Raw genomic sequence first — 115,343 nt, forward strand, 5'->3', positions numbered from 1 at the left:
CTGGTGGGCGTGATGCCGAAGGTCACCAGCTTGCCGTCCCTGGCCAGCGGCAGTGCCACTTCCAGGCTGGCATGAAACGCCGGGATGTCTTCGATCAAGTGGTCCGCCGCCAACACGAGCAGGATCGGGTCATCGGCCTCGGCAACGGCCTTGCACGCCGCCAGCGCGATGGCTGGCGCCGTGTTACGCCCCACGGGCTCGAGCAGGATGCTCGCCTGTTCCATGCCCAACTGGCGCAATTGCTCGGCCACCAGGAAGCGGTGTTGTTCGTTGCAGATCAGCTGGGGCAACGCCACGTTGGCACCTGCAAGCCGCGTGATGGTCTGCTGCAGCATCGAGAGGTGCGCGTCGGTCAGGCGCAGGAACTGCTTGGGGTTCAGTTGCCGCGAGAGCGGCCACAGGCGCGACCCCGAACCGCCAGCCATGATCACGGGTATTAGCATGAGAGCATCCTTGGGACAGAGATTCAGAAGTAGGCACGGGTGTGTTTATGCACCCGCGAACTGAAGCGCAGCTCATCCTGCGGCCACCAACGGTACTGCTGGTGTTGCTCGACAGGTGGCTGCAGCGTTGGGTCGTCGTCCAGCTCCAGGCAATAGCTGAGCACCACGTAGTGGGTGTCCGGCCCGTCCCCGGCGTTGGCGAAGACACTGTCATCGTAAAAGTGCTCGAACACCCCCAGCAGCCGTGCACTGGCGCGCTCGAAAGTGCGCCCCAACTCCTCCAGGGTGATGCGCCGGAAAGCGCTGTCCAGGCTTTCGTTTTTCTGGATGCGCCCACCGGGCACGAACCAGAAACCATAGGCCGGCCGATTGACGCGCAGGCCGAGAAAAACATCGCCACGGCGGTTTCTCACCACCAGGTCGATCGCCACCAAAGGCGTCGATGCCACGACCGTTTGGAAGGTCGACAAATCAAGCCACATACCATCAAACCTGTGCCATAAAGCGTTGCAGAATGCGTTCCTTGTCGAGGAACTCCTTGGCGTAGTTCAACGCCACCTCATTGCGCGCGGGCAATGCCAGCACCCGCTCGATCCCTGCGTTCAGCGCCGCGACGGATTCCGGCTCGATCAACACCGCAATGCCGGTGTGTTCCTCGCACAGGCGGCCGAGTGTGGTGTCGGGGTCGGCGGTGATAATTGCATTGCCGCCCACCGCCAGGATGTTGGTGAGCTTGGACGGCAACACCGCGTCCGCCACTCCGCGCTTCTGGATCACTAGGTGCGCATCGGCCGAGGCCAGCAGCGCCGGTAAATCCTCGTAGGCCTGCAACGGCGCGAACAGCACATTGCGCAGGCCATCGCGCTGCACCCGTTCGAGCAAGCGCGCCTTGCCGGTGCCCTGGCCGACGACCAGGAATACCAGCTCCGGGCGATCGGCATGGGCCTGGGCGGCGTCAAGGATCAGCTCCAAGCCCTGCTTCTCACCGATGTTGCCGGAGTACAACAACACCCGTGCTCCCGGCGGCACACCCAGGCGCTCAAGCAAAGCGTGGCTGTGCGTTACTTGGCGAAAACGCGAGGTTTCCGACCAGTTGGGAAAGAACAGCAGGCGCTTGCTGAGCACGCCTTTGCCACGGGCCTTGTCAAGCATGCCGCTGGAAATCGTCGAGACCCGATCAAAACGTCGCAGCAACCAGCGCTCGATCCCAAACGCCAGGCGCCGCAACAAGGAACCGCCGCCGATGCCCAGGCCGAACATCGCATCCACTTCATAATCCTGGATATGCAACACCGAACGCGCACCGCTGAGCTTGGCCAGCAGTAACGCTTGGGGCGCGCACAACAGCGTGGGCACTACCAGCATCACCAGGTCGGGTTTCCAGCGCAGTTGCCCCAGCACCGCCAGGAACGAGCTGGCGGAAAAACTCAGCAGGTGCAGCAAGCGGGTCAACGCGGTGGGCTGGCGCGGCACATACAGTGGGCAGCGAATCACCGTCACGCCCGCGTCCTGCTCGGTGCGAAAGCGCCACGGCGAATACCCTTCGCCCACCTGCCACTGTGGGTAATACGGTGGCGCCGTCACCACCCGCACTTCATGCCCCTGCTCGGCCAGCCAGCGTGCATGTTCACCGGAGTACTTGCCGATACCGGTGAGCTCCGGGCTGTAATTGATGCCATACAGAAGGATTTTCATCACTGGCCCCGAGGCTGTTCGAGGGCCGCGAGATAAGCGTTGTAGGCGTCGCGCAAGCCCTCCTCCAGGGGCACGTAGGCCTCCCAGCCAAGGGCATTGATACGGCTCACATCCAGCAACTTGCGTGGCGCGCCATCGGGCTTGCTGGCGTCGAAGCGCAAACGACCCTGGAAGCCGGTCACGCGTACCAGGGCCTGGGCCAGCTCGGCGATGGTGCAATCCATTCCGGTGCCGACGTTCAGGTGCGAGCACATTGGCTGGGTCTGCTCGCGGTAGCGCGCAGCGTCGAGTTCCATGACATGCACGCTGGCCGCCGCCATGTCATCCACATGCAAAAACTCACGGCGTGGCCGGCCACTGCCCCAGATCACCACCTCCTCATCACCACGCTGGGTCGCCTCATGGAAGCGCCGCAACAAGGCTGCGATGACATGGCTGTTTTCCGGGTGATAGTTATCGCCCGGCCCGTACAGGTTGGTCGGCATCACACTGCGGTAATCGCGGCCGTGCTGGCGGTTGTAGCTTTCGCACAGCTTGATCCCGGCAATCTTGGCCACCGCATAAGGCTCGTTGGTGGGTTCCAGCGCGCCATCCAGCAACACCGCCTCGATCATCGGTTGCGGCGCATGCACCGGGTAGATGCACGACGAACCGAGGAACAACAGGTGCTGCACGCCATGGCTGTGGGCGGCATGGATCACGTTGGCCTGGATCATCAGGTTCTGGTAGATGAAGTCCGCCGGGTAAGTCGCGTTGGCATGAATCCCGCCCACCTTGGCCGCCGCCAGGTACACCTGGTCCACGCGCTGCCTGGCGAAATACGCCTGCACCGCCGCCGGGTCAAGCAGGTCCAGCTCATCGCGGCCGGCGGTGAGGATCTGCGTATACCCCAGCGCCCACAGCCGGCGCACGATGGCCGAGCCGACCATGCCACGATGGCCGGCGACAAAGATCCGCGCATCAAGATCACGTGCCATGCTCAGTTCTCCACGGCAATCGGTGCGTCATGCCCGTGCAGGCGCAACAGGGCGTGGCGCCGGGCGATCTTCAGGTCTTCGCGGACCATCTCCGCGCACATTTCCTGCGCTGTGATCTCTGGCACCCAACCGAGCGAGCGTTTGGCCTTGGACGGGTCACCGAGCAGCGTCTCGACTTCTGCCGGGCGGAAGTAACGCGGGTCGACGCGCACAATCACATCGCCCACCAGGATGCCCGGCGCCAGGTCGCCGTCGATGCGCTCGACCACCGCCACCTCCTCCACACCCTTACCGACAAAGCGCAAGCCCAGTCCTAGTTCCGCCGCCGACCAGCGGATGAAATCACGCACCGAATACTGCACGCCGGTGGCGATCACAAAGTCCTCGGGGCTGTCCTGTTGCAGCATCATCCACTGCATGCGCACGTAATCCTTGGCATGCCCCCAATCGCGCAGGGCATCCATGTTGCCCATGTACAGGCACGGCTCCAGGCCCAGGGCGATGTTGGCCAGGGCGCGGGTGATCTTGCGTGTCACGAAGGTTTCACCGCGACGCGGCGACTCATGGTTGAACAGGATCCCGTTGCACGCATACAGCCCATAGGCCTCGCGGAAATTCACGGTGATCCAGTAGGCGTACAGCTTGGCCACGGCATACGGCGAACGCGGGTAGAACGGCGTGGTTTCCTTCTGCGGGGTCTCCTGCACCAGACCGTATAATTCGGAGGTCGAGGCCTGGTAGAAACGGGTCTTCTTTTCCAGGCCCAGCAGGCGTATTGCTTCGAGAATGCGCAAGGTGCCCAGGGCATCCACATCGGCGGTGTATTCCGGCGAATCAAAGCTCACCGCTACGTGGGATTGCGCGCCGAGGTTATAGATCTCATCGGGCTGGATCTGCTGGATGATGCGCGTCAGGTTCGACGAATCCGCCAGGTCGCCATAGTGCAGGATGAGGTTTTTATGCAGGGCCTGAGGGTCCTGGTAAATGTGATCGATACGCTGAGTATTGAACGACGAAGAACGTCGCTTGAGGCCGTGCACGGTATAGCCTTTTTCCAGCAGCAGTTCCGCCAGATACGAGCCATCCTGACCGGTAATTCCGGTAATAAGCGCGACTTTATTCATGTCTGTCTCCCAATTGATAGGCGAGCGAAGGCCGACACCCAAACTTGGGTGTTTGTTAAAAACGGTCAGTTACTTCGGTGTGGGCAGGTTCAAGTTATGTCCGGTCAACTTTGAAAGTTCCCGGACAATGGCGTCCTTATCGTTTAAATGAGCAATCGCGGTTTCCAGTTCGAGCACCTTGGCGCCCACCAGGAAGCGGTACCAATAGCCCTGCAGCAAGTGATAGACCAAGCCGCTGCGACCATCGAGAAACCCCAGTTGGATGATGTAGCGCCACAAGAAATACGCCGTCGAACTCAGGGTGAACGGCACGCGGTTATACACACGGTTCTTGACCAGGCGCTTGGCCTTGGCCTGGAACGAACTCTGCCCCGTATGCAGCTCATCGCGGATCGCGAACAACCCGAGCCGTGCGTTAAGCACTTCAATCGCTTCACGGGTGGCATAGCCGTTGTGCTTGTGGGTGAAGAACGTCAAGTCATGCAGGTTATGGTCGGCAAACCCACCCTCCAGGGTGATCGTGCGGCCCTCGGCCACCGACATGTGCTCGTCCATCCAGCGGTCTTCCATGCGCCCGAGGCCGGTGCGCCACAACCGCAGCATCTTCAACGGGTAACGCCCGCCATGGCGCACCCAGCGGCCCATGAAAATATGCTTGCGCTTGAAGTTGATGCCGGTGATATCACTGGCCAACGTCGGCAGCCGCGTATTGATCTCGGCGGCAAGGTCAGCCTCAATGATTTCATCGGCGTCCAGGCGCAGGGTCCAATTACCGGTTATGGGCAAATGGTCCAGCGCCCACTGGAACTGCTTGGCCTGGTTGACGAAAGGGTGCTGCACCACCCGCGCGCCGTGGCGACGCGCAATGTCACAGGTGTCGTCGGTGGAGAACGAATCCACCACCAGCACTTCATCACTGAAGGCCCGCACCGAATCGATGGCCCGGGCAATGTGCAGGCTTTCGTTATAGGTGAGGATGATCACGCTGACGGTTTCGCGCTTCATGGCGTCAACTCCTGCACGTGTTGGGTGCGCTGGCCGATTTGCCGGGCCGGATGCCCGGCATGTACGGTCCATGGCTGCGCGATACTCTTGGTCACCAGGGCGCGGGCACCCACGACCACGCCGTCGGCAATACTGACGCCCAGCGTGACAAACGCCTCGGCACACACCCACACGTACTCCCCGAGCACGATGGGTTTGGCAAACAGCTGAAAGTTGCAACTGTTGTAGTCGTGAGAGCCACCGCATAACTGCGCGCCTTGGGAAATCACGCTGTAGCGCCCGATACGAATCAACGCCATGTTGTAGAGGGTGGTGCCGTCCGCAATGCCGACATGATCGCCCAGCTCCAGATTCCACGGCGCCCAGATTTTCGCCCGTGGATACACGTGCACACCCTTGCCCAGCCGCGCACCAAACAGCCTGAGCAGAAAGGCCCTCCAGGCATGGAACGGGCGTGGGCTGGTGCGAAACAGCACCACGTACACCATGTTCCAGAGCTGGCGGCGCAACCGGTGGCCCAGGGAGAAGGACGGCGAGCGATGCGGGTCATTGCCTTGAAGAATCACGGGAAACACTCCCGCACGATCTCCAGCAGGCGCTGCGCACCCCGACGAATATGAAAGCGCTCGGCAAAACACACCTTGGCTCGCGCGGACATTTGCGCGTAAGCGGGCGCATCGAGGTGCAACCAGCGCTGTAAATTCTGCAAAGCACCGGCCACCGTGTCTTCGCTGACAAAACCGACGCAATCCTTTTCGATTTCACGCCAGATATTCACCTTGTTACTGATCAGCACCGGTTTGCCGCAGGCCAGCGCTTCAGCCACGACCACGCCGAAATTCTCCTGATGCGAAGGCAGGCAAAACACTTCGGCAGCGTAGAACGCGCCCCACTTCGCCGCCCCCTGCAACATACCGGGCCACGTAATGCGATCGGCGATACCCAATTGCACAGCCTGTGCCTGCAGCGCCTGTACCCAGCCACCTTGATCGGGACCAGCCATGACCAGATGCAAACGCTCGTCCTGCCCGGCGACCTCGGCGAAGGCTTGCAACAAGTGGTCGCACCCCTTTTTTTTATGGATACGGCTGAGGAACAGCACCACCCGCTTGCCCTTGAGTTGCGGATGGTCATTGACGAAATCCCGCGCCAGGCGTGCGTCGTCGGCCGGCGGGCTGGAGGTGCCATACGCCGTTATCGTTTCATTGGCGCGATAGAGCCAAAACGATTCACGCGCACGGATCTGCTCTTCTTCACTGGTAAACACCACGCGTCGTGCATCCCTCAACACCCGGTATTCACCCCACGGCCAGTACAACCATTTTTTCAAATGCTTGAGCGGATATTCGTGCTTGAACCAGGGGTCCAGCATGCCGTGGGTATAAACGATGTAAGGCAGGCCGAGCTTGTTCAGCACCTGGCGGGCCACAAAACCGTGGTACTGCCACAGGCCGTTGATGATGAAAAAATCATAGTCCCGGGCGTGTTGCTCGAGCCACTGGCGGATGTTGCCGTTCAAGCCGTAGCCGAACCGGCTTGGCCCCATGAAATGCACGATGCCGGGATAATCGACCGCAAACGCCTCATCCAGCGTCAGGACATCAATGCGATGCCCGTCCTGGGCGAGCACGGTGTCAATTTCCCGAGCCGCGTTGATCGGGCCGCCTTTTTCCGCTTGAACCGAAGATATGATTCTTAATAACTTCACGTGCTGTCGTCCGCTGATGCGTTAAGTTGATTCAGGTTTTCTTGCAGGCCGCGACAATCAGGCAGGCGTAGAGCACGCCAAATGCCAGGAAAGTGCCCTGCATGGTCATGACCCCGTTGAACAAGATCGGCGCCAGGAAACCGCACAGCAGCAACGGCACACCTGTGCCTTGCCTGACCAGCGCCTTATAGGACTTGAGCAGCAACCAAAGCAGGAGGAATACCCTGAACAGGATGAACATCAGCCCTGCGGGAAGCCCCATTTCCAGCACGATCCGTGACCATTCATCTTCGGCCAATAAAAAGCCTGCGCCCTGCTCTCGCCCTGCGCGCAGAATCGTCGAGGCGGCATTCGTGCCTGATCCGATTCCGTGCCCCCACAGCGGGGCGTCGTCGACCACGCGGGTGAATGCGTACAGGCTGGAGAACGCACGGGTGACCGGCGAACCCTCACTGGCCACCGCACTCCGGTTTCGCTCAACCAGCACCTGGTAGCTGTCGGTGGACATGAAGATCAACAGGCTGACAAACAACGCACCGACCAGGCAAAACAACGACAACAGGTTGCGTTGCGACTTCTTGATCAAGGCGACTGCCAAAGCGGCCAACAGCACTATCGCCGCGTACGCGTAGATGGCCCTGGACCCCGTCAGGAAACACATCACCGCCACTGCTGCCGCTGAGGCCGCGAAGAGCACATAGCGCCGCGCGAACACTGCGCGGAACAAGGCTTTGTCGAATATCACCGCGACCAGAAACGCAAAGCAGGCCGACACATACACCACATGCCCGGCGGTGAAGGTAAAGGTGCCGTATGGCCGAACGACGCCGTCGGCAATCATGAAGATGAAGTCATCATCGCCAATGCCTTTGTTCACATAAGCCTGGGGCCCGGACGAATACTGCAGCACAACCAGGACACTGATCGGGATCGCCGCGAACAGCGTAATACGCGCAAACCGGTAGACATCCGTCAGCTTGAGGGTTTTGCCGGCGACAAATATCAACGGGAAATACAGCAGGTAGTTGCGCACGCCGTAGCCGTAAATGACGAAGCCTTCGGGGCTGCTCAATAAAAACGCCGACACCAGCACAAAGAACACGATGACCAGCACAACGAAGTAAGCCGACACCAGGTTTTTCGAAAAAAAGCCGAACCTGTAGGCGCACCAATAGATGTAAATGACGATCGGGTCCTTGATGAAGTAGATAACCGAGCTGAGGCCCGGCGCCACCCACTTGCGCAAGATCCCTTCGAACAGAATGAACAGGTAGATGAGCACGAACGCACTGACCACACGCACCCGGTAGCGCTCATGCAGGCTGACCCGTTCAGGGTTGGCATAGGATTGCATCCATCACCTCCCTCGCGTAGCTCTCCCACGTCGTGCCACCGGCAGACAACACCGCGTTGTGCTTCATCGCATTTAGCTTGTCCGGGGACTCGGCCAGTGCGACCAGATGGTTGGCAATGGCGTCGGCAGACCGGATCGGCACTACGTAGCCGTTGAAACCCTCGACGACCAGGTCTGCCGCGCCGCAATTCTGCGACACAATGACTGCCGTCCCCGTGGACAGCGCTTCACCCACCACCAGGCCAAACGCCTCGGCAAGTGACGGCAAGACCAAAACGTCTGCCTCCAGCAAGTGGCGAATAACGTCATCGTGGGATGCAGAGCTGAACCACTGATACTTCTTCAACTCGGTATTGAGCGCCTGGTTGCGACCGTTGGCGTAGTCCCCGCCGATCACGGTCACGTCCAGGGCTACGCTGCTCGCCGCGAGATTCAGCGCGTCGAAAAAATACGAGATGCCCTTTTGCTGGGTCAGCGCACCGACATAAATCACTTTCAACCGCGCACCTGGCCGTGTATTGACCTGATGCCGCAGCATCGGCGCAGGTGCCCCATAGGGCGTGATCGCGACGTTGTCCGGGGCAATGCCGTACTCACCCAGGGTTCGCTTGGCAAACGTACTCGCCACAATGATCCGGTCCGCCCATTCAAGTTCGGCGGTCTGCTTGCGCAGGGTGCTGTCGCTGATGTTCGGAATGCTAGCCCGCCAGGCCGGGTTGGCCTCGCGCTCATGGTCGAGCATCCTGCACGCGTAGGCGATGGAGCCGAAGGCCGCCTCGTAATTGAGGGTGATGCCTCCGATATCCCGGGCGGCGTTGAACAAGCCCAGGCACTTGCCATCATAGCCATACACCTGGCTGGGTTTGCGCGGTGCCCTGTACAGGAAGTTGGCACTGGCCTGGTCAATGTGGTTGTAGACATTTTCCGGGCAGAATATTCCAGTGTTGCGCTGTGTAAGGCGATACCACTTCAATTTGTCGCAGAGCACGCGCGGCACATCGTAGCGCGGGTAGCTGTGCAGCAAGGCGCCGTCAACCTGATCAAACGTACGCCGCAGGCACTCCTTGCCCACCACCGGCAGGCGGCAGAGAAACGAGTCCTTGTGCAGTGCCAACGACGTATGAAAGGAATGCAGCAACTGGCGTTGATTCAACGCGCGCAGCAATGCGCGGACATTCTGATTACCGACGGGATGGGCGACCAGGATCATCTTATTTACCCATCCATGCTTCGACGACGGCACTTGACCGGACCGGGCTGTAAGTGAACCTCGGCGTAGCACGCGACCGGATGAGCCGCGCCGGATTGCCGGCCACGACGGTGTAGGGCGGCACATCGCGGCCGACCACACTGCCCGCGCCGATCACGGCACCTTCACCAATCGTCACCCCCGGCAGGATCATCGCGTCAGTGGCGATCCACGCGTAATCGCCGATCACCACCGGTGCGACCTTCAACCGCCAGGCGGGATCATCCAGGTCATGGGTGCCCGTCAGGATCCGCACACCTTCGTTGATCGCCACATGTGCCCCAATGCGCACAGGGGCATGCAATTGGATAAAGGTGCGCTTGCCGATAAAGCTGCCGCTGCCGACGCTGAAACGTGCAACGGCGCCTTCAAACTCCACCGCGTTGATCATCACTAACGAACCCAGCGTGGCACCCTGGCGGCGCAACGCACGCTGCCGGCTATTGGCCTTGAGTAAGCGGCCCAGCAGCAGAACGCGCTTGGCCAGGTACTTGAGCCCATCCGGCTGCAGCAGGCTGACTTTCAAACGATGGCGGATCAGGTGATTAATCAGCACGGGCCATCCTCAGCTCAAGACGATGGAAACCGCGCTTGGCGAAGCAGAACAGCACCACTTCAGTGGCCACCAGCACATAGCAGACGCCGAGCAGCCCGTAGTCTTGTGCGAGGCAAAACACCGCCAGAATGCTAGCGATCGACACCAGCATGAACACCACGGCAAAGGACGAATAGGACGCCGTAGCCATCAGGGCCACCCAGTACACCTGCCAGGCTACGTGCGTCAGCGCACCGATAATCAGCACAAGCATGATGCTGGAGGAGTAATCGTCTTTGCGGCCCGACCACACATCAAATATCGTCCCGCCGAATGCCACCACCAGCGCGCCCATCACACAGGCAATGGGCAGTGAGAATTTCAAGGCGTAACGGATCATTTTCCTGACCAATTGGTTGTCACCGATGGAAAATGCATAGGAAATCTCTGGCCATAGGGACTGGTTGACCACGGTTGAGAATTGCACCAGCACCCTGGAAATCGTCCGGTACAAGCCGAATATCGCCGCGTGGGCAGGCGACAGCAGCACCGACAACAGGATGATCAGCCCCTGCACGTTCAGCGCCAGGCCAATCGGAAAGGCCAGCGAGGCCAGCGACGGTTTGATCAAGGTCACGAACGCGCGCCGGCGGATCGCTGACGGGTTGAATCGCAAGGTGATTCCCAACCGGTTGGCAATCAGGTTTTTACTGACGATGCCAATCGCACGCACGGCCAACAGCACCAGGCTGGTGGCGACCAGGCTATGGGTGAGGTAGGCGCACAATAAGGCGGCCGACCATTCGAGCATCCGGATCAGGTTCATGATGAATGCCGACAACGGCAACGCCTTATAGGCCCGGTAACGTATCGAGATCATGTTGGTAAACAGGCAAAGCAGCGAATAGACCGTAAGGGCCGAGAGAATCTGCACCCCCTCGCCGCTTCTGATCGACTTGAGATTGAGCAAGCTGAACAGGTCAAAAAACGCCAGAGATCCCACGGCCAGCAACAGCATGCTGAGCCCCGCCAATGACAAAAACGCAAAGCTGGTGCTGTAGATCGCACTCGCGACCTTCAACCGGCCGCGCTCGTGCCAGATCACCACCTTGCTCGAAGCCGCCGTGGTCACGCCCAGGTCAGACAACGCCAGGTAGGTCGGGATCGCCGACAGCACAACCCATTCGCTGTAGGCGCCAAACCCCCAACTGGCAATCAGCACCGGGACACTCGCCAACTGGATCAGCAGGTTCACCACCTGGCCAAACGAGTTGGCACCAATGCCGCTGACGATTCTTTTAAGCACACTCATGGGAGGCCTATACCGGGTTGAGAGGTCGCCCAATGGATACGTAGTGAATACCTTTCTTCAGCACACTGGCGGGGTCGAACAGGTTACGCCCGTCAAAGATCAGCGGCTGCTTGAGCTGCTGCTTGATCACCGTGAAGTCCGGCGCCTTGAAGACTTGCCACTCGGTCACGATCATCAAGGCGTCGGCGCCTTTCAGGCAGGCCTCCTTGGTGCCGCACAGGCGCAGGTCATCGCGATCGCCATAAATGCGCTGGGTTTCTTCCATGGCTTCCGGATCAAAGGCCTGCACTTTTGCCCCGGCACGCCACAGTGCTTCCATCAACACGCGGCTTGGCGCCTCGCGCATGTCATCGGTATTGGGTTTGAAGCTGAGCCCCCAGAGCGCGAAGGTTTTACCTGCCAGCTCGCCATTGAAGTGCGTGGATAGCTTGTTGAACACGCTATTCTTCTGTTCGATGTTGCGCCGCTCCACCGCTTTGAGCAGCGTGGCATCGAAGTCGATGGTCTCGGCGGTCTGGATCAACGCCTGCACATCCTTTGGAAAGCACGACCCGCCGTAACCCACGCCCGCGTAGAGAAAGTGATAGCCGATGCGCGGATCGGAACCGATCCCCTGGCGGACCATCTCGATATCCGCACCCAGTTTCTCGGCCAGGTTGGCCATCTCGTTCATGAAGCTGATCTTGGTAGCGAGCAGGCAATTGGCGGCGTACTTGGTCAATTCAGCGCTGCGCACGTCCATCACGATGATCTTTTCGCGGTTGCGATTGAATGGCGCATAGAGCTCGCGCATCACCTCTTCCGCATGCCGGCTGGCAGTGCCGATGACAATACGGTCCGGCCTGATGCAGTCAGCCACCGCGCAGCCTTCTTTGAGAAACTCCGGGTTGGACACCACATCGAAGGTCAAGTCGGTGCGTTCACGCAAGGCGAGCATGGCGGCGACGCACGCACTGACCTTGTCGGCCGTGCCCACCGGAACAGTGGACTTATCGATGATGGTCAGTGGCGCCTGCATATGCTGCCCAATGGTCTCGGCGACCGTCAGCACATACTTCAAGTCAGCTGAACCATCTTCATCTGGCGGCGTGCCGACCGCGATAAACTGCACTTCGCCATGCTTTACGGCGGCCACGGCATCAGTGGTGAAGTTCAAGCGACCGGCCGTGTGGTTTTCCCTGACAAGGGTCTCCAGGCCAGGCTCGTAAATCGGGATTTGCCCCTGTTTGAGGCGTTCGACCCGATGGGCATCGATATCGACACACAGCACGTCGTGACCGACTTCGGCGAGTACCGCCCCTTGGACCAGTCCCACATAACCAATGCCAAAAACTGTAACTTTCATAGCGTTTCTCTTTGAACCTGCGGCCAGTGGTGGGCGTGCTCTGCGTTGGACTTGAATTGCCTGCCGTCCAGGATCAAACGCTGTCCGACTTGTACTCGTAGTGGTAGTAGCTGTAGGCGCCGTACCCGTACTTGGCGGATGAGCGCTTCTCGATGCCGTTGAAAATCGCGCCCTTGAGTTCGATCCCGTTTTGCTGATAGCGACGCATCGTCAATTCCACTTCCCGCGCGGAGTTCAGCTCGAAGCGGGCCACGATCAGATTGGTGCCTGACTGGCGTCCGACGATGGTTGCATCGGTGACGGCGAGAAACGGCGGCGTATCCATGATCACCAGGTCATAGAGCGCACTGACGTGTTCCAGGAACTCGCTGAAGTTGGCGTGCATCAACAGTTCCGATGGGTTCGGTGGTATGTGCCCACGACTAATGACGTGAAGGTTCTCCACCGCGGTGTGGTGGATGGCCGAAGTGAGCTCGCAGCTTTTAGCCAGGAGGTCGGACAGACCGTTTCCAGCAGGCACCCCAAAGACCTTGTGCAAGTAGCCCTTGCGCATGTCCACATCCACCAGCAACACGCGCTGGCCCGATTGGGCGACCACGACTGCCAGGTTCGACGAGATAAATGTCTTGCCGACCTGCGGGCTGGGCCCGGAAATCATCAGGCGGTTGTTGCCGGCTTCCAGCATCGCGAAATGCAGACTCGTGCGCAGGCTGCGCAGCCCTTCAATAGCAAGATCGGTGGGGTTGCTGAGGGCCAGCAGTTGCGTCGAATCTGGCTTACCACCCCGAAAGAGCTTCTGATCCATGTCTTTCTGGAGGGTGCTGAAGGGTATTGCCGCATAGACCGGCAAACCGAGTTTTTCCAGTTCATTAGGGTTGGAGACCCCGCGATTGAGCGCCTTGCGAAACAGCACCAGTGCAATCGCGACGAAGGCTCCGAGTAGCGTGGCGATCACCACGATCAACGCCTTTTGCGGTCTGATCGGGTTTCTCACGTCGACATCCGCGGTGTCAATCAGGCGCACGTTACCGACCGTGCCAGCGCGCATCACATCCAATTCCTGATACTTGTTCAGTAATTGCGTATAGATCTCTGTGCTGACTTTCAGGTCCCGGGTCAGGCTCAGCAGCTCTTGCTGAGTGGTAGGCAGGCTCTCGACCTTCTTGGCCAGTTCATTCTGACGTGCCGTGAGTTCTGCCAATTGCGTGAGCAGCGCGCGATACACCGGATGCTGCGGGGTGAACTTTCGTTCGATCTCGGCCTGCTGCATCTTGAGTTCCGAGATGCTGGCGTCCAGTGCAACGATCTGGTCAAGAATCGCCTTGGCTTCGAGGCTGATATCGATGGTTTTATTGCGGATCTGAAACTGATTCAGCGCCGTCTCAGCCTGTTCAACGTCCTTGCGTACCTGTGGCAACTGATCCTTGAGGAATGCCAGGCTTTGGGCCGCCTCTGCGGACGTGCGGTCGATATTCTGGCGCACATAGATACGCGCCACTTCGTTCAGCACTTGGACGGCTGCAGCAGGTTGGGTGCTTTCCAGCGCCAGGCCGACAATCCCCGATTCCTTGCCACGCTCCGCGACGTCGAGCAGTTTCTGATAGCGCAGAATGCTGGTGAGACGCGGTGACCGGACCACGCTGAATTGCGCACCAGGATTGGCTTGAAGCACCTCGACCTGCAGCTTGATCCCGTTGCTGTCGTAGACACGACCCACCTGCCCCGTCAGCAAAACAGTGTCGTCCTGGTCCGACAGGGTAAAACTGGCGCCACTGCCGGCAGTCAACGTCAGCTCCTGGCCTAACAGGTCTGCGGGGAGGCGCAATTGGGAAAACTTCAGCGCCTCGCCGCCCCAACCGTAACGGTCCAGGCCGAGCCATGGGCTCGCCACGGCGTTCGCCTGCGCAGGCTTGAAGCGACGCGCGATGAAGTCGCCCACCAACGGAAAGCGCTTGGGCTTCACGTCAAGATCCAGGTTGAGGTTGTCGACGGCGGTACCGATGGTAATCCTGGAGCGGATCAGCTCGACTTCCGTGACCGTGGGCGACTCCTTGCCGAGCAGGCTGCCGACATCCGAAAAGCCCAGCATGTCGCCTTTCTTCGGTTCGACCTGAACCAGCGCAGTGGCTTGATACACGGGAGGCGTCAATACGGCATAGGCCACACCCAGCGCCATAAACGCGATACTGATTCCACCGATCAGCCATTTATGGTCCAGTAGTGTGCCCAACAACATCATGAAATCCAGATCAGTTTCTTCGCCGCTGTGCGACGCTATTGCGGGTGCTGATTGCATAAGTCAGTTCTTTTTTCTAACCAATAGTCAAGGAATGGCACAGGGTGCAAGACGCCCGGCTCCCTGCACGTTTAACGGCTTCACTCAATACACAAACGCTCACTGACGCCTGACGAAACAACCATTCAAACTACCAATATAAAACTAACCCGCACTATTCACTCTGCCTGATTTGCACTAAGCAAGTTCAACTAACCAGCCGTTGCGCCCACGCCTGGGCGGCTTGTTCTATCAATGCATACGTGTGAACAAAAGCCGGCTTGCCTTGACGATAAGGGTCCATGATCTCGCGGTTGTACTGCCACTTACCCAGCAGGAACACCTTGCCCCGAGCCTCTGGGGCGAGACTCAGAACCCCGTCGATATGCCGCTGCTCCATCACCAGGATAAGGTCCGCATCACTCACCGCGTCACTTGTCAGCTGACGAGCCCTGTGTGAGCCCGGCGTATGGCCGTGCTCCTCCAGTACCTGTGAAGCCGTGGGCTCCAGCGGGCTGTCGCGCAATGCCGCCAGCCCCGCCGAACTGACCTCTATGGCGGAGGGCGCAAGCGCGTCGCGCAATAATTTTTCTGCCGTGGGGCTGCGACAGATATTGCCCACACACACGATCAAAATCCTATTGAACAAGGCTTGCCTCCCACGTGCCGTACTGTATTAACCCGGTAGTAAAAGGGGTGACCTTACTTCAAGTAGCGAGCCGATTATGGTCACAACCCAGCGACTTCGACCACCCGTCTAGGCAGACGAAAAATAACAAAACCCTATTAACCGACGAAAAATAACATTCCAGTACTTTTCCCCCTCTACATAATAAAGTGCCGCCTGACTGCAACAGCGAAGGGACGGCCATGAACACTTCAAAGTTATTGGTAGAGCGCATTGGCCTATTTCCTTCTTCGGGAAATATTCATGTTGACGTGAATAACTCAACGCGCGTCGTCGAGCGCATGCAGCTGTTATATGGCGACAACTCGCTGGACAGCGATGAGTCCTGTACCGGGTTGTCCATGGTCTTTGCCGATTGGCGCTTCAAGTTGCAGGTCAGTGACGCATTGTCGGTATGCCTGTGCGTGGAAAGCCGCGGCGACAGCCAGTTCATGCAGGTCAAGACCGCCGAGTTGCTGGCGAACATCTCCGGCACCGAGGAACGGCCATGAGCCTGCTGGATGATGTGATCCGCCGCTATGCGCTGAGGAAACTCACGGTTATGTTCGAAGGCTTTGCCGAGCCGGCGGTGGGCGCGCAGTATCGGCGCAATACCCAGGCCATCGGGCGCTGGCTTGAACAACTGCACGGCAGTTCCCCGCAGGAAGTCACCCATACGCTGTTCAAGCAGATGAAAAAGGCGCGGCGGCGCGACGATGTGCGGCGCTTCAACGCGCAGACGGTGTTGCTGGAACTGCTGGTGGAAAGCAACCGGGCCTTGGACCTGGTGACTTACTCGGCCTTCCTGTGCGCAGCATCCGAGCGCCATGAAGGTTCTTGATGGGCTTGCTCGGCCCCCGACAGCGTGATTGCGACACGATTGAGCAGCAACTCGGCGTTGTACTTGGGCAACAGGGCACAGGCCAACAAGACCACCAACCCGCCACCGATAAACGAGGGGGAGACCTTGACAGGGGTGGCTTCAATCCGCCAAAGAAACACGAGCGCCGCGCCCACACCCAGCACCGCGCCAGCCAAGGCTTCATTCAACGGATGGATATAAGGCGCGACGCAATAGGCACTGAACCACAGACTTGCCAATAACCCCACCAGCGCCGCCGGCCAGCGCAAAGCCGGGTTGAACTGACGCGCCACCAGACTCGCGCCCACCGTGACCATCAGGCACGTGTTCATTGCATGGCCGCTTAATACGGCGATGTCCAAGTGTTGAAACGATAAGCCCCACCCCTTGAACAACACCTTGCTGAGTGCAACCAGTGAGTAAGTGGCACCGACTGTCAGTCCCCAGGTCCGAAGTGCCCGAGGATTGGAATACCGGAGCCACACAGCAATGATTATCGCGGCCGGAACCATGACGGTGATGCCGCCATATTGCGCAAGTTCTGCCCGCATAAATCTCCTACCGTTGACGTGCCCTATTCGGCGCCCATCAGACCTCAGCCCAAGGGGAAATACAACGTTATCAACGGTCAGCCTTACACTGCGCACCCTGCATAAAATGCAATTTACTAATCAAAATACAAAATATGATTCTTTATTTTAATAATTAGGATAGAACCAAACGGCATTTTACACCGGCTGCCACTGCCACTACCTTGGACGAGCATGACCGACCCCTACCCGGCGGAGGTGTTGATCCCTACTCGACAAGGACAGACCATGAGCATTGAGCCGGCTCATTTGTGCGGCCTGCATGACCGACTCCAACGCGATACCGGGGTCTGTGAGTGCAATATTTTCGCGAATGCTGCGGTTGAACAGCATGTTGTCCTGGAGCACCAGACCAATCTGCCTGAGCAACGACGACACATCGGCCAACGCCAGATCCATGCCGTCGACCAGTACTCGCCCACGTTCCGGAACATACAAGCGCGGGAGTAAACGCGTCAGCGTGCTCTTTCCAGAGCCCGAACGCCCCACCACGCCAATGACTTGCCCAGCCTCGATCTGCACGCTGATCCCGCGCAAGACTTCAGAGCCATCCACCCGATACCGGAAATGCACTTGGTCAAATTCAATATGACCTTTCAACGGTGGTAGCGCACTGCGCGCCGCCTGAGCCATTTCCGTGCGCGAGTTCAGAATATCCCCCAGGCGCTGCACAGAAACGCCGGTCTGCTGAAAGCTGGTCCAGAGCTGCGCCAGACGCATAATCGGTTGGGAGACCCTGCCGGACATCATGTTGACGCTATCAGTGCGCCTACCGTCAATTGAACGTCAATCACCAGTCGTGCACCCATCCAAAGCGTCGCCACCGTGACCAGTTTCCCAATAAAGAACACGCTCTCGTTGGCAATCGCCGAAAGGTTTTGGGTCTTGAAACCTGCGGCGACGTAGCCTGCAATCTGGTCTTCCCATTTGCGGACGACCTGAGGTTCAACCGCCATGGATTTCACCGTATCGATGCCATTCACGGTCTCGACCAGAAATGCCTGGTTTTCCGCACCGCGTGCAAAGCTATCCTGCAAACGCGCACGCAGGACGGGTGTAACTATCAGCGATACCAAGAAATACAAGGGCAGCGACAACAGGACAATCAAGGTCAGCCACGCACTGTAGTAGAACATCACAGCAATAAACACCACCGAGAACAGCACACCGAGCACCACCGTGATGGCGTTGCCGGTGAGGAAGCTCCCACATTGATTGAGGTGTCTCTGAGCAATCATTTGATGCGGTAGTGGAAGGTGTTGCGCACTGCCGGCACGGGCACGGGTTTTCCATCGACAATCCTTGGCTGGTAGCGGAAGGTATTTGCCGCCGCCAATGACGGTCGCATGAACAGAGGGTGGCAGCCCTGCAACACCTTGGGGTTTTCCACACGGCCCTGAATGTTGACGGTGTATTCCACCGAGCAGTCGCCTTCGATGTTCTTGTCCAGGGCACGCTCGGGGTAGTCCGGCGCTTCCTTGCTCAAGGGCTGGTATTGGCGGCTGTCAAACGCAGGCGCGGGCGCCGGGGGTGCGGGGCGTGCGCGTTCAGCGGCGAGGCGCTCCTGGGTCAGGCGTTGTTGTTCCTGCTCGCGGTTGCGCTGCTCGGTGGCTAAACGTTCCTGTTGCTGCGCGACCTTCTTTTCCTCGACCCGTTTGCGCGCCAAAGCGGCTTTCTCAAGTGTCTGCGCCTGGATCTGAGGGTCAACCGCAGGCTTCACCGGCACAGGCACGACGACGGGCTCCGGCGTTGGTGGAGCTGCAACGACCACCGGTTCAGGCACGGGAGCCGGTGCCGGCGGCATCATCACCAATTGCGTATGCATCACCCTCGGCGCCTCCGCCACCGGCTTCTCGGCCGACCAACCCAGCATCAGCGCCGCCACCACGCCAACATGCAGGGCCACCGCCAGGCCTGCCGCGAAGCTGTTTCTCCAGAACCCGGAAGCCTCCCGGGGTGCCACCGTCAATGTTGGACTGTGCATGATCATCGCCGTCATTGCGGGGCCTCGGTCACCAGCCCCAGGTTGCTGACACCACCCTTCTGCAACACCGCCATGGCCGATACCACACGTCCGTAGCCGGCGTTATCGTCAGCGCGGATGTACACCTGAGTGTCGCTGCGCGCCGCCACCACCTGCGAGATCTTGGCGCCCATTTCATCCAGGCTCACGGCACTGTCGGTCTGGTGCTGGGTGTCGAGTTCGCCCCCAAGGTTCCAGTAGTAGCTGCCATCGGCCTTGACCGACAGCGTGAGGATTTGCTGGCGGGTGTCGGTGGCCAGTGCCTCGGCGGCGACCTTGGGCAGTTCAATCTTTACGCCCTGGGTGAGCATCGGCGCGGTGACCATGAAGATGACTAGCAGCACCAGCATCACGTCGATATAGGGCACCACGTTCATCTCGGCCTTGGGCCCGTGCTTGCGTTGCGGCCTGGTTAACATCGGCTTGCTCCTTGTTCAGGCGGCCACGGCCAGGTTGATCGGCGTACCGCGCAAGGTGCGGTGCAGGCGCACTTGCAGTTCATTGCCGAAGGCGTAGTAGCGGGTGAGCAAGGTCTGGCCACGCGCCGCGAAGCGGTTGTAGGCGATCACCGCCGGGATGGCCGCAAACAGACCAATGGCCGTGGCAATCAGCGCCTCGGCGATACCCGGCGCCACCGTCGACAATGTGGCCTGCTGCACCTGGGACAAGCCGATAAAGGAGTTCATGATGCCCCACACGGTGCCGAACAAGCCGATGTAGGGGCTCACCGAGCCCACGGTCGCCAGGAATTGCAGGCCTTTTTCAAGCTCGATTTCCTGCTCGGTGATCGCCACCTGCAAGGCGCGTTCGACACCTTCCAGCACGGCCGGATCATGAGCGTGCAGATGCTGGTATTCCTGTACCCCAGCGATGAAAATCGGCGCAATACCACCCTCGCCCGCCTGCACAGTTTCGCGGTACAGCGGTTGCAGGTCAGGCGCAGCACGAAAGCGCGGCACAAAGCCTTTCAACTGGCGCTCCAGGCGCCGCAGCACACTGGCGCGCTGAATAATCAAGTACCAACTGAGTAAGGACGCCAGCAGCAAAGTGACCATCACCGCCTTGACCAGCAGGCTGGCGTCGCTGATCAAACCCCATATCGTCATATGTTCCATCGTCGCGTGCATTGGTGAACTCCTATTCGATTAAAAAGTGATGACGGGTGGATGACGCCTCACGGCAATTTCAGCGCGCGAGTGACATCGGCCCACGGCACAAACTTGAAGTTCTGGGTCTGCTCGGGCATGCGCTTGCGCCCGTCCTGCACCACCAGCATGCCTTTGCTCCACGGCCCGCCGAGGTTGATGGCGGTGACTTCCAGGCCATCGGTTTCCGAGGCGCCGTCGATCCCGGCAGCCGCATTCAGGCCGACGCGGAATGCACCGTGCATGGCAAACGGCGGTTCGGCATCCACCACCAGGTAGCTGTCATTGCCCTGACTGGAAATCACCAGGTAGTCACGCTCATTACTCTGGTACAGCGCCAGCCCCTCGACATCCGCATGCAGTTGCGGGCCGACCTTGATCACGCTGGTGAGCGTGGCGGGTTGGTCGCCGCGGGCATCCACCGCCCACACACCCACGTCTTCCTCTCCCAGGAAAAGACGCTGGCGCTGGTCGTCAGCCACGCAGCCTTCGGGTTGACTGTCGACTTTGAACTGGCGCACCAGCTTGCCCTGCACCCGACCGTCCGGAGCGCTCAGGCGGTATTGCAGGAAGGTGCCGTCCTTGCCGTTGGCGATCGCGTAGATCTCACCGCTGGCGGGCTGGAACAGGCAGATGCCGTAGATTTCCTTGAGCGGCGTGGGCACTTCACCGGCTTCGCGCAGCTCTCCGGTTGTGCGGTCGATGCTGAACAGGCTCAGGCTGTTGTGATCGCGGTTGCTCGCCACGGCGAGGTCGACCGTTTGAGCGCCGAGCTTGAAGTTGGGACGGACATCGACGTTGTTCAGCCGACCGACCGCCAGTTCCTGCAACAGCTTGCCGTCGAGGTCATAGGCCAGCAGGCCCTGCTTCTTGTTGGTGCCGAGCACGCGGCTTCTCTCGGGTTGCTCGGGGTGAATCCAGATTGCCGGGTCATCCGCCGCATCGCCCTGGCGGCCGACCGGATCGGTTTGGCGCACAGCAGCGACTTCAGGCAGCACTGGCTCCACCGTCACCGGCTTGGCCTGCCAGTTGACTGTGCCTTGGTAAAGCTTGCCAGTGTCGTCATCACGCACCAGCACTTGCTGGCCATTGATGGTCAGTTGCTCCGGTTCTTTGAGGCCCGGCAGCGTCAGGCTGGCGTGTTCGATCCAACGCTCACCGTTGTGTTGGAACAGGTGCAGTTGGGCGGTCTTCGGATCAAGCGCGACCACTGCGCCCGGCACCAACGCCATAGCGCCGGCTTCGCGCTTGGGATTGTCGAACAGCGCCACGGGCGTGCGTTTTACCTCAGCCTCAGGGTGCGCCGGGTAAGCCCACCAGCCGACGTTTTCTTCATTGACGACCAATTGTTGGGTGGCATCATCCACCTGGCAGAACTGCGCCGAGGGCGGCAGCGGCACACCGCGTACGCGTTGTGGCTCGCTCATCAGCGTCGAACCGTTACCCACCAGCCATTGCTCGCCCTTGCCCTCCTCGCCTACCAGAAACACAAACAGGTTGGCCGCCGCGTCGCGGTACAGGCACAGGCCGTTCACCGCGTAGTCGCGGGTGGGCAGGTACAGCGGTTTACCAAAGCTTTTGCGGGAAGGATCAAGGCTGACCAGCAGCGCTTGCTGGCGGTCGTTGTCGAGGCTGGCGACCAGCACCTGGGCGCCGGCGGCGCGGGTGTCGAGGCCGGTGAAATTGCCTTTGAAGCGAGCCAGTTCCACGCCTTTGCTATCGAGCAATTGCAGGCCGTCGCGGGTGCTGGCAGCGAGGCGTTCGGTGGCGTTGGGCAGGAAGGCAATCGCTTCGGCGTTGAGGCTTGGTGCCCAAGGGGCCAGGGCCAGATCGGCGGCGACTACGTGGCCGCAGGAGGCCAGGGCCATCAGCAAATACAGCTTGGAAATTCTCATGAACAAACAAATCCTTCGAATACAGTGAAGATCAACGGTGGGAGCTGGCTTGCCTGCGATGCAGACACCTTGTTGTGTCAGGCAGACCCCGTCGATGAAATCGCAGGCAAGCCAGCGCCCACATTTTGAAATGCAGTACTTATTAGAAATGGGTAAAGGTCAGGCCCACTTTGTAGGTGGGGCCGTACTCCTCGTACTGGCCGTTGTAGCTGCGGTGGCCGGTGTAGACGAAGTACGACTCATCGGTGAGGTTCTGGGCCTCGAAGCTGACTTGCAGGTTCTTGGTCAGCGAGTAGCGCGCGCTGAAGTCGACAAAGGTCTGCGCATCAACGTGCAAGTCATGGGCCTTGTCGTTGATCGAGGCCAGCTCGTAGAGGTAAGCCGATTTGTAGTTGGCCGACAGGCGCAGGCTGAGCGTGTCGTCCTCCCAGCCGAGCATCAGGTTGCCCACGGTGTCGGACTGGTTGGGCAGGCTGATGTTGCGTTTGCGGTTAGAACCGCTGGCGGCATCAAAGCCTTCGATATCCGCACTGGAGCGGCTGAAGGTGCTGTTGGCGCCGATCAGCAGGCCATTCCAGGGCACGGGCAGCCAGTCGAACTTCTGTGAGTAGGCCAGTTCCAGGCCGTACAGCTTGGCGCTGTCGCCATTGGCGTAGGTGTGCGCCTCGGCGAAGTTGGTCCAGCCGCCGGTGCCCGCTACGTCGGTGTTATAGACGAAATTCTTGATGTCTTTGTAGAACACGAACGCCGAGACGGTGCCCGCGCGCCCCATGAAGTGCTCAATGCCAAGGTCCAGGTTGCTCGACTCCAGGGGCTTGAGGTCCGGGTTGCCAAAGGTGGCTTCGTCATCGTCGATCACAAAACCCGGAGCCAATTGGCCAAAGGTTGGGCGCACCACGGATTTGGTCCAGGCCGCACGTACTTGCGTGTTCTTGTCGATCCGGTAACGCGCATGCAGGCCCGGCAGCCAGTGGTGATAGCGCCGCTTGGTTTCGGTGGCAGTGAACACGCCGTCGGTGGCACCGGTGCCCTTGGCTTCGAACTCGGTACCCTCGTAGCGCAGGCCGGCGATGAAGCGCCAGTCATCAATGTCGACGGTGTTCATCAGGTAGCCGGCGTTGATGTCTTCGCTGATGGTGTAGTCGTTGACCCGCGATTCGGTCTCGTCATAGAAATCCGCAGCGTTGAGGCTGCCGATCAGTTGCTTGATGCCGCTGGCGCTGATGCCGGGGCCGTAGTTGCCGAGGCGGTAGTCGACGTTGCCCTTCTGGAACTGGGAGAGGTTGAGCGAGTCGGCCGTAAAGCCGAGGGTGTCGAAGTCTTCGTAGACCCAGGCCTCCAGGTCGTTGTCCTTATTGCGGCGGCTGACCTTGCCGCCGAATTTGACCTGGGACGCATAGCCGCTCAGGTCGTAGTCGCGGGCCAGGTCCAGGCGCAGGTTTTTCTCGGTGTCCTTGGTGTTCTGTTTTTCCCAATCGACTTTGTCGAGGGTGAAGTTACTGGCGTCGTAGAAGCCGCTGCCGATGATCGGGCGTGGCTTGTCCTTGTCGTAGAAGCCGCTGTTGGCAACGTCGCCGCCGTCGAACGTGGCGCCGGCGATGTGCGCCGGGCTGTCTTCGCTGGACTGGCTGTAGCCGGCCTGGCCGCTCAGGGTCCACAGGCCAAGCATGCGTTCGCCGCCGAACACGTAGGACTGGATTTCCTGGGTTTCTTCACGGTTTTTCAGCTTGCGCTTGGCCTCGGCATCGCCCAGCTCGCCGGGCGCTTGGGGAGCGGAAAATTCGAGGCTGGTGGAGTTGCGGGTCTCGGTGTCTTTGTAGCGGCTGTACAGAGTGCGCAGGTAGTAGCTGCTGAGGTCATCGGGTTTGTAGTCGAAGTTCAGGCCGCCGCCCGCGCGTTCGCGGCTGATGTCGTAGTCGCGTTGTTCGAATTCATTGAGCTTGGCGCCGTTGGTGAAGTCCCAGGCGCCGCCGGTTTCGACGTTGTCCGAGCCGAAGTCACGCTTCTGCCAGCTCAGCGCTGCGGCCACGCCGAAGTTGTCGATGCCGTCGCCGAGGCTGAAACGGTTGCTGGCGGCGCCAGAGAATTTCGGGCTGGTCTGGCTTGTATTCTTGTCGTAGCTGGCTTCGGTGCTGCCGGTGTAGAACAGGCCTTTGTGATCAAAGGCCGAGAGGCTTTGCACGTCAACGGTTCCGCCAAGGGAGTTGGCGTCCATGTCCGGGGTGAGGGTCTTGATCACCGACAGCGACTGCACCAACTCCGACGGCAACACATCCAGGGCCACGGCACGGCGAGCACTTTCCGGGGCGGGCACCAGGGTGCCGTTGATGGTGACGCTATTGAGGTCCGGGCCCAGGCCACGCACGCTGACGAAGCGCCCTTCGCCCTGGTCGCGCTCGACGCTGATACCGGGCAGACGCTGCGCCGCTTCGGCGACGTTTTCATCCGGCAACTGTGCCACGCCGTCAGCATGCACCACGCTCTTGATGCTGTCGGCACTGCGCTGTTCCTTGAGCGCCTGGTCAATGGCAGCAGCCTGGCCGATCACTTCGACGTGCTCGGTGGTGGTGGCCTCGGCTGCGTTCAGCCGCTCGCTGGCCATCGCCAGGGTCAAGGCAGTAAGCGTGAAGCTGACGAGCCCGGTGCGCTTGTACATGCAATCCTCCCCAAGAATCCGTTGGCGCCAGGCAAGAGGCCCGGCAACTGGGAGGGCACGCTAGGGGTGGGGGATGACGGTTCTGTGACAGGGGTTGGCGCGAAGGCCCGTAAACCGGGGTTTAGCGCGAGTTCGAGCATACAAATGAGCTGAAATGACCTCGGTCAAACTGTGCGGGCTTGCTCGCTCCCACATTTGAACGGTGTTTGCCTGTGGATTGTGTTTATGCCGTGAGCTGATTCGACCCCTCCCCACCGTCACGCAACCGTCACATCCATCTGCTGTGCTGGCGCCCACGACTGAATCATCAGAGGACTCGCGGCCATGTTTTCCGTGCTCAAACCCCACCGCTGGAAACTCTCGCTGCTGCTGATCGCCGCCAACCTCGGGCTGATCCTGCACCTGGCCTGCGGCGAGTTGAAAAGCTTCAGCGAGTGGGTGTGGCTGGACATCTTCGGCGAAGGCGGATCCGCGCTGTTGGCATTGGTCTGGCTGGGCCTGGTGCTGAAAAGCCGCCCGGCCGGGCGCGTCACCAACTACCTGGCGCTGGGCCTGTCGTGCATCTTCTTCTCGTGGTGGATCGACAGCCTCGACGAATTCATCCGCCTGCCTGACAGCATCACCTGGGACCACTGGCTCGAATCCGGGCCGATGCCGGTGGGCATGATCCTGCTGACCATCGGTATCTACCACTGGCATCGCGAACAACTGGCGATCAGCGCGCAGATGGAAAAGCGCGAGCGGCTGTTCCGCGAGCATCGGTTGTTCGACAAACTCACGCCGCTGGCCGGCGCCGACTATCTCAAGCGCCAGCTGGCCGACAGCCTGCAAGATAGCCTCGACCAGCAACAACCGCTGTCCTTGCTGGCCCTGGACCTGGACAACTTTGCCGCGATCAACCAGGCCTACGGGCATGCCGAGGGTGATGCAGTGTTGCAGGCCCTCAGCCATTTGCTGTTGCTCAACCTGCGTCGCCAGGACCTGCTGTGCCGCCTGGCCGGCGATCGTTTTGTGGTACTGCTGCCCAATACCGGCGAGCGCCAGGCCAAGGAGCTTGCGCTGGAGTTGCAGCAAGCAGTGCGCGGCCTGGCGCACAAGACCCGGCAACAAGGCGAACGCCTGCAACTGGCGGCGACCACCGCGGTGGTGATGGCACTGAACGAGCCGCCCCACGACTTGCTCAAGCGCCTTAACCTGGCGCTGGCCCATGCCAAGCAGCCCCTGGCGAAAAGTGCCTGAGATGGCCGTTAAGACCAACTGGTATGAAGCCGACAGCCGCTTCATACCCGGGCACTATCAACCCGCCACGCTGATCGACCTGGCGTTGTCCCGGGACATCGACAGCCATCGCCTGCTGCGCGGCACCGGGCTGTTCCACGAGGATATCCTGGCCGGCAACGCGCGACTGAGCCCACAACAGTTTCTCGGGTTGATCGGCAACAGCCGCAAGTTGCTGGACGCCGACGACAGCAGCTTCCTGTTCGGCCAACGCTTGCTGCCCGGCTATTACGGCGCGGCCAGCCATGCCCTGGGCCATGCGCAGAACTTGCATCAGGCCCTGGAAATCCTGATCCAGCAACAGGTGCTGCTCAGCCCGTTGGTCACGCTGCAACTGGAACTGGATGAGCACCATGCCTACCTTTACTGGCTGGACAGTTGCGGCGCCGGCGAGCACTGGCGCTTTTTGCTCGAAGCCAGCACGACCTCGCTGGTTGCCATGAGCCAATGGCTGAGCGGCGAGCGTCTGCCGTGGGCGTGCAGTTTCAGCCATGCCGAGCCGCGTTATGTTGAGCAGTACTGGGTGCATCTGGGCGAAGAAACGCGCTTCGAACGGCCGCTGGACATGATGAGCATCCCCCGCGAATACCTCACCCGCACGTGGCCCGGCGCCTCGGCCACGGCCGGCCAGGTGGCGCGCCGACAAGCCCGCGAGCAGATCGAACAGTTGGGCTTTGCCGGCAGCTTTCTCGACTGCCTCAACGACTACCTGCGCGAGCAGGTGCGCCAGCCTCCCAGCCTGGAACAGGCCGCGCACGCCTTCGCCATGAGCCCGGCGACCCTCAAGCGCAAGCTGTACAAACACGACACCGGCTTTCAGCAGCAGGTGGACCGCGTGCGCAAGCAGGTGGCGCTGCACCTGTACCAGGTCAAGGGCTACAGCAATGACGAAGTGGCGGCGTACCTGAACTTCAACGATGCGGCGAACTTCCGCCGCTCATTCAAGCGCTGGACCGGCAGTACGCCAAACTTGATCCGGCAGTTGTTCAACAGCCGCTAGCCAGGCATTCACGCAGAAACTCCACCAGCGCCTGCACCGGTCGCGAACTCTGCCGGTGTTGCGGGTAAACGGCCGAAAGCGTCAGGGCTTCGGGGGCAAAGTCATCCAATACGCTGACCAGGCGGCCGTCCTTTAACGCATCGCCGACGATAAACGTCGGCAGGTACGTCACGCCCAGCCCGGCGATGGCGGTATCGCGCAGCAGATCGCCGTTATTGACGCGCATGCGCCCGCTGACATTCAGCGCCTGCACCTTGCCCTTGAAGCGCCATTGCACCTGGCGGCCATGGCCATAAGGCAGGCAATCGTGCTGGCCCAGGTCCTCGGGCTGCAACGGCGTACCGCGCAGGGCCAGGTACTCGGGGCTGGCGCAGTACACCCGTGGGATGCTGGCAATACGGCGGGCGATCAGGGTGGAATCTTCCAGGGTGCCAATGCGCAGCACCAGATCGTAGCCCTCGCCGATCAGGTCCACGGGGCGATCGCTTAAGTCGACTTCCACCGACACCTGCGGATGGCGCTGCAAAAACTGCGGCAACAGGCAGCCCAAATGGGCCATGGCAAACGACAACGGCGCGCTGAGGCGAAGGGTGCCGCGTGGCTCGCTGTTCTGCCCGGCAATGCCCTGCTCCACTTGCTCGACGTCACTGAGCAGGCGCAAGGCGGATTCGTAATAAGTCTGGCCGAGTGGCGTGACATCCAGGCGGCGTGTGGAACGGTTGAGCAGGCGCACGCCCAGGCGATCTTCCAGCTGGATCAGGCGGCGGCTGACGAACTGCTTGGACAGGCCCAGCTGTTCGGCGGCGGCGGTAAAACTGCCGGACTCCATGACCTGGCAGAACAGGCGCATGTCTTCAAAGGGGTTCATTGTCGCTTCTCGGTGGACATTTGTGGTTTTTATAGCGGGTATGTCGCCACACCACAAATCAAGTGTGGGAGCTGGCTTGCCTGCGATAGCGGTGTGTCAGCCAACATTGCTGTCAGCTGACACACCGCCATCGCGGGCAAGCCCGGCTCCCACAGGGTTCAGCGGTGTTCTGTGGCGCAGCTTACTTGGCCGTAAACGCCGAGTAGCTGTTCATCAGGTTGCGGTAGTTAGGGATGCGCGGCGACAGCAGGTTGGCCAGGCCTTCCATGTCGTTGCGCCAGTCAACTTGCAGCTCGCAAGCCACGGAGAACCAGTTCACCAGTTGGGCACCGGCGGCGGTCATGCGCGCCCAGGCCGCTTGTTGCACGGTTTCGTTGAAGGTGCCGGAAGCGTCGGTGACCACGAACACTTCGAAGCCTTCATCCAGGGCGCACAGGGTTGGGAACGCCACGCAGACGTCAGTCACTACGCCGGCGATGATGATCTGCTTGCGGCCGGTCGCCTTGACGGCCTTGACGAAATCTTCGTTGTCCCAGGCGTTGATCTGGCCAGGGCGCGGGATGTAAGGCGCGTCCGGGAACAGGGCTTTGAGCTCTGGGACCAGTGGACCGTTAGGGCCGCTTTCAAAACTGGTGGTGAGGATGGTCGGCAGATTGAAGAACTTAGCGACGTCGGCCAGGGCCAGTACGTTGTTCTTGAATTCGTTCGGAGAGAAGTCCTGTACCAGCGAGATCAGGCCGGTCTGGTGATCGACCAACAGGACAACGGCGTCATCTTTGTTCAAGCGCTTGTAAGTCATGGGGTAACTCCTGTGGGATGTAGGGGATTCAGAAAGCAAAGCACGAGCAGCCAAACGCACCCCAGAAACCCTGGAAGTCGCTGACCGGCACGCTGGAAAGACGCGCCTTTTCATGGCTGTGGGCATGCACGCCGCACGGGCCGCTGCATTGGTGAACTTGAGCTTGCAAAGTCGAGCTTGGACGCCAGTGACCCGGCACCTTGACCACCGGCGACCAGTCCGGCAGCACCGGAACCCGTGGCGGTGCGTAATCTTCGAAATCGCCGGCGCCGTAGACCACCTTGCCGCCGACCACGGTCAGTACCGATTCGATCCACTTGATGGCTTCTTCATCGACACTGAAAAAGTCCGCCGACAGTGCCGCCACATCCGCCAATTGCCCAACCTTGATCTGGCCCTTCTTGCCCTGTTCAGACGAGAACCAGGCGCTGCCATGGGTGAACAGTTCCAGCGCGGTGAGGCGCGGCAGGCCTTCGGCGTGCAGCTCCAGGCCGCCGACGGTGCGGCCGCTGACCATCCAGTACAACGAGGTCCATGGGTTGTAGCTCGACACCCGCGTGGCGTCAGTGCCGGCCCCTACCGGTACGCCTTCGGCCAACATGCGCTTTATCGGCGGCGTGGCTTCGGCAGCTTTGGCCCCATAACGCTCGACGAAGTACTCGCCCTGGAACGCCATGCGGTCCTGGATCGCAATCCCGCCGCCGAGGGCACGCACGCGCTCGATGTTTTTCGGGGTGATGGTTTCGGCGTGATCGAAGAACCACGGCAAACCGTTGAACGGGATATCGCGGTTGACCTTCTCGAACACGTCGAGCATGCGCGAGATGGATTCGTCATAAGTTGCGTGCAGACGGAACGGCCAGCGCTGCTCCACCAGATGGCGCACCACCGGCTCCAGCTCCTGTTCCATGGTCAGCGGCAAGTCGGGGCGCGGCTCAAGGAAGTCTTCGAAGTCCGCCGCCGAGAACACCAGCATCTCGCCCGCGCCGTTGTGGCGCAGGTAGTCATCGCCCTGGTGCAGGGTGACGCTGCCAGTCCAGTTTTTGAAGTCGCTGAGTTCTTCCTTGGGCTTTTGGGTGAACAGGTTGTAGGCGATGCGCACCGTCAACTGTTCGTCCTTGGCCAGTTGCTCGATCACCGCGTAGTCATCGGGGTAGTTCTGGAAACCACCGCCGGCATCAATGGCGCTGGTGAGCCCCAGGCGATTGAGCTCGCGCATGAACTGGCGGGTCGAGTTGACCTGGTATTCCAGCGGCAGTTTCGGGCCCTTGGCCAGGGTCGAATACAGGATCATCGCGTTAGGCCGCGCTACCAGCATGCCGGCGGGATTGCCGTTGCTGTCACGCACGATCTCGCCACCCGGCGGGTTTGGCGTGTCCTTGGTGTAGCCGGCCACGCGCAGCGCGGCACGGTTGAGCAAGGCGCGGTCGTAGAGGTGCAGCACGAACACCGGAGTATCCGGCGCGGCCTGGTTGAGTTCTTCCAGGGTTGGCATGCGCTTTTCAGCGAACTGGAATTCGTTCCAGCCACCGACCACACGCACCCATTGCGGCGTAGGGGTTCGATCAGCCTGGTCTTTGAGCATGCGCAAGGCATCGGCCAGGGACGGCACACCTTCCCAGCGCAGTTCAAGGTTGTAGTTCAGGCCCCCACGGATAAGGTGCAGGTGCGAGTCGTTGAGGCCAGGGATGACGGTGCGGCCCTTGAGGTCGATGACTTTCGTGCCGCTGCCGCGTAGCGCCATGGCTTCACCGTCGGTGCCTACGGCAACAAATCGCCCCTGGCTGATGGCGACGGCGGTTGCACGTGGGTTTTCACGGTCCACGGTGTGGAACTGGCCATTGAACAGAATCAGATCGGCGTTCATAGGGTTTCCTTAACAGAGGTTTCAAGCCAGGGAGCGAACAGGCGGGTAGCCGCCGGCATCAGCAGGTACACCACCAGCACAACGATCGTCACGGTGACCAGGAAGGTGGCGACTACATAATTGGAGAGGAACGGGTGCAGGCGCAGTACCGGTCCCCAGATGATCGGCACCAGCAGGGTCAGCGGCAGGATTACAAACAGCGTGACCACGGCTTGCTTCCAGCGTGGCGGCTTGGGGATGTTTTCAGTTTCGGGGTTGAACCAGAATTCGTTGACCGCGCCGATTTCGGTTTTGTCGCCGTCGGCGAGCATCGGGGCGGCTTCGGCAATCAGGGTATTGCGCTCGGACGAGTGGAGCCAGGTTTCCAGGTCGTCGGTGGAGCGGTAGCGCAATATGCAGGTGAACATCGCCAGCTTGCCTTGCTTGCCGCGCACCACATCGACGCCCAAATGGCCAGGACGGTCGCCGGCGATGCGCACGATGCGGCGCAGCCAGGCTTCGTAATCGGCTTCACGGCCTTGTTTGATCAGGTGTTTGACCACCAGGGTGACGACTTCGTCGGAGCCTGGTTTTGGTGCTGGGTCCATGGGGTGCCCCTCTGCCTTGATGTTTCAGCGATGAGGCTAGTTTGCAGGGGGTGGGGTGGGGAAAATTGGATGTACGTGCTGTTTGGGGGGGATTGGGTTGGGTACACATATCCCTTATTTAGGTAACGGCCACCTATGGTTCCGCTCTTACAGCGGGTCACTTTCGAAAAGCGCGAAAGTAACCAAAGCGCTCTTGCCCCAACACTCGGCACCTCGCTTAGGCTCGGTGTGCCCGTAATCCGACATGGATTTGGGGGGCCGCCGCCACGCGCCATCCATGGCGCGGGGCGGCTAAACCGGCATCCCTGCCGGTTTACCCCCCAAATCCATGTCGAATTCCGGCCAGCGTGTTTGACGGGGCGCCTAAGATCAAGATCACAAGCCAGATCAAGAGCAGGTCAAGAGAAGGTTGATATCTGCCTGATGAATGGAGATCCAAATTGTGTGAGCTGGCTTGCCTGCGATGCAGGCAACTCGGCGGGACGCCGGGTTACCCACGGATTCAAGCCTTCGTTCGGGCACACCGAGCCTAAGCGAGGTGCCGAGTGTTGGGGCCAAGCGTTTTTGGTTACTTTTTGCGCTCTTCAAAAAGTGACCCGCTGTAAGAGCGGAACCGTAGGTGGCCGTGACCTAAATAACGGATATACCCCCATCACCCCGGCAACGGAATCACCCGCAACGCCCGCACCGACTTATAAGAAAAACTGGAGTAAATCTCCTTAACACAAGGCAACGTCTGCAACACCTCACGCGCAAACTCGCCAAACGACTCCAGATCCTTCGCCACCACTTCAAGCAAAAAATCATACCGCCCCGACACGTTGTGACACGCCACAATCTCCGGAATCTCCAACAACCTTTGCTCAAACGCCCGGGCAATTTCCTGGGTATGACTCTCCATCATGATGCTGACAAATGCCGTCACCCCATACCCCAGCGCCTTGGGCGAAAGAATCGCCTGATACCCGCTGATCACCCCGCTCTCTTCCAGGTTTCGCACCCGCCGCCAGCACGGCGAGGTGGTCAGGGATACGCGTTCGGCCAATTCGGCCACTGTGAGCCGGGCATTGCCTTGCAACGCGTTTAAAAGAGCCTTGTCGGTACGATCCAGACTGACGGGCATAATGTGCCTCTGTTCGTTATTTTTATAGGAATTTCATCCAAAAATGCAGGAATTAGCAGCAAATAATGCAACGTTCATCTCTGGTTATGAGCATAGCATTGTAGGAAATAGGGAGCGCCCGACATGAACAATAAACACAATGCACTCGGCTTTTCTACCCGCGCCATCCACCATGGCTATGACCCCAAGGACCACCACGGCGCGCTCGTGCCACCGATTTACCTGTCAGCCACCTTCGCTTTCCCTACCGCCGAATATGGCGCCGCCTGTTTTGCCGGTGAAGCCAGTGGCCACTTCTACACACGCATTTCCAACCCGACCCTGGCGTTGTTGGAATCGCGCATGGCGACCCTGGAAAACGGTGAGGCGGCGGTGGCATTCAGCTCCGGCATGGGCGCGATTGCGGCGACGTTCTGGACCCTGCTGCGGCCCGGCGATGAAGTGATCGTCAGCCAGACCCTCTACGGCTGCACCTTCGCCCTGCTGCACCATGGCATCGGCGAATTCGGGATCAAGGTGCGGCACGTCGACCTGACTGACCTGGCCGCCCTGCAAGCCGCACTCTGCCCCGCCACCCGCATGATCTACTGCGAAACCCCGGCCAACCCCAACCTGCAACTGGTGGATATCGCCGCCGTGGCGGCTCTCGCCCACCAGCAGCCCAACGTGACCGTAGTGGTCGACAACACCTACTGCACGCCCTACCTGCAGCGCCCCCTCGACCTGGGTGCCGATGTAGTGGTGCATTCGGCGACCAAATACCTCAGCGGCCACGGCGATATCACCGCGGGCATTGCGGTGAGCAACCAGACCCTGGCTCAGCGTATTCGCCTGCAAGGTCTCAAGGATCTGACCGGCGCAGTGATGTCGCCCCAGGACGCCTCGCTGTTGATGCGCGGCCTCAAGACCCTGGCCCTGCGCATGGAGCGCCATTGCAGCAACGCTCAGGCGGTGGCCGAAGCCCTGCAGGCGCACCCGGCCGTGGAGCGGGTGACGTATCCAGGGCTGCGCGCCTTCCCACAATACGAACTGGCGACGCGCCAGATGAAAATGCCCGGGGGCATGATTGCCTTTGAACTCAAGGGCGGCCTCGAGACGGGACGTCGTTTCATGAATGCACTCAAGCTGTTTACCCGCGCGGTCAGCCTGGGCGACGCAGAGTCACTCGCGCAGCACCCGGCGAGCATGACCCATTCCACCTACACCCCGGAGGAACGCGCCCGGCACGGGATCAGCGAAGGGCTGGTGCGTCTGTCGGTGGGGCTTGAGGACGTTGCGGACTTGCTGGCGGATGTGCAGCAGGCACTGGCCAAGTGCGCGCGCGCCGCGCCGCGTCGTACTCAATTTGTGAGTGCTTGAGCCGATCTTTTCAGATTGGATCCCCTTCCCGCCGCCACGCTGTAATAGCATAGGTCCCGGCGGGAAGGACTATCACGGCAGGTTGTTCGCATTGGCTAGCCTCTCAATCCCCGCCGCTATAAAGCCGAGTACCTGCACGCCTCATGGACGAATTGATGAACGCACACTTGTTCCCTCATATTGGCAAGGTCATCGCCAGCACCGGCAGTCGCCATTTCCCACGCATGCTGCATGACCTCATCCTCACCCAACTGGCAGTGGACGCCACCCATATCACCCAATTGCAGGTCAGCACCGACGGGCACCCCCGCCGCAAGATCAGCCCGGTCTATACCGACTCGGTGGCAACCCTGAACGGGAAACCGCACGCCGCGCAATTGCACCTCACCCGCCAGAAGGACGACGTACGCTACGTGCTGTCGGTGTATCGCTCACACCCGTCAGACAGTTTCTCGCCGCAGGAACGCAGCATGCTGCAGGACTTCTCCACGCTGCTGTTGCCCTTGGTGGAAAAGCACATCGCGGCAATCCACCCGTGCCGTCAGGACCGCGACCCGGTGATGCCGCAAAACCAGGGTATCGAAATCCTGCGCCGGCGCATTGAAGAGCGGTTGGTACAGTCGGGGTTAACGTTGTCCAACCGTGAGCTTGAGGTGTGCCTGGGGCTGCTGGCCGGGCGCACGGCGCCGGAGCTGGCAGAGCAGTTGGCATTGAAGGTCAATACCATTGAGAGTTACTTGAAACGCGCAGCGATCAAGCTGGGGATCAGTGGGCGGCATTCGTTGTTGCGGTGGCTGTATTCGACGGCGGATGACGCGGCTGCACATCCATGAAGCACCGCTGCCCCTAGGACGCTGGCTTGTCGGGGCGCAGCCGGGCACTCAAACCTCGCGCGGCTTCAGCTTCAGGTGCCGCGCATACCAGGGCCGCTTTGGCACTCGCTTGAATAGCCCCTGCAACATGCCGTCGTCTTCGCCAAAGGTGATCCGCAGCGCCAGCTTCATGGTCTCCGGGTCCATTTCCATCGACCGCCCCCTCTGCAACCCCGGCGTCGTACTGCAGCCATGCGTGTCCGGGCCCAGCCACGGGTCTCCCACCTCGACCCAGCGGCCCGGCGCGAACCAGGCCACGCCGTTGACTTGCATGCGGCGGACTTCACCCGGATTGAAGCGCTCATGGGCGCGAAACCAGTCTTCGATACGGTCGTCGATCCAGCCGTGAAAGTGCCAGAACACCGGGTTCACGTGGGAGGAAAATGGGTCGCCGAGAAAGTCGTTCTGCGCCGTGTACCAGCGTGGGGCGAAGTCGGACGGGTCACGGGCGAACGGCACCGGCGCACCGTTGGAGGGGTCACGCGGCACCGAGGCCCAGCGCATGTGCAGCCAGTCGTGCAGGCCCAGTTCCATCTCTGAACCCAACTGCCCGAGTGTCAGTTTGGACAAATAACGGGGGTCGCGGTACTGCGACTCCCACACCTGAAAGTTGCTGTGATAGGTCTCGGCGGCCTTGATGTCGCTGACCCACTGGGTGTAGGCGCTGTCATCCGGCGCCGACCACGTGGGCGGCAGCGCGAAGCCGTCGTGGTTGTCGAAGTAACGCAGGAAGCCCAGTCGATCACGCTCCAGCGCCGGCTGCGGTTCGGGGAATTGCGGCCACGAGGGCAAATCCTGCAGGGCGCGCGCGGTGCCGAGCATGTGCCGGTGCATGAAGAAGAAGTCGATGCCCGAGCCGTTGCGGTCTTTGCGCTTGCCCCGGGCGTCGCGCTCCTGGCCACGCGGGCCGGGTTGCCAGCCGATGCCGCGCAGAGCGTCGCGTTTTTCTTCGGAGAGTTTGTGCCATTGGTCGCGGGTGGCGTGCCACAGTTGGTGGAACAAGCGGTGCTCGGGAGCAATCAGCCAGGCCAACAGGGCCGGGTTGAGGCCGATGCGTTCGCGCGCTTCAGGAAACGCTTGCTTGTGGGCGATAAAATGATTGTCGCGCTCAACCAGCGCGAGCGGCCGGTCCAGCTCAAGAATCTGCCCGCTGAGGGTGCCGCTGCCGGCATTGGCGAAGTTGGCCCAGACTTCATCAAGGGTCATCTTGAATTCGTAGGCGGGTATGCCGTCGGCCGAGTCGCGGTCGATCAACCGCCAATACAGCACGGCACCCTCACCCGTCAGCAGGTCCCCGAGCACCCGGTAACGAGGCTCACCCTCGGCGCGCAGGTTGGCGGCAGTGTCCAGGTAGCCGCGCAGGCCGCGCCCACGGGGGGCAATGTCGAGCAGCAACATCAGGCCTTGCAACGGTAAGCGCTTGAGGCCCGCGTCGCGACCTTCCAGTCGTAGGTTCCAGACCCCTCGCAGGGTGTTCGCCAGGTGCTGGCCGGCGGTGTCGGCCAGGTCCACCGTGGCTTCGCCGGGGGTGATGGGGAATTCTTCTTCGCGCGTCAGCTCGCGATGGGCATAGAAGGCTGCTGGCACCGCAGCGCCTGTCAGCGCCAGGCCTGCGATGAACCCACGTCGAGAGATGGTCATTGTCTACCTTAGGAAACGGCTTTATCAGAGCTAGAACGTTTGCACGCCGGGGAAATTTACCGGCGCGCCCTCGCCGCCTAAATTTCCCCGCCCATCACTCGTTCTTCCCTGATAGCAAAGGCCTCAACTGACTGAGATGGCAATGACAAAACCACGTTCGAAAAAGGCGTTGTATATCGGCTTGCCGCTGGCACTCGCCATTGGCGCCGGGGCCGGCTTCCTGGCCTGGGATCACTGGTTCAGGGGCAATGCCGGCTACCCGCTGGAGGTGATCAAGCAGGCCAATGAAATGCAGGATCGCCTGTTGTCATTCGACAGCCATATCACCGTGCCCCTGGATTTCGGCGGCATCGACAACGAGGCAGACAAAGATGGCAGCGGCCAGTTCGACCTGGCCAAGGCGGCGCGCGGGCGCTTGTCCGGCGCGGCCCTGACGATTTTCGGCTGGCCTGAAATCTGGAACGGCCCCAACGCCCCGCACAAGCCCACCGACGGTTTTGTCGAAGAGGCCCGCCATGAGCAAGAGGTGCGCTTCAAGATCATCTCCGGCATGGTCCGCGACTTTCCCAACCAAGTGGGCATTGCCTACACCCCGGACGACTTCCGGCGCCTGCATGGCGAAGGCAAGTTCGCGATCTTTATCAGCATGCTCAATGCCTACCCCTTGGGCAACGACTTGAACCAGTTGGACGTGTGGGCAGCACGCGGCATGCGCATGTTCGGGTTCAGCTATATCGGCAATAACACCTGGTCCGATTCTTCGCGCCCACTGCCATTTTTCAATGACTCCGCCGACGCACTCGAAGGTTTGTCGCCGATTGGCCAGCAAGCCGTGCACCGCCTCAACGACCTGGGCGTGATCATCGATGTGTCGCAGATGTCGACCAAGGCCCTCGAGCAAGTGGCGCAGCTGAGCCGCACGCCGATGGTGGCCTCCCATTCAGCGCCACGCGCGTCGGTGGATATCCCGCGCAACCTCAGTGACAAGGAACTGCAACTGATCAAGAACAGCGGCGGCGTGGTTCAGGTCGTGGGGTTCCCCGCGTATCTACGCCCCTTGAGCCAGCCGACCCAGGACAAACTCAATGCCCTGCGCGCACGTTTCGACCTGCCTCCCCTGCCCAACCTGGCCATGGCATTGATGCCGGGCGACGCGATCATTGCCGCCTGGCCCGAGCAGAAGTTCGGCCAATATGCCCAAGGCCTGTACGGCATTCTTGAAGAGGAGCCCAAGGCCACGCTCAAGGATTGGGGCGACGCCGTCGACTACACGGTGCGCAAGATCGGGATTGATCATGTCGGCATCGCCTCGGACTTCAACGACGGCGGCGGCATCCAGGGCTGGGACAACGTCGGCGAGATACGCAACGTGACCGCCGAACTGATCCAGCGCGGCTACTCCGAAGCCGATATCGCCAAACTGTGGGGAGGCAACTTCCTGCGCGTGTGGGACCAGGTACAAAAAGCCGCCAAGCCATTGGCCAACCGCTAATCACTTAGAAGCACGTCCATGACCGACCGCCGTACGTTCCTCAAGCAGGCGGGTGTATTTGCCGCCAGCCTGCCACTGGGCGCCGCGCTGCTCCCGCAAGCAATCGCCGCCAACACCACAGATGCCCCATGGACGGGCCTCAAGCAACTGTTCAACCAGGATCCGGATTACCTGCACTTCTCCAACTTCCTGGTGGCTTCGCACCCCAAGCCAGTACGCGAGGCCATCGAGCGTTACCGGGCGCAGATCGACCGCAACCCAGGGCTGGCGATGGACTGGGACCTGCAGGAAACCTGGAAGCGCGAAGGCCAGGTACGTGAGTGGGCCGGCCGCTATTTGCAGGCCACCCCTGCACAGATCGCCCTCACCGGCAGCACTTCGGAAGGGTTGGCGATGATCTACGGCGGGATCAAGGTACGGCCCGATCAGGAAATCCTTACGACCGTCCACGAGCACTACGCCACTCAACATGTGCTGGACTATCGCGCACTCAAAGAAGGCACCCAGGTGCGCCGGATCACGTTATTCGAAAGCGCCCACCGCGTGTCCGCCGACGAGGTGCTGGGCAACATCCAGCGCCATATCCGCCCCAACACCCGCGTGCTCGGCATGACCTGGGTGCAGTCCGGCAGTGGCGTGAAACTGCCCATTGGCGAAATCGGCAAGCTGGTGGACGAACACAACCGCAACCGCGATGACCAGGACCGCATCCTCTATGTGGTGGATGGCGTGCATGGTTTCGGCGTGGAAAACCTCGACTTCCCGGACATGCATTGCGACTTCTTTATCGCCGGCACCCACAAGTGGATGTTCGGCCCGCGCGGTACCGGGCTGGTCTGCGCCCGCGACCCCGAAAACAAATACGTGACACCGATGGTGCCGACCTTCTCCGAAGAGAAGGACTTCGCCACCATCATGACGCCGGGCGGCTACCACGCCTTCGAGCATCGCTGGGCGGTGGATGAGGCGTTCAAGCTGCACTTGCAACTGGGCAAGGCGCAGGTGCAGGCACGCATTCGTGGGTTGAATACCGAACTCAAGGAGCAGCTGTTGGCACAGCCGCAGATCGAACTGGTCACGCCGTGCAGCCCCGAACTGTCGGCCGGCTTCACCTTCTTCCGCGTCAAGGGAAGGGACGTTGATGCCGTCGCGGCCAACATGATGAAACGCCGTGTGGTGATCGACGCGGTGAACCGTGATGTCGGCCCGGTGATTCGCACTGCCCCTGGCCTACTCAATTCCTCCGATGAAATCCAGCGTTTCATGACCTTGCTTCGCCAGCAGGTGTGACGCTCACCCTTTTTTCTTTGAACGAGATGCCCATATGAATCCATCCCGACTCAAACCCCTCACGGCATTGGCACTCACCGCCCTGTGCGGCGCCTTGCTGCCCAACCTGGCCCAGGCCGCCACGCCGCAACCCGGCAAAGTGTTCAAGGACTGCAAGGACTGCCCGGAGATGGTGGTACTCCCCGCCGGCACCTTCACCATGGGCACCCCCGAGGGCGAAGTCGGCCGCGAGCCGGACGAAGGCCCGTTGCATGAAGTGACCTTCGCCAAGCCGTTCGCCATGAGCCGCTTTCACATCACCGCCGGAGAATGGGACAGCTATGTCCGCCAGGCCGGCGTGAACATCGCCGATGGCGACACCCGCCCCGGCCGCGAATGCATCGCCAGCAAGCCGCGCTACCCCCAGGGCCCACGCCAGCCGGCGGTGTGCATGGACATGGACGACATCAAGCAGTACGTGGCCTGGCTGTCGAAGAAAACCGGCCAGCAGTACCACATGGTCAGTGAAGCCCAACGCGAATACGCCGCGCGCGCCGGCTCCACCGGGCCGTTCCCCTTCCCGTTCGATGAGGGCAAGGGCTACAGCATCGCCCAGCACGCCAACACCTATGGCCCGGCCGATGGCTACAGCTATTCCTCACCCGTGGGCAGCTACCCGCCGAATGCCTTCGGCATGTACGACATGCATGGCAACGTGTATGAGCGCGTGGCTGACTGCGAACATCCCAACTACATCGGTGCGCCTACCGATGGCAGTGCGTGGGTGGAGCCGAACTGCGAGGGCTACATGATTCGCGGCAATGACTGGGGCGAGGCGCCGGTGTTTTCGCGCTCGGGCAACCGCAACACCATCTACCCGCAGACGCGGGGGGATTGGATTGGGTTTCGGGTAGTGCGCGACCTGTAACACGGACACCCTTCAATGTGGGAGCCAGCTCCCACATTTGGACCGCATGCCTCAAGAAAATTGCGGTCAGCCCTTCTGCGCCAACAACGCCAACCCTTCATGCAGCGCCGGGAACAGGCTGTTGTTGAAGTTGTTCCAGCGCAACTCAAGGATGGTGTCATCCGGCGCGATCTCAGTCTTGAGCACGTCGTGGAACACTTCGCCCGAGTCAATGCCATTGTCCACGTAGTGGAACGAAGCGCCGGTGAGGTACAGCGGCTCCGAGGGCCGGGTTTCCTTGGTCGCCCAATCCACCACCGTTTGCCCCCGCGCACCGTACAGTGCGTTCCAGGTGGCATAGGCGCCACGGCGCTCGTACGGCGATTCGATGCGGGTAATGCCGGGGTGGATGTTCATGATGCGACGGGCAAACGGCGCGCCCGGACGCACCAGTTCATCGAGAATCACCAGCAGGCCGTCGAGCACCACGATGTCCGCTTTCAATTCCACCAGCGTGTCGTGCAGGCGGCGTTCGAAATCCTGCTTGCCGGCGATGTGTTCTGCGCTGCCGCGTGGCAGGCGCCGGTAGGTGGACGGCACGCTCAGCAGCAAGTCATTGACCAGCCGGCCCTGCACGCGCAGGTCGGCCGGGTACAGCCATTGGCGGCCCGGCTGGTAGGCAAAGCCGTAGTCGCTGACCAGTTGCTGGTCACGCGGGTTCTGCTCGTCATCGTCGTACACCACCCCCACCAAATGGTAAGCCTCACCCAGCGGCGTGTCGTTCAGCGCCCCCACCAGGGATTCCAACACCGACATCATGTAGCGCTCGTGGTCTTTGTAGGCCACCGGCTGCCCGGCCTTGTCAGCCGCGGCATTGCGCAGGGACCACACGTACACCAGATTCTTTTTCGTCATTGCTTCGCTCTCGCTGGATAGATCAGGCACGCGCCAATGCGCGTGCGCCTACACCACAAGAACGAACCAGCCGCCGCGCAATTTATCCGCCACCGCCACCACTGAGCGCACCGAGCTAAATAGTCGCGCCAATCCTTCGTTTGTCATGGGTAAGGGTCTGTGTGCCCAGCCCCCTCTTGTTCACTTTCCGGGAAGTATTTATGACCGACCCCAAGCGCGGCGCCTTCAACGGTTTGCTCGCATTGCTCAGGCCCTTTCGCACCATCGTCAGCGTCTCCGTCGCCCTGGGCATGGCCGGCGGCCTGGCCATCACGCTGTTGCTGGCGACTATCAATAATGCACTGCACTCGTCCACCGGGATGACGCAGGGGGTGATTCTGACGTTTGCGGCGTTGTGTGTGCTGGCGCTCACCAGTTCGATCGTCTCCGATATCGGTACCAACTATGTGGGCCAGCGGATCATCGCCGCCCTGCGCAAGGACCTGGGTGAAAAGGTGCTGTCGGCGCCCATCGAGCAGATCGAACAGTATCGCTCCCACCGTCTGATCCCGGTGCTGACCCACGATGTCGACACCATCAGCGACTTCTCCTTCGCGTTCACGCCCTTGGCCATTGCCGCCACGGTGACGCTGGGCTGCCTGGGCTACCTGGCGTACCTGTCGGTGCCGATGTTCCTGATGATGGTCGTTGCCATCGTGATTGGCAGCGCCGTGCAGTTCATCGCCGGCGGCAAGGGTATCCAAGGCTTCGACCTTGCACGCAGCCATGAAGACGAATTGCAGCGTTATTACAACGCCATCGCGTCCGGCGCCAAGGAACTGCGCATGCATCGGCCACGGCGCTTTCGCATGAACACCCACCGTATCCAGGAAACGGCGGATCGCATCAGCGATATCCAGGTGCGTTCGGTCAACATCTACATCCTCGCCAAGACCTTCGGCTCGATGCTGTTCTTCGTGGTCATCGGCCTGGCCCTGGCGATGCAGGCCTATAACCCGAACCCGGACCCGGCCGTGATCACCGGCTTCGTGCTGGTGCTGTTGTACATGAAAGGCCCGCTGGAACACCTGCTGGGTTACCTGCCCGTGGTGGGCAAGGCGAAGATTGCCTTCGGGCGTATCAGCGAGTTGTCGGAGCGCTTCTCCTCTCCTGAACCGCACCTGCTGATGGATGACAGCGAGGCGCCGACACCGATCGTCAACAGCCTTGAACTGCGAAACGTGAGCTACAGCCCTCCGGCCGTGGAAGGCAGCGAACCGTTTCACCTGGGGCCGATCAACCTGAGCATTGCCCAAGGCGACATCGTATTTATCGTCGGCGAAAACGGCAGTGGCAAGACCACGCTGATCAAATTGCTGCTGGGGCTCTACCCGCCGCAGTCCGGTGAAATCCTGCTCAACGGCAAGGCCGTGACCGACCCCGAGCGCGATGACTATCGCCAATTGTTCACCACGGTATTCGCCGACTACTACCTGTTCGACGACCTGGTCCAGGGCAGCGCCACCCAGTCACTGGACAGCGCCACTAAATATCTGGAACGCCTGGAGATCGCGCACAAGGTCAGCGTCAAGGACGGTGTGTTCAGCACCACCGACCTGTCCACCGGCCAGCGCAAGCGTCTGGCACTGGTCAACGCCTGGCTGGAAGAACGCCCAGTGCTGGTGTTCGACGAATGGGCCGCCGACCAGGACCCGGCCTTCCGCCGGATTTTCTATACCGAGCTGCTGCCGGACCTCAAGCGCCTGGGCAAAACCATCATTGTGATCAGCCATGACGACCGCTATTTCGACATCGCCGATCAGCTGGTACGGCTGCGCGCCGGCCAGGTAGTGCATGAAATGGAGCCTGCATGAAATTTTCTTTTCCGGTTTTCCGAAGTAGGAACGTCTCACTAGTGGTAATGAGAACTAACCTCAACAAACATTAAAATCTGCCCACTTAAAATATAGAAGAGAAACCATCCATGTCAGCACGACTCGGTCTCAGCCCACTGAGCAAAGCGCTAACCAGGGCCCTGAACATCAACCTCCTGCCGAGCGCGCTTGCCCTAGCGGTATCGCTGCCGGTTGCCGGCTATGTGCAGGCACAGGAGATCGAGTTGGATATTCCAGCACAGGCACTGGGGAGTGCACTGCAGGAATTCGGCCGCCAGGCCAACCTGCAGGTGCTGTACAGCCCGACCGACGTGGCGGGAAAAAACAGCACGGCGATCAAAGGCAAATTGGATCCGCAGCAGGCGATCAACACCATGCTGGCAGGCACTTCGACCACCCATAGCCTCAGTGGCAACGCGCTGACCGTTACCGCCGCCGGCGCGTCCGCCGGGCTGGAATTGAGTCCGACCCAAGTGACCGGCAACGTGCTGGGCAACATCACCGAGGGCTCCGGCTCCTACACGCCGGGCACCATTGCCACGGCCACGCGGCTGACCCTGACCCCGCGGGAAACCCCGCAGTCGATCACGGTGATTACCCGCCAACATATCGAGGACTTCGGTCTCAACAACGTCGATGACGTCATGCGCCACACGCCTGGCATCACCGTATCGGCCTATGACACCGACCGTACCAACTATTACTCGCGTGGGTTCCCGGTCAACAGTTTCCAGTACGACGGTATTCCGTCCACCGTGCGCAACGTCGGCTACTCGGCGGGGAACACCCTCAGCGACATGGCGATCTACGACCGCGTCGAAGTGCTCAAGGGTGCCACAGGCCTGCTCAACGGCGCCGGCTCCCTGGGCGCGACCATCAACTTGATCCGCAAGAAGCCGACGTCGGAATTCAAGGGCCATGTGCAATTGGGCGCCGGCTCCTGGGACAACTATCGCAGCGAAGTGGATGTGAGCGGTCCGTTGACCGATAGCGGCAATGTCCGGGGCCGTGCAGTGGCGGCGTACCAGGACAAAAAATCCTTCATGGACCATTACTCGCGCAAGACCGAAACCTACTACGGCATTACCGAGTTTGACCTGTCCCCCGACACCATGTTGACCGTCGGCTTCGACTATCAGGACAACATTCCGAAAGGCTCCAGCTGGTCCGGTTCGTTCCCGTTGGTCAACTCCAACGGCAGCATCAACAAGATGCCACGCTCCTACAACAACGGCGCCACCTGGAGCTCCTGGGAACAGAACACCCGCACCGCCTTTGCCATGCTTGAGCATGATATGGGTGACGGCTGGGTCACCAAATTCCAGCTCGACCACAAGATCAACAGCTACCATGCTGACCTTGGTTCGATCCAGTTTGTCCAGCCGGCAGCCGATGGCACCGCCGAGGTCAACGGTCAGAAATACACCGGCGAAACCAAAAGCACCTCCGCCGACCTCTACGCCACCGGGCCTTTCAGCCTGTTTGGCCGCGAACATGAACTGGTGGTGGGCGGCTCGATCGGCACGTCGCGCTGGCAAGGCAAGGGGTACTGGTCGCCGGAATGGCCAGGCGGCAACAAAGTCGATTTCTACAACTGGAATGGCCATATCGCCAAGCCGATCTACGGCCCTGTCCAGCAATACATTGACGATACCATCCGCCAGACCGGCTACTACATGACCACACGCTTGAACGTGATGGATGACCTGCACGTGATCCTCGGTGGTCGCGTCGCCAACTACCACGTCACCGGTATCAACCCTTCCTACAAGGAAACCGGCCGGTTCGTGCCGTATGCCGGCGTGATCTACGACCTGAACGACAATCTCTCGGTCTACACCAGCTACACCGATATCTTCCAACCCCAGGAAAGCACGTACAAAGACCGCAACCAGACGTTGCTGGAACCGGACGAAGGCCAAAACTACGAGCTGGGCCTGAAGGGCGAGTTTCTCGACGGTCGCTTGAACACCAGCATTGCCTACTTCGAAGTGCATGAAGACAACCGTGCCATCCCGGACGATGCCTATAACAACCAGACTCCTTCCCCGCAAAACTATGCGTTCAAGAGCTCCAAGGCCGTCACCAAGGGTTACGAAGCAGAAATCTCAGGTGAGCTGGCGCCCGGCTGGCAAGTACAAGGCGGTTACACCCACAAGATCGTGCGGGACGCAGACGACAAGAAGATCTCCACCTTCGAACCTGAGCACCAGGTCAACCTGAACACCACTTACAAACTCAAGGGCGATCTCGACAAGTTCACCATCGGTGGCGGCCTGCGCTGGCAGAGCAAGGGTTGGAATGAAATCTACAACTCGCAGCTCAACACCAACCAGGACATCACCCAGGAGTCCTATTGGCTGGTGGACTTGATGACCCGCTACCAGGTCACCAAGAACCTCTCGGCGACTGTCAACTTCAACAACATCTTCGACAAGTCCTACTACACCAACGTGGGCTTCTATAACTCGGCCGCTTACGGCGAGCCGCGCAACGTGATGTTCAGCACCCGCTGGGACTTCTGATGTGATGCCTTGATCGCCCTGGCGGCGATCAACCAAAAGCCCGATGGAAGCGCTGCTTTCATCGGGCTTTTTTGTATCCCGCCCTCCCCTGTGGCGAGTGAGCTAGCCCCTCGCCACAGGTTCAGTGTTCATCACTTGAGGTGTTATTCCATGGCGGCCACCAGGCTACGGATGAACTCGGCACTGTCGATGATCCCATCGTGATCAGTCTCGATCACCACTGAACGCTCGACCCGCCCCTGAACAAGGGTGCTTGCCATGTGCTGCTCGATCAGTTCCTTGAACTGCCCGGCGCGGCTCATGGACGCCCACCAGCAACTGACCGGGGCCCTGATCGGCTTGAAGTCCGCCGCCGACAGACGCTCACTGAGCGCGCGGTCGACCTCCCAGGAAATCTGCGCCTCATTGCCACGCAGCAACTCGTCCTTGATACCGGTAAAGGCCTCGCCCAGGGCCTGCTCGGCCCAGGCGATAAACCCTTGCCATTGCCCGGCTTCGTCTTGGGCATCGCGCTGACATTGCTGCCAGGCCGCCTGAATCCGCTCGGCAAACGCCGGGAACATCACGCCTAACAAGGCCGCACGCCGCTCGTTCGCCGAGACTTCACGGTCATCCTCGGTGACGACCGCCTGCCAATAAGGCGTGAGCCACTGCGGCGGCGCGGAGTCGATCCAGCCGACAAATTCGACGTCGCGTCCCGCTTGCTCCAGCACATAGGCGACTTCCATCGCCAGGTTGCCACCCAACGACCAGCCTGCCAGGCGGAAGGCGCCTTGGGGCTGGGCCAACAGGAGTTGCTCGGCATAATCTTCGACCATGGCTTGCCATTCGGGTACTGCTGCACCGTCTTCGGCCAATGCACGGCAAATCACCCCGAACACCGGACGCTGCTCCCGGAGCGCGAGGGCAATCGCGGTGTAGCAATGCACCGAACCGAAGCTTGGGTGGAACATGAACAACGGTGTGCCTTCTGTCTGGCTGTTGAGCTTGACGATCAACGAGCTGCGCGCGTCGCCCTGCAGGCAGTTGACCTGGCCGCGTACGGTCGGGTTAAGCATCAACTGGCTGACGGACAAGCCGACACCGCTGACTTTACGGATACGCTCCTTGAGCATCAGCACCAGCAAGGAGTGACCGCCCAACTCGAAGAAGTTGTCGTTCAGCCCTACGCGCTCGACACCGAGGACATCACGCCAGATCGCCGCGACTTGCTGCTCGATGGCGCTTTGCGGGGCCTGATAAGCGTCCGCGCCTTGCGCCTCCGGTTTAGGCAACGCCTTGCGATCCAGCTTGCCATTGGGGCTCAGCGGCATCTGTGTCAACACCACCCACTGCGCCGGCACCATGTAATCCGGCAACTGCGCAGCCAGGTGCATCGCCACCTGTGCTTTCCAATCCTCGCTCGGCGCCTGCAGCACCAGGTAGCCCACCAGGTGCGTGCCGTCCACGGCGAGCACCGCCGCTTCACGCACACACGCATGCTCCAGCAGGCGGGCCTCGATTTCACCCAACTCGATGCGCAAGCCACGCAGCTTGACCTGGTGATCGATGCGCCCGGCGTACTCGATCACCCCATCGTCGCGATAACGCGCCAGGTCCCCGGTGCGATACAAACGGGTGCCACTGCCGAACGGATCGGTCACAAAGCGTTCGGCGGTCAGCCCCGGCCGACGGTGATAACCACGCGCCAGGCCGACGCCGCCGAGATAGAGTTCACCCAACACGCCAACGGGTGCCGGTTCCAGGTTGCCGTCCAACACGTAGCAGCCCAGGTTGGCAATCGGCCGACCAATCGGCACGGCGTCACCCCCTTCGTCGACGCAGGTCCAGTGGGTCACGTCGATTGCCGCTTCGGTCGGCCCATACAGGTTGTACAAACCGGCACGTGGCAGCTTGGCGAACACCTGTTGCTGGGCATCCACCGGCAACGCTTCACCGCTGCACACAATGCGCTGCAGGCTTTGACACGCGCCGACGCCAGCATCCTGCAAGAAGGCCTGGAGCATGGACGGCACAAAGTGCAACGTAGTGACTTGCTCGGCGTTGATCAGACTCACCAGCCTGGCCGGGTCACGATGGTCGCCCGGCGCTGCCACCACCAGGCGCGCACCGGTCATCAGCGGCCAGAAGAACTCCCACACCGACACATCGAAACTGAACGGCGTCTTCTGCAAGACCGTATCACTGCCGTCCAGGCCATACGCCTGCTGCATCCAGCACAGCCGGTTGGTCAGCGCCGAATGGCGGTTACCCGCACCCTTGGGTTGGCCGGTGGAGCCCGAGGTGTAGATCACATAGGCGAGGTTTTCGCCATCGACGACGACCTGCGGATTCCGCTCGGCGTAGGCCTGCAACCCCTCATCGCCCTGCTCCAGCACCAGGCTGTGCAAGCCCGTTGGAATCGGCAGTTGCTCCAGCAAATGCGCCTGGGTCAACAAGAGCTTCACGTCGCTGTCTTGCAGCATGTAGGCCAATCGATCGCGGGGGTATTCCGGGTCCAGCGGCACATAAGCGCCACCTGCCTTGAGTACAGCCAGCAGGCCAACGACCATTTCAATCGAACGCTCAACCGCCAGCCCCACGAGGACATCCGGCCCCACGCCGGCCGCCATCAGGCGATGCGCCAGGCGGTTTGCCCGGCGGTTAAGCGCGGAGTAACTCAACACCTGCCCGGCAAATACCAGCGCCGGTGCGTCCGGCGTGCGCACCACCTGGGCTTCGATCAACTGATGCACCGCGAGGTGCAGCGGGTAGTCCGTGGCCGTGTCGTTCCAGGCATACAGGACCGTTTCGCGCTCGGAACTGGCCAGCGAAGGCAACGTTGCCAGACGCTGGTCACCGTCCACTGCCAATGCCAATGCCTGCAACACCTGCTGGAAGTGCTCGGCCAACCGTTGGATATGCGCCGCGCTGAATGCCTGGCGGTCGTAATTGAACTCCAGGCCAAGGGTTTCACCGATGCCCAGCAGGACGGTCAACGGGTAATGAGTTTGCTCCAGGCTGTGGACGGCGCCAAACGTGAGCCCCGAAGGTGCGCCCTGCTCCAGCGCTTCGGACACTGGGTAGTTCTCAAACACCAGAATGCTGTCGAACAGCGCCTCGCCACCTAGCCCGGCCCAACGCTGGATCTCGAACAGCGGCGTATGCTCCTGCTCACGCAAGCGCACGTTCTGCGCCTGGATCTGCTGCAGCCACTGGCTGACCGTCATCTGTGCATCCGGCGTGGCCACCACGGGCAAGGTGTTGATGAACAGACCGACTTGTTGTTCGATACCGCGCAATTGCGCCGGACGGCCTGCCATAGTGGCGCCGAACGCCACGGTGGACTGCCCGGTGTGATGCTGCAAAAGCAGCAGCCAGGCGCTTTGCACCAACGTATTGAGGGTGACTTTACTGCGCTGGGCGAAGGCCTTGAGCTGAGCGGTCTGGCTGGCGTCCAGGTTCAGACGATGCTCGCCGTTGACCGCCAGCGCCTCGCTTTGCGCAGCTTGTAGGCCACGGGCCAGGCGGGTTGGCTCTTGCAGGTTGAGCAGTTGCTCTTTCCAGAATGCCTCGCTGACCGACTTGTCCTGTGCCTGCAGCCAGGCAATGTAATCGCGGTAACGCCCGATGGGCACACGCAGCGGTTCACCGGCATAATGTTGCAACACCTCGCCAAACAACTGCGAACCACTCCAGCCGTCCATCAAGATGTGGTGGTTGGTGTAGATCAAGTGATAACGGGACGCCCCCGTACGGACCACCGTCAGGCTCAGCAACGGCGCCTGTTCCAGCACAAACCCCTGGGCCCGCGCCGACTCGGCCAGGCTATCGAGTGCCACACTGCTGTCAGGACGACCTTGCCAGTCCTGCTCGGCAAACGGCATGTGCATCTGCTTGTAGACCACCTGCAAAGGCTGCTCAAGCTCGGTCTGCCAGAGAAAACCGCTGCGCAGGATCTCATGGCGGTCGACCGCCGCCTGCCAGGCCTGGCGGAAGCGCGGTACATCCAGGCCCTCGACATCGATGCGCATCTGGTTGATGTAGTCACCCGAGCCTTCGCCGTAAAGCGATTGGAACAACATGCCTTGCTGCATCGGCGACAGCGGGTAGACGTCTTCGATATCAGCCACCGTCACCGGCAAGCTGTCCAGTTGCGCCTGGGACACGCGCGCCAACGGGAAGTCCGAGGGCGTGACACCCCGGTTGACACCACAGTGCTCGATCAACGCCTTGAGTTCCGCCGCGTAGTCATCCGCCAGGCGCTGTACGGTCGCTTCATCGAACATCTGCTGGCTGAAGCTCCAGTTCAACTTCAATTCGCCGGCGTAGACCTGGCCGTTGATTTCCAACCAGTTACCCAGCGGTGCCCCGGCACTCTGCTCGGAACCACTGCCATCACCGGAGGGGACGAACAAGCCTTCTTGTTCGCCGCCGTCAAAACTGCCGTCGAATTGCCCCAGGTAGTTGAAGGTGATGCGTGGGCGCGGCAGTTCACTCAGGGCCTGTTGAGCCTCGGCATTCCCCAGGTAACGCAGGGCACCAAAGCCCAGGCCCTTGTCGGGAATCGCGCGCAGTTGCTCCTTGATCTGCTTGAGGGAGCCGGCCAACGAATCGGTCGGCATCAGCTTCACCGGGTAGAGGCTGGTGAACCAGCCGACGGTACGGGTCAGGTCGATCTCGCCGAACAGGTCTTCACGGCCATGGCCTTCCAGGCGAATCAACATCGACGCGTCACCGGTCCAGCGCACAACGACGCGCGCCAGCGCGGTCAGCAACAGGTCATTGATCTGGGTGCGGTAAGCACTGGGGGCGTCCTGCAACAGACGCCGCGTGAAGGCCTGATCCAGATGGGTGGTCACACTCAGCGCATGCCGGTTGCTCAAGCTGGCCTTTGGATCGGCCCCCGGCAGGCCGGTGGGGCTGCCTTGCAACTGCGTCTGCCACCAGGCCAGTTCCTGCGCCAGTGCGGCGCTGCGTGCATAGGTTTGCAGACGCTCGGCCCAGGCACGGGTCGCGCTGGTCTTGGCGGGCAACACGACCGTGGCACCTTGGGCAAGCTGACGGTAAGCCGTTTGCAGGTCTTCCAGCAGGATGCGCCAGGACACACCGTCCACCACCAAGTGATGAATCACCAGCAGCAAGCGCTGGGAGCCGTCGGCCAGGTCGACGAGCACTGCACGCAGCAGCGGCCCTTCGCTCAGGTCGAGGCTGCGCTGGGCTTCCTCACCCAGGGCCTCCAACTCTTCGACCGCATTCAAGGTGGTCTGCCACAGGACCTGCTCGGCCTGATGCTGCTGCGGCCCGCGATACGCCGCGCTCCAGCCTGCCGCGCCCTGGACGAATCCGATGCGCAGGGCGTCGTGATGCACGATCAAGGCCTGCAGCGCCGTCACCAGCAGCGGCGCCTGCAACGCCTGGTGTGGCTTTAGCACCACCGACTGGTTCCAGTGGTGACGCTGGGGGACGTCATCGCCAAAAAACGCCTGCTGGACGGGTAGCAACAACAACTCGCCGGTCAATGCCGACTGATCCATCACCACCTCGCCCTCGCCTTCCTGGGCCACGGCCGCCAGGCTCTGGACCGTCTGGTGCTGGAACAGATCCTTGGGCGTGAAGCGCACACCGGCCTGGCGGGCACGGCTGACCACCTGGATAGAGATGATCGAGTCACCACCCAATTCGAAAAAGTTATCGTGCAAACCGACACGTGGCAGACGCAGCACGTCGGACCAGATCGCCGCGATCTTCTGCTCCAGCTCACTCTGTGGCGCCACGTACACCTGCTGCATCTGGCTGACATCCGGGCGCGGCAGCCCCTTGCGGTCGAGCTTGCCGTTCGGCGTCAGCGGCATGCGCTCAAGGAACATCAGGTGCGTGGGCACCATATAGTCCGGCAAACGGGTTTTCAGGGCGCGACGCAAGGCTTCGCGGCAGGTCGACTGCGCCACTGCGTCGTTGACGAGCAAGGGGGCCAGCGGCACCACATAGGCGACCAGTTGCTTGCCGCTCGGCCCTTCCTGGGCCACCACCACGGTTTCGCCGACACTGTCCTGCTCGCGCAGGCGCGCTTCGATCTCGCCCAGTTCAATACGGAAGCCACGGATTTTCACCTGATGGTCGACGCGGCCGAGGTAATCCACCACGCCATCCGGGCGGCCACGGGTCAGGTCGCCGCTGCGATACACACGGCTGCCGGGCTTGCCGAACGGGTCCGGTACGAAGCGCTCGGCGGTCAGGGCCGGACGCTCCAGGTAACCCCGGGCTACGCCCTCGCCGCCCAGGTACAACTCACCGGCTACGCCGATGGGTTGCAGGTTGAGGTGTGCGTCCAGCACGTAGCCGCTGCGATTGCCCAGCATTGTACCGATCGGTGCGTAGACGGCACCGCAGGGATCGCCCTTGCGCGCTTTCCACAGCAACGGCGTGACCACGGTTTCGGTCGGGCCGTAGCCGTTGAACAGGTAAGTCGGCTTGAGCGCGCGCCAGGCCAGGTCGTAGCTGGCCTGGGCCACGGCATCACCGCCAAAGCAGTACACGCGCACCTTCGGTGGGTTGCCGTCACGCTCGGCATGCTCGGCCAACTGTTGCAGGTACACCGGCGGGAAAACCGCCATGGTCACGTTGTGACGGTGCATTTGCTGGTAGGTGTATTCCGGCAGCCACAGGCTGTCATCGCGGATCAACACACTGGCGCCGTTGATCAGCGGGTGCATCCAGCCTTCGTGGGAGCCGTCGAAGGCGAACGACATGAAGTGCAGTTCGCAATCGGCGGGCGAGGTTTCATAGCGCTCGCCGGTGGCAATGATATGGGCTACCAGTGGACCGTGGGACACCGCCACGCCTTTGGGCATACCGGTGGAGCCGGAGGTGTAGATCACGTAGGCCAGGTTGTCGCCATCCAGCGCCACCTCGGGTGCGGTGTCGTCGTCAGTGGACCAGGCTTGCGTCTGGTCCACGGCAAGGGCTTCCAGGCCGTCTGGAGTCGGTAAGCGCTGTTGCACTGCCGAATGGGTCAACAGCAATCGGGCGCGACTGTCCTGCATCATGTACAACAGGCGATCACGCGGGTATTCGATGTCCAGTGGCACGTAGACACCACCGGCTTTCATCACCGCGAGGAACGCCACCATGATCTCGGCGCTGCGCGGCATGGCAATCGCCACGCGCACTTCCGGGCCGACACCACGAGCGATCAGCGCATGGGCCAGGCGGTTGGCCTGGCGGTCCAGCTCGCCGTAAGTCAGCTGTTGCTCGCCAAATTTCACCGCCACCGCCTCAGGGGTTTCCCCTGCACGGTCGGCCACCAACTCGTGGACCAGGCGCTTGGCCGAGAAGCCGGCGTCGCTCTGGTTCCACAGTTGAAGAATCTGTTGCCGTTCGGCGTTGTCCAGCAGGTTTAATTGGCTGATATTCTGCCGTGGATCGGCAACCATGCCTTGCAACAGGTTCTGCCAGTGTCGCGCCATGCGTTGCACGGTACTGGCCTCAAACAGGTCCTGGGCATAGCCGAGCGTCGCCCAGATACCTTCGGTGGATTCCTGGATATCCAGGTCCAAGTCGAAATGCGCCGTCTTGCTTTCCCATTCCAGCCCTTCTACCGAAAGATTCGGCAGTTGCTGCTGAACCTGAGCCTGGCCCACGTCGGTCTGGTGGTTGAACATCACTTGGAACAACGGGTTGTGGCTCAGGCTGCGCTCGGGTTGCAGCGCTTCCACCAGTTGCTCGAAGGGCAGGTCCTGGTGGGCCTGGGCGTCCAGTGCCCGTTGCCGGGCCTGTTGCAACAGTTGCTCGACGCTCATCTGGCCGTGGAGATCGGCCTTGAGCACCTGGGTGTTGACGAAGAAGCCGATCAGACGCTCGGTCTCGCTGCGATTGCGGTTGGCGATCGGCACCCCGACACGGATCTCTTCCTGGCCACTGTAGCGATGCAGCAACGTCTGGAACGAGGCCAATAGCAGCATGAACAAGGTCACGTCCTGCTGCTTGGCCAGGGCCTTGAGGCTTTGGGTCAACGCACCGGGCAGTTCGAATGCCAGGCGCGCGCCACGATGGCTTTGCACAGCCGGACGTGGGTGGTCGAACGGCAACGCCAACACGCTCTGCTCAGCGCCTAGCATGTCGCGCCAATACGCCAGTTGACGGGCCTTCTCGCCCGCCTCCATCCAGTTGCGCTGCCATACGGCGTAGTCGGCGTACTGAATCGGCAGTGCCGGCCATTGCAACACCTGTCCCTGGCTGTAGGCCGCATACAGTTGCACCAGCTCTTCAACCATCAGCTGCATCGACCAGCCATCGGACACGATGTGATGCTGCACCAATACCAATACATGTTCATCAGCGGCGATGCGCAGCAACGAAACCCGCAGCAAAGGCCCTTGTTCCAGATTGAAGGGTTGGGCTATTTCGGCCTCGAACCGCGCCTTGAGCTGTGCTTCCTGCACCTCGGCGTGCGCTATCTGCAACGACAGCTGCGGTGAAATGATTTGAACCGCGCGGTCGCGCTCCTGGCGCAAATGAGTGCGCAGGCTTTCATGTCGGGCCAGCAAGGTATCGAAACTGCGTTGCAGTGCACCCAGGTCAAGCTGCCCTTTCAAACGCAAGGCGCTGGGGATGTGGTACGCGGCGCTTTGCGGCTCCAGTTGCCATAAAAACCACTGGCGCTCCTGGGCGTAGGACAGCGGTAACGGCTGGTCCCGTCCTACCGGCAACAGCGCGGGCGCGGTCGGCGCGCCTGGGGCCTGGGTGGTCAGTGCGGCGACAAACCCCTCCAGGCGCGGCTGCTCGAACAGCAATTTGAGCGGCACTTCGCGCTGCAATGCCTGGCGAATGCGCGAGACCACCTGCATGGCCAGCAGCGAATGCCCGCCCAGTTCGAAGAAGTGGTGGGTCAGGCCCACACGCTCGACGCCAAGAATATCGGCCCAGATCGCCGCAACCTGCTGTTGCAGTGGCGTAATCGGTGCCTGCCAGGCCTGTTGCACCGCACTGCCATCGGGTTTGGGCAGCGCCTGGCGGTCAAGCTTGCCGTTGGGGTTCAACGGCATGCGGTCGAGGAAGATCAGGTGCGCAGGCACCATGTAATCGGGCAGTTGCTCACGCAAGGTGGCCTTGAGCGTTTCGCCCGCCGCCGCATGCTCGGCGGCGGACAACGGCTGGGCTGGCACAAGGTAAGCCACCAACTGGTTGTCGGCCGCCAGCAGGAAGGCTTCGCGCACGGCCTCCTGGGCCAACAGCAGCGCTTCGATCTCACCCAACTCGATTCGGAAACCGCGGATTTTGACCTGATGGTCGACGCGACCGACGTATTCGATCACCCCGTCGGCGCGATAACGCGCCAGGTCACCGGTGCGGTAAAGACGCTCGCCCAGGGTGCTGAACGGGTCGGCGACAAAACGCTCGGCGGTCAGGCTCGGGCGTTGCAGGTAATCACGGGCCAAGCCACTGGCACTGGCAATGTACAGCTCACCCACGGCGCCAACCGGCAACAGGTTAAGGTCACGGTCCAACACATACAGGCCACGCCCCGGCAACGCGCGGCCAATCGGGCTGGCAGTGGCCCCAATCACGGCGTTGTCATCGCTGCAATCGAGCACGCTGGACACCACCGTGGCCTCGGTCGGCCCGTACGTATTGAGCAGCCGTACATGCCCCAGCCCCGCGCGCCGCCACAGCACCGGGCCATCCAGCGGCATCGCTTCGCCGCCGATATGCACCTGGCGCAATGCGCCATAGGGCCGTGGCCCCGCTGCCAGGCAATCCTGCAGGAACAGTTTCCAATAGGCGGTGGGCAAGTCGGCCAGGGTGATGCCTTGGTCGATAATCTGCCGGTACAGGTCAGCGCCGTCCCACAACTGCGGCCCGCGCAACACGACCGTCGCGCCCAGGGTCAGGGCCGGGTACAGCTGCTCGACAAAACCATCGAAGTTCAGGGTCGCGAACTGCAGTACGCGGTCGTCCGCGACCAGGCGCGAATACTCGGCCGCGATACCGGCGAATTCGCTCAATGCCGCATGGCTGATGGCAACGCCTTTTGGCTTGCCGGTGGAGCCGGAGGTGTAGATGACATACGCCAGGCTGCGGGGCTCGAACACGGCAGGCGGGTTGTGCTCGGCACACTGCGCCAACTGCGCGTCGGCCAGGTCGATGTCCAGCGCCGTCAGATCGGGCAGCAATGGCAAGCGGTCGCGCAGGTGGGATTGGGTCAACACCAGTCGCACACCACTGTCATCGAGCATATGCACCAGGCGTTCACGCGGGTATTCAGGGTCAAGCGGCACGTAGGCGCCACCCGCCTTGAGCACGGCCAACAGGCTGACCACCATGGCAAAGGAGCGCTCGACCGCGATCCCCACCAGAACTTCCGGGCCTACGCCCTGGGCGATCAGGTAGTGCGCCAGGCGATTGGCCTGGCGGTTCAGTTCACCGTAGCTGAGCGTTTGCTCATCCAAGGCCAGTGCCTGGCGCGCCGGATGTTCGCGGGCCTGCGCCTCGAACAACTGGTGCACGGCATGCGGTGCGGCGACGGTGGCGGGGGCATTCCAGTCCTTGAGCATCCGCTGTTGTTCGGGTGCATCGAGCATCGACAGCGCGCAAAGACGGCTGCGTGGTGCACTCACTGCCGCCTGGAGCAGGTTCTGCCAATGCTGCGCCAAGCGTTCGATGGTTGCGCTTTCGAACAGGTCGGTGGCGTAGGTCAGCGCCGCCCAGAGGCCTTCGGCGGACTCATGGGTGTCCAGGCTCAGGTCGAAATGCGTGGTCTGGCTCTCCCAATCCAGTTCCGCCACCCGCAGGCCAGGCAATTGCTGGCCATCGCGCCCGCCCTGGGCGTCGGTCTGGTGGTTGAACATCACTTGGAACAGCGGGTTACGGCTCAGGCTGCGTTCAGGTTGCAGCGCCACCACCAATTGTTCAAACGGCAAGTCCTGGTGCGCCTGGGCTTCCAGGGCGCGGCGCTTGGCCTGTTGCAGCAGTTCGGCGAAGCTCATCTGCCCGTCAAGGTCGGCCTTGAGCACTTGGGTGTTGACGAAAAAGCCGATCAGCCGCTCGGTTTCCACGCGGTTGCGGTTGGCATTCGGCACGCCGATGCGGATGTCCGACTGGCTGCTGTAGCGAAACAGCAGGGTCTGGAACGAGGCCAGCAACAGCATGAACGGGGTCACGCCTTCTTGCTGGGCCAGGCGCTTGATACCGGACACCAGGTCCGCCGGCAGATGCACCTGCAAGCTGGCGCCGCGATGGCTTTGCTGCGCCGGGCGCGGATGGTCGAGGGGTAATTCCAGCACCGGTTGCTCACCGCCCAGCAGGTCCTGCCAGTAGGCCAATTGACGGGCCTTCTCCCCGGCTTCCATCCAGCTGCGCTGCCACAGCGCGTAGTCGGCGTAGTGGATCGGCAAGCCCGGCAATTGCACATCCTGGCCTTGGCTGTGCGCGGCGTAGAACTGCACCAGTTCCTCGACCATGACCTGCATCGACCAGCCATCGGAAATAATGTGGTGCTGCACCATCACCAGCACATGCTCGTCTTCGGCCAGTTGCAGCAAGGTCACGCGCAACAACGGCCCCGCCTGCAAATCGAAAGGCCGGGCTATCTCGGCTTCGATGCGCGCCATCAATTGGTGTTCGTCGGCAACGTCCTGCTGTATCTCGATGCGCGCCTCGGGCACTACGTTTTGCAGCAGGCGCTCGCCGTCCTGTACCAGGCGTGTGCGCAGGCTTTCATGGCGGGCCAGCAGGCTGTCGAACGCGCGGTGCAGGGCCGCCAGGTCCAGTCGGCCCTGCAGACGTAGTGCGCCGGGAATATGATAAGTGGCGCTGTCCGGGTCCAGTTGCCAGAGAAACCACTGGCGTTCCTGGGCGTAGGACAGCGGCAGGTGTTGGCCGTCCTCGCGGATCGAGGCAATCGGCAGTTGGGCGAAGCTCATGCCGCGGCTTTGCAGGCGCTGGTAAAACTGCTGGCGCTGTTCCAGAGGCAGGCGAAGAAAGCGCGAAACCAGATCGATGTTAGGGTTGGAAAGCATGGGTCAAATCGCCTCTAGTTCGCTCAAAAAGTCACGAAGATCATCAAAGTCTTCCGCGCTGCCGGCACGGAAGGTGGCAGCGGCCTGCACGTAGGCACGCAGGGTTTCGGTCTGGAACACTTCTACCAGGGGCACTTCCAGGCCCAGTTCGGCCTGGACCCGCGAGGTGATCTGAATCGCCAGCAGGGAATGGCCGCCCACCTCGAAGAAGTTGTCGTTCAGGCCCACTTGCGGTAGGCGCAGGACATCGGCCCAGATCGCGGCGATCTGTTGTTCCAGCTCGGTTTCGGGGGCCACATAGGCCTGTTGCAACAGGCTCGCATCCGGCTCGGGCAGGCCCTTGCGGTCGAGCTTGCCGTTGGGGGTCAACGGCATTTGCACCAGGAACATGAAATGCGTCGGCACCATGTAGTCCGGCAGACGGGTTTTCAGGGCGCGGCGCAGGACGTCGCGCAACTCGGTTTCGTTGGCCAGGTTGCCGTCTGCCGGCACCACATAAGCCACCAGGTGTTTGCCGGTCGGGCCGTCCTGGGCGACCACTACGGTTTCACCGACATTGTCCTGCTCACGCAGGCGCGCTTCGATTTCGCCCAGTTCAATACGGAAGCCACGGATTTTCACCTGATGGTCGACGCGGCCGAGGTAGTCCACCACGCCATCCGGACGCCCACGGGTCAGGTCACCGCTGCGGTACACACGGCTGCCCGGCTTGCCGAATGGGTCCGGCACGAAGCGCTCAGCCGTTAACGCCGGTCGCTCCAGATAACCCCGCGCTACGCCCTCGCCGCCCAGGTACAGCTCGCCGGCCACGCCGATAGGTTGCAGGTTGAGGTGTGCGTCCAGCACATAGCCGCTGCGGTTACCCAGCAATGTACCGATCGGTGCGTAGACGGCACCGCATGGGTCATCACGGCGGGCTTTCCACAGCAAGGGCGTGACCACGGTTTCCGTCGGGCCGTAGCCGTTGAACAGGTAAGTGGGTTTGAGCGCGCGCCAGGCCAGGTCGTAGCTGGCTTGGGCAACGGCATCACCCCCGAAGCAGTACACGCGCACCTTCGGTGGGTTGCCGTCACGCTCGGCATGCTCGGCCAACTGTTGCAGGTACACCGGCGGGAACACCGCCATGGTCACGTTGTGACGGTGCATTTGCTGGTAGGTGTATTCCGGCAGCCACAGGCTGTCATCGCGGATCAACACACTGGCGCCGTTGATCAGCGGGTGCATCCAGCCTTCGTGGGAGCCGTCGAAGGCGAACGACATGAAGTGCAGTTCGCAATCGGCGGGCGAGGTTTCATAGCGCTCGCCGGTGGCAATGATGTGCGCCACCAACGGGCCATGGGACACCGCCACGCCTTTGGGCATGCCGGTGGAGCCGGAGGTGTAGATCACATAGGCCAGGTTGTCGCCATCCAGCTTCACTTGAGGGTCAGTGTCGCTGAACCCCGCCCACTCCTCGGTGCGATCAATCGCCAGGCTGTCCAGCCCCTCGGGAATCGGCAGTTGCTGCAAGGCGCTGGTGTGGGTCAGCAGCAACCGGGCACGGCTGTCCTGCATCATGTACAGCAGGCGGTCACGCGGGTATTCGATATCCAGCGGCACGTACACGCCACCGGCTTTCATCACCGCGAGGAACGCCACCATGATCTCGGCACTGCGCGGCATGGCAATTGCCACGCGCACTTCCGGGCCGACACCACGGGCGATCAGCGCATGGGCCAGGCGGTTGGCCTGGCGGTCCAATTCACCGTAGCTCAGGGTTTGCGTGTCGAATTTCACCGCGACTGCATCCGGGGTTTCCCGGGCGCGGTCGGCTACCAATTCGTGCACCAGCCGCTCGGCCGAGAAGCCGGCGTCAGTCTGGTTCCACAACCGAAGGATGTGTTGTTGCTCATCCTCGCCCAGCAGGTTGAGTTGGCTGATGGGTTGCTGTTGATCGGCAACCATTGCCTGCAAGAGGTTCTGCCAGTGGCCGGCCATGCGTTCAATCGTGGCAGGGGCAAACAGGTCTGTGGCGTAGCTCAGGGAGGCACGCAGCGTCGCCTGGCTTTCCTCCACATCCAGCGCCAGGTCGAATTGCGCCACGCCTTCATCCCAGCTCAGCACCTCGACATCCAGTTCGGTGAGGCGCTGCAGGTGGTTATTGGCTGACGTCACACGATGGTTGAACAGCACCTGGAACAGCGGGCTCAGGCTCATGCTGCGCTCAGGCTGCAAGGCTTCCACCAATTGCTCGAACGGCAAGTCCTGATGGGCCTGGGCCTCCAGGGAACGCTGGCGCACTTGCTGCAACAGTTGCACAACGCTCATCTGCCCATGGATATCGGCCTTGAGCACCTGGGTGTTGACGAAAAAGCCGATCAGCCCTTCGGTTTCCAGGCGATTGCGGTTGGCTATCGGCACGCCCACGCGCACGTCTTCCTGGCCGCTGTAGCGGTGCAACAACGCCTGGTAGGATGCCAGCAATACCATCGGCAAGGTGATCTCGGCGTTCTGCGCCAACTGACGCAGGCCGCTCAGAAGCTCAGGGTGCAGCTCGATGCCCAGGCGTGCGCCACGCTGGCTCTGTACCGCCGGGCGCAAGTAGTCGAAAGGCAGCTCCAGCACCGGCTGTACGCCACCCAGTTGGGCCTGCCAGTACGCCAGTTGACGAGCCTTCTCACCGGCCTCCATCCAGTTGCGCTGCCACAGGGCGTAATCGACGTATTGGATCGGCAAGGCGGGCAAGTCGGGCATCCGCCCCTGGTTGAAGGTAGCGTACAAATGGACCAGTTCCTCGACCATCAATTGCATCGACCAGCCATCGGAGACGATATGGTGCTGCACCAGCACCAGTACGTGGTCATCAACAGCCAGACGCAGCAACTTGGCCCGCAGTAGTGGCCCGCGCAGCAGGTCGAATGGCTGCGCAACCACTTCTGCGACCCGCGCCTTGAGGCCATCTTCCTCGGTGCAGAGCAGGCTGATCTCAATCAGGCCCGAGTCTTCAATCACCTGCACCGCGCCGCCAGCGTCCTGGTGCACATGGGTGCGCAGACTTTCATGGCGTGCCAGCAAGGTGTCAAAACTGCATTGCAGAGCAGGCAGGTCGAGCAGCCCTTTCAAACGTAATGCGCTGGGGATGTGATACGCCGTGCTTTGCGGGTCCAGTTGCCAGAGAAACCATTGGCGCTCCTGGGCATAGGACAACGGCAGCGGTTGACTGCGGTCAGCCTTGAGCAACGCAGGAGCAACCACGCCCTCCTCGCCCAGCGCCCGAACGAAGTCCTCCAACCGCGGATGTTCGAACAGGGTCTTGAGCGCCACTTCCAGCGCCAGCACCTGGCGAACCCGCGAGACAACACGGGTGGCCAGCAGCGAATGCCCGCCGAGCTCGAAGAAGTGATCGTCAAGGCCGACCTGCGGCAGCTCCAGCACCTCGGCCCAGATCGCCGCGACCTGCTGTTCACGCAGTGTGACTGGCGCCACATTGCCTTTGCTCAAACGCGCAGCGTCCACTGCCGGCAAAGCCTTACGGTCGAGCTTGCCGTTGGGGGTCAGGGGCAGGCTGTCGAGGAACACCAGGTGCGCCGGCAGCATGTAGTCCGGCAGGCGCTCGCGCAGGGCCGCCTTGTAGGCCTCTACCGTGTCGGGTACCGAGCTGACCAGGTAAGCGATCAAGCGGTCGTTATCGGCCAGAACCACGGCTTCGCGCACGCCGGCATGCTCGCGCAAACAGGCTTCGATTTCGCCGAGTTCAATGCGGAACCCGCGCACCTTGACCTGATGGTCGACGCGGCCAATGTATTCCACCGCGCCATCTGCACGGTAGCGGGCCAGGTCGCCAGTACGGTAGAGGCGCTCCCCTGGCGCACCATACGGGTTGGGCACAAAGCGCTCGGCCGTCAGCGCGGGGCGCTCGTGGTAACCACGGGCCAGGCCGACACCGCCGATCAGCAGTTCACCAGCAGCGCCCACCGGGCTTGGTGTCAACCCGGCAGTGAGGATAAAGAACGTGGTGTTGGCGATAGGTCGCCCGACAAAAGGCTGTGCGTCGTGCAGACGATGGGCCGCCGACCAGATGGTGGTCTCGGTGGGACCATAAAGGTTCCACAGCGGACCTTGCAGGTCGAGCATGCGCTGAGCCAGGTTCGCCGGCAGCGCTTCACCGCCGCACAGGCTCTTGATACCGTGCAGCAACCGGGCACGTGGGCTTTCCATCAGCATGCGCCAGGTCGAAGGCGTCGCTTGCAGCACGTTGGCGGACTGGCTGTGCACCAGGTCGATGATTGCTTCCGGGTCGAGGGCCAGTTCCTGGCCGCTCAGCAGTACCGTGGCACCCACCGTCAGGGGCGCGTACAGTTCCAAGGCGAAGATATCGAACGAGAAGGTGGTCAGTGACAACATCCGTGCGTCAATGCCGAAGTCCAGAGTATCGGCCATGCCGCAGGTAAAGCTGCACAGCGCCCGGTGGCGTACCATCACACCCTTGGGCTTGCCGGTGGAACCGGAGGTGTAGATCACATAGGCCAGGTGTTCCGGCGTGACCTCGACCTGCGGGTTGTGCTCGGCAGCGTCGGCGGCGTCGACCATCAATACCTGCACACAGTGCCGGTGCGCCAGGTGACCGATCAAGTGTGGCTGGGTCAGCAGGACCTGTGAGCGGCTGTCTTCGAGCATGAAAGCCAGGCGATCCGCCGGGAATTGCGGATCAAGCGGCACATAGGCGCCACCTGCCTTGAGCGTCGCCAGCAGGCCGACCACCATGTCCAGAGAACGCTCGACATGCACCGCCACCAATACGTCCGGACCCACACCCGCCGCGATCAAGCGATGGGCCAGGCGGTTGGCGCGACGGTTGAGTTCATCGTAGCTCAGGGCTTGACCATTGAATTGCAGCGCCAGGGCGTGTGGTTGTGCCAGGGCCCGGGCTTCGAACAACTGATGCACACAACGCTCGCGGGGGTAGTCGACGGCGGTGTCGTTCCAGGTTTCGAGCATCTGCTGCCACTGCGGCGCACTGAGCATCATCAGCTCATCAACGGCCCGGGACGCATCGCGCACCACGGCGCACAATAGGTTTTGCCAATGTTCGGCCAGGCGCTCGACAGTTGCTGCGTCAAACAGGTCGGTGGCGTAGGTCAGAGATGCCCACAAGCCTTCGGCGGATTCTTCGGTCTCCAGGCTCAGGTCGAACTGGGTGCTGTGCCCCGACCAATCCACCGGTTGCAACGCCAGGCCAGGCAATTGCACCGGGGCTGCCCGCAAGCTGTCCTGATGGTTGAACATCACCTGAAACAACGGATTGTGACTGAGGCTGCGCTGCGGTTGCAGGGCTTCCACCAACTGTTCGAACGGCAGTTCCTGATGGGCATGAGCCTCCAGGGCACGCTGCCTGGCCTGGACGAGTAATTGATCAAACGCCATCTGCCCGTGCATGTCAGCCTGCAACACCTGGGTGTTAACGAAGAAGCCGAGCAGACGCTCGGTTTCCAAGCGATTGCGGTTGGCGATCGGTACGCCCACGCGGATCTGCGACTGGCCGCTGTAGCGATGCAGCAACACTTGGAAAGACGCCAGCAGCAGCACGAACAACGTCACACCCTGGCGCAGGGCCAAGGCCTTGAGGTCGGCCACCAGCGCATTGTCCAAATGCACTTGCCTGCGTGCGCCACGGTGGCTTTGCACCGCCGGCCGCGGGTGATCCAGCGGCAGTTCAAGCACCGGATGCTCCATCCCCAGGCGCATGCGCCAGTAATCGAGTTGACGCTGTTTTTCACCGGCGGCCATCCAGTCGCGTTGCCACTGCGCGTAGTCGGCATACTGGATCGGCAACCCAGGCAACCGGGGTTGCCCCGCATAGAGCGCCACCAACTCGTCGACCATTACTTGCATCGACCAACCATCGGAAATGATGTGGTGCTGGGTAATCACCAGCACATGGTGCTCCGGCTCAACTCGGAGCAATTTGACGCGCATCAGCGGGCCAGCGACCAGGTCAAAGGGACGCTGGATTTCCTGCGCCACCGCGTGCTCGATGGCCGAAGCGGCGACCCGCTGTTGTTCGATCGGCATCGGCAGGCTTGGGTGAATCACCTGCCAGGTGTGCTCACCGTCCTCCTCAAAGGTAGTGCGCAACGGTTCGTGGCGCTGCACCAGGGCCTGGAGCGCCTGCTCCAGTGCCGCGACGTCCAAGCGCCCACGCAGGTGCAGCGCGCTCGGCACGTGGTAGGCGGCGCTGGTCGGGTCCAGTTGCCAAAGGAACCATTGACGTTCCTGTGCGAACGACAGTGCCAGCGGCTGATCACGCGTCACCGCCACCAGCGGCAGCGCAGTTGTCGCCTGCAACTCTGCGCAAACGCCTGCGAAGGCCTCCAATGTCGGTTGTTCGAACAAGGCTCGCAGCGGTACTTCCAGTTGCAGGTCATGGCGCACCCGGGAAATGACCTGGGTCGCCAGCAACGAGTGGCCGCCACGCTCGAAGAAGTGGTCGTTGAGCCCTACCTGCTCCACCTGCAACACGGCCTGCCAGATGGCGGCCAATTGGATTTGCAGGGGATTTTGCGGCACCACGTAGGCCTGGCGTGCCTGATTCAAGTCCGGTGTCGGCAGCGCACGACGGTCCAGCTTACCGTTGCTGTTCAACGGCAACGCATCGAGGATGACCCAATGCCCCGGCACCATGTAGTCCGGCAACGACTGGCGCAAATTGTTCGCCAATGCGGACGCTTCCAACGCTTGCCCTTTAACGGGTACCACGTAGGCCACCAATTGCGTGCCTGTCGCGCTCGACTGCGCGATGACGGCGGCTTCACGCAACTGCGGCAAGGCTTGCAGGCTGGCTTCGATCTCGCCCATTTCAACCCGGAAACCGCGGACCTTCACTTGATGATCGATGCGTCCGACGTACTCAAGCGCACCCGCCTCGGTGTAACGGGCCAGGTCGCCGCTGCGGTAGAGACGCGCACCAGGCACGGCGGAGAACGGGTCCGGCAGGAAGCGCTCGGCAGTCAGCGCCGGGCGGTCGAAGTAGCATTGGGCCAAACCGTATTGGGCGCCGATGCACAACTCGCCCACACCCTCGGTGGCCAGCAATTCAAAACCACTGTCCAGCACATACAAGGAGCGACCTTCGATGGCCCGGCCAATCGGCACACCAAACGCATCGCTGGCGTCCGCCAACTGGCAGTCATGCACACTGGACACCACGGTCGCTTCGGTGGGCCCGTAGGTGTTGACCAGGCGCACGTCGCCCAGACCGGCCGCGTACCAGGCGCGCAGCCCTTCCACTGACATCGCCTCGCCGCCCACGTGCACTTGGCGCAGGTTGCCCAGGGGGCGCGGGTCGAGGGAGCACTCCTTGGCGAGCAAATACCAGTAGGCGGCCGGCAGGTCCGCGAGGGTTACGCCCTGCTGCACGATCTCTCGAGCCAACTGCCCAGCGTCCCACAGCTCATCACCACGCATGATCAACGCCGCGCCCACGCACAGCGGCGGGTAACATTGCTCGACAAAGCCGTCGAAGCTGAACGTGGCGAATTGCAGCACGCGGTCTGCCGCGCTCAAGCTGCTGTAGACCTCGGCGCTGTCGCAGAACTGGCCAAGGGCGGCATGGTCGATGGCCACGCCCTTGGGCAGCCCGGTGGAGCCCGAGGTGTAGATCACATACGCCAGGTCGGCGGCTGCGGCGTGGTTGGCGGGATTGGTGGACGGGTAGCGTGCCAGTTCTTCGCCGGACGCGGTGAACTCCTCGCGCACCAGCCCTTGGGGCAACGGTAGGTCGGCCAGCAGCCCGGTCTCGCTGAGCAGCAGGTCGAGCCGGCTGTCAGTCAGCATGTAGGCAAGGCGTTCGCCAGGATAGTTCGGGTCCAGCGGCACGTAGGCGGCGCCGCTCTTGAGCACCGCCAGCAGGCTGACGATCAACTGTGGACCACGTCGTGCGGCCAGGCCGACGCGCCGGCCTGGGCCAACGCCCAGTTCCAGCAGGCGATGGGCAAGACGGTTGGCGCGATCATTGAGTTGGGCGTAGCTCAGGCGTGTATCGCTCGCCTGCACTGCCAGCGCGTCGGGTGTGACGTCGGCCTGGGCAGCAATGCGTTCGTGCACGCGCAGATGACGCTGGGCCGCGCTAGGCGACTGGCTCAGGGCAAGGATGTCGCGCCGTGCAGCTGGGTCGAGTAGACGCAGGCTGCCGACGGGCGCCTGAGCATCAGCCAGCATCTGCACCAGCAGGTGACGTAGGTTGCGGCTTAATTGAGCGACCTGCCGAGCGCTGAAGCGCGCCTGGTCATAGCCGAACTCCAGGCGTAGGCAACTGCCCAGCTCAATGCCCAAAGTCAGCGGATAATGGGTCTGCTCATGGTTATGCAGACGACCGAACGTCAGACCGGCAGGCGCGCCCTGCTTCAAGACGTCCGCCACCGGGAAGTTCTCGAACACCAACAAGCTGTCGAACAGCGCCGCCCCTTGCTGGCCCGCCCAACCCTGGATGTCATAGAGCGGCACATGTTCGTGGTCGCGCAGGCTCAGGTTGAGGGCTTGCAGCTCGCTCAGCCAGTCGGCCACCGCCTGGGTCGGCGCGGCGGCGCTGACAATGGGCAGCGTATTGATGAACAGGCCCAGTTGCTGTTCGATCCCCGGCAACGGCGCCGAGCGGCCGGCGACGGTAGCACCGAACGCCACGCACGCCTGGCCGGTGTAGCGTTGCAGCAACAGGCTCCAGGCCCCTTGCAGCAGCGTGTTGAGGGTGACTTTCTGATGGCGGGCAAACTCGCCGAGGGCGCGGGTGAAGTCGCTGTCCAGCACCACATGATGGTCTGACATGCCCTTGCCGTCGGCCGGCACACGCAGGGCTTGCGCCAGCAAAGTCGGTGCCTGCAACGGCGCCAGACTGGCTTTCCAGAATACCTCGCCCGACGCTTGCTGTTGCAACCAGCCCAGGTAATCGCGGAACTGCCCTTGCGGTGCCGGCACGTTATGCCCGGCGTAATGGGCGATCACTTCGCCGAGCAACTGGGCGTTACTCCAACCGTCCATGAGGATGTGGTGGCTGGTGAAGATCAGGTGCCAGGCACGGCCGGCACCGCGCACCAGCATCAAGCGAAACAACGGCGCCGCATTCAGCGCAAAACCCTTCTCGCGCTCTGCGACAGCAAGCGCGTCAACGTCGGCGGCGACGTCTTCGATCACGTGCAACTGCACATCCACCTGGCGCTGGATCACTTGATGGGCACTGTCCAGGCCAAGCCAGTGGAAGCTGCTGCGCAGGATGTCATGACGGTCCAGCGCGGCTTGCCAGGCACGGCCGAACGCCAACAGGTCGAGGCCTTCGATATCCAGGCGCAACTGGTTGATATAAGCCTCTGCCTCGGGCTCGTACAAGGTGTGGAACAACATGCCCTGCTGCATGGGCGACAACGGGTAGACATCGGCAATGGCTGGCCCCGCGATAGGCAAGCCGTCGAGTTGCAATTGGGTCAGGCGCGCCAGCGGGAAGTCCGAGGGTGTGACCTGCCCCGTGGGCGTGGTGCAGCAGTGTTCGATCAGGGCCTGGAGTTCAGCCGCGTAATCATCCGCCAGGCGCTGAACAGTCGCCACCTCGAACATCTCACGACTAAACCCCCACCGCAGGGCCAATTCACCGCCGTACACCTGCCCTTCCACCGTCAACCAGTTGGCCAGCGGTGCCTCAGGGTCCTGGGCCTGACCGCTGCCCTGGTCAGCCGGAACGAACAGCGCCGCCTCGTTGAACTGGCGGTCGAACTGACCCAGATAGTTGAAGGTGATGCGCGGCGCCGCCTGATTCGACAAGGCGTCACGCGCCGCGGGTGCGCCGAGGTAGCGCAGCAGGCCATAGCCGATACCTTTGTGCGGCACGGCCCGCAGTTGCTCCTTCACCGACTTGATCGCCGCCGACAACTCACCCTCGGCCTGCAGGCGCACCGGGAGCAGGCTGGTGAACCAACCCACGGTGCGGCTCAGGTCGAGCGTGTCGAACAGGTCTTCACGACCATGGCCTTCCAACTGGATCAGCGCGGCAGGCTGCTCGCTCCAGCGGCTGATGACCCGCGCCAGGGCGGTCAGCAGCAGGTCGTTGACCTGGGTGCGATAGGCCGCCGGGGCGTCTTGCAGCAGTTGGCGGGTGTGTTCGGCGCTGAGGCGGATTTCGAGTGTGGTGCCCAGGCGGTTTTGCAGGCCGCCCTGAGGGTTGTCGCAGAGCAGATCGGCGCTCGCAGTTTGTGCCTGCCAGTACGGCAGTTGATCGTCCAGCGTCTGCGCATGGGCCCGCAATTGCTGCGCCCACAGCTGGTAGGCGCTGGTCTTGGCCGGCAGTGCGGCGTTGCGGTAAGCCTGTTGCAAATCGTCAAGCAGGATGCGCCACGACACGCCGTCCACCACCAAGTGATGGATCACCAGCAGCAGGCGCTGGGTACCCTCGGCCATCGCGACCAGCACCGCGCGCACCATGGGTCCGTGTTCAAGGTTGAGGCTGCGCTGGGCGCTATCGCAGAGTGCGGCCAACTCGGTGTCGTCGGCGGCCTGGATTTGCCACAACTCGGCGGTTGTCACCGGCTCGGCATGGGTTTGCTGCCAGCCTTCTGCGTGTTGCACAAAGCGCAGGCGCAGGGCGTCGTGGTGGTTGATCAACTGGGTCAAGGCCGCTGCAAGGCGCGCAGGCTCAAGGATTTCGCGTGGGGTCAGCAGCAACGACTGGTTCCAATGCTCACGCGCCGGGATCGCCTGCTCGAAAAAGCAGTGCTGCACGGGGGTGAGGATCACCTCGCCGATGACTGGCCCTTGTTCAATAACGGTTGCCTGCTCAAAGGCAGCCACCCGCGCCAGGCTGCGCACGCTCTGGTACTGGAACAGGTCTCGCGGGCTGAGGCGAATACCCGCCTGGCGCGCACGGCTGACCACCTGGATGGAGATGATCGAGTCGCCGCCCAGTTCGAAGAAGTTGTCTTCCAGGCCGATCTGCGGCGTGCCGAGCACATCACTCCAGATCGCCGCCAAGGCTTTTTGCAGGTCATTTTCCGGCGCGACATAGGCCTGCTGTGGGGTGGCGTCCGGCAATGGCAAAGCTTTGCGGTCAAGCTTGCCGTTGGCAGTCACCGGCAACTTGTCCAGGGGCACCATGTGGGTGGGCACCATGTATTCCGGCAGGCTGCTGAGCAACCAGGCCTTGAGGTCGCGCGGCGCGGCGCCTTCCAACACCAGATAGGCCACCAACTGCTTGGCGCCCTGCACCAGCACCACGGCTTCACGCACCGATGGGTGCTGCATAAGGCGCGCCTCGATTTCACCCAGCTCGATCCGCAGGCCGCGCAACTTGACCTGGTGATCGAGGCGGCCAAGGTATTCGATTACCCCGTCGGCCCGCTGGCGCACGCGGTCGCCGGTGCGGTAAAGGCGTGCGCCTTCACCGAAGGGGCTCGGCACAAAACGCTCGGCGGTGAGCGCCGGTCGTCGATGATAACTGCGCGCCAGGCCAGTGCCGCCCAAGTACAGCTCGCCGCTGACGCCAGTGGGAACAGGGTTGAGCTGGGCGTCGAGCACATAGGTGCCGAGGTTGGCGATGGGCCGGCCGATAGGCACGCTGTCGGCGCCTTCGTCGATGCAGGTCCAGTGGGTAACGTCGATGGCCGCTTCGGTCGGACCATAGAGGTTGAACAGACCGGCCTGTGGCAACTTGGCGAACACTTGCAACTGCGCATCCAGCGGCAAGGCTTCACCGCTGCACACTATGCGTCGCAGGCTGTTGCAGGCTTGCACCCCCGGCTCATGGATAAACGCCTGGAGCATCGATGGCACGAAGTGCAAGGTGGTGATGCGGTGCTGCGCGATGGTCTCGATCAGGCGCGCTGGCTCACGGTGTTCACCGGGCGCGGCGACGACCAGGCGCGCGCCGGTCATCAACGGCCAGAAGAACTCCCACACCGACACGTCGAAACTGAACGGGGTTTTCTGCAGCACCGCATCGCTGGCGTCCAGGCCATAGGCCTGTTGCATCCAGCACAGCCGGTTGACCAGCGCACGGTGGCTGTTGCCGGCGCCCTTGGGCTTGCCGGTGGAGCCGGAGGTGTAGATCACGTAGGCCAAGTTCAACGCGTGCAGGCTGACGTTTGGCGCTTCAGTGCGGTAGCCATCGAGCCAGCCGGCGGGCTGGTCCAGGGCAATCACCTGAATGCCATCGGCAGGCAGCAACGGCAACAGGCTACGCTGGCTGAGCAACAACTGGATGCAGCTGTCCTCGACCATGTAGGCCAGGCGCTCCCGGGGGTATTCAGGGTCCAGCGGGACGTAGGCGCCACCCGTCTTGAGAATCGCCAGCAGGCCGACCACCATTTCGATGGAACGCTCGATGCAAATCCCCACCAGAGCGTCGGGGCCAACGCCCTTCGCGCGCAGGGCATGCGCCAGTTGGTTTGCACGCGCATCCAGTTGAGCGTAAGTCAGCGTGGCAGCGCCAAACAGCAGCGCCGGCGCATCGGGCGTAGCCCGTACCTGGTCTTCGATCAGGTGATGAATGCCGCGATCAGTCGGATATACCTCGGCGGTCTGGTTCCAGGTTTGGATCAACACCTGCTGTTCATGCGCGGCCAGCATCGGCAATTCACCGATTCGCTGCTCACCGTCGCCCACCATGGACTGCAACAGGCTGATCCAGTGCGCGGCCATGCGCTGGATAGACGACGCGTCGAACAGGTCATTGGCGTAGGTCAGCGCGGCCTGCAGCGTGCCGGACTTTTCATAGGTATCGAGTGTCAGGTCGAACTGGGTGGTGCGGCCTTGCCATTCCACCAACGCCAGCTTCAGGCCGGAGGCAGTGCTGACGCTTGCGATGTCAGCGACCACCGGCTGGTGGTTGTACATCACTTGGAACAGCGGCGTATGGCTCAGGCTGCGCTCGACCTTGAGCGCTTCTACCAGACGCTCGAACGGCAGATCCTGATGGGCCTGCGCACCCAAGGCATGCTCTTTGATGCCTTGCAGCAGCTCATTGATACGAGTTTGCCCGGTCAACTCGGTGCGCAAGACTTGGGTGTTGACGAAAAAGCCGATCAACCCTTCGACTTCAGTCCGGTTGCGGTTGGCAATGGGCACGCCAACGCGGATATCGCCCTGCCCGGTGTAACGATGCAGCAATACGTTGAAAGCACCGAGCAACAGCATGAACAGGGTGACATTGTGTTTTTGCGCGCAAGTGCGCAGTTGTGCGGCCAGTTCGGGTTCAATCGCGAAATTGTGGCGCGTGCCCTGGTAGCTCGGCATCGCCGGGCGCGGGCGGTCGGTGGGCAGCTCCAGCACGGGATGCTCATCGCCCAGGCGCGCTTGCCAGTAATCCAGTTGGCGCGTCTGCTCACCCGCTTCCAGCCAGCGGCGCTGCCACAGGGCGTAGTCGCTGTACTGGATCGGCAAGGCCGGCAGTTGCGGGGTTTCGTTGCGCTCGTGGGCGTCGTAGCAGCGGATGAACTCGTCGATCAGCACGTTCATCGACCAGCCGTCGGAGACGATATGGTGCAGAGTCAACAGCAGCACATGCTCCTGTGCGCCGAGCTTGAGCAATTGCACGCGCAGCAGCGGACCGTTTTCCAGGTCGAACGGCAGCAGCGATTGACGGGTCGCCGCTTCGTTGACGGCCTGTTCGCGCTCGGCGGCAGCGAGGTGGCTCAGGTCCCGTTGCTCGACGGTCAGCACCGTATCAGCCGGCACCTGCACCAGGCGCTCGTCTGCCTGACGCTGGAACACCGTACGCAGGGTTTCGTGGCGCGCGACCAGGCTGGCAAACGCCTGCTCTAGCGCGCCAAGGCTCAACGCGCCCTTGAGTCGCACCGCACCCGGCAGGTTGTAGGCGCCACTGGCCGGGTCCAATTGCCAAAGAAACCACATGCGCTGCTGCGCATAGGACAACGCCTGGCGATCCTGCGCCTCCACCCCTGCTGGAATCGGAAACCGGGAAAAATCCACGCCTTCTTTCTGCAAGGCCTGCAGGAACAATCGGCGCTTTTCCAGGGGCAACCCGATAAACCGGCGAGCAAGTTTCAAGGAGTCTTCAGCATTCATTTCTTGGAGTCCGGAGCAATAGGCAGGAAGCACAAAGGCACGTCGTCCCTATAAAACGAACCGGACAGGGAAAAATTAGCGGGCGGTGGCAGGCGCGGAGCACGGTGTCATCAAGGGTTACATCAATCTCGGGAAGACCGCCCGAACACAAGCTAGCATTGACGAACACCACTTTTTGCAACTACATTTAGTTACACGCAGGGAACGCCGTGTCCAAAAATGAAAAGCTGCTCACCAAATTGCTCAACGAGCAAATGACATTTACTTGGTCCGAACTCGTCACGCTGTTGCGTCGGCTGGGCTACACACAGATTGAAGGGGCCGGAAGCCGCGTCAAGTTCGACATCGGCGACCCCAGTGCAATGATCACCTTGCACAAGCCTCACCCTGGCAACGAACTGAAACACTACATTCGACGCCAGATCATCTAACAATTGAGATCAGGAGAGCTGATTCAGTGAACAACCAACTGAAACACAACGGCTACATCGGCTCCATCGAAGCCAGCCTCGAAGACAACTGCCTGTTCGGCAAGGTTTTGTTCATCAAGGCGCTGGTGAGCTACGAAGGGAAAACCGTCGCCGAGCTGGACACGGCCTTTCGTGAGGCGGTGGATGATTACCTCGCCACCTGCCAGACCCTGGGGCAGGCACCAGAGAAACCTTGCAAAGGTTCCTTCAATGTCCGGGTCGGCCATGACCTGCATCTGGCGGCGGCGCTGGCGGCGACCCGTAAAAAGGTGACGCTCAATGACCTGACCCGTCAGGCGTTGCACGAGTTTCTGCAGCATCACAGTGCAGACGCTAGCCCAGCGGTCGGCTGATCACCCCAGGCGCCGATACCCCAACACCGCCGAGCCCAGCACCACAGCCCCCGCCACCCATGCGATCCAGAACCCGCTGGTGGCGCCAAAGTGGTCGATCATCCAACCGGAACTGGCGGCGCCTATGGCCACGCCGATGCTGAGGCCGGTGATCAGCCAGGTCATGCCTTCGGTCAGGCGACTGGCGGGCACGATCTGCTCCACCAGGGCCATGGCCACGATCAGGGTCGGGGCGAAGAACACCCCGGCGAGCGACTTGAGCAAGGCTTGCAGGGCCTGGAGCTATTGCTGCGCGGCCTGTACCTCACACCAGCCGCTTGATCTGCTTATGCCGCCAGACCAACCGGTAATACGCGGTCTGCAATGCCAGCATTGCCAGGTAAGTCACCGGAAACGCCATCCACACCCCTTCCAGGCCGAAATGGGCATTGAACAGGTAAGCGATCGGCAACTCGACGCAGAGCACGCAGAAAATCGAGATCGTGACCGGCATCAGCACCACGCCACTGGCGCGCATGATCCCGCCGATCACAGCCTGAAAGCCGAACACCAGGATGCTCCACAACATGATGTGCAGCAGGTGTTCGGCGTTGATCCGTGCCGCGTCGTCGGTGATGAACAGGCCGAGTAACCAGTGGGACAGCACATAACCCAGCACAATCAGGCCGCCAGTGAGGCAGGTGTTGATCAACAAGCCCGTGCGCAGGATCGGCCCGATGCGTTCCAGGCGCCCGGCGCCAATGGCCTGCGCACCGAGGATCGACGCGGTGATGGCAATCGACAGTGCCGGAAACTGCACATAGTTGACGATTTGTGTCACCGCGCCATACGCCGCCGTGGCCTGGGAGCCATGGCCGTTAACCAGGGCGAGAATGACCAATTCTGACAGCGACAGCACCACCATCTGTAAGCCGGTAGGCAGGCCTATGCGCAAGACCTTTCCTAAAATCACGCGGTCCAGGCGTAAGGCCGCGAGCAGTTCGCGATCCGGCGCCATCACATGGTTTTTATGGCGCAGGCGCAAGATCAAAAACAGCATTGCCAGGGCGTTGCCTACCAGTCCGGCATACACCGCGCTCTGGATACCCATCGGCGGCAAGCCAATCCAGCCGCGAATCAGCGCCGGGGTCAGCAGCAGGCCGACCAAGGTCGAGACCATCAGTGCCAGCAGCGGCGAGATCGTATCGCTGACGCCACGCAGCAATTGGGTGTAGAGAATGAACACCAGCAGCAACGGCATGATCAGCATCATTTTCTGGGCATAACCGACCGCATCGTCGAGCACATCAATCGGCGTGCCCAACGCCTGCAAGGCCGGGCGCGCAAACAGGCTGCCCAGCACCGCGGCGATCATACCCACCAGCGCCCCCAGGGTCAGGGTGGCGCCGGTAATCGCCTTGACCATCCCTGTTTCCTGGGCGCCCCAGGCCTGGCCGATCAACACCGAGGCACCCGCCCCCAGGCCAATCACCAGGGCGATAAAGAAGAACACGATGGGAAACATCCCCGACACCGCTGCCAGCGCCTGGGTGCCGAGCATTTGACCGACGTAGATGCCATTGAGGGTGCCGGAAAAGCTTTGCAGGAAGTTGGACAGCACCATCGGTGCCAGAAAGATCAGGTAGATCTGCCAGAGCGGACGTTGCAAAGGGCTTTGCATGAAAAACGGGGCCTCGGATCACTAAAGCGTGCGAAGGTTATACCGCAAGTGGATCCCATCTTCCTGTGCTTTCGGGCTCAACCACCTGGCAGGCAGTGCTACTGGCGTTTCATCTGCAGGGTCAGGCATGAAACAGCCACGGCCTGAACGCAGGTATCACGTTGCGGGCCGGCCACAATTGTTCTTGCAGGCGCGTTGAAACCCTCATCCAACTGGCGCGTGCCCGTTTTTGAGTATCTCGTCGATGTTAGCCATATCGAAACGTTTGTCCTCGTAGCCCGCCCCTCCCTGGCTGTTAACGCCAATATCCAGCTCGCGCAAAAGCCCGGGACGGTTGAGCAGCTCAGTTGCAAGTTGCCGTGCTTCGGGGCTGAACGTACGATTCGATGGCGTTAGACCGGCCGCCTCCTTCAGTTCATTGACGTTGACATATTGATCGTCTGCGCCGGCAGTAAACTGCCTGAAGTTATCCTTTATGCCCTGAATCAGGTCGTGGTTATCCATGTTCCGGTACTTGTCCGACGAGTAAGCCAGGTTATCCCTGGAGAACGCCCCATCGAGCACGCCCATGCCGCTTTGATCAAGCTCCTTGAACACTTCTCCACGCTCAAGCAGCTCATTGGCCAGCGCCATCTCGGCTCCCGTGGCGGGCCGACCATCCAAGTGATAACCGCTGGCAACCGCATTGAGTGATTTGTCGGTGATCAAACCGGGGGAGTTTGGATCTTCAAATGAACTGAAACGAGCCAGTATCTTGTTGAGAAGCTCTTGCTTGCTGTCGTTCGCATAAGGACGCTGCCCCGACAGTGACATCGAGCCGTCCCATTGGTTTTTATGAGCGTAGTGCGGCGCAGACATGGAGGGCTGTTGCCAATCGGCCTGAGGTGCATATTGGTTTTCCAAACGCTGGCGCTGCATGACGCCGCTGTAGCGCCCTGGGAATTCCCGCACCGGAGGTGCTTCCTGCTGCTCGACGTAAGCAACGGTCTGGTCCGCGTCGCTCGGGCTGATCAACCCATCTGATGAACCGCCGTGGTTGATCCCGTCAAGCATGCCGTTCAATTCAGGCCGCTGGAGAATCTCCCTTGCCAAAAACGTCATCCGATCATGAAACGGATCTCCGTTCAGTGGGCGGTTAGCCGCGTGCAGAAGGGATTGCTGTGTCACAAACCCGCTGTCAGAACTCTGGAAGTATTCAAAGTTATCAGCGAAATCCCGAGCAACCACTGAGTTGGGTACACGCCAACCAGCCTTATCAGAAGGTGCCTTGGGTTGCTCGCAACGAGCGCTGAAATCACCGCAATAAGGGGTTTCCTGACGAAGATTTACATAGGACATAGCAAGACCTCAGATACTGGAATCGATAACAGCCAACCCAAATCGACTGCGCGCTGGATCAACATTCCATCTGTGGCCATGAGCGCGAAAACGGTTCCCGTGGACGGCTGGGGAAGGATCACGCAGGAGTGATAGGCAGCGAGCGTTTGTGCGCTGTCTTGCTGGACGCCCCCTCTACGATTGCCCTCACCCGCTCACTCACGGGTTCGCCCATGAGGTACGCATCGATCTCTGCGTAAGAGCAACCGTACGCGTGCTCATCCGGCTTACCCGGCGCCAGTTCCTCCAGGTCGGCCGTGGGATGCTTGTGCACCAGGTTATCAGGCGCGCCCAGTGCGCTGGCCAGTAGGCGCACCTGGGTTTTGGTCAGGCCCGACAGCGGTGCCAGGTCGCAGGCGCCGTCGCCGAATTTGGTGAAAAAACCCATCAGTGCTTCCGCGCCATGGTCCGTACCGACCACCAGCCCATTGTGCAAATTGGCCACGGCGTATTGCGCGATCATCCGCGTGCGCGCCTTGACGTTGCCCTTGATGAAGTCAACATGGCTGGCGCTGGCGTCGGTAGCGGTCAGGCTGGCCATCAGGCCGTCAACACTGGCGGCGATGTTCAGCGTGTCGATATGGTCCGGGGTGATGAAATCCAGGGAAGCCTTGGCGTCGCTTTCATCGGCCTGGGTTTTATAGGGCAGGCGCATGGCGATAAAGCGCGCGGCGTAACCCTCGGCGCGCAGTTGTTCGACGGCCAATTGGCACAGACGGCCAGCCGTCAGCGAATCAACGCCGCCGCTGATGCCCAGCACCAGGGCCGTGCAGCCGGCGCTGCGCAAGGTGGTCTTGATGAAGCCGATGCGCCGTTGAATTTCCTTGGTTTCACCGCCCTTGACCAGTTGCCGATTGATGTTCAGTTCCTGCGCGATACGATTTTGCATGTCACACCTCCACGCTACCGACATTGAACACCTTTGCCGCGTACTGCAAAAACGAGGCGTCTTCGCAAACGTTCTTGATCGGGTCATCCGAGAACTTCACCACCGGTTCACCGTGCACCCGCACCAGTTTCATCACGATGCTCAGCGGTTCGACGCCTTCCACATCGCAGGCCAGGCTGGTGCCCATGCCGAAACCGAACTTGGCCTTGCCGCGCACGTGGCGCAATATCGGCAGGCATTTTTTGAAGTTCAGGCCATCGGAAAACATCAGGTCCTTGGTCATCGGGTCGATGCCCAGTTGCTTGTAGCGGGCCAGGACTTTGTCGGCCCAGACGATGGGGTCGCCGGAGTCCTGGCGCAGCCCGTCATACAGTTTGGCGAAGTACAGGTCAAAATCCTTGAGGAAAAAGTCGGTGCTGATGGTGTCGGTCAAGGCAATACCCAAGCGGCCGCGGTATTCACGCACCCAGTTTTCCAGGCCGGCGTTCTGGCTTTCGCGCAGCCGGCCCAGTTGTTGGTGCACCATCATCCACTGGTGGGCCATGGTGCCGATCAGCGGCAGGTCGAATTCGTAGGCCAGGTGCGCGTTGCTGGTGCCGACGAACTGGCCGGGGAAGTCGCGGCGCATGATGTCGATCACTTCGCGCTGGGCCTTGAACGACAGGCGCCGGCGGGTGGAAAAATCGGAGACGCGCAAGTCGGCCAGCTCATCGCGGCTGAGGTTTTTCTCCAGCCAGTCGAACTTCTGGTAGAGCTTGCGGGTGATGTCTTCCAGGGTCACGTCGGGGTATTTATCGCGGTTGCGCAGCTCGCTGACCAGCGCCAGTACCGGTTGCTCGAACATGATGCAATGCAGCATCGGGCCGACCACGCGGATGTTGAGTTGGCCGTCGACCTCACTGACGTGGATATAACGCAGGTTGAAGCGGAACAGGCCGAGAAAGCGCTCGTAATCAGGCGTGAGGTACTCACGAAAACGCGGGTTAAACAAGAAGCGCAATTCGCCCTCACGCATGTGCAGGCCCGCGAGCTTCTCCAGCTCGTCGCGCAGTTGCGGGATCAAGTGGCCGAGCTTTTCCTTGGCTCGCACGATGAAGTTGTATTCCACATCAACGTTGGGGTGCTGGTGCAACACCGCCTGCATCATCGTGAAGGTGTAGTAGTCAGTGTCGAGCAAACCCTGGATCACCGGGGATTCGTAGTCGTATGCACTTTCCATGGTGTGTCTCCTTAACGCGCGGCCTGTGCTGCCAGTTCTTCGCGGGTGCTGCTGATGACGGCACCGGCCTTGAGCAACTCACTGACGGCCTGTACGCCGCCCTCCTCGGTAATACCCCGGCACGCCGGCAGGTGCAGGACCACTTCCAGGCCGGCCTTGAGCAGTTGCAACGCGGTGGTCTTGACGCAGTAGTCCAGGGCCAGGCCGCCGACGATCACACGCCTGACGCCTGTGGCGTTCAGGTACTCGATCACGCCGGTGGACAGCTTGTCGTGCAGGTCGTGGTAACACGCGCCGTAGGGGTGCAGGTCGGGTTCGACGCCTTTCCAGATGAAGTAATCGTAGTCATACGGGGTGGGCAGCTCGTCGAGCAAGGTGAAGCCTTCGGTGCCGGGTACGCAGTGGCTCACCCAGGTCACATCGGCATGGGCCAGGCCGGTGGGCCGCAGCATCTCGCTGTGCTGGGTGACCACCCAGGGCGCGTGCGGGGTGTGGGCGTCCTTGCTGCCGACACGGTGGCCGGCGAGGCTTGCCATGAAGTTCAGCTCGGCACCGATCTGGTCGCCCCCGGCCACTGGTAACTCAGCGGGGCACAGCGGCGTAAAGCTCTTCTGGGCGTCGACGTCGAATGAAGCAATGGCAGTTTTCGCGAGTGTCATGGCAGCTCTCCTGTGGCCTGAAAAAAAAGTACACGTCATGTACTTTCATTGCAAGAAACATTTATTTATCTATCCTGGAGCCAGTACATGACATATCTGTTCGATTCGTTAGACTGTGCCCACCGCTGTTTAGAAGGACGTCACATGACACTTAGCGCCTACCTCCATACCGTCGACCTGTGTGTGTTGTTTTACTGCCGCACCTCCAGCCAATTGCAACTGCTGCTGAACAAGCGCGAAGCCGAACCGTTCGCTGGGCATTGGGCGTTACCCGGCGTAGTGGTGAATGGCGGCGTGCAAGATCTGAGCCTCCAGGATGCGGTGGAGCGTTTGCGTGCAAGCGACAAGGTCGGCCTGGACCTGGCCTGGAGCGAGCAAGTGGGCACGGTGGGGGATGCGTTTCGTGATCCGCGGTGCTGGTCGTCGTCCACGTACTACCTGGCGATTGCCACGGATGAAGTGACGCTGGGTGAGCATCAGGGCTGGTTTTCGCTGGCGGCGGTTGCGGACGGGAGCATCAAGCTGCCGTTCGATCACAACAGCATCGTGGCCGCCGTGCAGGAACGCTTGTTCTCCAAGTCGCTGTACAGCAGCTTGCCGTTGATGTTCCTGGGCGATGAATTCAGCGCGCCCGAAGCGACCACGATCTTTTCCCTGGTGCTCGCGCGCCCGGTGTTGAAGACCAGTATTCGCCAGCGTTTGTTGAAGCTGACTGAGGCACGGTATTTACGCGAGACGGGGCGCAAGAAGAATGGCGAAGGCGGCCGGCCCCAGGCGACGGTGGAGGTTTTGAAGCCTGGGGAGATCTACTTCTTTGATCGCAGCTTTGCCGACTAGCCTCGCTCTAAAGAATAAAGCACATCAAATGCTCCGCATATGACGCTAGTTCATCCAGTTGCCGCCATCCACGTTGTACGTTTGCGCCACAACATAGTCAGCGTCTTTGGAAGCCAGGAAAACCGCCATTCCCGTCAAATCCTCCGGCGTGCCCATCCGCCCAAACGGCACCTCATCCCCTACCCGCTTCTTTTTCTCGCCTGGCGCCAGCCCTTCATGCTTGGCGAAGAGCGCATCCACCCCGTCCCAATGCTCACCCTCCACCACACCCGGTGCAATGGCGTTGACGTTGATCCCTTGCTTGATCAGGTTCAACCCTGCCGATTGCGTCAGGCTGATCACCGCTGCCTTGGTCGCGCAGTAGATCGCCACCAGCGGCTCGCCCCGGCGCCCGGCCTGGCTGGCCATGTTGATGATCTTGCCGCCGTGGCCCTGGCTGATCATCTGCCGCGCGGCGGCCTGCAGGGTGAAGAGTGTGCCGGCGACGTTGATCGAGAACAGCCGTTCGAAGCTCTCGCGGGTGATGTCGACGATGGGCGCCAAATCGAACAGCGCGGCGTTATTGACCAGAATATCCAGCTTGCCGGCCTCGGCCACCACGGCAGCAATTGCATCGTCGATGGAGGCTTGGTCGGTGACATCCATCTCTACCGCGTAAGCCTGTGGGCCCAACTCGGCGGCCGTGACCTGGGCTTGTTGCAGGTTGATGTCGGCGATGGCGACCGTCGCACCTTCAGCGATGTAGGCCTGGGCAAACGCGCGGCCAATACCGCGCGCCGATCCGGTGATCAGCGCGCTTTTACCTTCGAGACGTTTCATGAAAATGTCCTGTAGAAATTACTTCGGATAGCCGGCGCGTTTCATCTCGCGCTCGGCAGTGGACTGCGCTTGAAGCAAGGCCTGGTCAACCGACATACCGCCAGTCAGCGCCGCCGAGAACAACTTGCCGACCGAGGTGCCGATGGCCTGGAACTCGGGAATGGTCACGTACTGGATGCCCACATAGGGCACCGGTTTCGCCGACGGATGCGCGGGGTCAGCGTGTTTCATCATCTCCAAAGTCACTTGGGCAAACGGTGCGGCTTTCAAATACGCCTCGCTGTAGGTGGACTGGCGGGTGCCTGGCGGTACGTTGGTGATGCCTTCTTTGTCAGCGACGAGTTGGATGTAGTCCTTGGAGGTGGCCCACGTGATAAAGGCCTTTGCGGCGTCCTTGTGCGTTGAGGTAGCCGGAATGGCCAGGGACCAGGCGTAGAGCCACGAGGAGCCTTTATCCGTGACTTCGGTAGGCGCGGCGGCGAAACCTACGCTGTCGGCGACCTTACTTTGAGTGTTATCCGTGGTGAAGGAACCGGCCACGCTGGCATCGACCCAGATCGCACATTTGCCACTGTTGAACAGCGCCAGGGTCTCGTTGAAACCGTTGCTGGAAACACCCGGCGGGCCGTATTGCTTGAGGGTGTTGACGTAGAAGTTGGCGGCCGCTGTCCACTCGGGGCTGGTCAGCTCGGGCTTCCATTGCTCGTCGAACCAGCGTGCGCCAAAGGCATTGGCCATGGTGCTCAGCAAGGCGATGTTCTCGCCCCAGCCGGCCTTGCCACGCAGGCACATGCCGTATTGGCCTTTGTCCTTGGCGGTGAGCTTGGCGGCGAACTCGCCGAGCTGGCTCCAGGTCGGGTGCGTGGGCATACTCAGGCCGGCTTGCTGGAACAGATCGGTGCGGTAGTAGGTCACCGTGCTTTCGCCGTAGAACGGCAAGGCGTAGAGGGTGCTGTTGACCGACAGGCCCTGGCGCACCGAGGGGAAGATATCATCGGCGCCGTAATCGGCCGGCAATTGGGTCAGCGGTTCCAGCCAGTGCTTGGCGCCCCACAATGGAGTTTCGTAGGTGCCGATGGTGAGCACGTCGAACTGCCCGCCCTGGGTGGCGATATCGGTGGTGAGGCGCTGGCGCAGGACGTTTTCCTCCAGCACTACCCACTTGAGCTTGATATCCGGATGCTGTGCTTCGAACACCTTGGACAGGCGCTGCATGCGGATCATGTCGCTGTTGTTGACCGTAGCGATGGTGACGGTGTCGGCGGCATAACTGGGCATGGCCAGCGCCAGGCCTGAAAGCAGGAACAACGCTTGCGGGAGCTTGAACATAGCGGTTTCTACCTGTTGTTTTTGTTGTTGAGGGCCGATTACAGCAGCTCCTCCAGGCCCTCCACAAACGCGTGACGAATGCTCGACTGGTACTTTTTTAACCTTTGGCTCGAAGTTAAAAAAGTATCAGTGCCAAGCGAAACCGGGGGTAGCGCTCCCACGGCCGAGGCGCGTATTTTGGATCGATTCCAAGAATCATAAGAAGCCTCCCATGCCTGTCAGCCGCGCCAAGCTGTTCGAGCACCGCCCCGCCGAGCTGGAAGTGATCCTGCCCGAACCGAACCACTGCTTCCGTTGGTTCGAACACGACTACCCCTATGATTTGGCGCGCTGGAACCACCACCCCGAATTTGAAATCCACCTGATCCGCCAAGGCAGCGGCAAACTGGTCGCCGGCGACTACATCGGTGCGTTCGGTGCCGGGCACGTCGCCTTGATCGGCCCCGACCTGCCCCACGACTGGATCGGCGAACTGGCCCCTGGTGAGTACCTGACCGGCCGCGATGTGGTGCTGCAATTCGACGGCGCCGCCCTCCTCGCCCTGCGCAAGACCCTGCCTGAACTCGGCGACTTGCAGCCGTTGTTCGAGCACGCCCGACGCGGCCTCGAATTCACTGGCGAGACGGCGCTACAGGCCGCGCGTCTAATGGAAGACATCGGGCGCGCCCATGGCCTGCAACGGTTGGTCCTATTCCTGCAACTGCTCGACAGCCTGAAGAACGCCCCGACGCCGCAGGTCAAGGCGCTGGCCAGCCCCTGCTACGCGCCTACCCTGGACGCCCGCAGCGCCGAACGCATCAACAAGGCATTCGACTATCTGATGCGCGAGCTGACCGGCGATGTGCGTCTTTCGGTGATCGCGCAGCAACTGGAAATGAGCGAACCAGGCTTTTCGCGCTTCTTCAAGCGCAACACCGGCCATGGTTTTATCGACTTGATGCGCAAGTTTCGCGTGCAGCGCGCCTGCCGCTTGTTGCTGCAAAGCGATATGTCGGTGGCGGACATCTGTTTTGAAGTGGGCTACGCCAACCTGTCCAACTTCAACCGGCACTTTCGTATCGAGATGGACCAGACGCCGAGTGACTATCGAAGGGAAACCGCGATGCATTTGTTTAACCGAATCGAAAAAATGACACCCCGTCAATTCTGACCAAAAGGTTGACTAATCCCGGTTTTTTTCAGGCTGATCAATTGATTGAGCAAAGTTGGTACAGCCTGTGCAAACGTTTGCGGAACGAACTTGCCAGCCAAGTTCTTCCTCACCCGAGGAATCGGGTTCAAACCGCGTACGAATAGGGATTTTCAATGCAACCCACCTCAAGGCGTCCTGCTCCCTTTGGTGTTTCCTTGCTACTGGCCGCCGTTACGGGAGTACTCAGCGTGCCCATTTTGGCGCAGGAAAAACCCATGGATGACTCAGCACAGGGCGAAACCCTTAGCCCAAAAACCAAGATCCCTGAAGCCAGCCCGGCAAAAAATAGCCCGTACCTGTCGGACTGGTTCAACCAGGACCTGACATTGATCGGCAGCAAAGACATCAGCTTCGGCCCCAAGCCACAGGATGATGTCTACCTGGAATACGAGTATTTCGGCCGCAAAGGGCCATTCGAGCTGTACGGATACATCGATGTGCCGAAGATCCTCACCATCGGTAACAGCAATGACAAGGGCGTGTGGGACCACGGCTCGCCGGTATTCATGGAGCACGAGCCGCGTATTTCCATCGACTACCTGGCAGGCCGCAGCCTGGCCATCGGGCCGTTCAAGGAATGGTACGTGGCGTTTGACTGGATCTACGATCACGGCAGCCGCAAGGAAAACCGCGCCAACACACTGTACAGCGGCCTGGGCACTGACATCGACACCCACTCGCGAGTGAACCTGTCGGCTAACTTCTACGGGCGTTACCAGTGGGAAAACTACGGTGCCAGCAATGAATACTCATGGGACGGTTACCGCGCGCAAATGAAGTACATCGTGCCCATCAGCAAGTTCGACAACGGTGCTTCACTGACCTATATCGGCTTCACCAACTACGATTTCGGCTCAGACCTGCACAAGGACAACCCGGCGCGCACCGCCAATTCCCTGGTGGCCACCAACGTGCTGCTGTATTCGTTCACCCACCTGCGTTTCACCTTGGTCGGCCGCTACTTTCACAACGGCGGCAACTGGGAAGACGGCAGTGAGTTGAATTTCGGCGAGGGCAACTTCCGCGCCCGCTCCGACGGCTGGGGCTATTACGCCGGCGTCGGCTACCAATTCTGATAAAGGAGCATTAGATGAATACGCTGACTCGCTTTTCAATCGCCGCGGGCCTGGCCGTACTGCCTCACGTGGCAATGGCTGACACGCCGACGCCGATCAAACCCAAAGTGATGTTGATCACCATGTTCGCCCCCGAGGCACAAACCTGGATCGATCGCCTGGAACTCAAGCAGGAAGTGCGCGTACCGGGGCTGTCCGCCGAATACCCGGTGATCCGCTGCAACACCCAGGACGTGTGCCTGCTGGTCACCGGCATGGGTCAGACCAATGCCGCCGCGTCCACGCTGGCCCTGGCCTTGTCACCCAAGTTCGACCTGCGCCAGAGCTACTTCCTGATCGCCGGGATCGCCGGCATCAGCCCCAAACATGGCACCATCGGCACCACCGCCTGGGCACACTACCTGGTGGAGTTCGGCACCCAGTGGGAGCTGGATTCGCGGGATGCGCCCAAGGATTGGCCGACCGGCTACATTGGCATCAACACCAAGGGCCCCAACGAGAAACCACCGCTGGACTATAAGACCGAAGTGTTCGAGCTGAACCCCAAGTTGCAGGCCAAGGCATATGCCTTGTCGCAAAAAGTTGAACTGACCGAAAGCAAGGCGTCCAGCGCCTGGCGCAAACACTACCCTGCCGCCCCGGCCAACCAGCCACCACAGGTCACCCGCTGCGACACCTTGGCGGGCAACACGTGGTTTTCCGGCACGCGCCTGAGCGAACGCGCGGAAGTCTGGACCCAGTTGCTGACGGACAACAAAGGCGAGTACTGCACCACCCAGCAGGAAGACAACTCCACCTATGAAGCGCTGTTACGTGCAAGCCGTGAGGGGTTGGTGGATATCCAGCGCTTGGCGGTTGTGCGTGCAGGTTCGGACTTCGACCGCCCCTATCCTGGCTACAGCGAAGTGGACAACCTGCTCAAATACGCGGATCAGGGCGGGTTCGTGCCAGCGCTGGAGAACCTGTATCGCACGGGCAACCCGCTGGTACAGGCGATCCTCAAGAACTGGTCAGCCTGGGAAAAAGGTGTTCCCGAAGCCTAGTGAAGATCAAACCGTATCAGGGCAGGAAGATGATTTTGTCCGCACTGCCTTGGTTCACGTGCTCATAGCACTGCAACCCATCAGCCAGCGCCACTTCACGCAGGCCGGTGGGCAGTGGCAGCAAGCCTTCATCAAAAAAGCGCCCGAACTGCCTCAGCATCACCGCGCACTGCTCGCAGTTGTAGAGCAACGAATTGATCCCCACCACCGAGCCGCCCTTGCGGTACAGGGCCAGGGCCGGCAGTTGTACATGGCCGTCCACCGGTGCCGCGATGATCGCGATGCGACCGAACGGCGCCAGGCCTGCCACGGCTGCCGGTAGCCAGAAACCGGTGGTGTCGAAGATCACATCGGCGCCACCCTTGAACACCGCATTGACCTGTGCACCCAATTCCTCCGGTTTACCCAGGGCAATCGCCTCAAAGCCCTGCGTCTGCAACACGTCGGCCTGCTCCGGCCGACGCACAGCGGCCAGTACCTGGGCGCCACGCACGTTCGCCAGGGCCAGGGTCGCGCTGCCCACGGCGCCATTGGCGCCGATGACCAGCAAGCGCGTGCCCTTGGTCACACCGCTGCGCTCCAGAGCGTCCCAGGCGGTGGTGTACGGCACGCCAAGACTGGCAGCCTGGGCGAAGCTCAAATGACCAGGCTTTTGCGCCACGCCCTTGGCCGACACGGTGAGGTATTGAGCGTGGGAACCGTCAGCAAAAAAACCGAGGTCGCGGCCGGTGCCCCAGACTTCCTGGCCGAGCAGTTCCTGCGGGCCTTGCACCACAACACCGGCGAAGTCGCGGCCGGGAATGCGCGGCAGCGTGGTGTAGGGGAAGCGACCAAGCACATTTTTGACGTCACTGGGGTTGAGGCCCGCGGCCTTGATCTGTACCAACACCTCACTGGCAGCCGGCACCGGGGTGGCAACGTCGACAAAGCTGAGGGCGGCGAGGTCGCCGGTGGCGGAAAATTGCAGTGCTTTCATAGCCGATATCCATCGAAGTGAAAAAACAGATCAAGACAACCAAGCGCCCATCATCTGCCGGCCCATGGGCCAGAGCTTTTCGCCGAGCAGCATGCCCATCAGGCCCACCAGGGCAATGGCCGGCGGCGCGGGCGAGCGGAAATCCAGGGCGCCATAGATCATGCCGACAAACAGGCCGATGGCGAGGGAAATCAGGTAGTTCATGGGGACGGCGCCTTATGGGTGGATGCGCTCAGTGTAGGGAGCACATTCCTGAAGCATCGACCAAGTGCTTCAGGATTTCGGCCAAACCTTCAGCCGACGTATTGCGAGGGTGCCACGCCAAGTTCGCGACGGAACATGTCGCTGAAACTGCTGGGCGAATAGCCAAGGGAGCGTGCGATAGCACTGACGGGCTGCCCCTGGATCAGCTCCGCCACCGCCGTAGCCAACTGCACCTGACGCCGCCATTCGGCGAAGCCCATGCCCAGGTGGTTCTGGAACAGGCGTGACAAGGTGCGCACGCTGGCTCCGGCCGTTTGCGCATGCTGCTCGAAAGGAGTCTCCAGGGAGGGCGCGGCCATGACCGCCTGGCAGGCGTTGATCAGCCGACGGTCCGCCGCCACCGGCATGGCGATGCGGATCTGCGAGCATCGCGCCCGTTGCAGTTCCAGCAAGGCCAGGCTGACCACGGCGTCGTAATACGCCGCATCGCCGCTATCGCCCTCCTCCACCAGCGTGACGATCAACTCACGCAGCAACCCACCGACTTCGATCACCTGCACCTGGCTGTCCAGCGTGGCTGCTAGCGCCGGTCGCAGGTAGATATTGCGCATCTGCAAATCCGAGACCACACGAATCCCATGCTCCACCCCGGGTGGCAGCCATACGGCACGCTGCGGCGGCACTACCAGGGCTTCGCGTGGCGTCTCGACCCACATCACGCCGCTCATGGCGTAGAGCAATTGGCCCCAATCGTGGCGATGGGGTTCAAAATACAACCCACGCGGATAGGTACGCGCCAGGGGCTGCACGGGGACGGCGTGATCACTGAGGTCGGGAGGCGCGGCCAGGGCCATGGGGGTGCACATCTATCAAGGGTGAGCCACCATGGTAATGACCACCGCTCGACAATCCGAATGAATTTTTTCGGCCAGCAGAGATCACTTGGTTATACATGGAGGGTTAATAAGCCAATGAATAATGCAAAATTGTTTGTGATCGACTACATCCTGCACGGTGAACCCAAGTCCTTCATCATCCGCCTGGAAAAGCTCGATATCCTGGAGGCCTGGCACTGGGCGAGTTGTGACGCAGGCATCGGCCGTATCGGCCGTTTCGCGCGCGAGCACGTCAAGAAGACCAGCCAGGAGCAGGCCGAGAAGTACGGCATCACTCATGTGCAATGGCGGCGCTCGGACGCGCGCGCCCAGGCTTGATCAGGGAGGGACAACCATGGTTTTACCTGTACAGGTTCGTGGCAAAGCGCGCATTGACTACACCCAGGACACCTTATTCGGGCCGATGGCCAAGCATGTCGAGTGCCAAGTGAGCCTGCAGCAGCAGCCCGGCTGGACGGTGCTGAAAGTATTCCAGCCGCTGCCGGCTGACTTGCACTCCGCGCAGACGGTGGTTTTTGCGTTGGAGGGGCGACGTACAAGCGGTGTGGTCAAAGGTAGGCAGCGCCTGTCCGACCATAGCCTCAGGCTTGAACTGGAAACCCACTAGCAGCAACAAAGCAGATCACTGTGGGAGCGGGCTTGCCTGCTCCCACAGTGTAACGGTGCTCAGCCATGCGTCGATTTGGCGCACTCACAGCCCGTAGCAGACGCACACGGTTCACCGTGCGCATGGTGCTCGGCACATCCCTGGCAGCAATAGCCCTTACCGTCTTTCATTACCGCGTCAACGCCCAATACGCACTTGCAGTGCGGGCAGGCACAGGTCTTATCTGGCATGGTCAGACTCCTTTTTCATGGTCGTCGCGGTGTGGCGACTGCCAGCACCTTAAGCAGTGACTGCCATTCGCCGGCGATGGTTCAAACCATCAGTCGGTGCGGGTATTGCTGCGGTACATGAACACCAGGGCCAGCGCCAGGCAGGCCATCGCCACAATCCGGCTGCCCGATAACTCGATGGCCGGGTTGCCCAGCCAGCCGAAGTTATCGATGAGCATACCCATGCCCAATTGCCCAAGGATCACCGCCACCGTCGCGACGGCCGTTCCGACGATGGGCACTGCGCCGACCATCACCATCATGTACACCACGCCGAACAACGCGCCGGTCAATTGCCATTTCGGCACGTCCAGCAAGCTCAAGGCCTGGGCCGGTTCGAAGAAGAAAATCAACAGCGCGGTCGTCAGGGCCCCCACTGCAAAGGTCAGCAAGCTACTGCGCAACACGCCCACCGCCTGGCCAAGGCGCCCGTTGATGGCAGCCTGCACACTCAACACCGCTCCAGCGGCAATCACTAGCACCAATAACAAAATCAGGTTCATCGTCTTACCCTCGCGCAATCAGAACAAGTGCCGCCACAATCAACGCCAGCGCTATCCAGCGCTCGCCATTGACGCGTTTGCGCGCTGTGCCGAACCAGCCGAAATGGTCGATTAGCACACTCTTGCCCACTTGCCCGGACAGAATCGCGATCATGGTCATGGCGATACCAATGTGCGGCGTAGCCAGGGTGAGTACGACGACGTACATAGGCCCCAAGAAGCCTCCGATCAACTGCCAGCGTGGCAAGTCGGTCAGCGCCGGCCCCTTTTGCGGGCCACTGAACAGCAGCAGCAAAAACAGAATCGCCGAACCCACACCAAAGATGCTCAACGTTGCCCACAAATGCCCCACCTGCACACCCAGTGGACCGAGCAAACCTGCCTCTACCGACAGGCCCATGCCCGCCAGGATCACCAGGGGCAACAACAGCAACCGTAGAAGGTTTTTTTTCGGCGTGGCCTGCGCCACACCCTCGATAGAACGTGCCTGCATACATCACCTGCGCTTCAGAAGGGAAACATGGCGCGCATTATCCAGTGGCCGTCCTGTGCGATAAATGGGAGCATGCCAACAACACCTTTGCGCAAAACGCACAACCTGGAGGCAGGATGCACGGTTTGAATGAACTGAGTTTCAAGGCGCTGCGCCTCTTCGTCGCGGTACTGGACCTCGGCAGCTTTTCCGAAGTGGCGCGGCGTGAGGGCCTGGCGCCTTCGTCTATTTCCCGGCAAATACAGCTGATGGAACAGGCGTTGGGGCAGCAGTTGCTGTACCGCCACACCCGGGCGGTCAGCCCTACCGAAGCCGGACGACTGCTCGGACGGCATGCACGCCTGGTGCTGGAGCAGTTGGAAGCTGCAAGCCAAGCCCTGCAAGAGCAGGAAAGCGAACCCAGCGGCCTGGTGCGCATCAATGCGCCCATGGTATTCGGCCAGCGTCACCTGTCACCGTGGCTGGGCGAGTTATGCCGGCGCTATCCGAAACTGCAACTGGATATCCAGCAAACCGATACGTTCGTCGACCCGCTGCAAGACGGCACTGACCTGCTGTTCCGCATTGGTGTGCTCAACGACTCCAGCATGCAGGCGCGCATCTTCGCGCCCCAACGCTTTCGCATCGCCGCAAGCCCGGCCTACCTGGCCAGGCACGGAACGCCCCAACATCCCGACGAACTGATCAACCACCAGTGCCTGGCCTACAAAGGCATCACCGGACAACAACGCTGGTTCTTCCGCCGGGGCCAGGGCGACTGGACGCCTTATAGCGTCAAGGGCCCGATCACCGGCAACCACGCCGATACCCTGACCCACGCTGCCGAACAAGGTCTCGGGCTGGTGGTGTTTCCTTCCTGGTTGATCGGCGAAGGCCTGCGTGCCGGCACCTTGCAGACGGTGCTCACGGAATACGAAGTGGCTACCACCTTGGAACCGCAGCAGATCGCGGCAGTATGGCCAGGGAGCCGGCGCATTTCACTGAAGGTGCGCACAGTGATTGATTACTTCGTGGAGTGTTTTGGGGTAGTGCCATATTGGGATCGGTGAGCGATACAGCGCGTGAGGAGCGTACCTACGCAGAAAGTTTTCTTACTGGAAAAAGTAGGTCCGTTCTGATTTTTCGGGCCAGCATTTCTCTGCTCGACGCGCTGCGGCAGACTTCGCTGACATCTTTTTGGAGAACTGCCATGGACGTCATATACAACAAAAAATCGCGCTCTGAGCGGGTCGCTTCAGCCAGTGGTAGGGCGGTCTTTGATAGCGAACCTAGTGTTGGCTATATTTGGCCAAAATATGGGGATAACCACATGATTATTGTTCCTTTGGGCGAAGCGAAAAATAATCTGTCAAAACTGGTTGATCAGGCCGCTGCTGGCAAAGTCATCACGATTGCTAAGCATGGACGTGCGATGGCCCAACTTGTCCCCGTGGGCAACGCCAAAGGCCGGAGAATTGGGGCCATGAAAGGCAAACTCGTCATACCCAAAGACTTCGACGCACCGTTACCTGACGATCTACTGGATGCTTTCGAAGGCAACCAAGCATGAGAGTGCTGCTCGATACCCATATCCTGCTTTGGACACTGACAGATGCTCCCAAGCTATCGAGCAAAGCCAAAAAGCTGATTGAGGATGCTGCAGATATTTACATCAGCGCTGCAACATTCTGGGAGATGGCAGTCAAGGTCGGGTTAGGGAAACTCACTGTCGATCTGGAGGAAATCCGTTGGTACTGCCAGGAAAGCGGGTTCGTCGAACTGCCCATCACTTCAGAACATGCCATTGCGGTGAAGGATCTCGAGCACGATCACAAGGACCCCTTTGATCGGCTCATCGTTGCGACGGCCGTGAGCGAACCGATGACGTTATTGACGGCCGACCCGCAGGTCGCCCAGTACACGTCCTTGGCGATCCTGGTGTAGAAACTCGCAATGGCTGCACAGCGCCAATCAAAACACCCACTGCGCAATCAACCACGCATTCGCCCCACTGATCACCGCAAACAGGAACCACGCCAGCAACCGCGTCGGCAGCCGATTCACGAACGGCCCCATCAGTTGCTTATCGCCGGTCATGCGAATCAGCGGATACAGCGCAAACGGCAGTTGCAGGCTGAGTACCACTTGGCTGAGGATCAATAGCTTGCCGATGGCATCGTCGCCCATCAGCCATACCCCGAGAAACGCCGGGATCAGCGCCAGCCCACGAGTGATCAGGCGCCGCTGCCAGCAAGGAATGCGCAGGTTGAGGTAGCCCTCCATGATCACCTGCCCGGCAATGGTGCCGGTAAACGTAGAGCTTTGACCGGAAGCCAGCAGGGCCACACCAAACAGGATGCTCGCAAACGCGCCACCGACCAGCGGGTCAAGCAGGTGGTAGGCGTCCTGGATCTCGACTACGTCGGTGTGGCCGGTCTTGTGGAACGCGGCAGCGGCGAGTACCAGGATCGCAGCGTTGACCAGCAGGGCCAGGGCCAGCGAACCGATGGTGTCGATGCGTGCCAGCTTGACCGCATCCTGTTTGCTGGCGAGGTCCTTGCCGATCATGCGGGTTTGCACGATCGAGCTATGCAGGTAAAGGTTATGCGGCATCACCGTGGCACCGAGAATACCAATTGCCAGGTACAACGGCGCGGCATCGCTGATGGCCGACAGTGAAGGCGTAAAACCACTGAACACGTCCGGCCAGTAGGGCTTGATCAGTACCAGTTCAATAAAGAAACACACGCCAATGGTCGCCACCAACGCCAGCATGATCGCTTCCAAGCGGCGGAAACCCCGGTTTTGCAGGGCCAGGATCAACAATGTGTCAAAAGCGGTGATCACAATGCCAGTGGTCAGCGACACGCCAAGCAGCAGGTGAAACGCCAAGGCGCAGCCCAGCACTTCGGCCAGGTCGGTGGCGATGATGGAGATTTCTGCCAACACCCACTGGGTGCGGGCGGATCGCTTGCTATAGCGTTCACGGCACAGTTGCGCGAGGTCCTTGCCGGTGGCGATGCCCAAGCGCGAGCACAGGCATTGCACCGCCATCCCTGCCAGGCTGGCCAGCAGCACGACGAAGAGCAGGTTGTAACCGTAACGCGAGCCGGCCTCGATGGCCGTGGCCCAGTTGCCTGGGTCCATGTAGCCGATAGAGATCAGCAGGCCTGGGCCGGCGAACATCAGCACGCGCTTGAAGAACGAAGCCTTGGGATCAACGGCGACGGAGCCGGCCACTTCCGGCGGGCAAAACGGGGCGGTAGCGATTTTTGGCAGGCTGAATTTCACGCGGTATCCCAGGCAAACATACTCGATAGAGGCGCAGCTTATCAGTCAGACGCAACCGTGCGCATCACCGTCTCCCGCGGCAGATCGAACGCTTCGACAACGTGCACCACCAGGTCCATCTCCTGGCTCATTGCTTCACGCTCCATGCGCTGGCGGATCAAACCAATCACCAGCACCGCCAGGGTGGTGATCGAATACGCAGGGCCGGAAAACGCGCGGACACCGCTCACCAGCAGCATCGCCGCTGCCACAGCCTGGCCCACCACCGGAATCGCCGTGGCTGCACCACGGCGCAGGATAAACCCGGTCAGCCCGGCCAACGCCGTACCACTCAACGCCGTGGTGGCTGATCGGCCAACATCGAAACGGCTGAACAGCCCCTGCTCCTTTTGCGCGGCCGCCTTGAGCTCCGCGTCGAACACCTGCCGGTCAGCGTTACTGAGTTTGTCTTTATATTGTTCGATGAGTTTTTCCGCAACCTGGGCTTCCAGGTCTGCCAATTCGACGGTATCGAGAGGTCCGTCAAACTTGATCCCCAACCGCTGCACCACATCTTCGGCGACCTGGCGGTAACTCACGCCATGGCCGCGGGCCAGGTTCATAAAGGTATCGCCGCCCATGCGTTGCAACTCGATGGCCAATTTGAGTGGCTCGCGCACGGTGGCGTCGATTGAAGCGCTGCGCTTTTGCGCCATCAATTCAGCAAGGAACTTCAATTCTTCCGGCCGTGCCTGCACCAACGCCGGGAACAGTTCTGCGTCCTCTTCGGCAAAACGTACCTCAGTGCTGCGTTGATCGGAACGGATCATGCCGCGTCGCTCGTGCAACAGGTCGGTGTACTGCACTACCGTCCGCAACTGCGGCCAATAGGCGGCGTGGTCGAAAGTTGCCAGGTGCACATTGGTAACCTTGGCCTTGAGCGCTGGCGTCACCGGGATCGCATGGCGGCCGATGCAACGTTCGGTATCCGGTTTCATCGCCAGGGCCCAGTCTTTGCTGGAGTGGCAGTTGATTACGCGCCCCTTGAGGGGTGCCGAGACTTCATCCCACGGGCTCGATGTGCAGATCGCGCCGCCCATCAACAACAGGTTGTCCAATGGCAGTTCGCGGGCAGTTTCAGGGCTGGCCAACAGGCTCTTGACCAGAATGCGCGCGCCCAGGGAATGGCCGATCAGGTTTATACGCCGTATTTCAAGGGATTCACCGTGCAAGTAGCTGGCGAGTTCCGGCAACAGGCTCCTGGCGACTTCGTCCACCCGGGCCTCGACGCTTTTGTAGTGATCGAGGAAATAAGCAATCGCCTTGCCCACCCCCACAGTCGCCGCGCCCAGGTTGACGCCGCTGAGCATCGCGCCCAGTACATCCTTGAAGGGAGCAAACAGGTTTTCCAGGAAATGCCCTGCCGGCCAGAACAGCATCAGGTTGGTCGAGCCTTCGATACCCGCCAACTGCGCCTGGAAGCTGCCCAATTGTTGCCGATTGAAGAACGCCGAATAACCGTGAACGTAGAGATTGAGCACATCGCCCTGAGGCTCGCCACACAGTACGAACGTGGGTTTGCGGGTGCGGTGCATTTCATCCCACTGGTGCTGCATGGGGCGGTGACTCCTAGTGAAAAGGAATGGCGATAGTAACAAAGGGTGAGGCTCAATGCCGTTGCACGCGCTGCAAAAACACAATTTTCGACATGTAAAAAGCGCTCTAATAACCGTCTATTGATTGGCTTTAAAGATCCTGGAGTTCGCAATGCCCCATGAAGGCAACCTGTTACAAGCAGCCGTGGTGTTCCTGCTCGCCGCCGTGCTGACCGTGCCCCTGGCCAAACGCCTGCAACTGGGCGCGGTGCTGGGCTATCTGTTTGCCGGCGTGATCATTGGCCCGTCGGTGCTCGGCCTGATCGGCAACCCGCAAAGCGTCGCACAATTCTCTGAACTGGGCGTGGTGTTGCTGCTGTTCATTATCGGGCTGGAACTGTCACCCAAGCGTTTATGGGTGATGCGCAAGGCGGTGTTTGGCGTTGGCCTGGCCCAGGTGATGTTCACCGGTCTGGTGATGGGCGTGGTGGCCTTGTGGCTGTTTGGCCAGTCGTGGAACAGCGCCATCGTGCTCGGCCTGGGCCTGGCGCTCTCGTCCACCGCGTTCGGCCTGCAAAGCCTTGCCGAGCGCAAGGAGCTGAACCAACCACACGGTCGCCTGGCGTTTGCCATTCTGTTGTTCCAGGACATCGCTGCGATCCCGCTGATCGCCATGGTGCCGCTGTTGGCCGGCAGCGATCACCCCACCACGGAAGCCCAGGGCCTGCAGCATGTATTACAGATCCTCGGCAGCATCGCCGTGGTAATCATCGGCGGTCGCTACCTGCTGCGGCCAGTGTTTCGCATCGTCGCCAAGACCGGCCTGCGCGAAGTGTCCACCGCGACGGCGTTGCTGGTGGTGATCGGTACAGCCTGGTTGATGGAACTGGTGGGCGTGTCCATGGCCCTGGGCGCCTTTCTCGCTGGTTTGCTGCTGGCGGATTCGGAGTACCGCCACGAACTGGAATCCCAGATCGAACCGTTCAAGGGCCTGCTGCTGGGCCTGTTCTTCATCAGCGTGGGCATGGGCGCAAACCTCAGTCTGCTACTGAGCTCGCCATGGGTGGTGATCGGGCTGACGTTGCTGCTGATCGGCTTGAAACTGCCGCTGCTGTACGCCGTCGGCCGGCTGGTGGGCGACCTCAACCGCGAAAGCGCCCTGCGCCTGGGCGTGGTGCTGGCGGCCGGGGGTGAATTTGCTTTTGTCGTGTTCAAGATCGGTCGCGACCAAGGCCTATTCGAACCTCATCTCTATGATGTGCTGGTGCTGACCATCACCCTCTCCATGGCCGTAACGCCGCTGCTGTTGCTGGTGTGCCCGAAGCTGTTCAAGCCCAAGGTCAAGCCGGTGGAAGTGCCCGAGGAATACAGCGCCATTGAAAGCGACGCACCGCGCGTGGTCATTGCCGGCATGGGCCGCATGGGCCAGATCGTCGCGCGGATCCTGCGCGCGCAGAATATCTCGTTTATCGCCCTGGACACCTCGGTAGAGACCATCGAACTGACCCGCAGCTTCGGTGGCATGCCGGTGTTCTACGGTGACCCGCAACGCCCGGAGATCCTGCATGCGGCCAAGGTCGACCAGGCGGAATTCTTTGTGATCGCCATGGATGACCCGGAGATAAACATCAAGACTGCCGAACAGGTGCGCAACCTCTACCCGCACATGAAGATCATCGCCCGTGCGCGTAACCGCCAGCACGTACACCGCCTGGTGGACCTGGACGCCTCACCGATTCGTGAGACGTTCTACTCCAGCCTGGAAATGAGCCGTCGCACCCTGGTCGGCCTGGGCTTGAGCCAGGCTCAGGCCGATGCGCGCATCACACGCTTCAAGAACCACGACCTGCAAGTGCTGGCCGCGCAACACGCGGTGTACGACGACGCTGCCAAGGTGATGCAAACGGCCCAGGAAGCGCGGGCGGAATTGGCGCGCCTGTTTGAGATGGATCGACTTGAGGAAGAGTCCGACAAGGCGTGAGGCTATCGGTGAACGATCTTGCGAAAATTCTGACAGAATATGCCGCAATTTCGTTCATCCCTGGAGCGCTTCATGGCCACTTTCACCAAGACCGTCGCCCTGCTGGTCCTCGCGCTTTCTGCCGGCAGTGTCTTCGCCGCCGCCAAGCCGACCACACAGACCATCTCCACACTGGGCGGGAAGTTCACCTTCAAGCTGCCCAGGGCCTATACCGCCGACACCTTGCCGGCTGGCAAGGCGGATGATGGAACCGCCGACACCCAAGGCACGATGTACGCCAACCAGACCACGAAAAGTGTGGTGATCGTCGCCGAAACGGTGCGTGCAGACGGGGTAACCATTAGGGATAACGACGCGCAGTTCCTCGATGGCGCCGTGGCCGGATTCGTCAAGGACCAGAGCGCAGCACTGCCTGACTTCAAGAAGCAGAGCGAGAAGAAGCTGAACGTCAAGGGCCTGGGCCTGCGCCAAGTGGACAGCACCGCGACCCAGGGTGGTGGCAAGACGCTGCAATCCACATTCCTCGGTGGCTCGGGAAATCATTTGCTGGTGATCCAGGCGATTTCGCGGGCGGATGATGCCAAGGGGCATGCGGCGCTGGTGAAGCAGATTACAGGCGGTAAGTAACCCGATTGCCCAATCAACACAAAACCAATGTGGGAGCAGGCAAGCCTCCCACATTTTTTAACCGCGTTTACCTCAGGCTTTTTTCCAGCCAAACCTTCAAGTCCTGCACTTCCGACTCACTGACAGTGTGGTTCATCCCCGGATACCCATGAAACTCCGGCTTCAACCCGAGCCCCGTCAACACCTCATTCGCCCGGGTCGCCGAGGCATACGGCAGCGCCTGGTCCAAGGTGCCGTGGCCAATAAAGATCGCCAGCTTGCCCAATGACTCATCCGGTTTCAGCTCAGCTTTGAGCACCGGCAACACACTGCCACTCAACGCCGCAATCCCTCGCACCAGCTGCGGGTCACGCAACGCCACCTCATACGACATGATCGCGCCCTGGCTGAAACCAATCAGGAACACGCGATCACTCTGGGTGTGGTACTTGGCAGTGGCTTTGCCGACGAAGTCCTTGATCAGCCCCGCACTGCGCTGAAGATCGGCCGTTACACCATCGTAATCGCCGTCACCGGGCGTCTTGGTAAACCAGCGGAATCCATTCGGATCGACCGGCATGGGCGCCCGAACCGACAAGTAAGTCCACGTGGACGGCAGCGCGTCCTTGATGCCAAACAGGTCTTCCTCGTTACTGCCAAAGCCGTGCAGGAAAATCACCAGCGGCTGGTTGCGCGCATCACCCTGGGTCTGTTCCAGGTACGACAACGGCAAGTCGGTGTGCAGCGTATCGTCGGCATGAGCGGCACCGGCTAGCAGGGTCAGCGCCAGGGCAAACAGTTTAAGCATGGGACGTTACCTCAGGGTTTGCGTAGCAAATAAGTGTCCATGATCCAGCCATTTTCAAGGCGCGCGGCCTTGCGCACCCGTTGGATTTCTTCGGCCACCTCATTCACCTTGCCGCTGATCAGGATCTCGTCCGGCGTGCCGAGGTAGGCGCCCCAATAGATGTCCAGATCCTGATCGGCAACGCTGCGGTAGGAATCTTCGGCGTCAAGCATGACCACCAGGGTGTCGGCATCACTCGCCTGCCCCGCTGCCAGACGGCGCCCGGTGGTGATCTCAACGGACTTGCCGATGCGGTTCAACGGCACCTTGTGCTGGGCGGCCAGGGCCTGCACGCTGGTGATACCGGGGATGACTTCGAACGCGAAGGTGCAGCGACCACTGGCCAAAATCGCCTGCAGAATGCGGATGGTGCTGTCGTACAGCGCAGGATCGCCCCAAGCCAGGAAAGCGCCCACTTCACCGTCGGCCATTTCCTCATTGATCATGCGCTCGAAAGTCTGCTGCTTGTCGCGGTTGAGGTCCTGCACGGCGGTGGTGTAGTCGATATCGCCGCGCACACGCTCGGGGCAATCGGCCTCGACGAAGCGGTAGCCAGGCTCGGTGATGTAGGTCTCGCAGATCTCGCGACGCAGGTCGATCAACTTGTCTTTGCTCTGGCCCTTGTCCATCAGGAAAAACACGTCGGTGCGGTTGAGCGCCTTCACGGCCTGCATCGTGATGTAGTCAGGGTTGCCGGCGCCAATGCCGATGATCAGGATGCGTTTCATGGGTAGCTCTCAGTGCGGGGCGTGGATTTTGCCATGTTCAGGCGTCTAGGCGTGAGTTTCCAGGCGCAGGCGCCAGACCGTATTGAAGCGCAGCTCCGTGGTGGACAGCGGCTCGACGTCGATACGGTAGAACATCGAGAGCCGAAACTGCATGACGTACAGCATTGCGGCGCGGATCACAAAGGGGTGGGTGATGGCGACGATATGGCCGGGTTGGGTTTCGAGGGATTTCATCCACTGCGCGACACGCGTGCAAACATCCTCCACTGACTCGCCGCCATGGGGTGCGCACGCGCTGTCAGTGAGCCAGGTGTTTAACTGATCGCCATTCAGTTGGCTGATGGCCTGGCCTTTCCACTGGCCGAAATCAGCGTCACGCAGGGCGTCTTCGACTCCTGCGTCACCGCCGAACAAGCCGGCTGTCTGCCGTGCGCGTATTTCCGGCCCGCACAACAAACGCCGGGGTTCCTTATAACGCCCGGCGAGGGAAAGTGCCGCCCCCTGCCAATCCATCGCCACCGCCTCGTCGTCCGGAAAACGCCCGCGCTTTTGCAGAGGCGTGGCGGCATGGCAGATGAGTGTCAAACGGGTGGCCTGGATCACAGATTGTTTCAACGACAAGGATAAGGCCACCAAGACTGGCGCAGTTATCGCTAGGGCGCAACGCCTTGTGCCAGATAGAGCACCTGATAGCCCGTGCCTGGATGCTCGGCATCCAGCGTCTTGGCCGACAGCGTAAACCGTACCCACCGCCACGCTTGCACGTCCAGCGCGAGGAGCACCGCGAACGTGTCGTTGCTCTCAGCCAATTGCTGATTCCGTCGTTTCTCATCGGCCAATATGCCCGCGCGGTCCGCGCCAGGCGCCAGCGGCCATTCCTCCCGATACAAACTCAGCGCGTTCCGCGCCGGGCCGCGTTGTACATCCAGCGGCAGCCAACTCTCGATATGCGGACGACCGAAGCTGTCGAGCACTTTCTGGAAACGCTCCCCCAGCAAGAAGTCAGCGGCCTGCAACGGGTCGGCCCACAGGTACACCGAGGAATACACATTGCCGCCAGTCTCCTGGGCGATAAACGCCTTGAACAGCAACCCTTCGGCGTGATCCCACAACGGCCCCAACTGCGCGGCGCGTCGGCGAATCACGTTCATGTCATAGTCGGCGGGCAAGCGGTGTGAATATTGTTTGGCGAACATAAAAAAGCTCCCTGGCAAGATGAGGTTCCAGCTTGCGCACCCGTGATGATTTCAACAAGATATGAGCCGATATAGGTGCAATAAGGATCCGATATGACTGACGTGCTCAAACCTCTGGATATCGACACTGTGCACGCCTTCGTACTGGTGGCGGATTTCGCCAGTTTCACCCGTGCCGCCGAGGCCCTCGACACCTCCCAGGCCGCGATCAGCCTTAAGCTCAAGCGCCTTGAAGAGCGCCTCGGCTATCGCCTGCTTGAGCGCACGCCACGGCACGTGCGGCTGTCGCCCCAGGGCGAGCAGTTCATCGTGGCCGCGCGTGCGCTGCTCAATGCCCATGAACGCGCGCTGGGCGACATGGGCTCCCACGCACCGCGTCGCTTGGTGATCGGCATCAGCGACCACGTCGCCGGCCCGGACTTGCCGACCTGGCTCAGCCGCCTGGCCGCCTATGACCCTTTGGTGATCCTCGAAGTCCGCATCGCCTCCTCCCGCGACCTGGTCGCCGCCTTCGATCGCAACGAACTGGACGCGGTGATCGTACGCAACGAGGGCGACCGCCAGGACGGCGAAGTGTTGGTGGTGGAACGCTTTGGCTGGTTCGCTGCGCCCACCTGGCAACATAGCCCCGGCAAGCCTCTGCGCATGGCGACCATGGCCGCGCCCTGCGGCGTTCGCCACTTGGCCACACGCGCACTGGACGCGGCGCGCATCGACTGGACCGAAGTATTCGTCGGCGGCGGTGTGATGGCCGTGGGGGCGGCAGTCAGCGCCGGCCTCGGCGTAGCCGCCCTCGCCCACCGCGTGGCACCCGCTGGCGCGGTGGAGGTGAGCGAGCAATATGGGTTGCCGGCGTTGCCCGTGAGTGAAGTGGTGCTTTATAGCCGGATCAGTGACGCACGCTCCAGGGAAACGTTGCGCGCCCTGAGCGCGACCTTTCGAGGTGTGCTGCAACGTTGAAACCAGCCGCCGCCAGTCATCTGCGTAGGGCCATCTGATTGAACACGTGCAGTCAATCAAACCACTCACGGCGGCCTTCGAAGGTGCTGACGATCAACTCTACAATCATCCGCACCGCCTGCGCATCCCCCACCCGCGCATTCACCGCCAGCCACACGTGGCGCTGCATGCTCTCGGCCAACAACCCCGGCAACGCCACGAGCCCACGGTCAACACTGCTCATGTAGTGCGGCAGCAACCCAATACAGGCGCCACAACGAATCATCTCCAGCATCAGCGAATAAGCATGCACTTGCACCACCGCCGCCAAACGCTGCTCCACCACCCGGTTCCACGGCTGCAACGCGCCAACCTGCGCATCAGGCTGCCACTGCACCAGCATGTAGTCATCCAGGTCTTCCACACTGTCCGGCCGTGTCGTGAGCCGTGAATAACGCTTGGCGATATGCGGCAAATATTGCAGCCGCGCCAGGGCTCGCGGCGGCTCGGTGACAAAGCTCGGGCCGGGCACCGGGGCATCGGCGTCCGACAACCACAGCACCACGTCCACCTCCACCGCTTGCAGCGACAACTGGCTGTCGATGGAGATGATCTCCAGGCGCACGCTGGCATTGCGTCGCAGCAAGGCAATCAGGTCGCGCCCAAGGATGTCGTGCAGGATCGGCTCAGCGACCGCCAGCCGAATCAGCGGTTGCTCCGTGACCGGCAGACGCCGCTCATGGGCCAGGGCGATTAACTGAGCCTTCAACTGCTGACCATCGCGGCTAAGTACCAAGCCATTGCCCTGATAGGTGAACAGCGAATGGCGCAGATGTTCTTCCAACTGCGCCAAGCGCTTGCGCAACAGCGTCGCCTTGATATTCAAACTGCGCGCCGCCTGCATGAAACAGCCGCAGCGCGCACTCACCAGAAAGTAGCGCGCCACCTCCGGGTCAATCTCTCCGGCCAGGGCCAGCCAGGTGCTGCGCCCCTCGCCCGGTGCGCGATAAGCGGACGGCCCCTGAAGGCCAGATGGTTCTAGAAATGCCATGGGAGACTCCCTGTCTTGTCTGTCTGTGCATCCAATGCGGGTTGAAACGCGTTACTCCAGCACCTTGTTCAGCTCTGCACCGTCGATACTCAGGGTGGCGGTGTTGAGCATGCCCTCGAGGTAAGCCTTGGCGATCTGCTCCTGACGCTGGGCGCGCAAGGCCTGGGTCAGGCGTTCGCGCAGTTCGTCCAGGGTCGCCATGCGCGCCGGTTGCTGGCCGGTGAGCTTGAGCACATGAAACCCTGCGGCGCTCTGCACCACATCCGACACGGCGCCGACCTTGAGGCGCGACACCGCATTGCGCACTTCGGGCAACAGTTGCTGCAAAGGCTGCATCCCCGAGTCTCCACCTCGCGTGGCGGAGTCGGTGTCCTGGGAAAACTGCGTGGCCAGGGCGGCGAAATCACCCGGTGACGCCTGGACGCGGCGGCTCAGTTCCTGGGCCTGGCGGCGTACTGTGTCGAGGCTTTGCGGGTCATTCGCCGCGAGAAAAATCTGGCTCACCCGATACAACGGCGGCGTCATCCATTGCGACTTGCCGCTGTCGTAGGCCTGTTGCAATTCAGCCGCGCTGGGGTAGTCGGCCGGCACCTGGCTGACCGAGAGCATGTAGTCGCGAAACACGATTTGCTCAGTGGCGGCTCGCGTTTGCTGTTCCACTTCCGGGCGCTGGCGCCAGCCTTGCGCGTCGGCCTGTTCGAGCACCGCCTTTTGTGCCAGACGTGAACGGATCCAGGTCTCCAATGCACCTCGGTTACCGCGCAATTGCTCGCGTGACTCGGCCGGCAGGCTGGCAAGCACGCTTTTCAGTTCCGTGAGGTCGATCTGCTGATTACCCAGGCGTGCCACCGCTGGCCCACTCGGCGCAAGGTTGAGCACCGGTGCCGGTTGCTGAGCCGCCACCGGGTCGCTGCCCGGTCGCACGCTCAAACCCACCGCCACCACCAGCAAGGCCAGCGCACCCGCGCCGACCATCAAGGTTGGCTTTTTCACAATACGGGCGCCTCGACGTCGGCCTGGGCCTGCAACTGCGCCGCCTGCTGGCTGTATTCACGCAGGTAGACGATAAACTCCTGCAACAGGCGATCCCACAGTTCCAGCTGGCTGCGCAGGTGCGTGGCGCCCACGCCGGCCACCACCACGTCCATTTCCATCAGCAGGAATTCGCCCTGCACCGACAACCGCGCAAAGCGCCGCGATGCGTTCCATACCTGGGCCAGGCCTTCAGGCAACTCGCCCTGGATACGCAGCGCGCAGCTGTAGGTGAAATCCACATAGTTGCCCTGCTCTGCCGCCGGGTTGCCAAAGCGCACGGCAAAACCGATGCCCTGGCTGGCGCTGAGCAATTGCACGATACCGTTCTGTTCGGTCTGATTGACCCGGTAGCCCGCTTCCTGCAGCAGCTCGGTGAGGCTCTGGGTGGTGACGCTGGTGATCAATTCGCTCATGGTGATCTCTGATCTGTCTATCAATGATTGGCAGTTGCCTGGGGCGCGTCGAAACGGCTCTTGTACAAATCGTCGCCAAAGCCCTGGGCCAGTTCCTCGAACTTGACCCGCGCACTGCTGGCGAACGGCTGGCGAATACTCATCACCTCGGCCACGTCGATTTTTTCGTAGGCCGCGAGCAGTTGCTGGGCCACGCCGTACATCTGTTGATTCTTGACTGAACATTGCTGCACTTGTGTGTCACGTTCGCTCAGCTGTGCCTGCAAGCGAGCGCGCTCGGCTTCTTTACCCTTGGCGAGCACCAGCAGTTCGTCATAAGCCTTCTTGAACTTGCCGATCTGCTCATTGCTCGCCGCGACCTGGGCTTGCGCCTGACTGTGCAGGCTCTGTTGCTGGCCGGCCATTTGCTCGGCCACGCCACGGGTCTTCTCCAGCTCAGCGGTCAGTTGTTTGATTTGCACCTGGGCCTGCTTGGCCTGGGTTTCAGCGGCGATGCGCGCCGCACTGGCCTGGGCCTGTTCGCTTTGCAGCGCCTGCAATTGCTGGGTGGTGCTGCGCAATTGCGTACGCAAGCGCTCCTCCATGCCTTCAGCCGAGGCCGCCGTGGCAACAAACACCAAGAGCAACCCGCAGATTCGCGTGTTCATGTGGCATCTCCCTGCGCATCAAAAGCGCGTGTTGAGTTCCAGTTGCATCACATCGACTTCAAACGGCGCGCCATACACTTCTGATGCGCTCAACCAACGCGCACTGGCGTAGAGGTTCTTTTCGATGCCGTAGTTGGCGCCGATGAAGTACCCCTTGGCGTTGGTCCCGCCCAGGTGGAACGAGGAATCGTTGAAGCCGTCGGGCAAGGCGTCGGGCTGGATGTATTTGTAGCCAGCCAGCACGTTCCAGTCGCCGCGTTTGCGCATCTCCAGCGCGCTGCCGAGGGTCATCTGCACCATCAAGGCGTTGCCGCCACTCTCGAACTGGCCCTTGCTGTTGATGTTGTTGACGATCTCGCCTTCGCTGCGCTTGAGCATCTCGCCCTTGTCGTAGGCCAGGTTGTGGATGAAGTTGCCCTGGGTACGCAGTTTGAAGTCGCTCGGCAGTTCGGCATCCCACGCCAGGTTCAGGTCAAGCACGTCGAACTTGGACGCCAGGCCGACAAACTGCGGTTGCGGGGTCAAGCCAGGCGTGGCCGGGTTCGGGGTGATATCACGCAGCAGGAACACGCTGTTGCCCTTTTGCATAAAGGCCAGGCGCGAGCCGTCGCTGTCGCAGGCGGGCTGCCCGGCCCACGGCTCACACGCGCCGGAGCGTTGGCCTTCGATATCGTCAAAGTGGTAGTACGCCATCGCGCCTTTGATGCTGTTTTCGCGGTTGATCTTCCAGTTGGCGCCGATCTGTCCGCCAAACAGCCACTTGGTCTCGCTGTCTTCTTTGTCGAAGCCGTTGCTGCTGGCCGAGTCGGAGGTGTACTCCACCGGAAACGCGCCAAGGGTGCCGAACAGGCCCCACCCGTTGTTCAGGGCATGGTTGAAATTGGCGGCAATACCGTCGAAGTTCAGGTCACCCGAATACATCATGTCGGTGGAATAGAACGGGTTGGCGAACCGGCCTGCGGTGAGGGTCACGTCCTGGGTGGCTTTCCAGCTGAGATAGCCCTGGTCGAGCCAGATGTCCTTCTTGCCAAAGCCGCCGCCCAAGGTCTGGGTGGTGGACACCGGGTTGTTGTCGGAGCCGGTGCCAATGCGGATGCCGGCGGTCCATTCCGGCGACAGCACCGCTTTCATGCCCAGGCGCGCGCGCAGGCGGAAAAGGTTTTCGCGGTCCTTGGTGGTGTTGAGCAGCGGTGGCAGCTTGGTGTTGGTGTCTTTGTTGGTGTCGTACGGGCCGCTGTCATTGAGCTTGGCGTAGTCGACGATTTCGTTGCTGTTGTTGCCTGAGAAGTAGCGCGACTCATCCCGCAGGCGGATATCGCCGTCAAAGGTGATACGCGAGATCCAGTCCGGGAAGGTATTGGGCTGGGCCCAGTTTTCCTGCTTGGCGGTGGCCATGACCTCGGCCTTGACCTGGTCACGAATCTGATCCTTGACCGCCTGCGGCACATATTGCACACGCACATCGCCGGGCGCTGCGGCCGGGCCTGCGGCAACCACCGGCGCGGCATTGGCCTGTCGTGCCTGCTGGGCTTCTTTTTCCGCCTGGGCGATCAGGCCGTTGGCGGTTTCCTGCTTGAGCACGCCTTGCTGCACCAACAGGCGGATCAGGTTGATCGTGACGTTTTCCGAGGGCGCGACCGGGGCGGCAGTCGCCTGGCCGACCAGGGTCGCTATGACCATGCCGACCGCCAGGGTCAGTCGATTCACGGGGGAAATCATGTGTACGCAACTCCTGTAAAAAACCGTTGAAAAAAGCATTCAATTAATCCGGGCGCCGGCCTTTGAGGGACAGGCGCATGGGCAGCGTCAGCGACGCCGGCGGCTTCTGCGTGGCACGCGGTGCACGTATCAGCGCAAGCATCTGGGCATCGGTCTCGGCGTCCCCGCTGGACTTGGCCACCAGTGCTTTAGTGACCTGGCCATCGGTGCCCAACCACAGGTCTATCTGTATCGAGAAAGCCTTCTTGCGTAATTCCGGGTCTTCGCGCATCAGCCGTTGATAGGTGCCGGCCAGGTACTGCTTGTACGTGCCGGTACCCAACCCACCACCGCTGCCGGCCATGCCGCCGCCTTTGCCGGCGCCAATGTTGAAACCGTCATTGCCGGACTGTGCATCGCCATCGATCTGCATCGGGTTGGCCAGGTCTTCGTTGGGCGAAGGCGGCGCTTCCTCTGCCGGCTTGACGTCTTCGGGTTCGGGGCTTGGCACCGGCTCCGGGACTTTTTCTTCGACCTGGGGCTCGGGCTCCTTGGGTTTCTCTGGAGGCGGTGGCGGTTGCGGCGGCAACGGGATAATCGTCGGCACCTTGGGCGCTTCGCGGCGCACGCCACTCATGTCATTGGCCCACTGCCACAAAAACCAGGCCGCCACGGCGCCCAGCAACAGGCCCGCGCCCCACTTCCATGGGTGCAATGGCGGCTTCTTTTTCACGGGCAGTGGCGCGATTGGGATCTGTGCGGTCATGGCTCAGCCCTGGCTCGGTTTGCCGGTGACCAGCCCGACCTGGGACAGCTCCAGCCGGCGCAGCAAGTCGAGCACTTCGATCACCTTCTGGTACTGCACCATCGCATCGCCGCGCACGATCACTGGGAAATCGGGGTTCAGCGCTTTCTCGATACGCAGGCGTTCTTCGAGCTCGCCGAGGGTTACCGGGTAAGCGTCAAGGAACACCTGGCCGCCGTCGTTCACGGAGATCGCCTTGGTCTTGGCCTCCGACAACGACACCGAGGCGCTGGCCTTGGGCAGGTGAATCTGGATACCCGAGACCTGGGCGGTGGCGGTGAGGATAAACATCACCAGCACCACCATCAGCACGTCCACCAGGGGCGTGATATTGATGCTGTCGACGGCGGCATCATCGTCATCGTCGTGGGAGGCATTTACAGAAGCCATGGCAACTCTCCTCAGGCCGGAACCGGTGCGTGATGCGGTGCGCGGTGCGCGGCTTCACTGTGCTGGCTCTCGCCGTGCATCTCCGCCAGGCGGGTGATGAACTCGTCGACAAACACGCGCATATCCGCACTCACTTCCTTGTTACGCGTGATCAGGCGGTTGTAGCCAAACAGCGCCGGGATCGCGACAAACAGGCCCATGGCCGTGGCCAGCAAGGCCGCCGCCATACCCGGCGCGATGGCATTGATGTTCACGTCACCGGCCATGGCGGTGCCGAGGAACACCACCATGATCCCCAGCACCGTCCCGAGCAGGCCGATGTACGGGCCGCCGGCGATGGCGTTGGACAGGGTCGAGAGCTTGGAACTGAGGGCCTGGTTTTCGCGGGTGCGCACGCCGTCCATGGAGCAGCGGATCGCTTCAATAGTCGCGGCCGAGACCGAAGAAGTGTCAGCACCCTGGGCGCGGCGGGTGCGGATTTCCTTGACCGCCACCAGGTACAGACGCCACAGCGAAGAATGGGTCAGGCGCTCAGCCAATTGCGCGTCGTCGGCATACATCTCCAGGCGGGTGCCGATCTGCGCGAAATGCTCGCGGAAGACCTCGTTGGCACTGCTGAGGCGGCTGACCTGACGGTTCTTGCGCAGCATGATGACCCACGACTGGAACATCATCCCCACCAGCACCAGGATGATTACCCAGGCGTCGACGGGAACCGCGTTGAGCAGGAAGCCCAGGCTGCCGAAACCAAAGCCGGACTGTTCTTCATCCACGCCATAGGCCACCAGCTTCGACTCGGCGCCCTGGGCGCTGGCGTCGGCCAGCAACAGCGCGGCCGGGCGCGCCACTTTGGACAGGCGCAGCTCATCGATGGCGCCGGCGAAGGGCTGGTGCGTACTGCCCGCTTCCGGCAGGTCGGCACCGATGGCCAGTTGGGAATTGAACGCTGGCAAGGCCACAGCGAGGGTCGCGGTTTCGCGGCCATTCACATACAGCGAGACCTTTTCACCTTCGGCGGTGAACGCCAAGTGCTGCCATTGGCCAGGGTTCAGCGGTTGGGTCGACACGGCGCGCTGGCCGTCGATTTCCACAAACGGCATGCCTTGATTCACGCCCAGCAGCAGGTTGTGGGAGCCGTCGCGCCGGGACAGCACCACTTGCTCACCGCTCGCCTGGTCCAGGCGCAGCCAGGCACTGAAGGTGAATGCGCCGCCGGCTGCATGTTGCAAGGATGGGCTGGCCGGCAACATCAAGGGCTGGCCGCCGAACTGTAAGGCGCGGCCGATCACGCCGTCGATGCTCACGCCCGTGGCGTTCAGTGCGGTGTTGGCGTAGGCCGTGGTGTCCCGGGGCGGTGTGGCTGTGGCCCCATCAAAGTGGTAAAGCGCGGTGTAGTTCGGGTCAAACGTCAGTTGGCCGTTGGCGGAGGCCGCGGCTTTCTGATTGCCGTAGTACATCCACAGGTCCTGGCGCTGGCCGCCTTCGACCTTGGGCACATCGACCCAGATCAGCGCCATGCCCATCAACGGGTCGAAGCTTTCGATCTGGTGGTTGAACACGGTCTTGTCATCGGCACTCACAAAGCGCAGGTCGGCACCGTCTTCCTTGACCCCGTCAAAGGTGAAATTGCCCGTGTGCAGGCGCACCAGCAGCGCGGTTCGGCCCAGGGCCTGGTTGATCGCGGCGCCTTGGGCGGTGGTGTCTACCGAGATCTGTTTGCGGTAGTGCCAATCGTCCTGCCACCAGGCATGGGCGGTGGCCGGGAGCGCGAAGCCCAGGCAGATCAACAGGCTCAGGAATAGGCGTTGCATGGGTGAAATCTCCGGAAGAAAAAGTCAGAAAGTCGCCTGCACACTGAAGTGCAGTCGCGAGTCCTGTTTCTGGGTGTTCGGTCCATCGAGCAGCGGGTAGCCCCAATCCAGGCTGCCGGACAACCATTTGCTCAAACTGGCGCGGGTGCCCAGGCCGACACTGGCCAGGCTGTATTCGTCTTCTTGCTCAGGCAGCGGGTCGTGCAGGCGCATGCGCGCGCCTTCGGCGAACGCGTAAAAGCGCCACTCCTGCACATAACTGCCGAGAAACTTGGCCAGGGACGGCGTGCGCAGTTCCTGGGAGAGCAAGTAACCCTCGTCCCCGGTACGTTCGGCCGCCAGGTAGCCGCGCACCGAGGTGGCGCCGCCGGCGGAATACTGCTCGTTGGAGACCAGCGGCCCCGAGGCGAGTTGGAAGCCACTTTTGGTGGCTGACTGCCAATCGTTGGCGAAGGTGTAGGTGTAATTCAGATCACCCTTGAGCACGGCAAAACTGGCGCTGGCCTTGTAGCGCTTGTACTCGAATTCTTCGGCGTCGCTGCCGTAGCCGAAGAACGCGCGGGTGCCCACCACCAGGTTCAGGCCCAAGCCCAACTGTGATTGCTCGGTGTAGCGAAAGCCGTTGTAGTCAAAGGTGAGTGGTGCGTATTTGAGCGGCACCTGGTCGCTGCTGGCGCCGAATTTCAGCTGTTCGTCGAAGTCCTTGAAGTCCACGCCGAACGAAAACGAGTTGGCCCAGTTGCCCGCCGCCGGCAGGTTGTAAATGGCCGACACGCCGTAGGAGTGGCCCTTGCCCAATACGTTGCTACCGCCGAGGGTGGCGATGTTGCTGTCTGACTGGTAACCCGAGAACTGCAAGGTCCAGCGCTCATCCAGCGGCGCGCTGTAGGCGCCCGACCAGACCTTGGCATTGGCGCTGTCCTGGGGCGCGGTGAAATAGGTCAGCGAGATGCTGTGGCCCAGTTGCCACAGATTGTCGTAGCCGAGGGTCGCCACCGAGCGCAGCTTTTCGGTGTCGGCGCTGTAGTCGTTGTTAAGGCCAATGCTGGCGTGCCAAGGGTTCTGGTCTTCCACCTGCAAATCCACATCCATGGTGCCGGGGCGCTGGCCTTCGCGCACCAGCGGCGTGACCTGGCGCCCGGCACTGCGGTTGAGGCCGGCCAACTGGGTTTGCACCGTGGCAAAGTCTGGCACCGCGCCCTCTTCCAGCGCTGGCACCTGCTCGCGGATTTCCACCGGCGAATAGTGCTTGGCGCCGACCACACGCACGCGTCCCACCTTGGTTTCGCTGACTTGCAGGTAAACGATGCCGTCATCGACCTTCTGCTCCGGCAGCTCGACAAACACCGACTGATAGCCGCGTGACTGGTAGATCTTCTGCAGCGCATCGCGTGCGCCTTCGATATCGCCCAAGGTTTTTTGCGGACCGAGGAACGGGTACACCGCCTCCTCGATCGTCGCCGCATCGAGCACCGTGTTGCCGCGCACGAAGTACTCGTTGACGTCGACCTTGCGTGCCGCTTGCTCTTCCTCGGCCAACGCGATTTGCGTCACGCTCCCCAGCGTCACGCAACACAGCGCCAGCGTTAATTTGAACAGATGCTCCACACCGCCCCCTGACATTATGATTTTTTGCGCCGCCACCGATTGCCCGGCATGCGGCCTGCTCAATTGCTGGTGATCGAGGTGTTACCGTGGCGTGCCAGCCAGGTGTGCAACAGCGCGAAGTTCAGCGAGAACTCCGGCATGTGCAGCAAGGCGCCACAAAACACGTCATCGATGATTTTCTGGATGAGTTGCACCGCACGCGGGTTATTCAGCAGCGTGGCGATGTCGCGGGTGAGCACATGAATGCTCCAGACCTTTTGGTTCAGGTCCAGGCCGACGAACCAGCGAAACAGCAGGTTGTAGTTCAGCTGTTCATGCAGTTGCTGCTCGCTGGGTACCGAATACAGCAGTTGCAGCAAGAGGACTTGCAGCACGGTGTGCGGGGCGATCGACATCGCGGATTCGGCCACCAGCCACTCACGGTGCTGGTCGAGCACTTCGTCGATCTGCGGGCGCAGCAACACCAGGGAATGGCCCGCCGGGATGTAGCTGGACACTTCCTTCAACGCGCCCTGCCAGTCGTCCTGAGAGACAATCCACACCCACGGCGCACCGTAGCGGTAAACCGAAACCGGCTTCTTGCGCGCGGCTTCAACGATCTTCGACAGGCGCTGGTCGAGCTCCTGCATGCCTACTTTCGAGTAACGTTCCATAGTTCCCACTTGCCCCACTCCTGGCGTCTTGCTGACGGCTGGGGAGGCAGCTTGTGGCGGCCTCCAGCGCGTTACATAGGAGAGACAGGGGGGGCTGGGAGCTACCGAACTTTTGTCATGAAAGCTTCATTTTGGATTGGGTGGGGGGCAATTCTTGGTGGGGTACATATCCGTTATTTGAGTAACGGCTGATAGGGCTTCCGCCCTTACCGCGGGGCACTTTGGAAAAGAGCCGGAGCCAACACTGTCGAGCGTTAAGGCTGTACCGATTTTCTCAAATGTATAAGGTTTCAAGCCGGCTTTTGCTCGCCCAAAGTGCGAGCTGCCAACGCTCCCAACACCCCGCCAACAACCGGCGACACCCAGAACAACCACAGCTGCGCCCTATACTCGCCCCCGGCAAACAACGCCGGCCCGGTGCTGCGGGCGGGGTTCACCGACGTATTGGTCACCGGGATCAGAACCAAGTGAATCAAGGTCAGCGCCAGGCCGATGGCAATCGGCGCAAAGCCAGGCACAGCACCAGGTGCTGTCACGCGCATGATGATGAATACGAAGAAAAACGTGGCAATCAGTTCGGCCAGCAACGCCGCCTTCATGTCGAAGAGGCCTGGGCTCAATGGGCCGTAACCGTTGGCGGCAAAACCACCCACAGCGAAATCCGGCTGCCCGCTGGCAATCAGGTACAACGCCGCAGCAGCGACAATCGCTGCGCTGACCTGCGCCGCGATGTACGGCAGCACATCCCCCGCAGGAATGCGGCGCCCCGCCCATAGGCCAATGGTCACTGCAGGGTTGAAATGCCCGCCGGATATTCCCCCTACCGCGTAGGCCATGGTCAATACCGTGAGACCAAACGCCAGCGAAACACCCACAAAACCAATGCCCAAGTCCGGGAATGCCGCCGCCAGAATGGCGCTGCCACAGCCGCCGAATGTCAGCCAGAAAGTACCCATGAACTCTGCGGTCAAACGCTTGTGCACAATCAACTCCATTGCTGTTCAAGTGCCGTCACCACAGGCGGTGGGCGGTCCTGGGCGACGGTAGCAATGGGTATCAAAATACTGTGTAAGACTTGTCTGGTCGTAGGAGCGAGCTTGTTTGCTCCTACCTGGGCACACCCGGCCCAAACTGCCTGATCGCCAAGCAGTAACCAATCAACGCCACCGCCGCCAGCAACCCGCCCGCCGCGCCGACCCAGGCGAAGCCGAACTGGCTGCCGACCCAGCTGCCCATCAGGGCGCCGCCGCCGATGCCGATGTTGTAGATGCCGGAGAACATCGCCATGGCCACGTCGGTGGCATCCGGTGCCAGCACCAGCACTTTGGACTGCATGGCAAGGCCAAAGCCCATGATCGCCATGCCCCAGAAAATACTCAGCACCACCAGGTAGGATTGCGCACCGCTCAACGGCAGCAACAGCGCCAGGCACGCGGCCAGGATAAATACCGCGCTGACGACGAATACATGCGGGTTGAAGCGGTGCACCAGGCTGAACAGCAGCGAGCCGATGATGCCCGCGCCGCCGAATACCAGCAGGATCAGGGTCACCGCGCTGCCGCTCATACCGGCCACGCCTTCGACGAAGGGTTCGATGTAGCTGTAGGCGGTGAATTGCGCGGTGACGGTCATCGCGGTAAGCACATAAAGCGCTACCAGCGCCGGGCGCTTGAACAGCAGCGGCAGGCTGCGCAGGGAGCCGGAGTTCTGGCTCGGCAATAGCGGCAAGGTGCGCGCCAGCCAGAACACCAGCGCGGCAGCGAAGGCGCCGATCACCAGGAACGTGGTGCGCCAGCCCATGGCTTCGCCGAGCAGGCGACCCAGCGGAATGCCCAGGACCATCGCCAGGGAAGTACCGGTGGCCAGAAGGCCGAGGGCTTGCACCTGCTTGCCTTCCGGCGCCAGACGTACCGCCAGCGACGCGGTGATCGACCAGAACAGCGCATGGGACAAGGCAATGCCGATGCGGCTGAGCATCAGAAGGCCGAAACTGTTGGCGACACTGGAGAGAATGTGGCTGACGATAAACATGCAAAACAGCACGATCAGCAGCTTGCGCCGTTCGATGTTGCGGGTGAGCAGCATCACCGGCAGGGAGGTCAGGGACACGATCCAGGCGTAGATCGTGAGCATCAGGCCGACGCTGGACACCGGCATGTCGAAGCTGGCACCGATGGCACTGAGCAGCCCAACGGGCACGAATTCGGTGGTATTGAACACAAAGGCGGCCAACGCGAGGGCGATGACCGGTTGCCAATTGGTTTGGGGGGTTGCGGCTGAAATGCTCATTGACGGGTCGGTCTACTCAGTTTCCGCGTTGATCAAGCCGGCCCAGTGCCGGCCCTTGAGCAGCGCGGAAAAATAGTAACACGACGCCTCAAGGATCGACTTGCGCCGTCAACGCCTGAATCGATTCTGGCCGATTGGCGTAACGCTGGGCCAGTGCCGCGCACACCATCAGCTGGATCTGGTGAAACAGCATCAACGGCAGGATCAGTACGCCCATGGTCGCGCCGGCAAACAGCACCTGCGCCATCGGCACGCCGGTCGCGAGGCTCTTCTTCGAGCCGCAGAACAGAATGGTGATGCGGTCTTCCTGGTTAAAGCCGAAGGCCTTGCCCAGCACCGCCGACGCCACCAACACCAAGGCCAGCAACACGCAGCAGGCCACCACCAGGCCGCCCAGTTCCCACAGAGGGATCTGGTGCCAGATGCCTTCATTGACCGCTTCGCTGAACGCGCCGTACACCACCAGCAGGATCGAGCCTTGGTCGACGAATTTCAGCCAGGATTTATTGCGCCCCACCCACTCACCCATCCAGCGACGCGCGATCTGCCCGGCGATGAACGGCAGCAGCAATTGCACGCTGATTTTCAGGATTGCGTCGACGGTCGAGCCGCCGTCACCGTGCACGTCGAGCAGCAACGTCACCAACAGCGGCGTGAGGAAGATGCCAAACAGGCTGGAGGCCGCCGCACTGCAAATCGCCGCCGGGATATTGCCGCGTGCCAGGGACGTGAAGGCAATCGCCGACTGCACGGTAGCCGGTAAAGCGCAGAGGTAGAGCATGCCCATGTACAGGTCGTTGCCGATCAACGGTGACAGCAGCGGCTTGAGCGCCAGGCCCAACAGCGGGAACAGCACGAAGGTCAGGCTGAACACCAGCAGGTGCAGGCGCCAGTGACCGGCGCCAGCAACAATGGCCTGGCGCGACAGCTTGGCGCCGTGCAGGAAAAACAGCAGCGCAATAGCCAGGTTGGTGACCCAGCCGAAGGCCACGGCGGTCTGGCCGCTGGCGGGCAACAGGGAGGCGAGGATCACCGTGGCGATCAGCGTCAGGGTGAAGTTGTCGGGCAGGAAACGCGGGCGGGTCATAAGCAGGATCTTCCAGGGGTTGCCAAGAGCGTCACCGCGACTCTAACGTAACGGTTTATTACCGACTAACGCCAATGAGCCAGTAAATGCCGCCTAAAGGACATGACAAGACCGTCCGCCGCAGTGTGCCCGGGCTCTCCAGCCTGCCACGGCCGGTGTATGGGCGCACTGAATCGCTGCCCAACCGTGCGCTGACCCGTCGGCACAGCCACCCTTGGGTGCAATTGTCCTACGCGATTTCCGGGGTGCTGGAGATCCAGACCAGCGTCGGCCGTTTCGTAGCGCCGCCACAGCGCGCGGTGTGGATACCGGCAGGAATGCCACACCGCGTGTTCAGCTCGCCCCACACGGAAATGCGCAGCCTGTACCTCGATTGCAGCGTCACGGCCTGGGCGGCTGAGCGCTGTCATGTGTTGGAAGTGAGCAGTTTACTGCGCGAGTTGATCCGCAGCTTCAGCGAACTGCCGGTGGAATATGCCGAGGATGGGCCGGATGGGCGTTTGGCGCAGGTGGTACTGGACCAACTGGCGGCGGCGCCGCAGGTTGATTTGATGCTGCCGCTGCCACTGGACCCGCGCTTGCGCCAGATCTACCGCAGTTTAAACCTGCACCCGGAGCAGCAGACAACGTTGGGCCAGTGGAGCCAAAAGCTGGACGTGAGTGAGAAGACGTTGAGCCGGTTGTTTTTGAGGGATACCGGGCTGACGTTTCGCGCATGGCGCCAGCGCTTGCGGTTGCTCACCGCCCTGCCCGCCCTGGAGCAAGGCGAGCGGGTAACAGATGTCGCGTTGGGGTGTGGGTATGAGTCGACGTCGGCGTTTATCAATGCGTTCAGGCAGCAGTTTGATGCGACGCCCGGAGAGTTTTTCCGCTGACCCCTCAAACACTGCAAATTCACTTTTGGGGGGGTCAGCTACCGTTACCACTGTGGGCTTCTTCAAAGAAGTAGTCCTTCCAGCTGTCGGCCTTGTTTTTCAGCACGCCAGCGAGGCAACCAGAAGGGTCCAAGAGAAGCGCTTGAGGGTGATGGGGGTTCTGCCGCACTTTTGAGAAGGTGAACGAGGGTAGCCACGATTTTTAAGACGAGAAAAGAATATCGAGGTCTATTGTTATGCAAATCACCCACAAACAGGCGCTCGGCTGCTATTGTGCCGCGCTTTGAAAAACCGCCGAATCTGCGAGGAAATGGACGTTGAACACTGACGAAAAAATGACCGGGGACCTGTTCGAGGTGGATAAGCGCCTGTCACTCAAACCCGTGGTGGACTTCAACGCCTACCTGCGCAGCGCTTTCGGCGAAGGCCCGTGCACCTGCATCCGCTGCACCGCCAGCCAGGGTGATGAAACCGGCTACGCGTTCCAGCACACCTTCACTTTTGACGGTAAACCTACCCACCGCCGCTTCGCCACCACCGCCGGCAGTGATGTGTTGCAGGCACTGAAGAAAGCCTGGTTGTCGTACACCAAGGCCGAGTTGCCGTTGAGCGGCGTACTGGCGCTGGAGACGGTGAAGGAGTTTGTCGAGCCACAACTGCATAAACGCCTGGCACCGCTGTTTTTGGCCAGTGAGTTGGTCAAGGATGTCGAGGGGGAGTTGCTGGTTCAGCCACAGGCGGCGTGATCGTCAAGTCACCGCAGGACAACAGGTGGGAGCTGGCAAGCCAGCCCCACCTTTGATTTATATCGTTCTGAAATTTGCATGCTGTGAGTGTCGGAAAAACAAAACGGCACCTGAGTGCCGTTTTGCTCCACTCAAAGCGCTTACTTACGCGCCGCCTCCCACGACTTGAGCAGGTCGCTGTAGCTCACGGTCTCGCCTTTGGGCTTCTCATTCGCCAGTTTCGGTTTTGGCGCGCCCGGCTGGTCGAACCAGTATTGCGCGTCACGCTCGGGGTTCATTTTCGGACCGCACACCGGCTGCACCTTGGAGCGTTCCAGGCGCGCCATGATCGCGTCTTGCTCCTTGGCCAGGTTGTCCAGCGCTTGCTGCGGGGTTTTCTCGCCGCTGGCAGCAGCGGCAATGTTGCTCCACCACAGTTGCGCAAGGCGTGGGTAGTCGGGCACGTTGGTGCCGGTTGGCGACCATTCGGTACGGGCCGGGCTGCGGTAGAACTCCACCAACCCCCCCAGTTTCGGCGCCATGTCGGTCATGGCCTGGGAGTTGATGTCGGACTCACGAATCGGCGTCAGGCCAACGATGGTTTTCTTCAGTGACACGGTCTTCGAGGTCACGAACTGCGCGTAAAGCCAGGCCGCGAGTTTCTGTTTCTCCGGCGTCGACTTGAGGAAGGTCCAGGAACCTACGTCCTGATAGCCCTTCTTCATGCCCTTTTCCCAATACGGTCCGACAGGTGACGGCGCCATGCGCCATTTCGGCGTGCCGTCGGCATTCACCACCGGCAGGCCCGGTTTGACCATATCGGCGGTAAACGCGGTGTACCAAAAGATCTGCTGGGCGATGTTGCCTTGGGACGGCACCGGGCCGGATTCGGAGAAGGTCATGCCCGCCGCTTCCGGTGGCGCGTAGGCTTTCATCCAGTCCACGTATTTCTGTGTGGCAAATACCGCG

Annotated in this window: 90 protein-coding genes and 2 pseudogenes (2 of these 92 only partly in view); 27 read left to right on the forward strand and 65 right to left on the reverse strand. The window is 61.2% G+C overall.

Annotation, left to right across the window (positions count from 1 at the left end; translation table 11 throughout):
- From AACY30_RS00285 to AACY30_RS00355, 15 genes are all read right to left on the reverse strand, one after another.
- Positions 1-443, reverse strand: the 5' portion of a protein-coding gene (locus AACY30_RS00285; RefSeq protein WP_339467252.1) for a mannose-1-phosphate guanylyltransferase/mannose-6-phosphate isomerase. Its footprint begins 967 nt before the window's first position; the window shows 443 of its 1,410 coding nt (coding positions 1-443); it begins with the start codon at positions 441-443; its stop codon lies beyond the left edge, outside the window.
- Between the two features lie 23 nt (positions 444-466).
- Positions 467-925: a GDP-mannose mannosyl hydrolase gene (locus tag AACY30_RS00290; RefSeq protein ID WP_339539341.1), complete on the reverse strand. Its 459-nt coding sequence runs from the start codon at positions 923-925 to the stop codon at positions 467-469.
- Between the two features lie 4 nt (positions 926-929).
- On the reverse strand, positions 930-2,138 hold the full coding sequence (locus tag AACY30_RS00295; protein ID WP_339467255.1) for a glycosyltransferase WbuB: 1,209 nt from the start codon (positions 2,136-2,138) through the stop codon (positions 930-932).
- Entirely contained in the window at positions 2,138-3,115 is a 978-nt protein-coding gene (gene fcl / locus AACY30_RS00300; protein WP_339539342.1) for a GDP-L-fucose synthase, read from the reverse strand. Before fcl ends, AACY30_RS00295 begins: the two co-directional genes overlap by 1 nt.
- A 2-nt stretch (positions 3,116-3,117) precedes the next feature.
- The gene (gene gmd / locus AACY30_RS00305; RefSeq protein WP_339467259.1) at positions 3,118-4,239 is read right to left on the reverse strand and encodes a GDP-mannose 4,6-dehydratase; all 1,122 of its coding nucleotides are present in this window, start codon (positions 4,237-4,239) and stop codon (positions 3,118-3,120) included.
- Positions 4,240-4,308: 69 nt separating this feature from the next.
- Positions 4,309-5,244, reverse strand: a complete 936-nt coding sequence (locus tag AACY30_RS00310) for a glycosyltransferase family 2 protein (protein WP_339467260.1) — start codon at positions 5,242-5,244, stop codon at positions 4,309-4,311.
- Entirely contained in the window at positions 5,241-5,810 is a 570-nt protein-coding gene (locus AACY30_RS00315; RefSeq protein ID WP_339539344.1) for a putative colanic acid biosynthesis acetyltransferase, read from the reverse strand. The genes AACY30_RS00310 and AACY30_RS00315 overlap by 4 nt, the downstream gene beginning before the upstream one ends.
- Positions 5,807-6,952 carry a glycosyltransferase gene (locus AACY30_RS00320; protein WP_339539345.1) on the reverse strand — a complete coding sequence of 382 codons (1,146 nt, stop codon included), beginning with the start codon at positions 6,950-6,952 and terminating at the stop codon, positions 5,807-5,809. The genes AACY30_RS00315 and AACY30_RS00320 overlap by 4 nt, the downstream gene beginning before the upstream one ends.
- A gap of 31 nt (positions 6,953-6,983) precedes the next feature.
- Complete coding sequence (locus tag AACY30_RS00325) at positions 6,984-8,306, reverse strand: O-antigen ligase family protein (protein WP_339539347.1); 1,323 nt, start codon at positions 8,304-8,306, stop codon at positions 6,984-6,986.
- Positions 8,284-9,516 carry a glycosyltransferase family 4 protein gene (locus AACY30_RS00330; protein WP_339539349.1) on the reverse strand — a complete coding sequence of 411 codons (1,233 nt, stop codon included), beginning with the start codon at positions 9,514-9,516 and terminating at the stop codon, positions 8,284-8,286. Before AACY30_RS00330 ends, AACY30_RS00325 begins: the two co-directional genes overlap by 23 nt.
- 1 nt (position 9,517) lies before the next feature.
- Positions 9,518-10,111 (reverse strand): acyltransferase, encoded by a 594-nt coding sequence (locus AACY30_RS00335; protein ID WP_339539351.1) that lies wholly within the window; start codon positions 10,109-10,111, stop codon positions 9,518-9,520.
- Positions 10,101-11,402: a lipopolysaccharide biosynthesis protein gene (locus AACY30_RS00340; protein WP_339539352.1), complete on the reverse strand. Its 1,302-nt coding sequence runs from the start codon at positions 11,400-11,402 to the stop codon at positions 10,101-10,103. Before AACY30_RS00340 ends, AACY30_RS00335 begins: the two co-directional genes overlap by 11 nt.
- A gap of 7 nt (positions 11,403-11,409) precedes the next feature.
- The gene (locus tag AACY30_RS00345) at positions 11,410-12,747 is read right to left on the reverse strand and encodes a UDP-glucose dehydrogenase family protein (protein WP_339539353.1); all 1,338 of its coding nucleotides are present in this window, start codon (positions 12,745-12,747) and stop codon (positions 11,410-11,412) included.
- 73 nt (positions 12,748-12,820) lie between these two features.
- Entirely contained in the window at positions 12,821-15,043 is a 2,223-nt protein-coding gene (locus AACY30_RS00350) for a polysaccharide biosynthesis tyrosine autokinase (protein WP_339539354.1), read from the reverse strand.
- Between the two features lie 187 nt (positions 15,044-15,230).
- Positions 15,231-15,671, reverse strand: coding sequence for a low molecular weight protein-tyrosine-phosphatase (locus AACY30_RS00355; RefSeq protein ID WP_339539356.1), 441 nt, complete (start codon positions 15,669-15,671; stop codon positions 15,231-15,233).
- 221 nt (positions 15,672-15,892) lie between these two features.
- Here AACY30_RS00355 and AACY30_RS00360 point away from each other — a divergent pair, with 221 nt between their 5' ends.
- Positions 15,893-16,201 carry a phosphomannomutase gene (locus AACY30_RS00360; RefSeq protein WP_339539357.1) on the forward strand — a complete coding sequence of 103 codons (309 nt, stop codon included), beginning with the start codon at positions 15,893-15,895 and terminating at the stop codon, positions 16,199-16,201.
- Positions 16,198-16,530 carry a hypothetical protein gene (locus tag AACY30_RS00365; RefSeq protein WP_339539359.1) on the forward strand — a complete coding sequence of 111 codons (333 nt, stop codon included), beginning with the start codon at positions 16,198-16,200 and terminating at the stop codon, positions 16,528-16,530. Before AACY30_RS00360 ends, AACY30_RS00365 begins: the two co-directional genes overlap by 4 nt.
- Here the strand turns inward: AACY30_RS00365 and AACY30_RS00370 are convergent.
- The 7 genes and pseudogenes from AACY30_RS00370 to AACY30_RS00400 form a co-directional block, all read right to left on the reverse strand.
- A complete protein-coding gene (locus tag AACY30_RS00370) occupies positions 16,482-17,102 on the reverse strand; it encodes a hypothetical protein (protein ID WP_339539361.1) in 621 nt (206 codons plus the stop codon). The genes AACY30_RS00365 and AACY30_RS00370 overlap by 49 nt on opposite strands.
- A gap of 290 nt (positions 17,103-17,392) precedes the next feature.
- Positions 17,393-18,352: pseudogene (locus AACY30_RS00375) on the reverse strand (ABC transporter transmembrane domain-containing protein); the annotation flags it as partial.
- 23 nt (positions 18,353-18,375) lie between these two features.
- The gene (locus AACY30_RS00380; RefSeq protein ID WP_339467273.1) at positions 18,376-19,140 is read right to left on the reverse strand and encodes an energy transducer TonB; all 765 of its coding nucleotides are present in this window, start codon (positions 19,138-19,140) and stop codon (positions 18,376-18,378) included.
- Positions 19,137-19,583: a protein TolR gene (gene tolR, locus AACY30_RS00385; protein WP_339420414.1), complete on the reverse strand. Its 447-nt coding sequence runs from the start codon at positions 19,581-19,583 to the stop codon at positions 19,137-19,139. Before tolR ends, AACY30_RS00380 begins: the two co-directional genes overlap by 4 nt.
- 15 nt (positions 19,584-19,598) lie before the next feature.
- Entirely contained in the window at positions 19,599-20,291 is a 693-nt protein-coding gene (gene tolQ / locus AACY30_RS00390; RefSeq protein WP_339428483.1) for a protein TolQ, read from the reverse strand.
- Between the two features lie 47 nt (positions 20,292-20,338).
- Positions 20,339-22,204, reverse strand: a complete 1,866-nt coding sequence (locus tag AACY30_RS00395) for a phytase (RefSeq protein WP_339539363.1) — start codon at positions 22,202-22,204, stop codon at positions 20,339-20,341.
- Positions 22,205-22,346: 142 nt separating this feature from the next.
- Positions 22,347-24,860, reverse strand: a complete 2,514-nt coding sequence (locus tag AACY30_RS00400; protein WP_339539364.1) for a TonB-dependent receptor — start codon at positions 24,858-24,860, stop codon at positions 22,347-22,349.
- Positions 24,861-25,184: 324 nt separating this feature from the next.
- On the opposite strand from AACY30_RS00400, the gene AACY30_RS00405 reads away from it, so the two are divergent.
- Together AACY30_RS00405 and AACY30_RS00410 are read left to right on the forward strand one after the other, a co-directional pair.
- A complete protein-coding gene (locus AACY30_RS00405) occupies positions 25,185-26,099 on the forward strand; it encodes a GGDEF domain-containing protein (protein ID WP_339420409.1) in 915 nt (304 codons plus the stop codon).
- 1 nt (position 26,100) lies between these two features.
- Complete coding sequence (locus AACY30_RS00410; RefSeq protein WP_339467280.1) at positions 26,101-27,138, forward strand: AraC family transcriptional regulator; 1,038 nt, start codon at positions 26,101-26,103, stop codon at positions 27,136-27,138.
- Here the strand turns inward: AACY30_RS00410 and AACY30_RS00415 are convergent.
- The 5 genes from AACY30_RS00415 to AACY30_RS00435 all read right to left on the reverse strand — a co-directional run bounded on the left by AACY30_RS00415 (position 27,125) and on the right by AACY30_RS00435 (position 32,382).
- Entirely contained in the window at positions 27,125-28,006 is an 882-nt protein-coding gene (locus AACY30_RS00415; protein ID WP_339539366.1) for a LysR family transcriptional regulator, read from the reverse strand. The two genes, AACY30_RS00410 and AACY30_RS00415, sit on opposite strands and share 14 nt — an antisense overlap.
- A 181-nt stretch (positions 28,007-28,187) precedes the next feature.
- Positions 28,188-28,805 carry an isochorismate family cysteine hydrolase YcaC gene (gene ycaC / locus AACY30_RS00420; RefSeq protein WP_049712843.1) on the reverse strand — a complete coding sequence of 206 codons (618 nt, stop codon included), beginning with the start codon at positions 28,803-28,805 and terminating at the stop codon, positions 28,188-28,190.
- Positions 28,806-28,833: 28 nt separating this feature from the next.
- Positions 28,834-30,672: an amidohydrolase gene (locus tag AACY30_RS00425; RefSeq protein WP_339539368.1), complete on the reverse strand. Its 1,839-nt coding sequence runs from the start codon at positions 30,670-30,672 to the stop codon at positions 28,834-28,836.
- Positions 30,669-31,259, reverse strand: coding sequence for an antibiotic biosynthesis monooxygenase (locus AACY30_RS00430; RefSeq protein WP_339467283.1), 591 nt, complete (start codon positions 31,257-31,259; stop codon positions 30,669-30,671). The genes AACY30_RS00425 and AACY30_RS00430 overlap by 4 nt, the downstream gene beginning before the upstream one ends.
- A gap of 652 nt (positions 31,260-31,911) precedes the next feature.
- Positions 31,912-32,382, reverse strand: coding sequence for an Lrp/AsnC family transcriptional regulator (locus AACY30_RS00435; protein ID WP_339467285.1), 471 nt, complete (start codon positions 32,380-32,382; stop codon positions 31,912-31,914).
- Between the two features lie 123 nt (positions 32,383-32,505).
- Here AACY30_RS00435 and AACY30_RS00440 point away from each other — a divergent pair, with 123 nt between their 5' ends.
- Together AACY30_RS00440 and AACY30_RS00445 are read left to right on the forward strand one after the other, a co-directional pair.
- Positions 32,506-33,741 (forward strand): methionine gamma-lyase, encoded by a 1,236-nt coding sequence (locus AACY30_RS00440; protein ID WP_339439468.1) that lies wholly within the window; start codon positions 32,506-32,508, stop codon positions 33,739-33,741.
- Positions 33,742-33,896: 155 nt separating this feature from the next.
- Positions 33,897-34,574 (forward strand): response regulator transcription factor, encoded by a 678-nt coding sequence (locus AACY30_RS00445; RefSeq protein WP_339539369.1) that lies wholly within the window; start codon positions 33,897-33,899, stop codon positions 34,572-34,574.
- 48 nt (positions 34,575-34,622) lie between these two features.
- Here the strand turns inward: AACY30_RS00445 and pvdP are convergent, their stop codons facing one another.
- Positions 34,623-36,254 (reverse strand): pyoverdine maturation tyrosinase PvdP, encoded by a 1,632-nt coding sequence (pvdP, locus tag AACY30_RS00450; RefSeq protein WP_339539371.1) that lies wholly within the window; start codon positions 36,252-36,254, stop codon positions 34,623-34,625.
- Between the two features lie 142 nt (positions 36,255-36,396).
- Between pvdP and pvdM the strand changes: the two genes are divergently transcribed.
- From pvdM to pvdO, 3 genes are read left to right on the forward strand one after another with little or no spacing between them, the layout of a single operon-like run.
- Entirely contained in the window at positions 36,397-37,746 is a 1,350-nt protein-coding gene (gene pvdM, locus AACY30_RS00455; RefSeq protein ID WP_339539373.1) for a pyoverdine-tailoring dipeptidase-like protein PvdM, read from the forward strand.
- An 18-nt stretch (positions 37,747-37,764) separates the two neighbouring features.
- Positions 37,765-39,036: a pyoverdine-tailoring periplasmic protein PvdN gene (gene pvdN, locus AACY30_RS00460; RefSeq protein ID WP_339539374.1), complete on the forward strand. Its 1,272-nt coding sequence runs from the start codon at positions 37,765-37,767 to the stop codon at positions 39,034-39,036.
- Positions 39,037-39,070: 34 nt separating this feature from the next.
- Positions 39,071-39,943, forward strand: coding sequence for a dihydropyoverdine dehydrogenase (gene pvdO / locus AACY30_RS00465; RefSeq protein WP_339467293.1), 873 nt, complete (start codon positions 39,071-39,073; stop codon positions 39,941-39,943).
- Between the two features lie 66 nt (positions 39,944-40,009).
- Here pvdO and AACY30_RS00470 read toward each other — a convergent pair whose 3' ends face one another.
- Complete coding sequence (locus AACY30_RS00470; protein ID WP_339439477.1) at positions 40,010-40,837, reverse strand: N(5)-hydroxyornithine transformylase PvdF; 828 nt, start codon at positions 40,835-40,837, stop codon at positions 40,010-40,012.
- Between the two features lie 200 nt (positions 40,838-41,037).
- On the opposite strand from AACY30_RS00470, the gene AACY30_RS00475 reads away from it, so the two are divergent.
- Positions 41,038-42,690 (forward strand): cyclic peptide export ABC transporter, encoded by a 1,653-nt coding sequence (locus tag AACY30_RS00475; RefSeq protein WP_339456179.1) that lies wholly within the window; start codon positions 41,038-41,040, stop codon positions 42,688-42,690.
- Positions 42,691-42,800: 110 nt separating this feature from the next.
- On the forward strand, positions 42,801-45,236 hold the full coding sequence (locus tag AACY30_RS00480; RefSeq protein ID WP_339467296.1) for a TonB-dependent siderophore receptor: 2,436 nt from the start codon (positions 42,801-42,803) through the stop codon (positions 45,234-45,236).
- A gap of 143 nt (positions 45,237-45,379) precedes the next feature.
- On the opposite strand, the gene AACY30_RS00485 is transcribed toward AACY30_RS00480, so the two are convergent.
- Entirely contained in the window at positions 45,380-57,235 is an 11,856-nt protein-coding gene (locus tag AACY30_RS00485) for a non-ribosomal peptide synthase/polyketide synthase (RefSeq protein ID WP_339539376.1), read from the reverse strand.
- Between the two features lie 3 nt (positions 57,236-57,238).
- Positions 57,239-71,275: a non-ribosomal peptide synthase/polyketide synthase gene (locus AACY30_RS00490; RefSeq protein ID WP_339539378.1), complete on the reverse strand. Its 14,037-nt coding sequence runs from the start codon at positions 71,273-71,275 to the stop codon at positions 57,239-57,241.
- 209 nt (positions 71,276-71,484) lie between these two features.
- Here AACY30_RS00490 and AACY30_RS00495 point away from each other — a divergent pair, with 209 nt between their 5' ends.
- Together AACY30_RS00495 and AACY30_RS00500 are read left to right on the forward strand one after the other, a co-directional pair.
- On the forward strand, positions 71,485-71,706 hold the full coding sequence (locus AACY30_RS00495) for a type II toxin-antitoxin system HicA family toxin (RefSeq protein WP_339539379.1): 222 nt from the start codon (positions 71,485-71,487) through the stop codon (positions 71,704-71,706).
- Positions 71,707-71,732: 26 nt separating this feature from the next.
- A complete protein-coding gene (locus AACY30_RS00500) occupies positions 71,733-72,098 on the forward strand; it encodes a type II toxin-antitoxin system HicB family antitoxin (protein ID WP_339467301.1) in 366 nt (121 codons plus the stop codon).
- Here the strand turns inward: AACY30_RS00500 and AACY30_RS00505 are convergent.
- From AACY30_RS00505 to AACY30_RS00530, 6 genes and pseudogenes are all read right to left on the reverse strand, one after another.
- A pseudogene (locus AACY30_RS00505) lies at positions 72,099-72,350 on the reverse strand (MFS transporter); the annotation flags it as partial.
- Between the two features lie 52 nt (positions 72,351-72,402).
- Positions 72,403-73,758, reverse strand: coding sequence for an MATE family efflux transporter (locus AACY30_RS00510; RefSeq protein ID WP_339467303.1), 1,356 nt, complete (start codon positions 73,756-73,758; stop codon positions 72,403-72,405).
- A gap of 204 nt (positions 73,759-73,962) precedes the next feature.
- Entirely contained in the window at positions 73,963-75,096 is a 1,134-nt protein-coding gene (locus AACY30_RS00515; protein ID WP_339467305.1) for a hypothetical protein, read from the reverse strand.
- Between the two features lie 118 nt (positions 75,097-75,214).
- Positions 75,215-76,024: an ammonia-dependent NAD(+) synthetase gene (nadE, locus tag AACY30_RS00520; protein WP_339539380.1), complete on the reverse strand. Its 810-nt coding sequence runs from the start codon at positions 76,022-76,024 to the stop codon at positions 75,215-75,217.
- Between the two features lies 1 nt (position 76,025).
- Positions 76,026-77,243, reverse strand: a complete 1,218-nt coding sequence (gene pncB / locus AACY30_RS00525) for a nicotinate phosphoribosyltransferase (RefSeq protein ID WP_339539382.1) — start codon at positions 77,241-77,243, stop codon at positions 76,026-76,028.
- Between the two features lie 11 nt (positions 77,244-77,254).
- Positions 77,255-77,902, reverse strand: a complete 648-nt coding sequence (locus AACY30_RS00530) for a nicotinamidase (protein ID WP_339467308.1) — start codon at positions 77,900-77,902, stop codon at positions 77,255-77,257.
- A 144-nt stretch (positions 77,903-78,046) separates the two neighbouring features.
- Between AACY30_RS00530 and AACY30_RS00535 the strand changes: the two genes are divergently transcribed.
- On the forward strand, positions 78,047-78,739 hold the full coding sequence (locus AACY30_RS00535) for an NUDIX hydrolase (RefSeq protein WP_339467309.1): 693 nt from the start codon (positions 78,047-78,049) through the stop codon (positions 78,737-78,739).
- 45 nt (positions 78,740-78,784) lie between these two features.
- On the opposite strand, the gene AACY30_RS00540 is transcribed toward AACY30_RS00535, so the two are convergent.
- Positions 78,785-79,558: an L-iditol 2-dehydrogenase gene (locus AACY30_RS00540; RefSeq protein ID WP_339467310.1), complete on the reverse strand. Its 774-nt coding sequence runs from the start codon at positions 79,556-79,558 to the stop codon at positions 78,785-78,787.
- Positions 79,559-79,576: 18 nt separating this feature from the next.
- Entirely contained in the window at positions 79,577-80,836 is a 1,260-nt protein-coding gene (locus tag AACY30_RS00545; protein ID WP_445261408.1) for an ABC transporter substrate-binding protein, read from the reverse strand.
- A 262-nt stretch (positions 80,837-81,098) separates the two neighbouring features.
- On the opposite strand from AACY30_RS00545, the gene AACY30_RS00550 reads away from it, so the two are divergent.
- From AACY30_RS00550 to AACY30_RS00560, 3 genes are all read left to right on the forward strand, one after another.
- Positions 81,099-82,037 (forward strand): AraC family transcriptional regulator, encoded by a 939-nt coding sequence (locus tag AACY30_RS00550; protein ID WP_339467312.1) that lies wholly within the window; start codon positions 81,099-81,101, stop codon positions 82,035-82,037.
- 155 nt (positions 82,038-82,192) lie between these two features.
- Positions 82,193-83,155: a nucleoside-specific channel-forming protein Tsx gene (locus AACY30_RS00555; protein ID WP_339419812.1), complete on the forward strand. Its 963-nt coding sequence runs from the start codon at positions 82,193-82,195 to the stop codon at positions 83,153-83,155.
- A gap of 14 nt (positions 83,156-83,169) precedes the next feature.
- Complete coding sequence (locus AACY30_RS00560; RefSeq protein ID WP_339467313.1) at positions 83,170-84,198, forward strand: purine-nucleoside phosphorylase; 1,029 nt, start codon at positions 83,170-83,172, stop codon at positions 84,196-84,198.
- A gap of 16 nt (positions 84,199-84,214) precedes the next feature.
- Here AACY30_RS00560 and AACY30_RS00565 read toward each other — a convergent pair whose 3' ends face one another.
- The 3 genes from AACY30_RS00565 to AACY30_RS00575 all read right to left on the reverse strand — a co-directional run bounded on the left by AACY30_RS00565 (position 84,215) and on the right by AACY30_RS00575 (position 86,232).
- Positions 84,215-85,174 carry a quinone oxidoreductase family protein gene (locus AACY30_RS00565; protein WP_339539385.1) on the reverse strand — a complete coding sequence of 320 codons (960 nt, stop codon included), beginning with the start codon at positions 85,172-85,174 and terminating at the stop codon, positions 84,215-84,217.
- A gap of 30 nt (positions 85,175-85,204) precedes the next feature.
- Entirely contained in the window at positions 85,205-85,378 is a 174-nt protein-coding gene (locus AACY30_RS00570; protein WP_339467315.1) for a DUF1427 family protein, read from the reverse strand.
- Between the two features lie 89 nt (positions 85,379-85,467).
- Positions 85,468-86,232, reverse strand: coding sequence for an AraC family transcriptional regulator (locus tag AACY30_RS00575; RefSeq protein WP_339539387.1), 765 nt, complete (start codon positions 86,230-86,232; stop codon positions 85,468-85,470).
- A gap of 117 nt (positions 86,233-86,349) precedes the next feature.
- On the opposite strand from AACY30_RS00575, the gene AACY30_RS00580 reads away from it, so the two are divergent.
- Together AACY30_RS00580 and AACY30_RS00585 are read left to right on the forward strand one after the other, a co-directional pair.
- Complete coding sequence (locus tag AACY30_RS00580) at positions 86,350-86,592, forward strand: DUF6555 family protein (RefSeq protein WP_339419809.1); 243 nt, start codon at positions 86,350-86,352, stop codon at positions 86,590-86,592.
- 16 nt (positions 86,593-86,608) lie between these two features.
- Entirely contained in the window at positions 86,609-86,881 is a 273-nt protein-coding gene (locus AACY30_RS00585) for a hypothetical protein (protein WP_339539388.1), read from the forward strand.
- A 59-nt stretch (positions 86,882-86,940) separates the two neighbouring features.
- Here the strand turns inward: AACY30_RS00585 and AACY30_RS00590 are convergent, their stop codons facing one another.
- From AACY30_RS00590 to AACY30_RS00600, 3 genes are all read right to left on the reverse strand, one after another.
- Positions 86,941-87,111 (reverse strand): metallothionein, encoded by a 171-nt coding sequence (locus AACY30_RS00590; RefSeq protein ID WP_339419807.1) that lies wholly within the window; start codon positions 87,109-87,111, stop codon positions 86,941-86,943.
- A gap of 89 nt (positions 87,112-87,200) precedes the next feature.
- Entirely contained in the window at positions 87,201-87,653 is a 453-nt protein-coding gene (locus AACY30_RS00595) for a DMT family transporter (RefSeq protein WP_339436529.1), read from the reverse strand.
- A 4-nt stretch (positions 87,654-87,657) separates the two neighbouring features.
- A complete protein-coding gene (locus AACY30_RS00600; RefSeq protein WP_339436528.1) occupies positions 87,658-88,146 on the reverse strand; it encodes a DMT family transporter in 489 nt (162 codons plus the stop codon).
- Between the two features lie 116 nt (positions 88,147-88,262).
- On the opposite strand from AACY30_RS00600, the gene AACY30_RS00605 reads away from it, so the two are divergent.
- From AACY30_RS00605 to AACY30_RS00615, 3 genes are all read left to right on the forward strand, one after another.
- Positions 88,263-89,195, forward strand: a complete 933-nt coding sequence (locus AACY30_RS00605; RefSeq protein ID WP_339467325.1) for a LysR family transcriptional regulator — start codon at positions 88,263-88,265, stop codon at positions 89,193-89,195.
- A gap of 140 nt (positions 89,196-89,335) precedes the next feature.
- Complete coding sequence (locus tag AACY30_RS00610) at positions 89,336-89,695, forward strand: type II toxin-antitoxin system Phd/YefM family antitoxin (RefSeq protein ID WP_339539390.1); 360 nt, start codon at positions 89,336-89,338, stop codon at positions 89,693-89,695.
- Positions 89,692-90,069 (forward strand): type II toxin-antitoxin system VapC family toxin, encoded by a 378-nt coding sequence (locus AACY30_RS00615; protein ID WP_339467328.1) that lies wholly within the window; start codon positions 89,692-89,694, stop codon positions 90,067-90,069. Before AACY30_RS00610 ends, AACY30_RS00615 begins: the two co-directional genes overlap by 4 nt.
- Before the next feature lie 27 nt (positions 90,070-90,096).
- On the opposite strand, the gene AACY30_RS00620 is transcribed toward AACY30_RS00615, so the two are convergent.
- Together AACY30_RS00620 and AACY30_RS00625 are read right to left on the reverse strand one after the other, a co-directional pair.
- Positions 90,097-91,416 carry an Nramp family divalent metal transporter gene (locus tag AACY30_RS00620; protein ID WP_339467330.1) on the reverse strand — a complete coding sequence of 440 codons (1,320 nt, stop codon included), beginning with the start codon at positions 91,414-91,416 and terminating at the stop codon, positions 90,097-90,099.
- 41 nt (positions 91,417-91,457) lie between these two features.
- Positions 91,458-93,011 (reverse strand): DUF726 domain-containing protein, encoded by a 1,554-nt coding sequence (locus tag AACY30_RS00625; RefSeq protein WP_339467332.1) that lies wholly within the window; start codon positions 93,009-93,011, stop codon positions 91,458-91,460.
- Positions 93,012-93,162: 151 nt separating this feature from the next.
- On the opposite strand from AACY30_RS00625, the gene AACY30_RS00630 reads away from it, so the two are divergent.
- Both AACY30_RS00630 and AACY30_RS00635 read left to right on the forward strand, forming a co-directional pair.
- Entirely contained in the window at positions 93,163-94,971 is a 1,809-nt protein-coding gene (locus AACY30_RS00630; RefSeq protein WP_339467333.1) for a monovalent cation:proton antiporter-2 (CPA2) family protein, read from the forward strand.
- A 72-nt stretch (positions 94,972-95,043) separates the two neighbouring features.
- Positions 95,044-95,598, forward strand: a complete 555-nt coding sequence (locus AACY30_RS00635) for a hypothetical protein (RefSeq protein WP_339539391.1) — start codon at positions 95,044-95,046, stop codon at positions 95,596-95,598.
- 67 nt (positions 95,599-95,665) lie between these two features.
- On the opposite strand, the gene AACY30_RS00640 is transcribed toward AACY30_RS00635, so the two are convergent.
- The 4 genes from AACY30_RS00640 to AACY30_RS00655 are packed head-to-tail and all read right to left on the reverse strand — an operon-like array spanning position 95,666 to position 98,348.
- Positions 95,666-96,385: an alpha/beta hydrolase gene (locus tag AACY30_RS00640; protein WP_339539392.1), complete on the reverse strand. Its 720-nt coding sequence runs from the start codon at positions 96,383-96,385 to the stop codon at positions 95,666-95,668.
- Between the two features lie 11 nt (positions 96,386-96,396).
- Positions 96,397-97,152, reverse strand: a complete 756-nt coding sequence (cobF, locus tag AACY30_RS00645; protein WP_339539394.1) for a precorrin-6A synthase (deacetylating) — start codon at positions 97,150-97,152, stop codon at positions 96,397-96,399.
- A 45-nt stretch (positions 97,153-97,197) separates the two neighbouring features.
- On the reverse strand, positions 97,198-97,752 hold the full coding sequence (locus AACY30_RS00650; protein ID WP_339539606.1) for a histidine phosphatase family protein: 555 nt from the start codon (positions 97,750-97,752) through the stop codon (positions 97,198-97,200).
- 53 nt (positions 97,753-97,805) lie between these two features.
- On the reverse strand, positions 97,806-98,348 hold the full coding sequence (locus AACY30_RS00655) for a DUF4865 family protein (RefSeq protein WP_339467334.1): 543 nt from the start codon (positions 98,346-98,348) through the stop codon (positions 97,806-97,808).
- A 93-nt stretch (positions 98,349-98,441) separates the two neighbouring features.
- On the opposite strand from AACY30_RS00655, the gene AACY30_RS00660 reads away from it, so the two are divergent.
- The gene (locus AACY30_RS00660) at positions 98,442-99,308 is read left to right on the forward strand and encodes a LysR family transcriptional regulator (protein ID WP_339467336.1); all 867 of its coding nucleotides are present in this window, start codon (positions 98,442-98,444) and stop codon (positions 99,306-99,308) included.
- Between the two features lie 52 nt (positions 99,309-99,360).
- Here the strand turns inward: AACY30_RS00660 and AACY30_RS00665 are convergent, their stop codons facing one another.
- The 13 genes from AACY30_RS00665 to AACY30_RS00725 form a co-directional block, all read right to left on the reverse strand.
- Positions 99,361-100,338 (reverse strand): LysR family transcriptional regulator, encoded by a 978-nt coding sequence (locus AACY30_RS00665; RefSeq protein ID WP_339539396.1) that lies wholly within the window; start codon positions 100,336-100,338, stop codon positions 99,361-99,363.
- 51 nt (positions 100,339-100,389) lie between these two features.
- On the reverse strand, positions 100,390-101,331 hold the full coding sequence (locus AACY30_RS00670; RefSeq protein WP_339539398.1) for a peptidylprolyl isomerase: 942 nt from the start codon (positions 101,329-101,331) through the stop codon (positions 100,390-100,392).
- Positions 101,328-101,786 (reverse strand): YbjN domain-containing protein, encoded by a 459-nt coding sequence (locus AACY30_RS00675; RefSeq protein ID WP_049708791.1) that lies wholly within the window; start codon positions 101,784-101,786, stop codon positions 101,328-101,330. Before AACY30_RS00675 ends, AACY30_RS00670 begins: the two co-directional genes overlap by 4 nt.
- Before the next feature lie 20 nt (positions 101,787-101,806).
- Positions 101,807-102,433 (reverse strand): hypothetical protein, encoded by a 627-nt coding sequence (locus tag AACY30_RS00680; RefSeq protein ID WP_049708792.1) that lies wholly within the window; start codon positions 102,431-102,433, stop codon positions 101,807-101,809.
- An 18-nt stretch (positions 102,434-102,451) separates the two neighbouring features.
- Complete coding sequence (locus AACY30_RS00685; protein ID WP_339467343.1) at positions 102,452-104,152, reverse strand: putative porin; 1,701 nt, start codon at positions 104,150-104,152, stop codon at positions 102,452-102,454.
- A 43-nt stretch (positions 104,153-104,195) separates the two neighbouring features.
- Entirely contained in the window at positions 104,196-104,897 is a 702-nt protein-coding gene (locus tag AACY30_RS00690) for an energy transducer TonB family protein (RefSeq protein ID WP_339539401.1), read from the reverse strand.
- A gap of 3 nt (positions 104,898-104,900) precedes the next feature.
- Entirely contained in the window at positions 104,901-105,326 is a 426-nt protein-coding gene (locus AACY30_RS00695) for an ExbD/TolR family protein (protein ID WP_010211136.1), read from the reverse strand.
- 11 nt (positions 105,327-105,337) lie between these two features.
- The gene (locus AACY30_RS00700; RefSeq protein ID WP_339539403.1) at positions 105,338-107,137 is read right to left on the reverse strand and encodes a DUF2341 domain-containing protein; all 1,800 of its coding nucleotides are present in this window, start codon (positions 107,135-107,137) and stop codon (positions 105,338-105,340) included.
- Positions 107,138-107,161: 24 nt separating this feature from the next.
- A complete protein-coding gene (locus tag AACY30_RS00705; RefSeq protein WP_339539405.1) occupies positions 107,162-108,745 on the reverse strand; it encodes a ShlB/FhaC/HecB family hemolysin secretion/activation protein in 1,584 nt (527 codons plus the stop codon).
- A 59-nt stretch (positions 108,746-108,804) separates the two neighbouring features.
- Positions 108,805-109,398: a transposase gene (locus AACY30_RS00710; RefSeq protein ID WP_339539407.1), complete on the reverse strand. Its 594-nt coding sequence runs from the start codon at positions 109,396-109,398 to the stop codon at positions 108,805-108,807.
- Positions 109,399-109,688: 290 nt separating this feature from the next.
- The gene (gene aqpZ, locus AACY30_RS00715; RefSeq protein ID WP_339467348.1) at positions 109,689-110,393 is read right to left on the reverse strand and encodes an aquaporin Z; all 705 of its coding nucleotides are present in this window, start codon (positions 110,391-110,393) and stop codon (positions 109,689-109,691) included.
- A gap of 112 nt (positions 110,394-110,505) precedes the next feature.
- A complete protein-coding gene (locus AACY30_RS00720) occupies positions 110,506-111,687 on the reverse strand; it encodes a sugar transporter (RefSeq protein WP_339467349.1) in 1,182 nt (393 codons plus the stop codon).
- An 88-nt stretch (positions 111,688-111,775) separates the two neighbouring features.
- Positions 111,776-112,774 carry a bile acid:sodium symporter family protein gene (locus AACY30_RS00725; protein WP_339467351.1) on the reverse strand — a complete coding sequence of 333 codons (999 nt, stop codon included), beginning with the start codon at positions 112,772-112,774 and terminating at the stop codon, positions 111,776-111,778.
- Positions 112,775-112,860: 86 nt separating this feature from the next.
- Here AACY30_RS00725 and AACY30_RS00730 point away from each other — a divergent pair, with 86 nt between their 5' ends.
- Together AACY30_RS00730 and AACY30_RS00735 are read left to right on the forward strand one after the other, a co-directional pair.
- Entirely contained in the window at positions 112,861-113,649 is a 789-nt protein-coding gene (locus AACY30_RS00730) for an AraC family transcriptional regulator (RefSeq protein WP_339436941.1), read from the forward strand.
- A 317-nt stretch (positions 113,650-113,966) separates the two neighbouring features.
- Entirely contained in the window at positions 113,967-114,395 is a 429-nt protein-coding gene (locus AACY30_RS00735) for a hypothetical protein (RefSeq protein ID WP_339467353.1), read from the forward strand.
- Between the two features lie 140 nt (positions 114,396-114,535).
- Here the strand turns inward: AACY30_RS00735 and AACY30_RS00740 are convergent, their stop codons facing one another.
- Positions 114,536-115,343: the final stretch of an ABC transporter substrate-binding protein gene (locus AACY30_RS00740; protein ID WP_339467355.1), read on the reverse strand. It continues 935 nt past the right edge of the window; only the last 808 of its 1,743 coding nucleotides appear in the window; its start codon lies off the right edge, out of view — the gene reads right to left on this strand; it ends in the stop codon at positions 114,536-114,538.

This window comes from Pseudomonas sp. RA_5y_Pfl1_P24 (assembly GCF_963970945.1).
GTDB lineage: Bacteria > Pseudomonadota > Gammaproteobacteria > Pseudomonadales > Pseudomonadaceae > Aquipseudomonas > Aquipseudomonas tritici.

Bases quoted from the DNA above. Each gene is read 5' to 3' on its own strand.
- AACY30_RS00290 (WP_339539341.1), bottom strand. From the start codon at position 925: ATGTGGCTTGATTTGTCGACCTTCCAAACGGTCGTGGCATCGACGCCT.
- AACY30_RS00295 (WP_339467255.1), bottom strand. From the start codon at position 2,138: ATGAAAATCCTTCTGTATGGCATCAATTACAGCCCGGAGCTCACCGGT.
- fcl (WP_339539342.1), bottom strand. From the start codon at position 3,115: ATGGCACGTGATCTTGATGCGCGGATCTTTGTCGCCGGCCATCGTGGC.
- gmd (WP_339467259.1), bottom strand. From the start codon at position 4,239: ATGAATAAAGTCGCGCTTATTACCGGAATTACCGGTCAGGATGGCTCG.
- AACY30_RS00310 (WP_339467260.1), bottom strand. From the start codon at position 5,244: ATGAAGCGCGAAACCGTCAGCGTGATCATCCTCACCTATAACGAAAGC.
- AACY30_RS00325 (WP_339539347.1), bottom strand. From the start codon at position 8,306: ATGCAATCCTATGCCAACCCTGAACGGGTCAGCCTGCATGAGCGCTAC.
- AACY30_RS00330 (WP_339539349.1), bottom strand. From the start codon at position 9,516: ATGATCCTGGTCGCCCATCCCGTCGGTAATCAGAATGTCCGCGCATTG.
- AACY30_RS00340 (WP_339539352.1), bottom strand. From the start codon at position 11,402: ATGAGTGTGCTTAAAAGAATCGTCAGCGGCATTGGTGCCAACTCGTTT.
- AACY30_RS00345 (WP_339539353.1), bottom strand. From the start codon at position 12,747: ATGAAAGTTACAGTTTTTGGCATTGGTTATGTGGGACTGGTCCAAGGG.
- AACY30_RS00350 (WP_339539354.1), bottom strand. From the start codon at position 15,043: ATGCAATCAGCACCCGCAATAGCGTCGCACAGCGGCGAAGAAACTGAT.
- AACY30_RS00360 (WP_339539357.1), top strand. From the start codon at position 15,893: ATGAACACTTCAAAGTTATTGGTAGAGCGCATTGGCCTATTTCCTTCT.
- AACY30_RS00365 (WP_339539359.1), top strand. From the start codon at position 16,198: ATGAGCCTGCTGGATGATGTGATCCGCCGCTATGCGCTGAGGAAACTC.
- AACY30_RS00370 (WP_339539361.1), bottom strand. From the start codon at position 17,102: ATGCGGGCAGAACTTGCGCAATATGGCGGCATCACCGTCATGGTTCCG.
- AACY30_RS00380 (WP_339467273.1), bottom strand. From the start codon at position 19,140: ATGACGGCGATGATCATGCACAGTCCAACATTGACGGTGGCACCCCGG.
- tolR (WP_339420414.1), bottom strand. From the start codon at position 19,583: ATGTTAACCAGGCCGCAACGCAAGCACGGGCCCAAGGCCGAGATGAAC.
- tolQ (WP_339428483.1), bottom strand. From the start codon at position 20,291: ATGCACGCGACGATGGAACATATGACGATATGGGGTTTGATCAGCGAC.
- AACY30_RS00395 (WP_339539363.1), bottom strand. From the start codon at position 22,204: ATGAGAATTTCCAAGCTGTATTTGCTGATGGCCCTGGCCTCCTGCGGC.
- AACY30_RS00400 (WP_339539364.1), bottom strand. From the start codon at position 24,860: ATGTACAAGCGCACCGGGCTCGTCAGCTTCACGCTTACTGCCTTGACC.
- AACY30_RS00405 (WP_339420409.1), top strand. From the start codon at position 25,185: ATGTTTTCCGTGCTCAAACCCCACCGCTGGAAACTCTCGCTGCTGCTG.
- AACY30_RS00410 (WP_339467280.1), top strand. From the start codon at position 26,101: ATGGCCGTTAAGACCAACTGGTATGAAGCCGACAGCCGCTTCATACCC.
- AACY30_RS00415 (WP_339539366.1), bottom strand. From the start codon at position 28,006: ATGAACCCCTTTGAAGACATGCGCCTGTTCTGCCAGGTCATGGAGTCC.
- ycaC (WP_049712843.1), bottom strand. From the start codon at position 28,805: ATGACTTACAAGCGCTTGAACAAAGATGACGCCGTTGTCCTGTTGGTC.
- AACY30_RS00425 (WP_339539368.1), bottom strand. From the start codon at position 30,672: ATGAACGCCGATCTGATTCTGTTCAATGGCCAGTTCCACACCGTGGAC.
- AACY30_RS00430 (WP_339467283.1), bottom strand. From the start codon at position 31,259: ATGGACCCAGCACCAAAACCAGGCTCCGACGAAGTCGTCACCCTGGTG.
- AACY30_RS00435 (WP_339467285.1), bottom strand. From the start codon at position 32,382: ATGCCCGTCAGTCTGGATCGTACCGACAAGGCTCTTTTAAACGCGTTG.
- AACY30_RS00440 (WP_339439468.1), top strand. From the start codon at position 32,506: ATGAACAATAAACACAATGCACTCGGCTTTTCTACCCGCGCCATCCAC.
- AACY30_RS00445 (WP_339539369.1), top strand. From the start codon at position 33,897: ATGAACGCACACTTGTTCCCTCATATTGGCAAGGTCATCGCCAGCACC.
- pvdP (WP_339539371.1), bottom strand. From the start codon at position 36,254: ATGACCATCTCTCGACGTGGGTTCATCGCAGGCCTGGCGCTGACAGGC.
- pvdM (WP_339539373.1), top strand. From the start codon at position 36,397: ATGACAAAACCACGTTCGAAAAAGGCGTTGTATATCGGCTTGCCGCTG.
- pvdN (WP_339539374.1), top strand. From the start codon at position 37,765: ATGACCGACCGCCGTACGTTCCTCAAGCAGGCGGGTGTATTTGCCGCC.
- pvdO (WP_339467293.1), top strand. From the start codon at position 39,071: ATGAATCCATCCCGACTCAAACCCCTCACGGCATTGGCACTCACCGCC.
- AACY30_RS00470 (WP_339439477.1), bottom strand. From the start codon at position 40,837: ATGACGAAAAAGAATCTGGTGTACGTGTGGTCCCTGCGCAATGCCGCG.
- AACY30_RS00475 (WP_339456179.1), top strand. From the start codon at position 41,038: ATGACCGACCCCAAGCGCGGCGCCTTCAACGGTTTGCTCGCATTGCTC.
- AACY30_RS00480 (WP_339467296.1), top strand. From the start codon at position 42,801: ATGTCAGCACGACTCGGTCTCAGCCCACTGAGCAAAGCGCTAACCAGG.
- AACY30_RS00485 (WP_339539376.1), bottom strand. From the start codon at position 57,235: ATGCTTTCCAACCCTAACATCGATCTGGTTTCGCGCTTTCTTCGCCTG.
- AACY30_RS00490 (WP_339539378.1), bottom strand. From the start codon at position 71,275: ATGAATGCTGAAGACTCCTTGAAACTTGCTCGCCGGTTTATCGGGTTG.
- AACY30_RS00510 (WP_339467303.1), bottom strand. From the start codon at position 73,758: ATGCAAAGCCCTTTGCAACGTCCGCTCTGGCAGATCTACCTGATCTTT.
- AACY30_RS00515 (WP_339467305.1), bottom strand. From the start codon at position 75,096: ATGTCCTATGTAAATCTTCGTCAGGAAACCCCTTATTGCGGTGATTTC.
- nadE (WP_339539380.1), bottom strand. From the start codon at position 76,024: ATGCAAAATCGTATCGCGCAGGAACTGAACATCAATCGGCAACTGGTC.
- pncB (WP_339539382.1), bottom strand. From the start codon at position 77,243: ATGGAAAGTGCATACGACTACGAATCCCCGGTGATCCAGGGTTTGCTC.
- AACY30_RS00530 (WP_339467308.1), bottom strand. From the start codon at position 77,902: ATGACACTCGCGAAAACTGCCATTGCTTCATTCGACGTCGACGCCCAG.
- AACY30_RS00535 (WP_339467309.1), top strand. From the start codon at position 78,047: ATGACACTTAGCGCCTACCTCCATACCGTCGACCTGTGTGTGTTGTTT.
- AACY30_RS00540 (WP_339467310.1), bottom strand. From the start codon at position 79,558: ATGAAACGTCTCGAAGGTAAAAGCGCGCTGATCACCGGATCGGCGCGC.
- AACY30_RS00545 (WP_445261408.1), bottom strand. From the start codon at position 80,836: ATGCCCAGTTATGCCGCCGACACCGTCACCATCGCTACGGTCAACAAC.
- AACY30_RS00550 (WP_339467312.1), top strand. From the start codon at position 81,099: ATGCCTGTCAGCCGCGCCAAGCTGTTCGAGCACCGCCCCGCCGAGCTG.
- AACY30_RS00555 (WP_339419812.1), top strand. From the start codon at position 82,193: ATGCAACCCACCTCAAGGCGTCCTGCTCCCTTTGGTGTTTCCTTGCTA.
- AACY30_RS00560 (WP_339467313.1), top strand. From the start codon at position 83,170: ATGAATACGCTGACTCGCTTTTCAATCGCCGCGGGCCTGGCCGTACTG.
- AACY30_RS00565 (WP_339539385.1), bottom strand. From the start codon at position 85,174: ATGAAAGCACTGCAATTTTCCGCCACCGGCGACCTCGCCGCCCTCAGC.
- AACY30_RS00570 (WP_339467315.1), bottom strand. From the start codon at position 85,378: ATGAACTACCTGATTTCCCTCGCCATCGGCCTGTTTGTCGGCATGATC.
- AACY30_RS00575 (WP_339539387.1), bottom strand. From the start codon at position 86,232: ATGGCCCTGGCCGCGCCTCCCGACCTCAGTGATCACGCCGTCCCCGTG.
- AACY30_RS00580 (WP_339419809.1), top strand. From the start codon at position 86,350: ATGAATAATGCAAAATTGTTTGTGATCGACTACATCCTGCACGGTGAA.
- AACY30_RS00585 (WP_339539388.1), top strand. From the start codon at position 86,609: ATGGTTTTACCTGTACAGGTTCGTGGCAAAGCGCGCATTGACTACACC.
- AACY30_RS00590 (WP_339419807.1), bottom strand. From the start codon at position 87,111: ATGCCAGATAAGACCTGTGCCTGCCCGCACTGCAAGTGCGTATTGGGC.
- AACY30_RS00595 (WP_339436529.1), bottom strand. From the start codon at position 87,653: ATGAACCTGATTTTGTTATTGGTGCTAGTGATTGCCGCTGGAGCGGTG.
- AACY30_RS00600 (WP_339436528.1), bottom strand. From the start codon at position 88,146: ATGCAGGCACGTTCTATCGAGGGTGTGGCGCAGGCCACGCCGAAAAAA.
- AACY30_RS00605 (WP_339467325.1), top strand. From the start codon at position 88,263: ATGCACGGTTTGAATGAACTGAGTTTCAAGGCGCTGCGCCTCTTCGTC.
- AACY30_RS00610 (WP_339539390.1), top strand. From the start codon at position 89,336: ATGGACGTCATATACAACAAAAAATCGCGCTCTGAGCGGGTCGCTTCA.
- AACY30_RS00615 (WP_339467328.1), top strand. From the start codon at position 89,692: ATGAGAGTGCTGCTCGATACCCATATCCTGCTTTGGACACTGACAGAT.
- AACY30_RS00625 (WP_339467332.1), bottom strand. From the start codon at position 93,011: ATGCAGCACCAGTGGGATGAAATGCACCGCACCCGCAAACCCACGTTC.
- AACY30_RS00630 (WP_339467333.1), top strand. From the start codon at position 93,163: ATGCCCCATGAAGGCAACCTGTTACAAGCAGCCGTGGTGTTCCTGCTC.
- AACY30_RS00635 (WP_339539391.1), top strand. From the start codon at position 95,044: ATGGCCACTTTCACCAAGACCGTCGCCCTGCTGGTCCTCGCGCTTTCT.
- AACY30_RS00640 (WP_339539392.1), bottom strand. From the start codon at position 96,385: ATGCTTAAACTGTTTGCCCTGGCGCTGACCCTGCTAGCCGGTGCCGCT.
- cobF (WP_339539394.1), bottom strand. From the start codon at position 97,152: ATGAAACGCATCCTGATCATCGGCATTGGCGCCGGCAACCCTGACTAC.
- AACY30_RS00655 (WP_339467334.1), bottom strand. From the start codon at position 98,348: ATGTTCGCCAAACAATATTCACACCGCTTGCCCGCCGACTATGACATG.
- AACY30_RS00660 (WP_339467336.1), top strand. From the start codon at position 98,442: ATGACTGACGTGCTCAAACCTCTGGATATCGACACTGTGCACGCCTTC.
- AACY30_RS00665 (WP_339539396.1), bottom strand. From the start codon at position 100,338: ATGGCATTTCTAGAACCATCTGGCCTTCAGGGGCCGTCCGCTTATCGC.
- AACY30_RS00675 (WP_049708791.1), bottom strand. From the start codon at position 101,786: ATGAGCGAATTGATCACCAGCGTCACCACCCAGAGCCTCACCGAGCTG.
- AACY30_RS00680 (WP_049708792.1), bottom strand. From the start codon at position 102,433: ATGAACACGCGAATCTGCGGGTTGCTCTTGGTGTTTGTTGCCACGGCG.
- AACY30_RS00685 (WP_339467343.1), bottom strand. From the start codon at position 104,152: ATGATTTCCCCCGTGAATCGACTGACCCTGGCGGTCGGCATGGTCATA.
- AACY30_RS00690 (WP_339539401.1), bottom strand. From the start codon at position 104,897: ATGACCGCACAGATCCCAATCGCGCCACTGCCCGTGAAAAAGAAGCCG.
- AACY30_RS00695 (WP_010211136.1), bottom strand. From the start codon at position 105,326: ATGGCTTCTGTAAATGCCTCCCACGACGATGACGATGATGCCGCCGTC.
- AACY30_RS00700 (WP_339539403.1), bottom strand. From the start codon at position 107,137: ATGCAACGCCTATTCCTGAGCCTGTTGATCTGCCTGGGCTTCGCGCTC.
- AACY30_RS00710 (WP_339539407.1), bottom strand. From the start codon at position 109,398: ATGGAACGTTACTCGAAAGTAGGCATGCAGGAGCTCGACCAGCGCCTG.
- aqpZ (WP_339467348.1), bottom strand. From the start codon at position 110,393: ATGGAGTTGATTGTGCACAAGCGTTTGACCGCAGAGTTCATGGGTACT.
- AACY30_RS00720 (WP_339467349.1), bottom strand. From the start codon at position 111,687: ATGAGCATTTCAGCCGCAACCCCCCAAACCAATTGGCAACCGGTCATC.
- AACY30_RS00725 (WP_339467351.1), bottom strand. From the start codon at position 112,774: ATGACCCGCCCGCGTTTCCTGCCCGACAACTTCACCCTGACGCTGATC.
- AACY30_RS00730 (WP_339436941.1), top strand. From the start codon at position 112,861: ATGCCGCCTAAAGGACATGACAAGACCGTCCGCCGCAGTGTGCCCGGG.